This window comes from Streptomyces sp. NPDC059355 (genome assembly GCF_042752335.1).
In the GTDB taxonomy this organism is placed as follows: domain Bacteria; phylum Actinomycetota; class Actinomycetes; order Streptomycetales; family Streptomycetaceae; genus Streptomyces.
This window is the reverse complement of record NZ_JBHYXN010000021.1, coordinates 1-111,651: the sequence shown is the minus strand read 5'-3', so window position 1 is coordinate 111,651 and position 111,651 is coordinate 1. Positions and strand designations below refer to the sequence as shown.

102 protein-coding genes, 4 tRNA genes and 1 pseudogene (1 of these 107 only partly in view) are annotated in these 111,651 nt (G+C 72.4%); 53 read left to right on the top strand and 54 right to left on the bottom strand.

All coding sequences use genetic code 11. The features are described from left to right. From dusB to ACFXGI_RS21190, 5 genes are all read left to right on the top strand, one after another. A protein-coding gene (gene dusB, locus ACFXGI_RS21210; protein ID WP_384708745.1) for a tRNA dihydrouridine synthase DusB crosses the window boundary here: on the top strand, window positions 1-634 show its 3' portion. The gene continues 509 nt to the left of window position 1, outside the view; 634 of the gene's 1,143 nt are visible here — the last part of the coding sequence; its start codon lies off the left edge, out of view; it ends in the stop codon at window positions 632-634. 376 nt (window positions 635-1,010) lie between these two features. After that, on the top strand, window positions 1,011-3,719 hold the full coding sequence (gene ppdK / locus ACFXGI_RS21205; RefSeq protein WP_384708742.1) for a pyruvate, phosphate dikinase: 2,709 nt from the start codon (window positions 1,011-1,013) through the stop codon (window positions 3,717-3,719). A 389-nt stretch (window positions 3,720-4,108) separates the two neighbouring features. After that, the gene (locus tag ACFXGI_RS21200; protein ID WP_384708739.1) at window positions 4,109-5,161 is read left to right on the top strand and encodes a helix-turn-helix domain-containing protein; all 1,053 of its coding nucleotides are present in this window, start codon (window positions 4,109-4,111) and stop codon (window positions 5,159-5,161) included. Window positions 5,162-5,369: 208 nt separating this feature from the next. Continuing rightward, window positions 5,370-5,834, top strand: a complete 465-nt coding sequence (locus ACFXGI_RS21195) for a group III truncated hemoglobin (RefSeq protein WP_384708736.1) — start codon at window positions 5,370-5,372, stop codon at window positions 5,832-5,834. A 152-nt stretch (window positions 5,835-5,986) separates the two neighbouring features. Continuing rightward, window positions 5,987-6,391, top strand: a complete 405-nt coding sequence (locus ACFXGI_RS21190) for a VOC family protein (protein WP_384708734.1) — start codon at window positions 5,987-5,989, stop codon at window positions 6,389-6,391. 7 nt (window positions 6,392-6,398) lie between these two features. Here the strand turns inward: ACFXGI_RS21190 and nirD are convergent, their stop codons facing one another. From nirD to ACFXGI_RS21175, 3 genes are read right to left on the bottom strand one after another with little or no spacing between them, the layout of a single operon-like run. After that, entirely contained in the window at window positions 6,399-6,743 is a 345-nt protein-coding gene (gene nirD / locus ACFXGI_RS21185) for a nitrite reductase small subunit NirD (protein WP_384708731.1), read from the bottom strand. Continuing rightward, complete coding sequence (gene nirB / locus ACFXGI_RS21180; protein ID WP_384708728.1) at window positions 6,740-9,319, bottom strand: nitrite reductase large subunit NirB; 2,580 nt, start codon at window positions 9,317-9,319, stop codon at window positions 6,740-6,742. The genes nirD and nirB overlap by 4 nt, the downstream gene beginning before the upstream one ends. Window positions 9,320-9,321: 2 nt before the next feature. Continuing rightward, window positions 9,322-10,644 carry an NAD(P)/FAD-dependent oxidoreductase gene (locus tag ACFXGI_RS21175; protein WP_384708725.1) on the bottom strand — a complete coding sequence of 441 codons (1,323 nt, stop codon included), beginning with the start codon at window positions 10,642-10,644 and terminating at the stop codon, window positions 9,322-9,324. A 168-nt stretch (window positions 10,645-10,812) separates the two neighbouring features. Between ACFXGI_RS21175 and ACFXGI_RS21170 the strand changes: the two genes are divergently transcribed. From ACFXGI_RS21170 to ACFXGI_RS21160, 3 genes are read left to right on the top strand one after another with little or no spacing between them, the layout of a single operon-like run. Next, window positions 10,813-12,108, top strand: coding sequence for a ferric reductase-like transmembrane domain-containing protein (locus ACFXGI_RS21170; RefSeq protein ID WP_384708722.1), 1,296 nt, complete (start codon window positions 10,813-10,815; stop codon window positions 12,106-12,108). Between the two features lie 37 nt (window positions 12,109-12,145). Next, entirely contained in the window at window positions 12,146-12,457 is a 312-nt protein-coding gene (locus ACFXGI_RS21165; protein ID WP_384708719.1) for a hypothetical protein, read from the top strand. A gap of 37 nt (window positions 12,458-12,494) precedes the next feature. Then, entirely contained in the window at window positions 12,495-13,271 is a 777-nt protein-coding gene (locus ACFXGI_RS21160) for a sulfite exporter TauE/SafE family protein (protein WP_384708716.1), read from the top strand. On the opposite strand, the gene ACFXGI_RS21155 is transcribed toward ACFXGI_RS21160, so the two are convergent. From ACFXGI_RS21155 to ACFXGI_RS21140, 4 genes are all read right to left on the bottom strand, one after another. After that, entirely contained in the window at window positions 13,243-13,923 is a 681-nt protein-coding gene (locus ACFXGI_RS21155; RefSeq protein ID WP_384708713.1) for a class F sortase, read from the bottom strand. The two genes, ACFXGI_RS21160 and ACFXGI_RS21155, sit on opposite strands and share 29 nt — an antisense overlap. Window positions 13,924-14,071: 148 nt before the next feature. Continuing rightward, entirely contained in the window at window positions 14,072-14,614 is a 543-nt protein-coding gene (locus tag ACFXGI_RS21150; RefSeq protein WP_384708710.1) for a hypothetical protein, read from the bottom strand. 195 nt (window positions 14,615-14,809) lie between these two features. Then, a complete protein-coding gene (locus tag ACFXGI_RS21145) occupies window positions 14,810-16,084 on the bottom strand; it encodes an ATP-binding protein (protein WP_384708707.1) in 1,275 nt (424 codons plus the stop codon). After that, window positions 16,081-16,785: a hypothetical protein gene (locus ACFXGI_RS21140; protein ID WP_384708704.1), complete on the bottom strand. Its 705-nt coding sequence runs from the start codon at window positions 16,783-16,785 to the stop codon at window positions 16,081-16,083. The genes ACFXGI_RS21145 and ACFXGI_RS21140 overlap by 4 nt, the downstream gene beginning before the upstream one ends. Window positions 16,786-17,020: 235 nt before the next feature. Between ACFXGI_RS21140 and ACFXGI_RS21135 the strand changes: the two genes are divergently transcribed. Then, window positions 17,021-17,470 carry a gamma-glutamylcyclotransferase family protein gene (locus ACFXGI_RS21135; protein ID WP_384708821.1) on the top strand — a complete coding sequence of 150 codons (450 nt, stop codon included), beginning with the start codon at window positions 17,021-17,023 and terminating at the stop codon, window positions 17,468-17,470. A gap of 30 nt (window positions 17,471-17,500) precedes the next feature. On the opposite strand, the gene dnaG is transcribed toward ACFXGI_RS21135, so the two are convergent. The 4 genes from dnaG to ACFXGI_RS21115 all read right to left on the bottom strand — a co-directional run bounded on the left by dnaG (window position 17,501) and on the right by ACFXGI_RS21115 (window position 22,986). After that, complete coding sequence (gene dnaG, locus ACFXGI_RS21130; protein WP_384708701.1) at window positions 17,501-19,420, bottom strand: DNA primase; 1,920 nt, start codon at window positions 19,418-19,420, stop codon at window positions 17,501-17,503. Between the two features lie 54 nt (window positions 19,421-19,474). Further along, window positions 19,475-20,740 (bottom strand): NAD(P)/FAD-dependent oxidoreductase, encoded by a 1,266-nt coding sequence (locus ACFXGI_RS21125; protein WP_384708698.1) that lies wholly within the window; start codon window positions 20,738-20,740, stop codon window positions 19,475-19,477. Between the two features lie 93 nt (window positions 20,741-20,833). Next, window positions 20,834-22,174: a deoxyguanosinetriphosphate triphosphohydrolase gene (locus tag ACFXGI_RS21120; protein ID WP_384708695.1), complete on the bottom strand. Its 1,341-nt coding sequence runs from the start codon at window positions 22,172-22,174 to the stop codon at window positions 20,834-20,836. A gap of 74 nt (window positions 22,175-22,248) precedes the next feature. Beyond that, window positions 22,249-22,986 (bottom strand): sirohydrochlorin chelatase, encoded by a 738-nt coding sequence (locus ACFXGI_RS21115; protein ID WP_384708692.1) that lies wholly within the window; start codon window positions 22,984-22,986, stop codon window positions 22,249-22,251. A gap of 330 nt (window positions 22,987-23,316) precedes the next feature. On the opposite strand from ACFXGI_RS21115, the gene ACFXGI_RS21110 reads away from it, so the two are divergent. The 4 genes from ACFXGI_RS21110 (at window position 23,317) to ACFXGI_RS21095 (ending at window position 28,363) form a co-directional block, all read left to right on the top strand. Further along, a complete protein-coding gene (locus ACFXGI_RS21110) occupies window positions 23,317-24,012 on the top strand; it encodes a vancomycin high temperature exclusion protein (protein ID WP_384708689.1) in 696 nt (231 codons plus the stop codon). Between the two features lie 57 nt (window positions 24,013-24,069). Further along, window positions 24,070-24,843 carry an SDR family oxidoreductase gene (locus ACFXGI_RS21105; protein ID WP_384708686.1) on the top strand — a complete coding sequence of 258 codons (774 nt, stop codon included), beginning with the start codon at window positions 24,070-24,072 and terminating at the stop codon, window positions 24,841-24,843. Between the two features lie 109 nt (window positions 24,844-24,952). Then, the gene (locus ACFXGI_RS21100; RefSeq protein WP_384708683.1) at window positions 24,953-27,034 is read left to right on the top strand and encodes a molybdopterin oxidoreductase family protein; all 2,082 of its coding nucleotides are present in this window, start codon (window positions 24,953-24,955) and stop codon (window positions 27,032-27,034) included. A gap of 183 nt (window positions 27,035-27,217) precedes the next feature. Next, window positions 27,218-28,363: an RNA polymerase sigma factor gene (locus tag ACFXGI_RS21095; protein ID WP_384708680.1), complete on the top strand. Its 1,146-nt coding sequence runs from the start codon at window positions 27,218-27,220 to the stop codon at window positions 28,361-28,363. A gap of 78 nt (window positions 28,364-28,441) precedes the next feature. On the opposite strand, the gene ACFXGI_RS21090 is transcribed toward ACFXGI_RS21095, so the two are convergent. The 4 genes from ACFXGI_RS21090 to ACFXGI_RS21075 form a co-directional block, all read right to left on the bottom strand. Continuing rightward, window positions 28,442-30,364, bottom strand: a complete 1,923-nt coding sequence (locus ACFXGI_RS21090; RefSeq protein ID WP_384708677.1) for an ABC transporter ATP-binding protein — start codon at window positions 30,362-30,364, stop codon at window positions 28,442-28,444. After that, window positions 30,361-32,094, bottom strand: a complete 1,734-nt coding sequence (locus tag ACFXGI_RS21085; RefSeq protein WP_384708674.1) for an ABC transporter ATP-binding protein — start codon at window positions 32,092-32,094, stop codon at window positions 30,361-30,363. The genes ACFXGI_RS21090 and ACFXGI_RS21085 overlap by 4 nt, the downstream gene beginning before the upstream one ends. 160 nt (window positions 32,095-32,254) lie before the next feature. Then, complete coding sequence (locus ACFXGI_RS21080; protein ID WP_351773969.1) at window positions 32,255-33,709, bottom strand: FGGY family carbohydrate kinase; 1,455 nt, start codon at window positions 33,707-33,709, stop codon at window positions 32,255-32,257. Window positions 33,710-33,782: 73 nt separating this feature from the next. After that, complete coding sequence (locus ACFXGI_RS21075) at window positions 33,783-34,085, bottom strand: YtxH domain-containing protein (protein WP_384708671.1); 303 nt, start codon at window positions 34,083-34,085, stop codon at window positions 33,783-33,785. Between the two features lie 146 nt (window positions 34,086-34,231). On the opposite strand from ACFXGI_RS21075, the gene ACFXGI_RS21070 reads away from it, so the two are divergent. The 4 genes from ACFXGI_RS21070 (at window position 34,232) to ACFXGI_RS21055 (ending at window position 35,775) form a co-directional block, all read left to right on the top strand. Next, window positions 34,232-34,304 (top strand) — tRNA-Asn (locus ACFXGI_RS21070). A gap of 5 nt (window positions 34,305-34,309) precedes the next feature. Next, a tRNA-Asn gene (locus tag ACFXGI_RS21065) sits at window positions 34,310-34,382 on the top strand. A gap of 186 nt (window positions 34,383-34,568) precedes the next feature. Beyond that, window positions 34,569-34,642, top strand: a tRNA-Ile gene (locus ACFXGI_RS21060). 299 nt (window positions 34,643-34,941) lie between these two features. Next, window positions 34,942-35,775 (top strand): class II glutamine amidotransferase, encoded by an 834-nt coding sequence (locus ACFXGI_RS21055; RefSeq protein WP_384708668.1) that lies wholly within the window; start codon window positions 34,942-34,944, stop codon window positions 35,773-35,775. 461 nt (window positions 35,776-36,236) lie between these two features. On the opposite strand, the gene ACFXGI_RS21050 is transcribed toward ACFXGI_RS21055, so the two are convergent. Continuing rightward, window positions 36,237-36,428, bottom strand: a complete 192-nt coding sequence (locus tag ACFXGI_RS21050) for a hypothetical protein (RefSeq protein WP_384708665.1) — start codon at window positions 36,426-36,428, stop codon at window positions 36,237-36,239. 204 nt (window positions 36,429-36,632) lie between these two features. Further along, window positions 36,633-37,799 (bottom strand): glutamate--cysteine ligase, encoded by a 1,167-nt coding sequence (locus tag ACFXGI_RS21045; protein ID WP_384708662.1) that lies wholly within the window; start codon window positions 37,797-37,799, stop codon window positions 36,633-36,635. A gap of 248 nt (window positions 37,800-38,047) precedes the next feature. Between ACFXGI_RS21045 and ACFXGI_RS21040 the strand changes: the two genes are divergently transcribed. After that, window positions 38,048-39,322: an MFS transporter gene (locus ACFXGI_RS21040; protein WP_384708659.1), complete on the top strand. Its 1,275-nt coding sequence runs from the start codon at window positions 38,048-38,050 to the stop codon at window positions 39,320-39,322. Between the two features lie 22 nt (window positions 39,323-39,344). Here the strand turns inward: ACFXGI_RS21040 and ACFXGI_RS21035 are convergent, their stop codons facing one another. From ACFXGI_RS21035 to ACFXGI_RS21025, 3 genes are all read right to left on the bottom strand, one after another. Continuing rightward, complete coding sequence (locus ACFXGI_RS21035) at window positions 39,345-39,704, bottom strand: hypothetical protein (RefSeq protein WP_384708656.1); 360 nt, start codon at window positions 39,702-39,704, stop codon at window positions 39,345-39,347. A gap of 85 nt (window positions 39,705-39,789) precedes the next feature. Next, on the bottom strand, window positions 39,790-41,151 hold the full coding sequence (locus ACFXGI_RS21030) for a carboxyl transferase domain-containing protein (RefSeq protein WP_384708653.1): 1,362 nt from the start codon (window positions 41,149-41,151) through the stop codon (window positions 39,790-39,792). Between the two features lie 86 nt (window positions 41,152-41,237). Further along, the gene (locus ACFXGI_RS21025; protein ID WP_384708650.1) at window positions 41,238-42,032 is read right to left on the bottom strand and encodes a LysE family transporter; all 795 of its coding nucleotides are present in this window, start codon (window positions 42,030-42,032) and stop codon (window positions 41,238-41,240) included. A gap of 69 nt (window positions 42,033-42,101) precedes the next feature. Between ACFXGI_RS21025 and ACFXGI_RS21020 the strand changes: the two genes are divergently transcribed. Further along, window positions 42,102-42,545 (top strand): Lrp/AsnC family transcriptional regulator, encoded by a 444-nt coding sequence (locus ACFXGI_RS21020; protein WP_384708647.1) that lies wholly within the window; start codon window positions 42,102-42,104, stop codon window positions 42,543-42,545. On the opposite strand, the gene ACFXGI_RS21015 is transcribed toward ACFXGI_RS21020, so the two are convergent. Together ACFXGI_RS21015 and ACFXGI_RS21010 are read right to left on the bottom strand one after the other, a co-directional pair. Then, on the bottom strand, window positions 42,535-44,112 hold the full coding sequence (locus ACFXGI_RS21015) for a GAF domain-containing protein (protein WP_384708644.1): 1,578 nt from the start codon (window positions 44,110-44,112) through the stop codon (window positions 42,535-42,537). The two genes, ACFXGI_RS21020 and ACFXGI_RS21015, sit on opposite strands and share 11 nt — an antisense overlap. Next, window positions 44,109-45,146 (bottom strand): rod shape-determining protein, encoded by a 1,038-nt coding sequence (locus ACFXGI_RS21010; RefSeq protein ID WP_384708641.1) that lies wholly within the window; start codon window positions 45,144-45,146, stop codon window positions 44,109-44,111. The genes ACFXGI_RS21015 and ACFXGI_RS21010 overlap by 4 nt, the downstream gene beginning before the upstream one ends. Before the next feature lie 218 nt (window positions 45,147-45,364). Between ACFXGI_RS21010 and ACFXGI_RS21005 the strand changes: the two genes are divergently transcribed. Further along, a complete protein-coding gene (locus ACFXGI_RS21005; protein ID WP_384708638.1) occupies window positions 45,365-46,051 on the top strand; it encodes an esterase/lipase family protein in 687 nt (228 codons plus the stop codon). Window positions 46,052-46,083: 32 nt separating this feature from the next. Here the strand turns inward: ACFXGI_RS21005 and ACFXGI_RS21000 are convergent, their stop codons facing one another. Beyond that, a complete protein-coding gene (locus ACFXGI_RS21000) occupies window positions 46,084-46,665 on the bottom strand; it encodes a hypothetical protein (protein ID WP_384708635.1) in 582 nt (193 codons plus the stop codon). A gap of 78 nt (window positions 46,666-46,743) precedes the next feature. On the opposite strand from ACFXGI_RS21000, the gene ACFXGI_RS20995 reads away from it, so the two are divergent. Further along, complete coding sequence (locus ACFXGI_RS20995) at window positions 46,744-47,478, top strand: hypothetical protein (protein WP_384708632.1); 735 nt, start codon at window positions 46,744-46,746, stop codon at window positions 47,476-47,478. 12 nt (window positions 47,479-47,490) lie between these two features. Here the strand turns inward: ACFXGI_RS20995 and ACFXGI_RS20990 are convergent, their stop codons facing one another. Next, the gene (locus ACFXGI_RS20990; RefSeq protein WP_030868954.1) at window positions 47,491-47,913 is read right to left on the bottom strand and encodes a MarR family winged helix-turn-helix transcriptional regulator; all 423 of its coding nucleotides are present in this window, start codon (window positions 47,911-47,913) and stop codon (window positions 47,491-47,493) included. A 99-nt stretch (window positions 47,914-48,012) separates the two neighbouring features. Between ACFXGI_RS20990 and ACFXGI_RS20985 the strand changes: the two genes are divergently transcribed. The 3 genes from ACFXGI_RS20985 to ACFXGI_RS20975 all read left to right on the top strand — a co-directional run bounded on the left by ACFXGI_RS20985 (window position 48,013) and on the right by ACFXGI_RS20975 (window position 50,502). Beyond that, window positions 48,013-49,032: an NADP-dependent oxidoreductase gene (locus ACFXGI_RS20985; RefSeq protein WP_384708629.1), complete on the top strand. Its 1,020-nt coding sequence runs from the start codon at window positions 48,013-48,015 to the stop codon at window positions 49,030-49,032. Window positions 49,033-49,096: 64 nt separating this feature from the next. After that, window positions 49,097-49,519 carry an organic hydroperoxide resistance protein gene (locus ACFXGI_RS20980; RefSeq protein WP_030868956.1) on the top strand — a complete coding sequence of 141 codons (423 nt, stop codon included), beginning with the start codon at window positions 49,097-49,099 and terminating at the stop codon, window positions 49,517-49,519. A 68-nt stretch (window positions 49,520-49,587) separates the two neighbouring features. After that, window positions 49,588-50,502, top strand: a complete 915-nt coding sequence (locus ACFXGI_RS20975; RefSeq protein ID WP_384708624.1) for an EI24 domain-containing protein — start codon at window positions 49,588-49,590, stop codon at window positions 50,500-50,502. 3 nt (window positions 50,503-50,505) lie between these two features. Here the strand turns inward: ACFXGI_RS20975 and ACFXGI_RS20970 are convergent, their stop codons facing one another. Then, window positions 50,506-51,231, bottom strand: a complete 726-nt coding sequence (locus ACFXGI_RS20970) for a hypothetical protein (protein WP_384708621.1) — start codon at window positions 51,229-51,231, stop codon at window positions 50,506-50,508. Window positions 51,232-51,365: 134 nt separating this feature from the next. On the opposite strand from ACFXGI_RS20970, the gene ACFXGI_RS20965 reads away from it, so the two are divergent. The 3 genes from ACFXGI_RS20965 (at window position 51,366) to ACFXGI_RS20955 (ending at window position 55,438) form a co-directional block, all read left to right on the top strand. Continuing rightward, window positions 51,366-51,944: a DUF1707 and DUF4190 domain-containing protein gene (locus tag ACFXGI_RS20965; protein ID WP_384708618.1), complete on the top strand. Its 579-nt coding sequence runs from the start codon at window positions 51,366-51,368 to the stop codon at window positions 51,942-51,944. 163 nt (window positions 51,945-52,107) lie between these two features. Further along, window positions 52,108-53,832 carry a hypothetical protein gene (locus ACFXGI_RS20960; RefSeq protein WP_384708615.1) on the top strand — a complete coding sequence of 575 codons (1,725 nt, stop codon included), beginning with the start codon at window positions 52,108-52,110 and terminating at the stop codon, window positions 53,830-53,832. Window positions 53,833-53,848: 16 nt separating this feature from the next. Continuing rightward, on the top strand, window positions 53,849-55,438 hold the full coding sequence (locus ACFXGI_RS20955) for a DUF2142 domain-containing protein (RefSeq protein ID WP_384708612.1): 1,590 nt from the start codon (window positions 53,849-53,851) through the stop codon (window positions 55,436-55,438). Window positions 55,439-55,513: 75 nt separating this feature from the next. Here ACFXGI_RS20955 and ACFXGI_RS20950 read toward each other — a convergent pair whose 3' ends face one another. Then, on the bottom strand, window positions 55,514-56,227 hold the full coding sequence (locus ACFXGI_RS20950) for a carbon-nitrogen hydrolase family protein (RefSeq protein WP_384708610.1): 714 nt from the start codon (window positions 56,225-56,227) through the stop codon (window positions 55,514-55,516). 121 nt (window positions 56,228-56,348) lie between these two features. Between ACFXGI_RS20950 and ACFXGI_RS20945 the strand changes: the two genes are divergently transcribed. Further along, window positions 56,349-56,999: a hypothetical protein gene (locus ACFXGI_RS20945; protein WP_384708607.1), complete on the top strand. Its 651-nt coding sequence runs from the start codon at window positions 56,349-56,351 to the stop codon at window positions 56,997-56,999. Between the two features lie 31 nt (window positions 57,000-57,030). On the opposite strand, the gene ACFXGI_RS20940 is transcribed toward ACFXGI_RS20945, so the two are convergent. Next, window positions 57,031-57,609 carry a TetR/AcrR family transcriptional regulator gene (locus ACFXGI_RS20940; protein WP_384708605.1) on the bottom strand — a complete coding sequence of 193 codons (579 nt, stop codon included), beginning with the start codon at window positions 57,607-57,609 and terminating at the stop codon, window positions 57,031-57,033. Between the two features lie 267 nt (window positions 57,610-57,876). On the opposite strand from ACFXGI_RS20940, the gene ACFXGI_RS20935 reads away from it, so the two are divergent. Beyond that, the gene (locus ACFXGI_RS20935; protein WP_384708818.1) at window positions 57,877-60,270 is read left to right on the top strand and encodes a beta-glucosidase; all 2,394 of its coding nucleotides are present in this window, start codon (window positions 57,877-57,879) and stop codon (window positions 60,268-60,270) included. 85 nt (window positions 60,271-60,355) lie between these two features. On the opposite strand, the gene ACFXGI_RS20930 is transcribed toward ACFXGI_RS20935, so the two are convergent. Next, window positions 60,356-61,264 (bottom strand): SGNH/GDSL hydrolase family protein, encoded by a 909-nt coding sequence (locus ACFXGI_RS20930; RefSeq protein WP_384708602.1) that lies wholly within the window; start codon window positions 61,262-61,264, stop codon window positions 60,356-60,358. Window positions 61,265-61,513: 249 nt separating this feature from the next. Between ACFXGI_RS20930 and ACFXGI_RS20925 the strand changes: the two genes are divergently transcribed. Then, window positions 61,514-62,008, top strand: a complete 495-nt coding sequence (locus ACFXGI_RS20925) for a DUF3145 domain-containing protein (protein ID WP_384708599.1) — start codon at window positions 61,514-61,516, stop codon at window positions 62,006-62,008. Window positions 62,009-62,101: 93 nt separating this feature from the next. Here the strand turns inward: ACFXGI_RS20925 and ACFXGI_RS20920 are convergent, their stop codons facing one another. From ACFXGI_RS20920 to ACFXGI_RS20900, 5 genes are all read right to left on the bottom strand, one after another. Further along, the gene (locus ACFXGI_RS20920; RefSeq protein WP_384708596.1) at window positions 62,102-63,367 is read right to left on the bottom strand and encodes a beta-ketoacyl-[acyl-carrier-protein] synthase family protein; all 1,266 of its coding nucleotides are present in this window, start codon (window positions 63,365-63,367) and stop codon (window positions 62,102-62,104) included. Window positions 63,368-63,446: 79 nt separating this feature from the next. Further along, entirely contained in the window at window positions 63,447-63,695 is a 249-nt protein-coding gene (locus ACFXGI_RS20915; protein ID WP_030009997.1) for an acyl carrier protein, read from the bottom strand. Between the two features lie 57 nt (window positions 63,696-63,752). Further along, a complete protein-coding gene (locus tag ACFXGI_RS20910; protein WP_384708593.1) occupies window positions 63,753-64,757 on the bottom strand; it encodes a ketoacyl-ACP synthase III in 1,005 nt (334 codons plus the stop codon). Between the two features lie 19 nt (window positions 64,758-64,776). After that, a complete protein-coding gene (locus tag ACFXGI_RS20905) occupies window positions 64,777-65,694 on the bottom strand; it encodes an ACP S-malonyltransferase (protein ID WP_384708590.1) in 918 nt (305 codons plus the stop codon). A gap of 89 nt (window positions 65,695-65,783) precedes the next feature. Further along, window positions 65,784-66,989, bottom strand: a complete 1,206-nt coding sequence (locus tag ACFXGI_RS20900; protein ID WP_030160498.1) for a CdaR family transcriptional regulator — start codon at window positions 66,987-66,989, stop codon at window positions 65,784-65,786. Window positions 66,990-67,070: 81 nt separating this feature from the next. On the opposite strand from ACFXGI_RS20900, the gene ACFXGI_RS20895 reads away from it, so the two are divergent. After that, complete coding sequence (locus ACFXGI_RS20895) at window positions 67,071-67,724, top strand: pirin family protein (protein WP_384708587.1); 654 nt, start codon at window positions 67,071-67,073, stop codon at window positions 67,722-67,724. 28 nt (window positions 67,725-67,752) lie between these two features. Here ACFXGI_RS20895 and ACFXGI_RS20890 read toward each other — a convergent pair whose 3' ends face one another. Next, complete coding sequence (locus ACFXGI_RS20890) at window positions 67,753-68,571, bottom strand: serine hydrolase domain-containing protein (protein WP_384708815.1); 819 nt, start codon at window positions 68,569-68,571, stop codon at window positions 67,753-67,755. A 70-nt stretch (window positions 68,572-68,641) separates the two neighbouring features. Here ACFXGI_RS20890 and ACFXGI_RS20885 point away from each other — a divergent pair, with 70 nt between their 5' ends. Both ACFXGI_RS20885 and ACFXGI_RS20880 read left to right on the top strand, forming a co-directional pair. Then, a complete protein-coding gene (locus ACFXGI_RS20885; RefSeq protein WP_037846939.1) occupies window positions 68,642-69,037 on the top strand; it encodes a MerR family transcriptional regulator in 396 nt (131 codons plus the stop codon). Next, on the top strand, window positions 69,034-70,053 hold the full coding sequence (locus tag ACFXGI_RS20880) for an aldo/keto reductase (protein ID WP_384708584.1): 1,020 nt from the start codon (window positions 69,034-69,036) through the stop codon (window positions 70,051-70,053). The genes ACFXGI_RS20885 and ACFXGI_RS20880 overlap by 4 nt, the downstream gene beginning before the upstream one ends. A 64-nt stretch (window positions 70,054-70,117) precedes the next feature. Here the strand turns inward: ACFXGI_RS20880 and ACFXGI_RS20875 are convergent, their stop codons facing one another. The 3 genes from ACFXGI_RS20875 to ACFXGI_RS20865 form a co-directional block, all read right to left on the bottom strand. Next, window positions 70,118-70,978 carry a DUF4429 domain-containing protein gene (locus tag ACFXGI_RS20875; protein WP_384708581.1) on the bottom strand — a complete coding sequence of 287 codons (861 nt, stop codon included), beginning with the start codon at window positions 70,976-70,978 and terminating at the stop codon, window positions 70,118-70,120. A gap of 66 nt (window positions 70,979-71,044) precedes the next feature. After that, window positions 71,045-72,196 carry an alpha/beta hydrolase gene (locus tag ACFXGI_RS20870; RefSeq protein ID WP_384708812.1) on the bottom strand — a complete coding sequence of 384 codons (1,152 nt, stop codon included), beginning with the start codon at window positions 72,194-72,196 and terminating at the stop codon, window positions 71,045-71,047. Window positions 72,197-72,364: 168 nt separating this feature from the next. Then, window positions 72,365-73,015 carry a TetR/AcrR family transcriptional regulator gene (locus ACFXGI_RS20865; protein WP_384708578.1) on the bottom strand — a complete coding sequence of 217 codons (651 nt, stop codon included), beginning with the start codon at window positions 73,013-73,015 and terminating at the stop codon, window positions 72,365-72,367. Between the two features lie 141 nt (window positions 73,016-73,156). Here ACFXGI_RS20865 and ACFXGI_RS20860 point away from each other — a divergent pair, with 141 nt between their 5' ends. Next, a complete protein-coding gene (locus ACFXGI_RS20860; RefSeq protein WP_384708575.1) occupies window positions 73,157-74,749 on the top strand; it encodes a DHA2 family efflux MFS transporter permease subunit in 1,593 nt (530 codons plus the stop codon). 209 nt (window positions 74,750-74,958) lie between these two features. After that, window positions 74,959-75,360 (top strand): peptidase inhibitor family I36 protein, encoded by a 402-nt coding sequence (locus tag ACFXGI_RS20855; protein ID WP_384708572.1) that lies wholly within the window; start codon window positions 74,959-74,961, stop codon window positions 75,358-75,360. Here the strand turns inward: ACFXGI_RS20855 and ACFXGI_RS20850 are convergent. Next, window positions 75,341-76,171 carry a potassium channel family protein gene (locus tag ACFXGI_RS20850; protein WP_384708569.1) on the bottom strand — a complete coding sequence of 277 codons (831 nt, stop codon included), beginning with the start codon at window positions 76,169-76,171 and terminating at the stop codon, window positions 75,341-75,343. The genes ACFXGI_RS20855 and ACFXGI_RS20850 overlap by 20 nt on opposite strands. Before the next feature lie 87 nt (window positions 76,172-76,258). Further along, window positions 76,259-78,991: a pyruvate dehydrogenase (acetyl-transferring), homodimeric type gene (gene aceE, locus ACFXGI_RS20845; RefSeq protein WP_384708566.1), complete on the bottom strand. Its 2,733-nt coding sequence runs from the start codon at window positions 78,989-78,991 to the stop codon at window positions 76,259-76,261. A 445-nt stretch (window positions 78,992-79,436) separates the two neighbouring features. Here aceE and ACFXGI_RS20840 point away from each other — a divergent pair, with 445 nt between their 5' ends. The 6 genes from ACFXGI_RS20840 (at window position 79,437) to ACFXGI_RS20815 (ending at window position 84,006) form a co-directional block, all read left to right on the top strand. Then, window positions 79,437-79,862, top strand: a complete 426-nt coding sequence (locus tag ACFXGI_RS20840) for a DUF3052 domain-containing protein (protein WP_384708563.1) — start codon at window positions 79,437-79,439, stop codon at window positions 79,860-79,862. A gap of 202 nt (window positions 79,863-80,064) precedes the next feature. Further along, entirely contained in the window at window positions 80,065-80,523 is a 459-nt protein-coding gene (locus ACFXGI_RS20835; protein ID WP_384708561.1) for a peroxiredoxin, read from the top strand. A gap of 163 nt (window positions 80,524-80,686) precedes the next feature. After that, a complete protein-coding gene (locus ACFXGI_RS20830) occupies window positions 80,687-81,262 on the top strand; it encodes a TerD family protein (RefSeq protein WP_030160471.1) in 576 nt (191 codons plus the stop codon). Between the two features lie 157 nt (window positions 81,263-81,419). Beyond that, window positions 81,420-81,995, top strand: coding sequence for a TerD family protein (locus ACFXGI_RS20825; RefSeq protein ID WP_384708556.1), 576 nt, complete (start codon window positions 81,420-81,422; stop codon window positions 81,993-81,995). Window positions 81,996-82,020: 25 nt separating this feature from the next. Next, window positions 82,021-83,130: a DUF475 domain-containing protein gene (locus ACFXGI_RS20820; RefSeq protein WP_384708553.1), complete on the top strand. Its 1,110-nt coding sequence runs from the start codon at window positions 82,021-82,023 to the stop codon at window positions 83,128-83,130. Window positions 83,131-83,253: 123 nt separating this feature from the next. Beyond that, on the top strand, window positions 83,254-84,006 hold the full coding sequence (locus tag ACFXGI_RS20815) for a Tellurium resistance (RefSeq protein ID WP_384708550.1): 753 nt from the start codon (window positions 83,254-83,256) through the stop codon (window positions 84,004-84,006). A 34-nt stretch (window positions 84,007-84,040) separates the two neighbouring features. On the opposite strand, the gene ACFXGI_RS20810 is transcribed toward ACFXGI_RS20815, so the two are convergent. Next, window positions 84,041-84,820, bottom strand: a complete 780-nt coding sequence (locus ACFXGI_RS20810) for a TerD family protein (RefSeq protein WP_384708809.1) — start codon at window positions 84,818-84,820, stop codon at window positions 84,041-84,043. A gap of 194 nt (window positions 84,821-85,014) precedes the next feature. On the opposite strand from ACFXGI_RS20810, the gene ACFXGI_RS20805 reads away from it, so the two are divergent. The 4 genes from ACFXGI_RS20805 to ACFXGI_RS20790 all read left to right on the top strand — a co-directional run bounded on the left by ACFXGI_RS20805 (window position 85,015) and on the right by ACFXGI_RS20790 (window position 90,245). Next, on the top strand, window positions 85,015-86,181 hold the full coding sequence (locus ACFXGI_RS20805; protein WP_384708547.1) for an HpcH/HpaI aldolase/citrate lyase family protein: 1,167 nt from the start codon (window positions 85,015-85,017) through the stop codon (window positions 86,179-86,181). An 8-nt stretch (window positions 86,182-86,189) separates the two neighbouring features. Next, a complete protein-coding gene (locus tag ACFXGI_RS20800; protein ID WP_384708544.1) occupies window positions 86,190-88,694 on the top strand; it encodes a phosphoribosyltransferase in 2,505 nt (834 codons plus the stop codon). Continuing rightward, the gene (locus ACFXGI_RS20795) at window positions 88,691-89,515 is read left to right on the top strand and encodes an HAD family hydrolase (protein ID WP_384708541.1); all 825 of its coding nucleotides are present in this window, start codon (window positions 88,691-88,693) and stop codon (window positions 89,513-89,515) included. The genes ACFXGI_RS20800 and ACFXGI_RS20795 overlap by 4 nt, the downstream gene beginning before the upstream one ends. 70 nt (window positions 89,516-89,585) lie before the next feature. Continuing rightward, window positions 89,586-90,245: an O-methyltransferase gene (locus ACFXGI_RS20790; protein ID WP_384708538.1), complete on the top strand. Its 660-nt coding sequence runs from the start codon at window positions 89,586-89,588 to the stop codon at window positions 90,243-90,245. 16 nt (window positions 90,246-90,261) lie between these two features. On the opposite strand, the gene ACFXGI_RS20785 is transcribed toward ACFXGI_RS20790, so the two are convergent. The 3 genes from ACFXGI_RS20785 to ACFXGI_RS20775 form a co-directional block, all read right to left on the bottom strand. Then, window positions 90,262-90,465 (bottom strand): zinc ribbon domain-containing protein, encoded by a 204-nt coding sequence (locus ACFXGI_RS20785; RefSeq protein WP_030869054.1) that lies wholly within the window; start codon window positions 90,463-90,465, stop codon window positions 90,262-90,264. Window positions 90,466-90,520: 55 nt separating this feature from the next. Further along, the gene (locus tag ACFXGI_RS20780; protein WP_384708534.1) at window positions 90,521-91,231 is read right to left on the bottom strand and encodes a DUF4383 domain-containing protein; all 711 of its coding nucleotides are present in this window, start codon (window positions 91,229-91,231) and stop codon (window positions 90,521-90,523) included. A 167-nt stretch (window positions 91,232-91,398) separates the two neighbouring features. Beyond that, window positions 91,399-92,643 (bottom strand): hypothetical protein, encoded by a 1,245-nt coding sequence (locus ACFXGI_RS20775; RefSeq protein ID WP_384708531.1) that lies wholly within the window; start codon window positions 92,641-92,643, stop codon window positions 91,399-91,401. A 105-nt stretch (window positions 92,644-92,748) separates the two neighbouring features. On the opposite strand from ACFXGI_RS20775, the gene ACFXGI_RS20770 reads away from it, so the two are divergent. The 3 genes from ACFXGI_RS20770 to ACFXGI_RS20760 all read left to right on the top strand — a co-directional run bounded on the left by ACFXGI_RS20770 (window position 92,749) and on the right by ACFXGI_RS20760 (window position 93,890). Then, window positions 92,749-92,823 (top strand) — tRNA-Val (locus ACFXGI_RS20770). A gap of 179 nt (window positions 92,824-93,002) precedes the next feature. Beyond that, a complete protein-coding gene (locus ACFXGI_RS20765; RefSeq protein WP_384708528.1) occupies window positions 93,003-93,635 on the top strand; it encodes a hypothetical protein in 633 nt (210 codons plus the stop codon). A gap of 15 nt (window positions 93,636-93,650) precedes the next feature. Beyond that, entirely contained in the window at window positions 93,651-93,890 is a 240-nt protein-coding gene (locus ACFXGI_RS20760; protein WP_384708525.1) for a DUF2277 domain-containing protein, read from the top strand. A 55-nt stretch (window positions 93,891-93,945) separates the two neighbouring features. Here ACFXGI_RS20760 and ACFXGI_RS20755 read toward each other — a convergent pair whose 3' ends face one another. The 4 genes from ACFXGI_RS20755 to ACFXGI_RS20740 all read right to left on the bottom strand — a co-directional run bounded on the left by ACFXGI_RS20755 (window position 93,946) and on the right by ACFXGI_RS20740 (window position 97,933). Continuing rightward, entirely contained in the window at window positions 93,946-94,455 is a 510-nt protein-coding gene (locus tag ACFXGI_RS20755; protein ID WP_384708522.1) for a hypothetical protein, read from the bottom strand. 190 nt (window positions 94,456-94,645) lie between these two features. Further along, window positions 94,646-95,281 (bottom strand): DedA family protein, encoded by a 636-nt coding sequence (locus ACFXGI_RS20750; RefSeq protein ID WP_384708519.1) that lies wholly within the window; start codon window positions 95,279-95,281, stop codon window positions 94,646-94,648. 222 nt (window positions 95,282-95,503) lie between these two features. Next, a complete protein-coding gene (locus ACFXGI_RS20745) occupies window positions 95,504-97,171 on the bottom strand; it encodes an alkaline phosphatase D family protein (protein WP_384708517.1) in 1,668 nt (555 codons plus the stop codon). A 117-nt stretch (window positions 97,172-97,288) separates the two neighbouring features. Next, complete coding sequence (locus ACFXGI_RS20740; RefSeq protein ID WP_384708806.1) at window positions 97,289-97,933, bottom strand: HNH endonuclease family protein; 645 nt, start codon at window positions 97,931-97,933, stop codon at window positions 97,289-97,291. Between the two features lie 562 nt (window positions 97,934-98,495). Here ACFXGI_RS20740 and ACFXGI_RS20735 point away from each other — a divergent pair. Next, window positions 98,496-99,089, top strand: a complete 594-nt coding sequence (locus tag ACFXGI_RS20735) for a TMEM165/GDT1 family protein (RefSeq protein WP_099892692.1) — start codon at window positions 98,496-98,498, stop codon at window positions 99,087-99,089. Window positions 99,090-100,375: 1,286 nt separating this feature from the next. On the opposite strand, the gene ACFXGI_RS20730 is transcribed toward ACFXGI_RS20735, so the two are convergent. After that, window positions 100,376-101,071: an HAD-IA family hydrolase gene (locus ACFXGI_RS20730; RefSeq protein ID WP_384708513.1), complete on the bottom strand. Its 696-nt coding sequence runs from the start codon at window positions 101,069-101,071 to the stop codon at window positions 100,376-100,378. 147 nt (window positions 101,072-101,218) lie between these two features. Beyond that, on the bottom strand, window positions 101,219-102,163 hold the full coding sequence (locus ACFXGI_RS20725; RefSeq protein ID WP_384708511.1) for a peptidoglycan-binding protein: 945 nt from the start codon (window positions 102,161-102,163) through the stop codon (window positions 101,219-101,221). A gap of 127 nt (window positions 102,164-102,290) precedes the next feature. On the opposite strand from ACFXGI_RS20725, the gene ACFXGI_RS20720 reads away from it, so the two are divergent. After that, complete coding sequence (locus ACFXGI_RS20720; protein ID WP_384708508.1) at window positions 102,291-104,357, top strand: DHA2 family efflux MFS transporter permease subunit; 2,067 nt, start codon at window positions 102,291-102,293, stop codon at window positions 104,355-104,357. Window positions 104,358-104,385: 28 nt separating this feature from the next. Here the strand turns inward: ACFXGI_RS20720 and ACFXGI_RS20715 are convergent, their stop codons facing one another. Then, window positions 104,386-104,910: a GNAT family N-acetyltransferase gene (locus ACFXGI_RS20715; protein ID WP_384708505.1), complete on the bottom strand. Its 525-nt coding sequence runs from the start codon at window positions 104,908-104,910 to the stop codon at window positions 104,386-104,388. A gap of 106 nt (window positions 104,911-105,016) precedes the next feature. Between ACFXGI_RS20715 and ACFXGI_RS20710 the strand changes: the two genes are divergently transcribed. Continuing rightward, complete coding sequence (locus ACFXGI_RS20710) at window positions 105,017-105,412, top strand: nuclear transport factor 2 family protein (RefSeq protein WP_030873752.1); 396 nt, start codon at window positions 105,017-105,019, stop codon at window positions 105,410-105,412. A gap of 93 nt (window positions 105,413-105,505) precedes the next feature. Here the strand turns inward: ACFXGI_RS20710 and ACFXGI_RS20705 are convergent, their stop codons facing one another. Beyond that, window positions 105,506-105,838, bottom strand: a complete 333-nt coding sequence (locus ACFXGI_RS20705; RefSeq protein WP_384708502.1) for an antibiotic biosynthesis monooxygenase family protein — start codon at window positions 105,836-105,838, stop codon at window positions 105,506-105,508. 120 nt (window positions 105,839-105,958) lie between these two features. Here ACFXGI_RS20705 and ACFXGI_RS20700 point away from each other — a divergent pair, with 120 nt between their 5' ends. Next, window positions 105,959-107,977, top strand: a complete 2,019-nt coding sequence (locus tag ACFXGI_RS20700; RefSeq protein ID WP_384708499.1) for a bifunctional glycosyltransferase 87/phosphatase PAP2 family protein — start codon at window positions 105,959-105,961, stop codon at window positions 107,975-107,977. A gap of 211 nt (window positions 107,978-108,188) precedes the next feature. On the opposite strand, the gene ACFXGI_RS20695 is transcribed toward ACFXGI_RS20700, so the two are convergent. Further along, a complete protein-coding gene (locus tag ACFXGI_RS20695) occupies window positions 108,189-108,566 on the bottom strand; it encodes a DUF6193 family natural product biosynthesis protein (RefSeq protein WP_384708496.1) in 378 nt (125 codons plus the stop codon). Window positions 108,567-108,745: 179 nt separating this feature from the next. Next, window positions 108,746-109,990: a cytochrome P450 gene (locus ACFXGI_RS20690; protein ID WP_384708493.1), complete on the bottom strand. Its 1,245-nt coding sequence runs from the start codon at window positions 109,988-109,990 to the stop codon at window positions 108,746-108,748. A gap of 241 nt (window positions 109,991-110,231) precedes the next feature. Here ACFXGI_RS20690 and ACFXGI_RS20685 point away from each other — a divergent pair, with 241 nt between their 5' ends. Further along, entirely contained in the window at window positions 110,232-111,401 is a 1,170-nt protein-coding gene (locus ACFXGI_RS20685) for a steroid 3-ketoacyl-CoA thiolase (protein ID WP_384708490.1), read from the top strand. A 163-nt stretch (window positions 111,402-111,564) separates the two neighbouring features. On the opposite strand, the pseudogene ACFXGI_RS20680 reads toward ACFXGI_RS20685, so the two are convergent. Beyond that, window positions 111,565-111,651 (bottom strand): annotated as a pseudogene (locus tag ACFXGI_RS20680) (lytic transglycosylase domain-containing protein); the annotation flags it as partial.

Below are 111,651 nucleotides of genomic sequence, written 5' to 3'. Positions count from 1 at the left end.
CGAGGAAGGCGTCACCGCCATCGCCCTGCACGGGCGCACCACCGCCCAGCACTACGGCGGCACCGCCGACTGGGACGCCATCGCGCGGCTCAAGGAGCACGTGCCGGAGATCCCCGTGCTCGGCAACGGCGACATCTGGTGCGCCGAGGACGCGCTGCGCATGGTCCGCGAGACCGGCTGCGACGGAGTGGTCGTGGGACGCGGCTGCCTCGGCCGCCCGTGGCTGTTCAACGACTTGGTCGCGGCCTTCGAGGGGCGCCCCGAGGACTTCCACAAGCCCACGCTGCGCGAGGTCGCGGGCACCATGCACCGCCACGCCCAGCTGCTGGGCGAGTGGATCGGCGACGAGGCGCGCGGGGTGATCGACTTCCGTAAGCACGTGGCCTGGTACCTCAAGGGCTTCTCGGTGGGTTCCGAGATGCGGAAGAAGCTCGCGGTCACCTCGTCCCTGGCCGAGCTGAACGCTCATCTGAGCGAGCTCGACCTGGACCAGGCATGGCCCGAGAGCGCGGACGGCCCGCGCGGCCGGACGTCCGGAAACAACCGGGTTGTCCTCCCGGATGGCTGGCTGAAGGATCCGTACGACTGCGCGGGCGTGAGCGCGGATGCCGAACTGGACACGTCCGGGGGCTGAGAATCAGCTGACAAACTATGCCACCAGCGGCGTGACATACGCCACGCATGGGTGGGGTTGCGCTCACATGAGCGCGAGAATCACGGGTATGACTTCCAAAGGGTGGCACTGGGTGCCACCCTTTGTGCGTTCAAGATTTGAACGCAAATGTATCGATGATCGCTCATCCGAGCAGAAACAGGCCTCAGGAGGCCCTTCCGGTTTCGGGAGGTGAACGCTCTTCGTATGTTCTGGCTACCCATCGGTTACTTTCGATCTGGTGGCGCACGAGTGGTTACAGGCACATGACGACCAAGTGGACGTACCCAGAAGCCTTCGATCTGGGTATGTTCCTGGCCGTCAGGGCAGCCACCGAGTCCTCGAGGAGTCGAGACCCGTGTCGGAAAACAAAGATCAGAAGTTCGTCTACGACTTCACCGAGGGAAACCGCGACCTCAAGGACCTTCTCGGCGGCAAGGGGGCCAACCTCGCCGAGATGACCAACCTGGGTCTGCCGGTCCCTCCCGGCTTCACCATCACCACCGAGGCCTGCAAGGTCTACCTCGACAGCGGAGAGGCCCCGGCCGCGCTGCGCGACGAGGTCAGCGCCCACCTGGCGGCCCTCGAGGCGAAGATGGGCAAGAAGCTCGGCCAGTCGGACGACCCGCTGCTGGTCTCCGTGCGTTCCGGTGCCAAGTTCTCGATGCCGGGCATGATGGACACGGTCCTCAACATCGGCCTCTCCGACGAGTCCGTGGCCGGCCTCGCCTCCCAGGCCGGCAACGAGCGCTTCGCGTGGGACTCGTACCGCCGCCTCATCCAGATGTTCGGCAAGACCGTCCTCGGCGTCGAGGGCGAGCTCTTCGAGGAGGCCCTCGACGAGGCCAAGGCCGCCAAGAAGGTCACCGTCGACACCGACCTCGACGCCGCCGACCTCAAGAAGCTGGTCACCCGCTTCAAGAAGATCGTCGCCAAGCAGGCCGGCCGCGAGTTCCCGCAGGACGCCCGCGAGCAGCTCGACCTCGCCGTCGAGGCGGTCTTCAACTCCTGGAACACCGACCGTGCCAAGCTCTACCGCCGCCAGGAGCGCATCCCGAGCGACCTGGGCACCGCGGTCAACATCTGCTCCATGGTCTTCGGCAACCTGGGCCCCGACTCCGGCACCGGCGTCGCCTTCACCCGCGACCCGGCCAGCGGCCACGCGGGCGTCTACGGCGACTACCTGCAGAACGCCCAGGGCGAGGACGTCGTCGCGGGCATCCGCAACACCGTTCCGCTGGCGGACCTGGAGTCGATCGACAAGGCTTCGTACGACCAGCTCATGACGATCATGACGACGCTGGAGACCCACTACAAGGATCTCTGCGACATCGAGTTCACCATCGAGCGCGGCCAGCTGTGGATGCTGCAGACCCGCGTCGGCAAGCGCACCGCCGGCGCCGCCTTCCGCATCGCCACCCAGCTCGTGGACCAGGGCCTCATCGACGAGGCCGAGGCGCTGCAGCGCGTCAACGGCGCCCAGCTCGCGCAGCTGATGTTCCCGCGCTTCGACGAGGACGCCAAGAGCGCGCTGCTCGGCCGCGGCATCGCCGCCTCCCCGGGCGCGGCCGTCGGCAAGGCCGTCTTCGACTCGTACACGGCCGTCAAGTGGTCCCGCTCCGGCGAGAAGGTCATCCTGATCCGCCGCGAGACCAACCCGGACGACCTGGACGGCATGATCGCCGCCGAGGGCATCCTGACCTCGCGCGGCGGCAAGACCTCGCACGCCGCCGTCGTGGCCCGCGGCATGGGCAAGACCTGCGTCTGCGGCGCCGAGGACCTCGAGGTCGACACCAAGCGCCGCCGGATGACGGTCGGCGGCACGGTGGTCGAGGAGGGCGACGTCGTCTCCATCGACGGCTCCACCGGCAAGGTCTACCTCGGTGAGGTACCCGTCGTACCGTCCCCGGTCGTCGAGTACTTCGAGGGCCGCATGCACGCCGGCGCCGACGACGCCGACGAGCTGGTCCAGGCCGTCCACCGGATCATGGCCTACGCGGACCGCGTCCGCCGGCTGCGGGTGCGCGCCAACGCCGACAACGCCGAGGACGCACTGCGCGCCCGCCGCTTCGGCGCCCAGGGCATCGGCCTGTGCCGCACCGAGCACATGTTCCTCGGCGAGCGCCGCGAGCTGGTCGAGCACCTGATCCTCGCGGACACCGACAAGGAGCGCGAGGCGGCACTGAGTGCCCTCCTGCCGCTCCAGAAGAAGGACTTCGTCGAGCTGTTCGAGGCGATGGACGGACTGCCCGTCACCGTCCGTCTCCTCGACCCGCCGCTGCACGAGTTCCTGCCCGACATCACCGAGCTGTCGGTGCGCGTCGCCCTCGCCGAGGCCCGCAAGGACGCCAACGAGAACGACCTGCGCCTGCTCCAGGCCGTGCACAAGCTGCACGAGCAGAACCCGATGCTGGGTCTGCGCGGTGTCCGCCTCGGCCTGGTCATCCCCGGTCTGTTCGCCATGCAGGTCCGGGCGATCGCCGAGGCCGCGGCCGAGCGCAAGAACGCCAAGGGCGACCCGCGCGCCGAGATCATGGTCCCGCTCGTGGGCACCGTCCAGGAGCTGGAGATCGTCCGCGAGGAGGCCGACGCGGTCATCGCCGAGGTCGAGGCCGCCACGGGCACCAGCCTCAAGCTGTCCATCGGCACGATGATCGAGCTGCCGCGCGCCGCCCTGACCGCCGGCCAGATCGCCGAGGCCGCGCAGTTCTTCTCCTTCGGCACGAACGACCTGACCCAGACGGTGTGGGGCTTCTCCCGCGACGACGTCGAGGCCAGCTTCTTCACCGCGTACCTGGAGAAGGGCATCTTCGGGGTCTCGCCGTTCGAGACCATCGACAAGGACGGTGTCGGCGCCCTGGTCCGCAGCGCGGTCCAGGCCGGCCGGGAGACCCGCCCCGACCTCAAGCTCGGCGTCTGCGGCGAGCACGGCGGTGACCCCGAGTCCGTCCACTTCTTCCACGAGGTGGGTCTCGACTACGTCTCCTGCTCGCCCTTCCGGATTCCGGTGGCGCGCCTGGAGGCCGGCCGTGCCGCCGCCGAGGCGAAGGGCAGCGACAGCCGCTGAGTCCCTCCAGGCCTGACACGGCCCGCTGACTGCGCGTCCGCCCCCGGGTTCCCTGACCCCCGAGGGCGGACGCGCCTCTTTTTGTTGTTCGGCAAATCTTTACGCCAGCAGGCGGTGGACGGATCCCCACCCGTCCACCGCCTGCCGGCCAATCTGCCAGGCACGTCGGCGCTTCCCGGTGCGACCGACCGCCAGGCCCCGCAAAGCCCCCCACGGCCTTCACGGAGCGTTTCGGTCGCACCGGAGTGTGCCTGGCGGAGTACAGGATTTCGGTTGTCACGCCCCCGCCGAAAGGGGTTTCAACTGTGGCCGAAAGGGCGTGGTGACGTCGTGTGACGGCATGCATACTCATGAGGCGGGGGGATTGCGGTTGCACAGGTGGGGGTTCGGTGCTGCGTATCCATTTCACTGGAGTGGACCTGGCACGCGTACGGATGGCAGGGCGTCCCGATGCGTTGTGGGAAACGATTCTGAGTTTTCACCGCTTAAGAGACCGGCGTGATGCCCGGCTCTTCGGTGAATGGCGTACGGAAACCCGGAGCAGGTTGAATAGTGAAACACGTTTGCTCGGTGCGCTCATACCGAGTCGTGGTTATTTTCCCGATTTCCTGACCCCTGTGGAGGGGCAGTACGGGTGGGACGTGGGCCTGGACGCCCTGCGCGGGATCCGCCCCGAGCGGATGCGGTGCGAGCTGGCGCTGCTGGGCGCGGGCACCGGCGTCGGGGCCGCCTTCGGCATGCCCTCGGCCGTCAGCGGGGGCGCCCACGCGCCGGTCCCGCGGCGGCTGCGGGACTTCATGGAGGGCGGCACCAAGCACCTGCCGAGACTGCTGGGCGAGCTGCGCGGCTACCACCGGGCGGCCGTGGAGCCGTACTGGACCCACATCCAGGCCCAGATCGAGGCCGAGCGGGCCGCGCGCGGCCGGGCCCTGCTGGACGGGGGCGCGGACGAGCTGCTGGCCTCGCTGCCGCCGATGCTGCGCTGGCGGGCGCCGGTCCTGGAGTGCGACTACCCCGTGGACCGCGACGTACGGCTGCGGGGGCGCGGGCTGCTGCTCCAGCCGTCGTTCTTCTGCCGGCGCACCGCCGTGACCCTGCACGACCCGGAGCTGCCGCCGGTGCTGGTCTACCCGGCGGCGGCGCAGCTGGCCTCGGCCTCCGCCGCCGGTGAATCGATTCGCCCCCTGGAGGAGCAGCGCCAGCGCACGCTGGGCAAACTCGTCGGGCACACCCGCTCGGTGGTGCTGCGGGCCATCGGCGACGGGGCCACCACCAGCGAGCTGGCCCGCCGGGCCGGGGTCTCGCTGGCCTCCGCGAGCCAGCACGCCTGCGTGATGCGCGAGGCGGGCCTGGTGACCACCCTGCGCCGGGGCAACGCCGTGCTGCACACGGTGACCCCTCTGGGGGCCGCGCTGCTGAAGGGCGGAGCGGTGGCCTCCTAGCCGGGTCCGGACGGGCCCTGCCGGTCCGGACGGCCCTGCCGGCCGTCGAGGGCCCCCGGACCGGCCGTACGGGTCGGGGGCCCGCCCGGCGGCCGGTCGGCGGGCGGCCGCTTCGCATGCAACCGGTTCGCCCGCGGTCCGCACGAAGTGACGAACGGCGGGACTTTCCGCCCTGGGACACCCCCGCGTGCGCCAGGATGGTGAAGCCATGAACCAGTTCGCCGCGGACAACGACATCTCCGGTCGCGCCGACCTCACCGTCGTGCTGCGCCGCTTCTACACCGCCGCTTTCGCCGACCGGCGGATCGGGCCGTTCTTCACCGAGATCGCCGGCACGGACCTGGAGGTCCATCTGCCCCGCATCACGGATTTCTGGGAGCGGGCCCTGTTCCGCACGGCCGGTTACGGGCGCGACGCCTTCGGCCCGCACGCCGCCCTGCACACGGCGCGGACGATGACCGCCGAGGACTTCGGGCGCTGGGTCCAGCTGTGGAACGCCGCCGTCGACGGCCTGCACCGGGGGCCGAACGCGGAGCGGGCCAAGGCGACCGGCGAGCGGATCGCCCTGGCCCTGCACAAGCGGCTGGCCGGGGCGGACCCCGCGCTGCTCCGGCGGGAGGATGCCCAAGGCTTCGTCCCGCTGGCCGCCCTGCAGCTCCGCTCACCGGCCTGACGTGCGTAAACGCGCCCTGCCCGGCGGCCTGCGGGGAACCGGCGGCTCAGTTCCCGGAAAAATTTCCGCGGGAGCGATGAGTTTTCCCGGTGCCCCCGGTCTATCTCTCGAAAGCGCACACGAGACGCACACACGAGAGAAGAGGGACCGAGATGCCCACCATGATCTTCGTCAACCTGCCGGTCAAGGACATCGAGGCCGCCAAGGCGTTCTGGGTCAAGCTCGGCTACTCCTTCAACCCCCAGTTCAGCGACGAGCAGACCGGCTGCCTGGTCATCAGCGACACGATCTTCGCGATGCTCATGACCGAGGCCCGCTTCAAGGATTTCGCGACCAAGGAGGTCGCGGACGCCACCAAGACCACCGAGGTGATGCTCGCCCTGAGCGCGGAGAGCCGGGAGCAGGTCGACGAGGTGGTCGGCGCCGCCCTCGCGGCGGGCGCCACCGAGCCCCGCCCGGCCCAGGACCTCGGCTTCATGTACGGCCGGGCCTTCGAGGACCTGGAAGGCCACGTCTGGGAGTACGTCTGGATGGACCCGGCGGCCGTCCAGGGCTGATGCCCCGCTACGCCACCGCGGCCGAGGTCACGGCGGTCCGCACCGGGTAGGTCCGGACCGCCTCCGCCTCGTCGTCCAGGCAGCGCCCCGATACGAGGTCGAAGCGCTGCTTCAGCAGCGGCGAGGCGACGAAGGGCCTGCCCTCCGCGCACCCGACCAGCCCCCGCGAGAGCACGGCCGCCCCGGTGAACGGATCCCGGTTGTCGATGGCGTACGTGCGCCCCGACCGGTCGATGAACACCGCGGCCTGGCTCCCGTCGGGCAGCAGGACCGCCACCCCCCGCCCGGGGGTCAGGTCGGACAGTTCACACACGGTCAGCCAGCCTTCGCTCACGTGCAGTTCCACGGTCATCGGGTGCCTCCCACGGCCTCCAGCGGCCGGATGTCGAGAATGGTCAGGTCGGGCTTGACCTGGTCGCGTTCGGGGACGAACTTCACGGTCGGGTCGGGGGCGCCGGGCGCGTTCACGAAGGACACGAACCGGCGCAGCCGCTCCGGGTCCTGCAGGGTCTCGGCCCATTCGTCGCGGTAGTGGGCCACGTGGTCGCTCATCAGCGCCTCCAGCTCCGCGCACAGCCCGAGCGAGTCGTGCACGACCACGTCCCGCAGGTGGTCCAGGCCGCCCTCCAGCCGGTCCAGCCAGGTGGAGGTGCGCTCCAGCCGGTCCGCCGTGCGGATGTAGAACATCAGGAACCGGTCGATGAGCCGGACCAGTTCGACGTCCGACAGGTCCTGTGCCAGCAGGTCCGCGTGGCGCGGGGTGGCCCCGCCGTTCCCGCCGACGTAGAGGTTCCAGCCGTTGGCCGTCGCGATGACGCCGAAGTCCTTGCTCTGCGCCTCCGCGCACTCGCGGGCGCAGCCGGAGACCGCCGACTTGAGCTTGTGCGGGGCGCGCAGGCCCCGGTAGCGCAGCTCCAGGTCGATGGCCATGCGGACGGAGTCCTGGACTCCGTACCGGCACCAGGTCTGGCCCACGCAGGACTTCACCGTGCGCAGGGCCTTGCCGTACGCGTGCCCGGACTCGAACCCGGCCTCCACGAGCCGGGCCCAGATCCGCGGGAGCTGGTCCACGCTGGCCCCGAAGAGGTCGATGCGCTGGCCGCCGGTGATCTTCGTGTAGAGCCCGAAGTCGCGGGCCACCTCGCCGATCACGATGAGCTTGTCGGGGGTGATCTCACCGCCGGGGATGCGCGGGACGACCGAGTACGAGCCGTTGCGCTGCAGGTTCGCGAGGAAGTGGTCGTTGGTGTCCTGGAGGGCGGCCTGCTCCCCGTCGAGGACGTAGCCGCTCGCGCCGAGGGTGGGGGCGAGCGAGGCGATGATCGAGCCGACCGTCGGCTTGCAGACCTCGCAGCCGTCGCCGCCGCGGGCGGCCTCCCGGCCGTGCCCGTCGAGGAGCTGCTCGTACGAGGTCAGCCGGCGGGTCCGGACGATCTCGTAGAGCTCGGCGCGGGTGAAGGGGAAGCAGCCGCACAGCCCCTTGTCGGTGGCCGCGGGCAGCAGCTGGCCGATCATCTTGAGGCAGCTGCCGCAGCCGGTGCCCGCCTTGGTGCATTGCTTGACCTCGGGGAGGGTCGAACAGGCGGCGATCTCCTTCTTGGTGACGTTGTGGCAGGAGCAGATCACCGCGGAGTCGGGGAGCGCCGACGGGCCGAGCGCGACGGGCGCGCCGAGGCCGGCGGGCAGGACCAGCTGGTCCGGGCTGACCGGCGGGACGCTGCCGGTGAGCGGGCGCAGCAGGCCGTACGAGTCGGCGTCGCCGACCAGGACCCCGCCGAGCAGGACCCCCTCGGGGGAGACGACCAGCTTCTTGTAGACCCCGGAGCGGGAGTCGGAGTAGACGACGTCGAGGCTGCCGGGTGCCGCGCCGTGGGCGTCGCCGAAGGAGGCCACGTCCACGCCGAGCAGCTTGAGCTTGGTGGAGAGGTCGGCTCCGGTGAACTCCTTGTCCCGGCCCAGGAGGTCCTCGGCGGCCGTCTCGGCCATCTCGTACCCGGGACCGACCAGCCCGTACACCCGGCCGTCGGCGGCCAGCGCGCACTCGCCGATGGCGTAGACGCGCGGGTCGGAGGTGCGGCAGCGGGAGTCGACGCCGATGCCGCCGCGCTCGCCGACGGTCAGGCCCGAGGCGCGGGCGAGGTGGTCGCGGGGGCGGACCCCGGCGGAGAAGACGACGAGGTCGGTGTCGACGGTGGAGCCGTCGGAGAGCCGCATGCCGCTGACGGAGCCGTCGGCTCCGGTGAGCACCTCCTGGGTGCCGACGCCGGTGTGGACCGTCAGCCCCATCGACTCGATGGTGCGCAGCAGGGCCGCGCCGCCGCCGTCGTCGACCTGGACGGGCATCAGACGCGGGGCGAACTCCACGACGCGGGTGGCGAGGCCGAGCCCCTTGAGGGCGCCGGCCGCCTCCAGCCCGAGGAGCCCGCCGCCGACGACCGCGCCGCTGCGGGGGGTCCCCCCGGATGAAGTCTGGGGGAGGTTCTTCGCGTACTCCTCGATCGCGAGCAGGTCCTCGATGGTGCGGTAGACGAAGCAGCCGGGCGCGTCCTTGCCGGGGACGGGCGGCACGAAGGGGTAGCTGCCGGTCGCGAGCACCAGCACGTCGTACGGGAACACCCGCCCGGAGCGGGAGGTGACGGTGCGGGCGTCGCGGTCGATGGACTCGGCGGGGTCGCCGAGGTGCAGCTCGATGCCGTGCTGCTCCATGAACCCGGCGGGGGTGAGAGAGAGGTCCTCGGGGGTGCTGCCGGAGAAGTACGAGGTGAGGTGCACGCGGTCGTAGGCGGGCCGGGGTTCCTCGCAGAGCACGGTGATCCGGTGCGTGGCGGCGGCCCCGCGCTCGGCGAGGGCCTCCAGGTAGCGCTGGCCGACCATGCCGTGACCGATGAGCACGATGGCGGGGGTGGGCGTGGGCGTGGCTGCGGCCATGATCAGGAGCCTCCGTCGTCGGTGAGCAGGTGGAACAGGTCGGTCAGGGACTCGGCGTCCTCCCAGCTGCGGGCGAGGGCGCCCACGGTGGAGAGTTCGCCGAGGAGGACCCCGCCGACGAGGCGGTCGCCGCGGACGACGACCTTCCGGTAGGTCCGGCGGGTGGCGTCGGCGAGGCGTACCACGTCGTCACCGGGGAGCGGGGTGGTCTCGCCGAAGGCGGCGAGGTCGAGCGGGCCGGGGCCGCCGGGAGCGGTGGCGGTGCCCGCGGCCGTGCTGAGGGTGAGGCGGGTGAGGGCGCGGGTTCCGGTGTATCCGGGGGCGGTCCCGCCGGTGGTGGCGCCCAGCTGCTCCGCCAGGGCGTCGGCCTGTTCCAGCGCGGGGCCCGCGAGGCCGTACACCCGGCCGGCGTGCTCGGCGCAGTCGCCGATGGCGTGGATACGGGGGTCGCTGGTCCGCAGCCGGTCGTCCACCACGATCCCGGTGCGCACGTCGAGCCCGGCGGCGAGCGCGAGCCCCGTCCGGGGCCGCACGCCGCAGGCCAGTACGACGACATCGGCGTCGAGCCGGTATCCGTCGGCGAACTCGACTCCGGTGACGCGCCGGCCGCCCGCTCCCGGCCGGGAGCGGTCGCTCCCGGCCGGGCGGGGGGCCGTCGTCAGGCCGCGGACCCGGCATTGGGTGTGGATCTCGATGCCGAGGGTGGTCAGGTGGTTGTGCAGCAGCGCCGAGGCGTCGGTGTCCAGCTGGCGCTCCATCAGCCGCTCGCCCTGCTGGGCCAGGACCACCTGGGCGCCGCGCTCGGCCAGGGCGCGGGCCGCCGAGACGCCGAGGAGGCCGCCGCCGATCACCACGGCGCGCACGCCGGACCCCGCGGCCACCGCGGCCGTCAGGGCGAGGCAGTCGTCCATGGTGCGGAACGCGTGCACCCCGTCGGGGAGTTCCCGCCCCGCCGGCTCGAACAGCCCGCGCAGTGGCGGGAGGACCGCGTTCGAGCCCGTGGCGAGGACCAGCGCGTCGTACCGCTCGGTGCTGCCGTCGTCGCAGTGGACCGTCCGGTCGGCGCGGTCGACGCGGACCGCGCGGACGCCCCGCCGCAGCGCCGGGCCGGGGTCCGGGAGGGCGGTCACCTCCGGTGCGTACCGGCCCGCGAGGACCTCCGCCAGCAGGACCCGGTTGTACGGAACGTGCGACTCCTCGCCGAGGACCGTCACCTCCGCATGTGCGCCGTCCCGCCCGCCGTCCCGCGCGCCCAGCCGTGCGGCGAGCCGCAGGCCCGCGAGGCCGCCGCCTATCACCACCACACGCTGCTGTTCCGAGGTCATGGAACGAGCGTGCGTGTTCGCTGTTTCCCCGCCGCATCGCCGCTGTTACCCGGACGGAACGCGCACCTCAGCGCCCGGGTTAAGGGTCGGTGAGGCGTCCCTCAAGGGCGGCTTAAGGATGCGTTCGGGCAGGTCGGCGGGGATCGGACCGCCCTTAGCGTGATCCTCGTGCGAGATGCGGCGATGCGGGTCAAGGGCGGGATGCTCGGCGGTGCGGGGCTGGTGGCGCTGCTGTGGGCGGCCCAGGTGCGGCCCTCCGCGCGGCTCGACGCGCTGTTCGCGACCGCCGCGCACCTGACCGGCCTGCTCGCCGGGTACGGCGTGCTCGTACTGCTCTTCCTGATGGCCAGGGTGCCCGCCGTCGAGCACGGGGTCGGCGCCGACCGGCTCGCCCGCTGGCACGCGCGGGGCGGCCGGCACGTGCTGCTGCTCTGCCTCGGGCACGCCCTCTTCGCCCTGTGCGGATACGCGGTCCACGAGGGCGTCGACGTGGTCTCCGCCGTCCGGGACCTGTTCGGCTACCCGGCGGTGGCCGCCGCCTTCGCCGGGACGGCCCTGCTGGCCGCCGTCGGGGTGAGCTCCGCCCGGGCCGTACGCCGCCGGGTCAGTCACGAAACCTGGCGCGGGGTGCACCTCCTCGTCTATCTCGCGGCCTCCCTGGCCTTCGGCCACCAGCTCGCCGGGCCCGATCTCGCCCTGACCGGCTGGTTCTGGGCCCTCGCCCACGCAGGCGTCGCCGTCCTGCTGGTCTGGTACCGGGCCGTGGTCCCCGTACGGCAGGCCCTGAGGCACGCGCTGCGGGTCGCCGAGGTGCCGGTCGAGGGGCCCGGGGTGGTCTCCGTCGTCGTGTACGGGCAGCACCTGGCGGAACTGCGCGCGGAGCCGGGCCAGTTCCTGCGCTGGCGGTTCCTGCAGCGCCGCCTGTGGCACACCGCCCTGCCGTTCTCGCTGTCCGCTCCGGTCCAGGGCCAGGCCCTGCGGATCACCGTGAAGGCGCTCGGCGGGCACTCCCGCCGGATCCGCCGGCTGCGCCCCGGGACCAGGGTCATCGCCACCGGGCCGTTCGGGGCGCTCACCGCCGCCCGGCGGACCCGGCCCAAGGTGCTGCTGATCGCGGGCGGGGTCGGCATCACGCCGATGCGGACGCTGTTCGAGACGCTGCCCGGCGGGCCGGGGGAGATCACCCTGCTCTACCGGGCCGGGGCCGCGGAGCACCTGGTGCTGCGCTCGGAGCTGGAGGCCATCGCCGCCGAACGGCAGGCCGGGCTGCACTACCTGCTCGGGTCCTCCGACGCCGCCTACGATCCGCTGGCCCCGCAGGCGCTGCTCGCGCTGGTGCCGGACCTGACCGAGCACGACGTCTACCTGTGCGGGCCGCCGGGGATGGCCGAGGCGACGCAGAACGCGCTGCTGAGGGCCGGGGTGCCGGCCGGGCGCATCCATTCCGAGTGCTTCAGCTTCTGACCCCGACCCGCACGTGATTCCGAGAGGCCGCCGCGCCATGCGCCATCCGCTGCACGTCCCCCTGTCCGTACCGGTCGGGGGTGCCACCTCCGCGCCCATTCCCGCGCCCGTGCCCGCGTCCGTACCCGCTGCCCGGCACCGTAAGCCGCGGCGGCACTCCGCCCTGCGGGCGGGCGCGGCCGCGCTGGCCGCCGTACCGCCCGCGCGGCGGCTCGCGGCCGGGCTCGGGCTGGCCAGTGTGCTGGCCGCGACGGTGCTGACGGCGACCGTGAATCCGGCCGCGCCGGTGGCCCCGGACCGGGTGCCGGCCCGGCAAAGCTCAACCTTTGCGCAAGTTTCCGGCGATTGATGGTCGCTGCACCCATTGGCTCCATAGGGTCGTGGCCGTGCCTGACATATCAACGACCATGATCATCGTGCTGTGCGTGGCCGCCGCCGCGGCCGGCTGGATCGACGCGGTGGTGGGCGGCGGCGGACTGCTGCTCCTGCCCGCCCTGCTCCTCGGCCTGCCGAACGCGCACCCCGCCGCGGTGCTCGGCACCAACAAGGCCGTGGCCATCGTCGGCACCGCGGGCGCTGCGGTGACGTACGCGCGCAAGGCGCCGGTGGACGTGAAGCTCGCCGTCCGGATCGGCATCGCCGCGCTCGCCGGATCCATGGGCGGCGCCGCGCTGGCGGGCGGGATCAGCAAGGACACCATGCGACCGCTCATCATGGGCGTGCTCGTGGTCGTCGCGGGCATCGTGATCTTCAAGCCCGGTTTCGGCGCCGCCCCCTCGACCGCGCCCGTCAGCCGTCAGCGGGTGCTGCTCGCCATCGGGCTCGCCGGCCTCGGCATCGGCTTCTACGACGGGCTCATCGGGCCCGGTACCGGCACCTTCCTGGTGCTCGCCCTGACCGCGCTGCTCCACCTCGACCTGGTCACCGCCTCCGCGACCGCCAAGATCGTCAACTGCTGCACGAACGCCGGGGCGCTCGCGATGTTCGCCTACCAGGGCATGGTGCTGTGGCAGCTGGCCGCGCTGATGGCGGTGTTCAACCTGGCCGGAGGCATGGTCGGTGCGCGGATGGCGCTGAAGAAGGGCAGCGGGTTCGTACGCGGCGTGCTGCTGACGGTGGTCGCGGCGCTGGTGGTCAAGCTCGGCCTGGAGCAGTGGGGCTGATGAGGGACCACCCGGCCTTGTCGCCGGACACCTGGTAGGTGCCGGTGAGGTGGGCGAAGACGACCACGTTGCCCTGGTAGCCGGTTCGCGGCGAGAAGCCCCCGCCGCAGGTGATCACGCGGAGCTCCGCGCGCGGCGAGGGCCCGTACACGCGGGAGTCGGGGAAGTGGTCGGCCCCGTACACCTGGACCGCGTGGACGGTGAACACGGCCGTACGTCCGTCCGCGCGCGGCACCTCGATCGCGGCTCCGCGGTGCAGCGCGCCCAGGCGGTAGAAGACCGCCGGGCCCGTGGCGTGGTCGACGTGGCCGACGACGACGGCGGTGCCGACCGCGCCCGGGGTGGTGCCGTCCCGGTACCAGCCCGCCAGATCGCGGCGGGCGGGCGGCGGCACCTCGATGCTGCCGTCGGGGCCGAGCCCCAGCCCGGTCAGCGGGGCGTCCACCCGGATGGACGGGATCCGGATCCGGGTGGGCGGGGAGCCCGGGAGCGGGTCGATGCTGCCCGGATAGAGGGTCTGCGTGCCGAGCCCGTCGGCGGGGGAGGGCAGCGGGGGGCCGGTCGACCGGCCGGAGCCGCTGCAGACGAGCCAGACGCCGACGCAGGCGGCGAGCGCGACGAGCCCGCCGCGGCCGGCCTGACCTCTGCCCATGGGTGCCCCCTGGCGGTGTGATCCGGGTCCGTGCTCCGTGCTCCGTACGGCAGGCCGTCGCCCGGCCCCGCGAACGGGGGGACCTCGCGGGGCGGGCGACGGGGGACGGTACCGGTCGGACCGCGGCCGCAGCCGCGGTGGGCGCCCGTCAGCTCCGCGTGCCGCTCGCCCGGCGACGCAGGAACCAGGTACCGCCGACGGCGGCCGCGGCCAGCACGACCGCTCCCGCCGTGATCTTGGTGGGGTCGACGGTGGTGGTCGTCGCACCACCCACCCCGGTGTGGACGTGGCCCTTGGGGCCGCGTTCGGTGACGACCAGGTCGCCGGTGGCGAACTTTCCGTCGGCGCAGGTCGCGCCGATGTTGTAGGTGCCCGGGCGAATTCCGCGGGCGATCTGGAACTGCCCGGCGACCACCTCTTTGTGGGTACCGGGGACCAGTTTGAAACGGCCGCCGCCGACCGTGGTGGCATCGCCGTCGGCGTGGCTGCCCGTGCCGCAGGCGGTGGTGTTCACGGTCACGCTGGCCCCGGGAGTGGCGGTTTTCGGCCAAACTTCGAGCTTCGCGAAATCGCCGGGTGCGAAGCCCGCCGTGCCGAGCTCCGCGGCGGCGACCGCCCCGGCGACCGGGCCCGTGAACGCGGCGGCGGTCAGCGCGGTGGCGGTGAGCACGTGGGCGGTGCGTCGGCGCATGAGGGCTCCTGGAGACACGGGGTCGTGTTCCCGAGGAAACCCGGCACGGCCGCGGCGCGCCTGCCGATATCCCGTCAGGTTGGCTTGGCCGACCACCGTTTCCTCAGGTCACGGCCCCACCTTCGGTCGTTCGGGCGCAGCACGCCGTCCGGGTGAGCCGGGATCCCGGCCCCGGGGCGGCAGGCCCGCCCCCGCTCACACCGACGGCAGTGTCACCGTCGCCGCCGCGCCCGCCGGATCCGGGTTCGACAGGGTCACCCGAGCCCCGATCACCTGGGCCTGGCCGCACGCGATCGTCAGGCCCAGCCCCGTCCCCTGCCCCCGCTCGGCCGCGCCCGTCAGGAACCGCTGCGGCCCCTCCCGCAACAGCTTCGCCGGGAAACCCGGACCGAAGTCCCGTACCGTCACCGCGTTCCCGCACACCGTCACAGTGACCGGCTCCCCGCCGTGCCGACGGGCGTTGACCAGCAGGTTCGTCAGGATCCGCTCCAGGCGCCGGGCATCCGTACGGACCACCGCCCCGTCGTCCGCGCCGACCACCTCCGCCGCCACCCCCGACCGCCGCGTGATCGTCGCGACCAGCGGACCCAGCGCGTGCGCCCCCAGCTGCGCCTCCTCCCGGCGCGCGTCCAGGCGAGCCACCTCCAGCAGGTCCTCGGTCAGCGTCCGCAGCGCCGCGACCCGGTCCCGGACCAGCTCCGTCGGCCGCCCCGCCGGCAGCAGCTCGGCCGCGGTGTGCAGCCCCGTCAGCGGCGTCCGCAGCTCGTGCGCCACGTCCGCCGTGAACCGCTGCTCCGCCTCCAGCCGCTGCTGGAGACTGGCCGCCATCGTGTCGACCGCCGAGGACAGCTCGGCGACCTCGTTCCGGGTCCCCGGCACGCCCGACGCCCCGATCCGCGCGTCCAGTTCGCCCTCGCTGATCCGGCGGGCCGTCTCCGCCGCCGTCCGCAGGTCCTTGCTCAGCCGGCTCGCCATCAGCGCGCCGCCGATCGCCGCGAGCGTCACGACCCCGGCCCCGGAAGCCACCAGCTGCTGGTCCAGCTCCACCAGTTCGGCCCGCTCCCCGGTCAGCGAACGCCGTACGGACAGCACGTGGTCCCCGCCGACCGGGCGCGCTGCCCACACCGCCGGATCCGGCCCGGACAGGTCGAGGTAGGTGGTGCGCTGTCCCGCGAGGGCGGCCCGGCGCAGCGGCCCCGGCAGCCCCGGGCAGTCGATCCACGCCTCGGCCTCGCCGACCTTGTCCTCGTCCAGCCGCCCCGTGAGCTCGTACACCTGGCTCACCCGGACGAGCTGTGCGAGGGCGCTCTCCCGGGCCGCGTCGCCCACCTGTCGGGCCCGTGCCTCGTGGATCAGCACGCCGATCGTCACAGCGACCAGCGAGCAGCCGGCCGCGAGCAGGATCGAGATCTTCCAGCGCAGGCCGAGGGCCCGCAGGAGGTGGCGGCAGCGGATCAGGAGGGGCTTCACTCGCACACCTGGCCGTACCTGTCGGTGCGCCTCGGCTGCGGGTTCCGGTCGCTCTCGCAGCCCGGCAGGGACTTGCTGTAGCGCCGCTCGTCGCTGACGACCCGCATCCGCTCACCGTCCCAGTGATAGCGGACGGCCTGCTCGGAGCCGTCGTCGGCGGCGGTGCGCAGCAGCAGGTCGCCGCCGATGGTCTCGACGGCGAGCCGGCGGCCGACGGTGAAGAGGATGGGGACGATCCGGGTTCCTTCCGCGGTGTACACGGTCAGCGCGGTGCGCCCCGTCTCCGCGTCGGCGGCGACGATCAGCTCCTGGCTTCCGTCGCCCGTGAGGTCGCGGAAGACGGGCGGGCGCATGCCGACCTTGCCGGGCGCGTCGATCCAGCCCTTCGCCGCGAAGGCCTTCATCTGCTTGTCGGCGCGTACCACGTCCTGCACGTTCACCGCCGGCAGCCCGCCGGGCCCCACCTCGGGCGCGTTCTTCAGCGGTTGCGGCGGTGGCTCCCGGGTGCCGACCGGTTTTCCGGGCCCGGAGACGGAGTGGTCGGTCCACTGCGGCCAGAGCGACTCGGGACGCGGCTGGGCCGACACGGGCGGTGCGGGCTCGCCGGCTCCCAGCCCTCCGGGTGCGGAGCAACCACCGACGGCGAGCGCGCAGACGGCGGTGCACACGAGGGCGGCGAGGGGGCGGGCGGGTCGCTTCATGAGGAGCCAAAAGGGTTCTGAGGCAGGACGATCCGACGGTAGACGGCGACGATCACGGGCACCGGGAGGTTGTGTAACAGCGGTGCGTACGGTGGAGGGGCGCAGGCAGAATCGGGACCAAAGTCCCGGACCGCGCTGTCCGCCGTACTCGAGGGAGGGCCCCGTGACATCAGCCGATCGGCCGCAGCAGCCGGCACAGGGCGGCGTGGGGCACCCGGTCCGGGTCGCCGCCGAGGTGGAGGCCGGACGCCGAGGTGAAGGCCGGACGAGCGGCGAGCTCCCCTTCTTCGTGTACGGGACCCTGCGCCCGGGAGAGGTCAACCACGACCTGTTCCTGCGGGGCCGCACGGCCGCCGAGGAGCCCGCCCGGCTCCCGGACGCCCTCCTGTACGACGGCCCCGGCTACCCGTACGCCGTCCGGCACCCGGGGTCGGAGATCGTCGGCGAGCTGGTCACCGCGGCGCCCGGCGCGTACGGGAGGCTGCTGGCCGAACTGGACCGGCTGGAGGAGTACCACGGCCCCGACCGCCCGCTGAACGTCTACGACCGGGTGTGCCGCAACGCGGTCCGCCCGGACGGCACCCGGACCGCCGCCTGGGTCTACCTGGCGGCCCCGCTGCTGGCCCGCCGGCTGCGCGAGTCCGGCACCGAGATACCGGGCGGCGACTGGTTCAGACGGAGGTAGGCCGGCTCCCGCGGATCCTGCCCCGCGGTGTCACAGGCCCTCGGCGCCGCGGTTGCGCAGGCGCTGCCCGTACTGCTGGAGGACCCAGAGCTCCTCCTGGACCGCCGCCAGCTGCTCGGGCGGGGCCTGGGTGCCCAGGCGCGACATCGTGCCCTGGATCTCGTGGACCCGGCGGTCGACCGCGCGCAGCCGGACCTGGACCAGCTGGACCCCGGCGTAGACCTCGTCCACCGTCTTGGCGTGGATGGCCTCCACCGCCAGCTCGGTGACCAGCGCGCGGACCGTGTCGTTCGGCGCGGCGTCGCGGACCCGGGCCAGGTAGTCGTCGGTGCCCAGGGAGGCGCCGCCCGCGGCCTGGATGGCCTCGCGGACCGCCGCGTACGGCGGGGCGGTGAACTCGTCGCCCCCGTACGCGTCGAAGGCCGGGGAGACCAGGGCCGGCCGCTGGAGCGCCAGCTTGAGCAGCTCGCGCTCGGTGCGGTGCGCGGGGCTGCGCAGGTTCAGCGCCGGTCCGCCGCCCATGGGAGCGGTTGCCGCCGGGGCCGCCTCGTACGAGGAGGCCTGCGACGGCCGGCCGCGGCCCTGCTGCTGCCCGCCGGGCTGGTTGCCCCGCTCCCGCGCCCAGCGCGCCAGCTGCGCGACCCGCTTGACGACGAACTGCTCGTCGCGGATGCCGAGCATCCCCGCCAGCTGCACCGCCGACTCGTGCTGGATCGCGATGTTCTTGATGTTGGCGACGACCGGGGCCGCCTCGTCCAGGGCGGCAGCGCGGCCCGCCGGGTTCTCCAGGTTGTGCCGGGCCACGATGTGCCGCAGCGCGAACTCGAACAGCGGGGTACGGGCCTCGACCAGCCCGGACACCGCCGCGTCACCCTGCGCCAGGCGCAGGTCGCAGGGGTCCATGCCGCCGGGGGCGATGGTGATGGAGGTTTCGGCGGCGAACTTCTGGTCGTCCTCGAAGGCGCGGAGCGCGGCTTTCTGGCCGGCCGCGTCCCCGTCGAAGGTGAAGATCACCTCGGCGGTCGCGTTGTCCATCAGCAGCCGGCGCAGGATCTTGATGTGGTCCCCGCCGAAGGCGGTGCCACAGGTTGCGATCGCGGTCGTGACCCCCGCCATGTGGCAGGCCATCACGTCCGTGTAGCCCTCGACCACCACGGCCCGCGAGGTCTTCGCGATCTCCTTCTTCGCCAGGTCGATGCCGTACAGGACCTGGGACTTCTTGTAGATCGCCGTCTCGGGGGTGTTCAGGTACTTCGGCCCGTTGTCGTCGTCGCGCAGCTTGCGCGCGCCGAAACCGACGACCTCGCCGCTGATGTCGCGGATCGGCCACATCAGGCGGCCGCGGAAGCGGTCGATGGGCTTGCCGCTGCGGCTGTCCTGGGCCAGGCCGGAGGTGATCAGCTCCTTGTCGCTGAAGCCCTTGCCGCGCAGGAAGCGGGTCAGGTGGTCCCAGCCCGCCGGGCTGTACCCGACGCTGAAGTGCTCGGCGGCGGCCTGGTCGAAGCCGCGCTCCGCCAGGAACCTGCGGCCGATCTCCGCCTCGGCGCTGCCCAGCTGCTCCACGTAGAACTGGGCGGCCGCCTTGTGGGCCTCGACGAGCCGGATGCGCTCTCCGCGGCCGCTGGTGCCGGCGGTGTACCCGCCCTCCTCGTACCGGAGGGTGATGCCGGCCTGCCCGGCGAGGCGCTCGACGGCCTCCGAGAACGACAGGTGGTCGATCTTCATGATGAAGTCGAGGGTGTCCCCGCCCGCCTGGCAGCCGAAGCAGTGGTAGAGACCCTTGCTGGGGCTGACCTGGAAGGACGGGGACTTCTCGTCGTGGAAGGGGCAGAGGCCCTTGAGGTTGCCGCCACCCGCGTTGCGCAGCTGGAGGTAGTCGGAGACCACGGCGTCGATCGGGACCGCGTCCCGTACCGCCTTCACATCGTCGTCGTTGATCCGTCCTGCCACCCGTGAAGTCTACGGCCGGGCGCCCGCGATCCCGTCAGGCCCCCTGCGCACCCCCTACCCCTCCACCAGGGAGTCCAGCGGAACCGACGGGTCCGCGAGCGCCTCGCGGTCGACCGGCGCCTTCGACCGGATCAGGGCTTGGATGTGCTCGGTGACATCCCACACATTCACGTTCATCCCGGCCAGCACCCGCCCGTCCGACAGCCAGAACGCGATGAACTCCCGCTTGGCCACGTCGCCGCGGATCAGCACCTGGTCGTAGCCGCCCGCCGGGGCGTACCCCGAGTACTCCAGGCCCACGTCGTACTGGTCGGAGAAGAAGTACGGCACCCGGTCGTACGAGACCTCCTGGCCCAGCATCGCCCGCGCCGCGGCCGGGCCGCCGTTGAGCGCGTTCGCCCAGTGCTCCACCCGCAGCCGGGTCCCGAGCAGCGGGTGGTGCGCCGCGGCCACGTCCCCGACGGCGAACACGTTCGGATCGCTGGTCCGCAGCGAGGCGTCCACGGCGATGCCACCGCCGTGCTGCCGGTCGACCAGGGCCAGCCCGGAGATCTCGGCGAGCGCGGTGCGCGGAGCCGCCCCGATCGCCGAGAGCACGGCGTGCGCCGGGTGCTCCTCCCCGTCGTCGGTCCGGGCCGCGAGCACCATGCCGTCGTGCCCGATGATCTCGGTGAGCCGCGCGCCGAAGTGGAAACGGACCCCGTGCTCCGCGTGCAGGTCCCCGAACAGCCGGCCGATCTCCGGGCCGAGCACCGCGTGCAGCGGGGTCGCCAGCGGCTCGACCACGGTGACCTCGGCCCCGTACCCGCGGGCCGCGGCGGCGACCTCCAGGCCGATCCACCCCGCGCCCGCGATCAGCAGGTGGCCGTTGTCCCGGCCCAGGGTGGCCAGTACCCCCTTCAGCCGCTCGGCGTGGGCGAGCCGGCGCAGGTGGTGCACCCCGGCCAGCTCTGTGCCCGGGATGTCCAGGCGGCGCGGCTCGGCCCCGGTGGCCAGCAGCAGCTTGTCGTAGTGCAGCGCCGTGCCGTCACCGAGGACGACCTTGCGGGCCTCCCGGTCCAGCTGGACGGCGGGCTGGCCGAGGTGCAGCTCGATGTCGGCCTTCGCGTACCAGGACGGCTCGTGGACGAAGACGCTGTCGCGCTCCTCCTTGCCCTGGAGGTACCCCTTGGACAGCGGGGGCCGTTCGTAGGGATGGTCGCGCTCGTCGCCGACCAGGATCACCCGCCCCGTGAACCCCTCGGACCTCAGCGTCTCCGCCGCCTTGGCCCCGGCGAGCCCTGCGCCGACGATGACGAATGTCCGGTGTGCGTCGACCACCTGATGCCTCCTCATAACCTCTCCGCCACATGCGACCACATGCGAGCGTCCCGCACTGAGCCTGCCGCGTGAAGGGGGAATGGCCCGATCGGCTCACCCGACAGGGCGGCGCGTGCGCCGTGTGAGCCGGGCGTGAAGGGAGCGCGCGGAGGCGTCCGTGAGCGCCGCGATCTGGTCGATGACCGCGCGTTTGCGCGCCCTGTCGTCGGGCGCGGTGTCGAAGATCGCCCGGAACTGCGGGTCCAGGCCCTCGGGCGCCCGGGCGCTGAGGGCCTCGGCGAGTTCGGCCAGGACGATGCGCTGGTCGGCGCGCAGCCGTTCCTGCTCGTCGCGCTGCATCACGTACAGGTCGGCCACCGCCTTGAGGACCGCGCACTCGTTGCGCGCCTCGCGCGGGACGACCAGCTCGGCCGCGTACCGGGTCAGCCGTCCGGAGCCGTACGCCTCGCGGGTGGCGCCCTCGGCGGCCAGGCAGAACCGGCCGATCAGCTGGCTGGTGGCGTCCTTGAGGCGGGCCTGGGCGACGGCCGACCCGTCGTACCCGTGCGGCCACCACTCCTGTTCCATCAGCCGGTCCAGCGCCTCGCGCAGCTCCTCCGGCTCCGTGTCGGCCGGCACGTACCGGCCGATCGCGACCCGCCAGATGGCCGTGCGCTCGGGCTCGGCGAAGAGGAGGTTGGGGTCGAGGTGCCCGGCGTGCAGCCCGTCCTCGAAGTCGTGGACGGAGTACGCCACGTCGTCCGACCAGTCCATCACCTGGGCCTCGAAGCACTTGCGGTCCGCGGGCGCCCCGCGCCGCAGCCACTCGAAGACCGGCAGGTCGTCGTCGTACGCGCCGAACTTGACCGAGTCGGGATCGGTGGGGTGGCCGCCGCGGGCCCAGGGGTACTTGGTGGCGGCGTCCAGGCAGGCGCGGGTGAGGTTGAGGCCGACGCTCGCGAGCTCGCCGGTGGCCGGGTCGGGCACGAAGCGCTTCGGCTCCAGGCGGGTCAGCAGGCGCAGCGACTGGGCGTTGCCCTCGAAGCCGCCGCAGTCTTTGGCGAACTCGTTCAGCGCCTCCTCGCCGTTGTGCCCGAAGGGCGGATGGCCCATGTCGTGCGAGAGGCAGGCGGCCTCCACCAGGTCCGGATCGCAGCCGAGGGCCGCGCCCAGCTCGCGGCCGACCTGGGCGCACTCCAGGGAGTGCGTCAGACGGGTACGGGGGCTGGCGTCCCAGTCGTACGAGCGGCTGCCCGGGGTGACCACCTGGGTCTTGCCGGCGAGGCGGCGCAGCGCGGCGGAGTGCAGCACGCGGGCCCGGTCGCGCTGGAAGGCGGTCCGGCCGGGGCGTTTGTCGGGCTCGGCGGCCCAGCGCTCGGTGTCGGACGCGTCGTACGGGGCGCCAGGGGCGTCCGGGTCGGGGTGCGGGACGGGTGCGTTACCGGTGCGTTCCATGCCTTCCATGCTCAGACGGTAACCGGGAACACCGACAATGCGACCAATCTGAGCAATCCGCGTCAACGGGGCCTTTATGCGGTGGCCAGTTTCAGCGGGGCCGCGGTGGGCAGGGGGGCGAGCTCCCGGGCCAGGGCCTCGTCGTAGCGCTGGAGCACGAGACGGGCCAGGGCCGGGTGGTCGCCGAGGGGGGCGGCCGCCGGGCCGGGCGCGGCGGCGGCGCACTGCGCGGCGAAGCGGCCGGGGGCGATGAAGTACGAGGCCACCGCGATCCGGTGGTGGCCGCGGGCGGCGAGGGCGCGGACGGCGTCGGGGACGGTGGGGGCGGCGGCGGAGGCGTAGGCGGGTACGACGGGCGCGCCGCCGAGGCGTTCGGAGAGCAGGGCGGCGGTGCGGCGGGTGTCGGCCGCCGAGTCGGGGTCGCGGGAGCCCGCGGCGGCGAGGACGACGGCCGTGCTAGCGCCGGGCGCCCGGCCGGCCTCCAGGAGCCGCTCGTACAGGGCCTCGACGAGCAGGGGATGCGGGCCGAGCGGGGCGGCGACGCGGGTGTCCAGGTGAGCGGCGCGGGCGGCGGCCGCGGGGAGGTCCCGTTTGACGTGGTGGCCGCGGCCGAGGAGCAGGGGGACGAGCACGGCCGCTCCGGTGGTGGCGCGGAGGGTCTCGCCGAGCAGGGGCCGGTTCAGCTCGATGTGGCCGAGCCGGACGTCGAGGCGGGGGCGGAGCTCGCGGATCCGGTCGAGGAGGGCCGAGGCTGCGGGGAGGGCGCGGGGGTCGCGGCTGCCGTGGGCGACGGCGACGAGGGTGGGCTGCATGCGGGGGCTCCGTCGGACCGGCCCCCCGCCGGGCGCCAGGGGCGCAAACCGCTGAGCTGCGTGCCGAGTTGGGTGGTGATCCGGGTCAGCAGCTCCGTGGCGGTGGCGGGGGGAAAGGGGAGGGACAGGGACTCGGGAGGGTGCACCAGCTCCGTCATGAACCGATCCTGCGGGCCGCAGATGTCGGTGGCGTTGCGCAGGGGTGACGGGTGTTTACCGGGTGCTCACCCGCTCATTCGTACGAGTGAAAGGCGGGGAGCGGGGAACTGGGGCGCGGGCGTAGATCGTCAATGTGTGCGAACGAGGTGTGGCGCAACGGGGGGATCGACCATGAAGCGGAATCCGAAGCGGAAGCTGCTGCCGGGCTGGACGGCGACGGTGGCGGGGCGGCGGCGGGCCGTCCAGGCGGTGGTGGCCGGGTGTGTGCTGTTCCTGCTGCCCTCGGCGTGGACGCACGCGGCGGCCGCGGACCGGCTGCGGAGCACGGCGGACGCGCCGGCCTCCGAGGTGGCGGTGGTGTTCGGAGCGGGGCTGTGGAACGGGAAGCCGACCCCGTATCTGGCCAGACGGCTCGACGCCGCGGTGGAGCTGTACCGCACGGGCAAGGCCAAGGTCGTGCTCGTCACCGGGGACAACAGCCGCACCGAGTACGACGAGCCCGACGCGATGCGGACGTACGTGACGGCCCACGGGGTGCCAGGGGACCGCGTCGTCAGCGACTACGCCGGGTTCGACACGTGGGACTCATGCGTCCGGGCCAAGGAGATCTTCGGGGTGAAGCGGGCAGTGCTGATCAGCCAGGGCTTCCACATACGCCGGGCCGTCGCGCTGTGCGGTGCGGCGGGTGTGGACGCGTACGGGGTCGGGGTGGACGACGAGCACGACGCGACCTGGTACTACGGCGGCACGCGCGAGGTCTTCGCGGCGGGCAAGGCGGCGCTGGACGCGACCTTCAAGCCGGAGCCGCGGTTCCTGGGGCCGAAGGAGCAGGGGGTGTCGCGGGTCCTGGCCGCTCTGGCAGACTGACGCACCGTCAAGTGATATGCCGATTAGTCACATACGAGTCTGTCAGGGGTGGGGAACGTGGCTGTTGCGGATCTGACCGGCAAGACCGTCGTGATCACCGGGGGAGCGCGCGGGCTGGGCGCGGCGGCCGCGCAGGCTGTCGTGGACGGGGGCGGCCGCGTGCTGATCACCGACGTGCTGGAAGCGGAAGGCGCTTCGACCGCAGCGAAGCTCGGCGAGGCGGCGCGGTTCCTGCGGCACGACGTCACGAGCGAGGCCGACTGGCAGGGCGCCCTCGACCACGCGGTGGCCGAGTTCGGGCGGATCGACGGGCTCGTCAACAACGCCGGCATAGCCACCGGGCAGCTCCTGGAGCACGAGAGCGTCGAGCACTTCCGGCAGGTCGTCGAGATCAACCTGGTCGGCACCTTCATCGGCATCAGGACCGCGATACCGCTGCTGCGGGCGAACGGCGGCGGCTCCATCGTCAACATCTCCTCCGCGGCCGGACTCATGGGCCTGGCGCTCACCGCCGGGTACGGGGCCTCCAAGTGGGGTGTGCGCGGTCTGTCGAAGATCGGCGCGGTCGAGCTCGCGGAGGCGGGGATCCGCGTCAACTCGGTGCACCCGGGCATGACGCTGACCCCGATGACCGCCCCCATTGGGATCCGGCCCGGCGAGGGCTTCTTCCCCGGCGCCCCGATGGGCCGCGTCGGCGCCCCGCAGGAGACGGCCGCGGCGGTCGCCTTCCTCCTCTCCGATGCCGCCGCGTACATGACCGGCGCCGAACTGGCCGTGGACGGCGGCTGGACGGCCGGCCCGCCGATACGGAACCTCACCGGGCAGCTGTAGCGGCCGTCCGCGTCCTCACCGGGCGGCGGCGGGCGTGCTGAGGTGGTCGTACGGGGCGCGTAACCGGGGGCGGCGGTCGGTGTAACACCGGCGGCGCAGGCTGGGCCGTATGCGCACCCCGGATTCCGCCACCGCCACGCACTGCCCGTACTGCGCGCTGCAGTGCGGGATGAACCTCCGCCCCGAGCCGGGCGGCGCGAGCGTGGTGGTGGAGGAGCGGGCCGATTTCCCCGTGAACCGGGGCGCGCTGTGCGGCAAGGGGCGGACCGCCCCCGCCGTGCTCTCCTCCCGGGTGCGCCTGACCGGGCCGCTCGTCCGCACCCACGCCACCGGACGGCTGGAGCCGGCCACCTGGGAGGAGGCCCTCGACGCCGTCGCCGAGGGCCTCGCCCGCACGGGCCGCGCGCACGGAGCCGACGCGGTCGGGGTGTTCGGGGGCGGCGGGCTGACCAACGAGAAGGCCTACGCGCTCGGCAAGTTCGCCCGCGTCGCCCTGCGGACCTCGCAGATCGACTACAACGGCCGCTTCTGCATGTCCTCGGCCGCCGCCGCCCACCAGCGGGCCTTCGGGCTGGACCGCGGACTCCCCTTCCCCCTGGAGGACATCCCCCGGACCGGCTGCGTCATCCTCGTCGGCTCGAACCCGGCCGAGACCATGCCGCCCGCCCTGCGCTACCTCACCGAACTCAAGGCGAACGGCGGCACGCTGATCGTCGTCGACCCGCGCCGGACCCGCACCGCCGAACTGGCCGACCTGCACCTCGCCCCGCGCCCCGGGACGGACCTCGCCCTCGCCCTCGGCCTGCTGCACCTGGTCGTCGCCGAGGGCCGCACCGACGAGGAGTTCATCGCCGGGCGCACCACCGGCTGGGCGCAGGCCCGCGCCGCGGCCATGGCGCACTGGCCGGAGCTGGTGGAGCGGATCACCGGCGTGCCCGTACCCCGACTCCGCGAGGCCGTCGCCCTGTTCTGTGCGCCGTCCTCCGCGATGGTACTGACCGCCCGCGGGCCCGAGCAGCAGTCCAAGGGCACCGACACCGTCGGCGCGTGGATCAACCTCTGCCTGGCCACCGGCCGTGCCGGCCGCCCGCTCTCCGGGTACGGCTGCCTCACCGGCCAGGGCAACGGACAGGGCGGCCGCGAGCACGGTCAGAAGGCCGACCAGCTCCCCGGCTACCGCAAGCTCGCCGACCCGGCCGCGCGGGCGCACGTCGCCGAGGTCTGGGGCGTCGACCCCGACAGCCTGCCCGCGCCCGGCCGCAGCGCGTACGAACTCCTCGACGCCCTCGGCACGGAGGTGAAGGCCCTCCTCCTCATGGGCTCCAACCCCGTGGTCTCGGCCCCCCGCGCCGCCCACGTCGAAGACCGCATCCGCTCCCTGGACTTCCTCGCGGTGGCGGACGTGGTCCTCTCCGAGACGGCCGCCCTCGCGGACGTGGTCCTCCCCGTCGCCCAGTGGGCGGAGGAGACCGGCACCACCACCAACCTGGAGGGCCGCGTCCTGCTGCGCCGCCGCGCCCTGACCCCGCCGGCGGGCGTGCGCACCGACCTGGACGTCCTGCACGGCCTGGCCGACCGCCTCGGCATCGAGAAGGGCTTCCCGACCGACCCCGAGGAGGTCTTCGAGGAGCTCCGCCGCGCCTCGGCCGGCGGACCCGCGGACTACTCGGGCATCTCCTACGCCCGCATCGAAGCCGAACAGGGCGTCTTCTGGCCCTGCCCGGACGACTCCCACGCCGGCACCCCGCGGCTCTTCCTCGACCGCTTCGCCACCGACGACGGCCGGGCCCGCTTCGCCCCCGTCTCCCACCGTGACGCGGCCGAGGTCCCGGACGCCGAGTACCCGGTCCTGCTCACCACCGGCCGCGTCGTCTCCCAGTACCAGTCGGGCGCCCAGACCCGCCGCGTGGACGAGCTCAACACGGCCGCCCCCGGCCCCTTCGTGGAGATCCACCCGCGCCTCGCGACCCGTATCGGAGCGGTCGAGGGCACCCCGCTCGCGGTCGTCTCCCGCCGCGGCCGCGCCGTGGCCCCGGCCCGCATCACGGACACCATCCGCGCGGACACGGTCTTCATGCCGTTCCACTGGCCGGGCGAAGGCCGCGCCAACAACCTGACCAACCCGGCCCTCGACCCGGTCTCCCGCATGCCGGAATTCAAGGTCTGCGCGGTCCGCGTCGAGCCGGCCTGAGCGCCGGTCACTTCCGTCCGGGGTCCACCGGCACGCGCGCCCCGGGTCGCGACCCGGCGGGCGTCTGCAGGGCTCGAACTTCTCGCACATGCGTCCGGTCCGCATCGGGATTCCCGGCGGGGGGTAACCATCCGGTCACGCACCGGACTCAGAAAGTGCACGCACGCCCCTCGTGGCAGTGATGTGTCGTACTCCACACTGAGGTGCGGTGCCCCCGTCCTCGGAGCCCTGGAGGTCGCCCCCGTGCAGACCCGGATCCTGACCGTCAACGTGAGCCCGCCCGTCCAAGACACCGAGGCCGCCACGGGCGAAGAGCCCGAGGCCGAGGCGGTGGACGAGGAGCCCGAAGAGCCCGAGGTGCCGGAGCTCGTCGAGCAGGTGCCCGAGCCGCGCCGGCGCGCCGACACCGGCGGAGCGAGCCCTTCCGCCGACCTGTTCCGCCAGTACCTGCGTGAGATAGGCAGGATCCCGCTGCTCTCCGCCGCCGAGGAGGTCGAGCTCGCGCGCCGCGTCGAAGCCGGCCTGTTCGCCGAGGAGAAACTGGGCAACAGCCCCGACCTCGACCTGGGTCTCGCCCTCGACCTCGACAAGCTCGTCGTCATGGGCCGGATGGCCAAGCGGCGCCTCATCGAGTCGAACCTGCGGCTCGTCGTCTCCGTCGCGAAGCGCTACGTGGGCCGCGGGCTCACCATGCTCGACCTCGTGCAGGAGGGGAACCTCGGACTCATCCGGGCCGTCGAGAAGTTCGACTACGCCCGCGGCTACAAGTTCTCCACCTACGCCACCTGGTGGATCCGGCAGGCGATGTCGCGGGCCCTCGCCGACCAGGCCCGCACCATCCGCGTGCCCGTCCACGTCGTCGAGCTGATCAACCGGGTCGTACGCGTCCAGCGCCGCATGCTCCAGGAGCGCGGGTACGAGCCCACCGCCGAAGAGGTCGCCGTCCACCTGGAGCTGACCCCCGAGCGGGTACTGGAGGTGCTGCGCCTCGCCCAGGAGCCGGTCTCCCTCCACGCACCGGTCGGCGAGGAGGACGACGTCGCCCTCGGCGACCTGATCGAGGACGGGGACGCCGCCTCGCCCATGGAGTCCGCCGCCTTCTTCCTGCTCCGCGAGCACCTGGAAGCGGTGCTGTCGACCCTCGGCGAGCGCGAGCGCAAGGTCGTGCAGCTGCGCTACGGCCTGGCAGACGGCAGGCCCCGCACCTTGGAGGAGATCGGGCGGATCTTCGGCGTGACCCGCGAACGGATCCGGCAGATCGAATCCAAGACGCTCAACAAGCTCCGCGACCACGCCTTCGCCGACCAGCTCCGCGGCTACCTGGACTGAGTGCGCAGGCAGGAGCCCGGTACGGAGAAGGGGTGCCCCGTCCCGAGGGCACCCCCATACCAAGCCGAGACCTCGACGCTAGTCGACCTCGGCCACCGCCTGGGCGAACTGCGCCGCGTACAGGCGCGCGTACGCGCCCTCCGCCTCCAGCAGCTCCCCGTGCGTGCCCTGCTCCACGATCGAGCCGTTCTCCATCACCAGGATCACGTCGGCATCGCGGATCGTGGACAGCCGGTGCGCGATCACGAAGGACGTACGGCCGTGCGCGAGGCGGGCCATCGCCTTCTGGATCAGCACCTCGGTACGGGTGTCCACCGAGCTCGTCGCCTCGTCGAGCACCAGGATCACCGGGTCCGACAGGAACGCCCGGGCGATGGTGATCAGCTGCTTCTCGCCCGCGCTGACGCCCGCGCCCTCGTCGTCCAGCACGGTGTCGTAGCCGTCCGGCAGGGTGCGGATGAACCGGTCCGCGTGGGCAGCCCGCGCCGCCTCCTCGATCTCGGCGCGCGTGACCTCGCGCGCCGCGCCGTACGCGATGTTCTCCGCGATGGTGCCTCCGAACAGCCAGGTGTCCTGGAGCACCATGCCGATGCCGCCGCGCAGTTCCTCACGGGTCATCTTCGCGATGTCCACCCCGTCCAGGGCGATCTCGCCGCCCGTGACCTCGTAGAACCGCATCAGCAGGTTCACCAGCGTGGTCTTGCCGGCACCCGTCGGGCCGACGATCGCGACCGTGTGGCCCGGCTCGACCGTCAGCGACAGGTTCTCGATCAGCGGCTTGTCCGGCTCGTAGCGGAAAGCCACCTTGTCGAGCGTGACCTGGCCGCGGATCCGCTCCGGACGCTCCGGAACCTCGGCATCGGGCTCCTGCTCCTCGGCGTCGAGCAGCTCGTAGACCCGCTCCGCCGAGGCCACACCGGACTGCACCAGGTTCGCCATCGACGCGACCTGCGTCAGCGGCATCGAGAACTGGCGCGAGTACTGGATGAAGGCCTGCACGTCACCGATCGACAGCGTGCCCGAGGCCACCCGCAGACCGCCGACGACCGCCACCAGCACGTAGTTGATGTTCGAGATGAAGAACATCACCGGCTGCATGATCCCGCTGACCAGCTGGGCCTTGAACGAGGCCCGGTACAGCGCCTCGTTGTGCTCGGCGAAGACCGCCGCGGACTCCTTCTGCCGGCCGAAGACCTTGACCAGGGTGTGGCCCGAGTACATCTCCTCGATGTGCGCGTTGAGCGCGCCCGTCGACTTCCACTGCGCCACGAACTGCGGTTGCGACTTCTTGCCGATCTTCGCCGCGACGAAGACCGACACCGGGATCGTCACCAGGGCGACCAGCGCCAGCAGCGGAGAGATCCAGAACATCATCGCCAGCACGCCGACGATCGTCAGCAGCGAGTTGAGCAGCTGCCCCATCGTCTGCTGGAGCGTCTGCCCGATGTTGTCGATGTCGTTGGTGGCGCGGCTGAGCACCTCGCCGCGCTTCTGCCGGTCGAAGTACGACAGCGGCAGCCGCGAGAGCTTCGCCTGCAGCTCCTCGCGCATCCGGTACACGGTGCCGTTCATGATGTGGTTCGACAGCCGTGTCGCGACCAGCATCAGCAGGCCGGCGAGGGTGAAGACCATCAGCGCCCAGATCGCCACGACCCCGATGGCACCGAAGTCGATGCCCTCGCCGGGGGTGAAGTCGGTGCCGGACAGCATGTCCGCCATCCCGCCCTCGCCCTTGGCGCGCAGCCCATCCAGCGCCTGCTCCTTGGTGATCCCGGCCGGCATCTGCCGGCCGACGATCCCCGCGAACACCAGGTCGGTCGCCTCACCGAGGATCTTCGGACCGACGACCGAGCAGGCGACGCTGCCGACGACGGCGGCGACCATGCCCCACAGCCTGCCCCGGTCCTGCGCGATCTGGTTCAGCAGCCGCTTGCCCGAGCCCTTGAAATCCATGGACCGCTCGGCCGGCCCCATCATCATCCGTCCTCCGGGCCCGCTCATGCGGCCTCCGCCTCCGTCAGCTGGGAGAGCACGATCTCCCGGTAGGTCTCGTTGTCGGCCATCAGCTCGTGGTGGCGCCCCTCGCCCACGACCTGGCCCTCGTCCAGCACGATGATCCGGTCGGCGTCGCGGATCGTGGAGACCCGCTGGGCGACGATGACCACCGTCGCCTCCTCCGTCTCGCGGGAGAGCGCCGCGCGCAGCGCCGCGTCCGTCGCGTAGTCGAGCGCGGAGAAGGAGTCGTCGAAGAGGTAGATCTCCGGGCGCTGCACCAGCGCGCGGGCGATGGCCAGGCGCTGGCGCTGGCCTCCGGAGACGTTCGTTCCGCCCTGCGTGACGGGCGCGTCCAGACCGCCCTCCAGCTCGGACACGAAGCCCTTGGCCTGCGCCACGTCCAGCGCGTGCCACAGCTCCTCGTCGGTGGCGTCGGGGCGCCCGTACCGCAGGTTGGAGGCGACGGTTCCGGAGAAGAGGTACGGCTTCTGCGGGACCATGCCGACCGTCTTGGCCAGCAGCTCCGGGTCGAGGCGGCGTACGTCCTCACCGTCGACCAGCACATCGCCGCCGGTCGCGTCGAACAGCCGCGGGACCAGGCCCAGCAGCGTGGACTTGCCGCTGCCGGTGGAGCCGATGACTGCGGTGGTCTCGCCGGGGCGGGCCACCAGGTCCACCCCGCGCAGCACCGGCGCCTCGGCGCCCGGGTAGCGGAAGTCGGCGCCGCGCAGCTCCAGCTGACCGCGGGCGAGCAGCTTGCGCACGGGGTCGGTGGGCGGGACCACGCTCGACTCGGTGTCCAGGACCTCCTGGACGCGCTCGGCGCAGACCTCGGCGCGCGGCACCATCATGAACATGAAGGTGGCCATCATCACGGACATGACGATCTGCATCAGGTAGGCGAGGAAGGCCGTCAGCTGGCCGATCTCCATGCCGCCGCTGTCGATGCGCATCGCGCCGAACCAGATGACGGCGACGCTGGAGATGTTCACGACCACGATCACGGTCGGGAACATCAGCGCGAGGAGCTTGCCGGCGGCGAGGGAGACCCCCGTCAGGTCGGCGTTGGCCTCCCGGAACCGCTCCTTCTCGTAGTCGTCGCGGATGAAGGCACGGATCACGCGGTTGCCGGTGATCTGCTCGCGCAGCACGCGGTTCACGGTGTCCAGGCGGACCTGCATCTTCCGGAACAGCGGCCGCGTCCGCAGGACGATGGCGCCGACCGACAGGCCGAGGACGGGGACCACGGCCAGCAGCACGCCCGACAGCTTCACGTCGAGCGAGAGCGCCATGGCGATGCCGCCGATGCACATGATCGGCGCCGAGACCATCAGCGTGAAGGTCATCAGGACCAGCATCTGGATCTGCTGCACGTCGTTCGTCGTACGCGTGATCAGCGAGGGCGCGCCGAACTGGCCGAGCTCGCGCGCGGAGAAGCTCTGCACCCGGTCGAAGACCGACGCGCGGATGTCGCGACCGACGGCGGCCGCGGTACGGGCGCCGAAGTAGACGGCGCCGCAGTTGCACACGAGCTGGACGAGGGAGACGCCGAGCATCAGCGCGCCGAAGCGCAGGATGTAGCCGGTGTCCCCGCTGACGACACCGTTGTCGATGATGTCGGCGTTGAGCGTGGGCAGGTAGAGGCTCGCACTGGTCTGCAGCAGTTGCAGCAGGACCAGCAGGGCAATCGGTTTCCGGTACGGACTCAGATGGGTCCGCAGAAGTCGTATGAGCACGCGCAGGCTCCGGTCGGCAAGATCGAGGGGGTTCACTCCATCTTCGGCCACCGCACGACCGATCCCCACCGGTTTTCGCAAAGGCCGGTCAAAAGGAGTAGACCGGCCACCGGGCCTACTCCGACGGCAGTAGGCCCCGCGTCCCGAACGGGCGTCGCCCTCAGCCCTGGAACGCTCCCGGGTGGATCTGCTCCCGCGTCGCGATGTACTGCTGGCGCACCGCCTGCCAGGCCGGGTACTCCTCGCCCGGCTCGAAGACCTGCGCCGCCGGACCCGGCCACACCGGCGGGGTGTGCGGAGCCAGCGTGCCCTGCTGCACCCCGAGCGCCCACGCGGCCTGGCGCGCCGCGCCCAGCGCCGCGTAATCGGCCGGAGCCGGTACGACGACCTGCGTCCCGAACAGCCCCGGAGCCGCGGCCTGTACGGCGGGCAGCTCGGCCGCCGCGCCCAGCAGGAACACCCGGCGGATCTCCACCCCGCGCGAACGCAGCACGTCGAGCGCGTCGACGAGCCCGCACAGCATGCCCTCGAACGCGGCCCGCGCCAGGTGCTCCGGCTTCATCGAGTCCCGCCGCAGCCCGGACAGGGTCCCGGCGGTGTGCGGCAGGTTCGGCGTCCGCTCACCTTCCAGGTACGGCAGGAGTACGAGGCCGTGCGCACCCGGCGTCGACTTCAGCGCGAGCTCGGACAGCCCCTCCAGATCGGTGCCCAGCAGCTCGGCGGTGCCGCGCAGCGCCCGTACGGCATTGGAGGTGTTCACCACCGGCAGGTGCATGCCACTGGCGTCGGCCAGCGAGGTGATCAGCCCGCCCGGCTCCGAGAGAGCCTCGCGGTGCACGGCCATCACCGAACCGGAAGCGCCCAGCGAGACCACCGCGTCACCGGGGCCCAGGCCCAGCCCGAGCGCGGCGGCCATGGTCTCCCCGGTGCCGGCGGAGATCAGCAGCCCCTCCGGTGTCATCCCGGCGGCCTCGGCCGGCCCGAGCACCTCGGGCAGCAGCGCCATGTGCCCGAGCGCCAGCTCGACCAGGTCGGGGCGGTACGAACCGGTGGCCGGCGACCAGTACCCGGTGCCCGAGGCGCCGCCCCGGTCGGTGGTCCGCCGGGCCGGCCGGCCCAGCAGCTGCCAGACCAGCCAGTCGTGCGCGGACATCAGTACGGCCACCCGGCGGGCCGCCTCCGGCTCGGTGCGGGCCAGCCAGGCCAGCTTCGCCACCGGCTGGGCGGAGTGCGGGACGGACCCGACGGCCTCGGCCCAGGCCTGCCGGCCGCCGAGCGCCTCGATCAGGTCCGCGGCGGCCACCTGGCCGCGCTTGTCGTTGCCGACCAGGGCCGGACGGACGAGGGCGCCCTGCTGGTCCAGCGGCAGCAGCCCGTGCTGCTGTGCGGAGACGCCTATGGCCTGCACGCCTTCGAGGAGCCCGCCGCCGGCGGCCTCGCCGAGGGAGAGCAGCCAGGCCTGCGGGTCGGTCTCGTGGGGGTGGACGCTCTCGGGATCGCCCGCGGGCTGCGGATGCGGGGCGTACCCCTGGCGCAGCACGGCACCCGTATCGGTGTCACAGACGATGATGCGAGTGAAGGCGGAAGAGCTGTCCAGCCCGGCGACTATCCCCATGCGGAGAATTCTGCCGCACGCACGGGCGGGATCCGCCGCCCGGAGGCGCCGGATCCCGCCCGGTTCCCGTGGTTCAGGTGTTGCTCGTGCCCCATTCATCCTCGGAGCCGCCGCCCGCCCGGTCGCGCAGTCCCCGTACCCGCCCGGACAGGGAGGCGGGCATCGCGTCGCCGACCTTGTCGCTCACGGCGGCGAAGGCCTTCCCGGCGAGCTGGCGTCCCGTCTGACCGGCGCTCTCGGCGGCATTGCGCACCGCGGGGTTCTGCGCGACTCCGCGCGCGGACTTCCTCAGCTGCTCGTAACGCTCGCGCCCCGCGCGGGTTCCGAGGACGTAGCCGAGGGCCAGTCCGACCACGAACGTGACCTTGTACCGCATGCCTGCCACCCTTCGTCGTGTGGTGCCCGGCCCGCTGGCGATACCGATTGGCGGAGCACCCCCCTGCTTGCGCTAATCTATGACTCGCAACGGGCGCTCGCCCCTCCAGCAAGGCCGGAGGTGGGCTGTTCGGTGCACCGCAGCAATCCCCTGTAGCTCAATTGGCAGAGCAGTCGGCTGTTAACCGGCAGGTTACTGGTTCGAGTCCAGTCGGGGGAGCGCAGTCCCCTGTAGCTCAATTGGCAGAGCAGCCGGCTGTTAACCGGCAGGTTACTGGTTCGAGTCCAGTCGGGGGAGCGTGAAAGAAGAGGACCTCACGCGAGGTCCTCTTTCTTTTTTGTCCCGGTTCTGGAACCGGGCAGCACTCAGAGCGGTCTCCCTCAGCAGGCGAAGCCGATCATGCGAGGCATCCGAGGCAGGAGATCGTATGAGCGGCTATGCTGCGGCAGACGGCGCGCACACATGTACGCGCCACGCCGTGAAGGGGCGGTAGCTCAGCCGGTTAGAGCAGCGGACTCATAATCCGTCGGCCGTGGGTTCGAGTCCCACCCGCCCCACTGCGAGTGTTGGTCAGCAGAAACGTTGCGACCAGGCCGTTCGACGCCCCGCCCGGGCTTTCCGGGCGGGGCGTCTTCGTGTTCTGCCGCGTCCGACCGGACGCCGCTCGCCCTCCGGTCCGGCCCGCGTGGCGATCACCAGGAGATGGGCCGACCATGGGACTGCCGGTAGATCAGGGGTTCGCGGAGCGGTCCTCCCCGAGGCGCGGGGAACCCCGGTTCCATGTCCGGACAACGCCGGAGTCTGCCCTCGAACCGCCGCCGGACCGCGCTGGAGAACGAGGAACAGGTGGTCGCCCATGTGCCGATGGCTCGCGTACTCAGGTTCGCCTCTTCTGCTCGACACCATCCTGTACAAGCCGGCGCACTCGCTCATCGATCAGAGCCTGCACTCGAGACTGGGTGTGGAGACGACGAACGGCGACGGCTTCGGCATCGGGTGGTACACGGATCACGCCAGTACTCCGGCGGTCCTCCGGGACGTCGGGCCCGCCTGGAACAACCGCAATCTGCGGGAGATCGCCGACCACGTCGAGTCCCCGCTGTTCTTCGCCCACATCCGGGCGTCGACCGGAACGGCGGTGCAGCAGACGAACTGCCACCCCTTCCGGCACGGCCGCTGGCTGTGGATGCACAACGGGTCCATCGCGGGCTTCCACCTCATGCGCCGGGAACTGTGCCTGCTCGTCGACCCCGCCCTGTTCTTCGACATCGAGGGAACGACCGACTCCGAAGTGATGTTCTACCTCGCCGTCACCTTCGGCCTGGACCAGGACCCGCCGGGCGCCGTGGCGCGGATGGCCGGGGTCGTGGAGCGCATCGGCCGCGAGCAGGGTGTGGAGTTCCCGCTGCAGATGACGGTGGCCGTGAGCAACGGTGAGAGCGTCTGGGCCTTCCGCTACTCCAGCCAGAAGCAGTCCAGGTCGCTGTTCTACAGCACCCGTGTGGACAGCCTGCGCAAGCTGCACCCCGACGTGGCGTTCCTGCAGGAGGTCTCGGACGACACCCGCCTCGTCGTCTCCGAGCCCCTCGGCGACCTGCCCGGTGCCTGGAACGAGGTACCGGAGGGCATGTACGGCGTCGTGCAGCCCGGGGCGGACGAGATGCTTCCCTTCGTCCCCCAAGCGGCCTGACACCACGGCCGCCGCCCGGGGCGTCAGCCGCAGGCGGCGGCCGGGTCGTCGTGGACGAGGGCGCAGACCATCCCGGCTCCGCGCCCGTGATCGGGGTGCGCCGCGAGCAGCTCGGCCTTGAAGTCGTTCCACTGACGGGTGAGTTCGGCGGTCGCTCCGGCCGTCGCGCGGCGGAAGTCGTCGCCCGCCTCGGCGCGCGCGGACGCGGCGGTGTCCCTTGTCCTTGTCCAGGGTCGGGCTGTGGGCGACGCGGCCGTCGCAGTCGGCCCGTTTGACGCCGGTGGAATCGAAGCCGGGATGGCAGCCGATGGTCAGGTCCTCGGGGATGCGCCCGCGCGTCCCGGGTCCGGTCGGCGTCCTTCATGGCGCTGTAGCGGCGGATGTCGAGGAACGGCGGGTGGTCCGTACGCTCCGGTGCGGGGGTAGCCGGCGGAGTACCGGGGGCGAGGTAGTCGGCGTTGTCACGGTGCAGGGGGGCCGACGCCGAAGCAGGGGTGGCGGTCGTTGACGTCGATCGCCCCGTCGTGGGCGTCGGCCATCGCGGTCAGCGTGACGGGCTGCCAGGGCGGCGCGGCCCGGGTGATGTCCTCGTGGTTGCCGCCGTTGAAAGCGTGGGCGGCGCCGCTCGGCAGGACGGCCGGGGCGGCTGCCATGACCGCCGCGAAGGCCGCGGCGGAGCCGGTCCGGGGCCCGCACGCGCGCGGCGCCGCCTCGCCGGGCCCCGGCCGCGCCGGGCCCCGCGTCCTGCGACGGGCCCCGCCGGGGGCGTCCTCCCCGGGCCGCAGGTGCGGAATGGATCGTCGACCGCACCTGCGGCTTCGGCGGTTCAGGGCCGCCGACGGGCTGGGGGGCGTCCCCTAGAAGTTCTCGGTTTCGTCCGCCAAGTGGCGCAGTACGTCGTTCAGGTCCTGGCGGCGGGCGAAAGCCGCGCGTTGGCGGTGGGCGCCGGAACCGTCCCGCAAGAGGCCTCCCAGGGTTTTGGCCGCGTGGTCGAGTTCACCCGACACCGCGAGCTCCGGGGCGACGAGGTCCAGCAGGGCCTCCGCCAGGTCCGCCGCCGGGATCTCCGCTCCCGTGTACGGGTCGAGGCCGAAGCCCTCCAGCCCGTCGTGGGCCGCCCGCCAGCGCGCGAGGTGCAGTACGTCGTCCCTCAGCGCCGGTTCGGGACGCAGCTCCGCGATGTCCCGCAAGGCCGTCGCCACCAGGGCGCGGACCAGCTCCGCCTGGAGGATCGCCGTGTCGATGTCCGGGGACATGTCGGGCGCCCGGATCTCGAGCGTCGGCCAGTGCCCGGACGGGCGCAGGTCCCAGTAGACCATCTTCGTGTCCAGGGCCGCCCCGGAGCCGAGCAGGGTCTGCACGGAGCGCCGGAAGTGGGCCGTGGACGTGAAGTGCGGGGGCAGCCCGGCCGAGGGCCAGCCCGACCAGGCCATCGCCCGCCAGCTGGCGTGGCCCGTGTCACGGCCGCCCCAGAACGGCGAGTTGGCGGCCATCGCGATCAGCGTGGGCAGCCATGGTCTGACCCGGTTCGACACCGCCACCGCCGTGTCCACGTCGAAGGTGCCGACGTGGATGTGGCGGCCGCAGCTGACCAGAGTGTCGGTCAGCGCGCCGAAGCGGCGGTGCTGCTCGCGCTGGCGCGGCTCGTCGTCGGTCAGGTGCAGCGGCCCCTCCACGGCCAGGACCGGCGAGGGCGCGGCCAGCAGCCGGCAGCCGTGGGCGCGGGCCGCCCGGGCGAGGGTGCGCCGCAGCGTGGCGAGCTCCGCGCGCAGCACGGGCGCCGAGTCGGCGACGGGGGTGGAGATCTCCACCTGGTAGCGGGTGCCCTCGGGGTGGACTTCGTGGGGCAGGCCCGCGGCGGTGGCCAGGACGAGCGGGGCGGCCGGGACCACCCGGAAGGTACGGGCGTCGACGAGGAGGAACTCCTCCTCGACGCCCACGGTCAGCGGGGCCGTGAGAGGTGCCGCGTGGACTCCGTCGTCCGCGCTGCCGGTGCTCGTGGTGCTGTTGCCAGGTTCGATCACTACGCCTCCCTGGACATACGAGTCTTTTCATCATGAGCTGAACAGGAGGGGATGAGCGCACGCCGATTCGGTCAAATGTCCTGTGACAGTGGCGAGTTACCGGCAAGGACCGGCCCGGTCTGAGGCCGCGGATCCGGGTGGGGCGACTGGTGCGCGTGCGGGAACGGCCGAGGTGCGCAGCGCCCGGCGGCGGGCTACCGGCCCGTTAATGCCTGGGGCCGCCGAACGCCCCCTGGTTATCATCCGCTGTGACCGGTACGAGCACCCCCACGCCCACACCCGCCCGCCGCGCGACCCGAATATTCGCCGACCTCACCCCGCTGCGCACGTCCCCGGACTACCGGCGATTGTGGGTCGGCAGCACCATTTCCTGGATGGGCCAGGCGATGACCGCGCTCGCGATCTCGCTCCAGGTCTACGACATCACCGGCTCCAGCTTCTCGGTCGGGCTCGTCGGACTCTTCTCCCTCGTCCCGCTCGTCGTCTTCGGCCTCTACGGCGGGGCCATCGCCGACACCGTCGACCGGCGCAAGCTCGGCCTGTACAGCTCCCTGGGCCTGACGGCCCTGTCGATCGGGCTGGCCGGCGCCGCGCTCCTCGACTACCACCGGGTCTGGCTGCTGTACTCGGTCGTCGCGCTCCAGGCGGTGTGCGGCGCCCTCAACGGACCCGCCCGCTCCGCGATGATCCCGCGACTGCTGCCGACCGAGCAGCTGCCCGCCGCGAACGCGCTGAACTCGGTGACGATGACCTCCGGGACGATGGTCGGCCCGGTGCTCGGCGGGCTCATCGTCGGCTGGTGGGGCTATCAGGCCGCGTACCTGATCGACGCCGTCACCTTCTGCGCCGCGCTGTACGCGGTGTGGCGGCTGCCCGCGATGCTGCCCGAGCGGGAGGGCGGCAAGCGGGGGCGGGCCTCCGTACTGGACGGACTGCGCTTCCTCGGCACCCGCCCCAACATCCGGATGACCTTCTTCTCCGACATGGCCGCCATGGTGCTGGCCCAGCCGAAGGCGCTGTTCCCGGCCATCGCCGTGCTCTGGTACGGCGGCGACGCCAAGACCGTCGGCCTGCTGGTGGCCGCGCCCGCCGTCGGGGCGCTGCTGGGCGGGCTGTTCTCCGGCTGGCAGGGCCGGATCCGCCGGCACGGGCTGGCGATCCTGATCTCGGTGGCCGCCTGGGGGCTGGCCATCGCCGTCTTCGGGCTCACCCGGAACCTGTGGCTCGGGCTGTTCTTCCTGGCCATGGCGGGCTGGGCCGACACCGTCTCCATGGTGTTCCGCTCCACGATGATGCAGGCCGCGACCCCGGACGAGATGCGGGGGCGCCTCCAGGGCGTGTTCATCGTGGTCGTCGCGGGCGGGCCCCGGCTCGGGGACTTCCTCGCCGGCACCACCGCCGACCTGACCTCCCCGGCCGTGGCCATCACGGGCGGCGGGCTCGGGTGCGTACTGGTGCTGGTCCTGCTGGCCCTGCGCTGGCGCGGGTTCGCCCGGTACGACGCGAGGTCGCCGCAGGCGTAGCGGGCCGCGGCCGGGGCGGCGCTCAGGCGAGCCAGAGCGCCCCGTGCCGGTGACGTGCGGGCAGGACGTCCGCGTCCTCGGCGCGGCCGAGGAGCAGCACCGAGCGGACGTCCGCGCGCAGCCGCTGCCGGGCGCGGCGCTCCGCCTGCGCGGACATGACGGCCACCGAGGAGTCGCGCAGGCAGCGCGGCAGCCGGCGGACCGTGACGCGGCGCCGGAGGGCCTGCGGCCGGGCGCGGCGGCCGGCCCGCGAGGCCTCGGCGAGGCAGCGGGCGCTGAACCGCAGGTCGCGGACGAGCACAGTGTGGACGAGCTCGTCGCGGAGCGCGGCGTCGGACGCCGGTCCGCGGCGGGAGCGGATGTGGTGGGCGGTGCGTGACACGGACGACTCCGGGGACGGGGCCGCCAGGCGGGTCCTGGCGGTACCTACCGGAAGCCGCGCGGGCCGTCTCCGCGAGGGCGGCGGCTCATCCGGCCGGACCGGGACGGTGGGGTCCGACCACGCCGCGGGCGACGCCCAGGGCGACCAGGTCCTGGGGGCGGATGCGGAGTTGGTCGGCCGTGGAGGCGGCCTCGGAGGCGGGGCGCTTGAGGATGGCCGCCGCCAGTTCGGGCGCGATCACCGAGAAGTAGCTGTCCGGGGTGACCCAGGTGTTCCCCGGCGCGGCCAGCGCGAGGGCTCCGCCCGAACCCCCCTCGCCGATCAGGAGCGTGGTCACCGGGACCGCGGCCGCCGCGACCGCCGCGAAGGTGTCAGCGATGGCTGCGCCCGCGCCGGCGTGTTCGGCGGCGGCGTCGTTGGCCGCGCCGGGGGTGTCCACCAGGGTGAGCACGGGGATCCCGAGGCGGTCCGCGAGGCGGATCACGCGGGCCGCCGTACGGTACCCGGCCGGGCGGGTGGCGGTGCCGCACTGGGCGGCGTACGCGACGGCCCGCCCCTCCCGCAGCCCGAACCCGCACAGCATCCCGGGGTCGGTGCCGCCCGCCCGGTCCCCGGAGAGGGGGAGGCGCAGGGCGAAGTACGCGTCCAGGTACGCCTCGGCGCGCGGGCGGTCGGGGTGGCGGGCCTGCCGTACGGCGTCCCAGCCGGTCTGCGGGGGCGGTACGTCCGCCAGCGCGGCCGGGGGCCCGACCGGTTCGGCGGAGCGGGGCGCGGCCAGGACGCGCAGCCAGTCGGCGAGGGCCGCGGGCAGCTCGGCGGGCGGGACGACGGCGTCCACGTGCCCGGCGGCGTACTGCCCCTCGGCGGTGTACGCCGCCGGGTCCGCGTCCGCCGGCCGCACCCGGGAGCCCGCGAAACCGACCTGCGCGCCCGGGAGCGCGAGCACGACGTCGGCCCCGGCGCCGAGCGTGGCCCAGCCGCCGCCGGTGGTGGGATCGCGGAGCACGGCGATCTGCGGGAGGCCGGCGGCCCGGGTCGAGGCGGACTGGCGGGCCACGCGCTGGAGTTGGGTCAGCGCGAGCATGCCCTCCTGCATGCGGGAACCGCCGGTGGCGATCAGCGAGACGAGGGGGAGGCGGTGTTCGCGAGCGTACGTGTAGGCGGCTTCGAGCCGGTCTCCGGTGCGCTCGCCGAGGGAACCGCCGAGGAAGCCGAACTCGAAGGAGACGACGGCGGCTTGGCGGCCGCCGATGAGGGCGGTTCCGGTGACGACGGACTCCTCTTCGCCGGTGCGCGCGGTGGCGCGGGCGCGGGAGTCGTCGTATCCGGCCCAGGCGAGGGGCCCGTCGGGGGCGGACTCCCGCTGCGGGGCGGGGAGTTCGGCGAAGCTGCCGGGGTCGGCCACGGAGGCGATGGCCGCGCGGGCCGAGAGGCGGGTCGTCGTCACGGCATCACCCTATGGGGCCCGGCTCGCGGACCCCTAGGGAGTGTCGCCGAAGTCCCTTCCGGCCGGCGCTGCTTTGACGACACTCCCTAGGGCAACGGGAAGGCCAGCTTGAGGGCGTAGGCGGCGACGAGGCCGTAGCCGAGGCGGAAGGTCCAGGCGCGGGCGGCGGGGGAGATCCGGCGGCCGGCGGCGGCGCCGATCGCGACGAGGGTCTGCTGCCAGAGGAGGGACGCGGCGGCCACGCCGGCCAGGAAGGCGGCGGCGCTGGTGGGGGTGGTGAGGGTGGAGGCCTGGGCGGTGGTGAGGGCGGCGAAGTAGAGGGCGGTGGTGGGGTTCACGGCGGTGAGGGCGACGTACCGTCCGAAGGCCGCGCGGGCCGTGGCCACATGCCGGGCCCCGCTTGCGGGGACGTCCCCGACGCTCGTGCCGGCCGCCGCGTGTCCGGGGCCCGCTCCGCCCCCGGACTCCCGCGCCTCGGGCGCCGGCGGGGCCGGATGCGAGGTCGGCGGAGCCGGGACGGCGGGGCCGTGTCCCGCCTTCGCCGCCGCCGCCGCCGCCGACGACGACGGCTCCGGCTCCGGCGCCGGAAGTGCGCGGCTGCGGTAGAGGGCGTGGGCGGCCATCGACAGGAGGACGGTCGCCGACAGCAGGCGGATCCAGGCTTCGATCGGGGTCACGTGGGAGGCCACCCAGGGGCCGAGGGCCGTGGCGAGGGCCGCGTAGGCGAGGTCCACCGTCGCGATGCCGGCCGCCGCGGCCATCGCCGTGCGCCGGTGCCGCATCGCCTCTTGGAGCAGCAGCACGCTCATCGCGCCCATCGGCATCGCCACGCCCAGGCCCGCGACCGCCCCCGACAATCCCGGGGAGAGGAATTCGTTCATGAGGGGAGGGTGGGGTCCCAGGGAGCGGGTGCAGCGGCGGATATCGGGCCCGGCTGCGAGAATCGCGGTATGGACCGCCTCGACAGGGAGATCCTCGGCATCCTGCAGCAGGATGCGCGGATCTCGTACCGCGACCTCGGCGTGCGCGTCGGGCTCAGTGCCAACGCCACCGCCGACCGGGTGCGCCGGATGCGGCGGGACGGGGTGATCCGCGGGTTCACCGTCATCGTGGATCCGGCCGCCGACACCCGCGGCGGGCTCGTCGTCTTCATCGACTTGAGCCTGCGGCAGGACACCACCAACGAGGAGTTCGAGGAGAGGGTGGTCAGGCTGCCCGGGATCACCGAAGTGGTGCACGTGACCGGGGAGTACGACTACCTCGTCCGGGCCCGTGCCGCCGATCCCGCCGCGCTCGACGCACTGCTGCGCCGGCTCAAGCGCGAGGCCGGCGTGGCGCAGTCCAGTACGCGGATCGCCCTCAAGGGAGCCCACGGGCCACCGCCTAGGGTGTGAGCGCCGACTCCCAGCTCATCGTCGTACCCCGCGTCCCCGAATCCGTGCGGCCGTCGTCCGTGACCGTCAGGCGGACGCGGGTCGGGGCCGCGTCCACCGCGACCATGATCGAGGTGACCTGTGAGCGGCGGTGGGCCGCGGCCAGGGCGCCGCGCAGGGCGGAGAGGAGGCTGCCCGCAACCGGCTCCGGGAGCAGGGAGTCCACCGCGCCCGCGAAGTGGACCGACGGCTGGAAGCCCAGCAGCACCGCCGCCCCGCCCGTCTCCCGCAGGATCCGGCCGCGGACCGACGTCGGGGCGTCGCTCGGCGGCTGCTGGAGGGCGAAGATCGCGGTGCGGACCTCCTGGATGGTCGAGTCGAGTTCGTCCACCGCCCGGCCGAGTTCGTCGCCGACCGTGTCACCGGACGGCGCCGAGGCGGAGCGCTTCTTCGTGCTCTCCAGCATCATCTCCGTCGCGAACAGCCGCTGGACCACCAGATCGTGCAGGTCCCGCGCGATCCGGTCGCGGTCCTCGTAGATCGCCAGCTGCTCGCGGTCGTGCTGCGCGTCGGCCAGGACGAGGGCCAGCGCGGCCTGCGAGGCGAACTGCGAGGCCAGCAGCCGGTCCACGGCGTCGTACGGGCGCCCGCCCCGGGCGCGCGGCAGGGCCAGGGTGCCGATGAGCTGGCCGCCGCTCTGGAGCGGCAGCATCATGCTCGGGCCGAATCGTTCCCGCACGCGGGTGGTCATCCGGGGGTCGGTCGCAGAGTCCTCGATGAAGACCGGCTCGCCGCCGAGGAGTTGTACGAGGACGGGCGAGCCGGGGGCGATCGCCGTCCCGACCAGGTCGCCGGGGTCCCCGGGAGTGGAGGCGGCCACGATCTCCATGCCCCCCTCCGGGGTCGGCTGGAGGACCACCCCGGCCGCCGCGTCCGCGAGGAGCCGGGCCCGCTCGGCCACGCACATCAGCGCGTCGGCGGCCGGGCTGCCGGCCAGCAGGGTCGTGGTGACCGCGGCGGCGCCCTCGATCCAGCGCTCCCGGCGGCGTGCCGTCTCGTACAGCCGGGCGTTGCCGATCGCTATCCCCGCCTGGGAGGCCAGGACCCGTACCAGCGCGAGGTCCTCGTCCGTGAACGTGCCGCCGCCCTGCTTCTCGGTGAGGTAGAGATTGCCGAAGACCTCCGTGTGGACCCGGATGGGGACGCCCAGGAAGCTGCGCATGACGGGATGGCCGGGCGGGAACCCCGCCGAGCGCGGGTCCTTCGACAGGTCCTCCAGCATCAGCGGGCGCGGATCGGTGAACAGCGCGCCGATCACGCCCGTACGCCCGTCGGGCAGCCGGGGGATCGAGGCACGCTCCGCCTCGCTCAGCCCGGCCGTGTACAGCTCGGTCAGCCGGAGGCGCTCGGGGTCGATGACCCCGAGCGCTCCGTACCGGGCGGCGCACAGCTCGGTCGCCGATTCCACGATGTGCTGCAGGGTCGCCTGCAGCTCCAGTTCGGAGCCGACGCTGAGCACCGCCTCCAGGAGTACGGGCAGGCCGGCCCGTACCGCGGGATCGGCCGGCTCGGACGCCGCGTCCGTCATTCGGCCAGCGGGTTGAGGACCATCGGGGCGATCTTCCCTTCGAGCATCATGCCGAGACCGAGCACGGCGCACACGTCCGGCCGTTCAGCGATGGCGACGGGCATTCCGGTGGCGTCGCGCAGCATCTGGTCCAGGCCCGGCAGCAGGGCGCTGCCTCCCACCATCATGATCCCCCGGTCCGTCAGGTCGGCGACCAGGTCCGGCGGGCAGTCCCGGAGCACCTTGCCGATGCCGTCGAGGACGGCGGTCAGCGGGGTGTGGATGGCGTCGCGGACGGCGGCGGTGTCCACGTGGACGGAGCGGGCCAGTCCGGTGGCCACGTCGCGGCCGTGGATGAGGGTGGAGGAGGGCCCGCCGCCGGTGATGCCGTTGCCGTGCAGGGCCACCTGGAGCGGCCGGACGGCCTGGCTCGGCAGCATCAGTTCGTGCGCGTGGCGCAGGTGCTGGACGACGGCGTGGTCGATGGCCTCGCCGCCGACCGGGATCCGCTGGGCGGTGACGATCGAGCCGAGGGAGAGGACGGCGATCTGGGTCGCGGCGGCCCCGCACACCATGATCATCGTCGCGGTCGGCTGCTCCACGGGCAGGCCGCAGCCGACGGCCGCCGCGATCAGGGTGTCGACGAGTTCGACGCGCCGGGCGCCGAGCCCGACCATCGTCTCGACGGCGGCCCGCTGCGCGAGCGGGTCGGCGTCGTGCGGGGTGCAGGCGGCGGCCCGCAGCCGGGGCTTGCGGCGCAGGGCGCGGCGCAGCTTCTCGCCGAGCAGGTGGCGCAGCATCCGCTGGGCCATGTCGATGTCGACGACGGTGCCGCCGGAGACCGGGCGTACGACACGGATGTAGTCGGGCGTGCGGCCCGTCATCCGCTCGGCGAAGGACCCGACCGCGATGAGCGCGCCGGTGCGGGTGTTGACGGCGGCGACGCTGGGCTCGTCGACGACCAGACCGGCGCCCTTGACGTAGACGCGGGTCCTGGCTGCTCCCAGGTCGACGGCGACGTGGCAGCGGCGCAACTGCTCAAGACTGACGGTCACGGCAGATCCTCCCGAGAGCGCTGGCGCAAGAGTCCGGCGGCTGCCGGTGCATTTCATATCTTCTCGGGCGAATGGGGTATACCGCCCGTTGGGCTGCTCCGGCCGTGTGTGTCGCACGGGGCGAGAGGTGCTGCACGGGGGTGGATTTCTGTACCGACAGGCAGCACCATGCCGCCACTGCCCGCGCTACTCGTGCGTAACAAGGTAAAGGGGACCCCATGCTGACGCCCCGCCAGAGACTGCTCGCGCTCCTGACGCTCTGCCTGGCGCTCCTTGCACCCTTCCCGGCCCGGGCCGCCACCCCTGTGCAGCCGCACAACCCGGTCGTCTTCATCCACGGCTACAACGCCGACCCGGGTGTCTGGGGCGGTCTGCGCGAGGACCTGCGCGCCGCCGGGTACGCGGACTCCGAGCTCTTCTCCTGGGGTTACGACACGCACCGGTCCGTCAACGAGGTCGTGGCCGGGCAGCTCGGCGCGTACGTGGACCAGGTCCGCCGGCAGACCGGCGCAGCCAAGGTCGACATCGTGGCGCACTCGCTGGGCTCGCTGGTCGGGCGCTGGTACGTGAAGTTCGGCGGCGGCACCGCCACCGTGGACCACTGGGTCTCACTGGCCGGCCCCAACCACGGCACCTCCACCGCGTGGGCCTGCGCCCTGTGGGACCAGGCGTGCCGGGACATGACCCCCGGTTCGTACGTTGTGAAGAACCTGAACGCCGGGGACGAGACCCCGGGCGCGGTGAGGTACGCGACGTTCTGGTCGAACTGCGACGAGGTGGTCAACCCGGACGACAGCGTCCCGCTCGCCGGCGCGACCAACACGCCGGTCGGCTGCATCAAGCACAACGACCTGCTGGGGGACGACGCCACCTCGGCCGGGGTCCGGGCCTTCCTCGCCTCGTAGCCGTCCGGAGGCCATGATCCACAAGGCGCCCGCTAGAGCTCGACCCCGTCGACCGCGACGCGCTGGAGCAGGCCGTACGTGAACTCCGCCACGCACGGCCGCCCCTGGGCACCGAAGGCCAGGCGCCACCGTGTGGGCGCGGTCCCCTCCAGCGGGCGCACCGGGGCGAAGGCCCGCGCCACCTCGTCCACCGTGGCGGACCAGGGCCTCAGGTCCTGCGGAGTCTCCAGTACGGGCCCCCGCGCGCCGGGGGCCCGTACCAGCCACTCGTTCCACACCGCCCCGTCCGGCGCGGCCAGCACCTCGAAGCGCAGGTCCGGCCAGAGCGGCACCGGCCACAGCAGGGCCTCGCACTCCAGGTCGCCGATGGTGCGCGCCCGCGTGGACTCCGGGGGCCCGAGCACCGAGCGGTAGCGGGCCAGCGCACCGCGCGAGCGGGGCGAGCGGACCATCGCCTGCCAGCGCCTGTTCGCCTCCCGCTGCTCGGCGAGCGAGGCGCCGAGGCGCCGGCGCGCCTCCTCGGCAAGGTCCGGCCGGAAGTCCGCCATCCGACGCAGCAGCACCAGTTGGAAGGCGGCCGGACCGAAGGGGCCGGGGGGTGCGGACGGAGTCATGGAAGCCACGATTCCACACAGGACCTCCACGAACCCGCGATACGGATGTTGTGCGGAACCACGTAGCGTGCGGTCGTCATGGACTACTGCCACGCGTGCCGGAGGCACCTCAACGGCGCCCTGGCGTGCGCCGGCTGCGGAACCCCGGTCGAGTACCTGCCGCCCGCCGCGCCCGGGGTGTCCGCCGTGCCCGCCGCCCCCTACGGTTCCGTACGGTCCGAGACCGGCGACCCGCCGGGGGACCCGTTCGCGGACTCGCTCGTCGTGCTGTCCGGTGCGGACCGGGGCGGCCGGGCCGGTTCGCGGCGCCGCGCCACGCACCGCAGGCGCCGCCGGACCCTGCTGACGCTCGGGCTGGGCCTGGTGCTCGCGGCCGGGGGCACCGTCGTGCTGGCCCGGATCGTCACCGAGGGGCAGAAGACCGACCGGGCCGCCGAGGTGGTGCTCACCGACGGGAACGGCCCGCAGGATCCGGGTCCGCTGCCGAGCGGCAAGGGGACTCCCGCCGCGCCGACGGTGCTGAAGCCGGTGAAGGCCTCCGGATCCGCGAAGGCCACCGCGGGCGGTACGCAGCCGACCGGTCCCGGGGCGTCCGCCGAGGGGTCCGCGCAGCCGGGTCCGACGGTGTCCGCCTCCGCCTCGGGCAGGACGGGGCCGACCAAAGGGGCCACCGGGCCGGGGCCGTCCGTAAAGCCGAGTCAGTCGGGGAAGCCGTCGCCCAGCGCTTCGGGGTCGGCGCAGCCGCAGCCGCCGTCGCCGAGCCCCACCCCGACTCCGACCAAGACCGGCTGCTGGTTCATCTTCTTCTGCTGAGCGGCCGGGCGCTCAGCCCAGCATCCGCTTGAGCAGGTCCCGCAGGACCGCCCGCTCGGCCGCGGACAGCCCGGCCAGCGGCTCGCGCGCGAAGTCCAGCGACTCGCGCAGCCGGTCCGCCGTCTGCAGCCCCTCCTGTGTCGGGGCGGCCAGCTTCACCCGGCGGTCCGCCGGGTCCGGCCTGCGCTCGACCAGGCCGCGAGACTCCAGCCGGTCCACGATGCCCGTGATGTTCGAGGGCTCGCACTTCAGCTGCTGGGCGATCCGCCGCATCGGCATCGGTTCCAGGGACAGCAGGGTCAGCACCCGCGCCTGGGCGCCGGTGAGCTGGTGGCTGGCCGCCGCGTCCTCGTACTCCTCGTGGTAGCGGGCCACGACGGAGCCGATGAGCTCGACAACCTCAAGGGTCAGGGGATCTGCGCGACGACTGGGCATGGATCCAGGGTACCCATTTACTTGACAACATGAAATATCCAGGCGCATGGTTGTTTCACCTACTGAAGTATTCGTCGATTCCTCGATTCGGGAGCGCACATGTCTGAGATCCCTGCCGTCAGCCGCGAGTGGCACCTCGTCCGCCGTCCGCAGGGCTGGCCCGTCGCCGAGGACTTCGCCCTGCGCGAGGTCGCGGTCGCGGCCCCGGCCCCCGGCCGGATCCTGGTGCGCAACCTGCACATGTCCGTGGACCCGTACATGCGCGGCCGGATGAACGACGTGAAGTCCTACGTCCCGCCCTTCCAGCTCGACAAGCCGATGGACGGCGGCGCGGTCGGCGAGGTCGTCGCCTCCGCCGACGAGCGCTTCGCGGTCGGCGACCACGTCCTGCACGGCCTGGGCTGGCGCGAGTACGCCGACGTGGACGCCAAGCACGCCACCAAGGTCGACGCCTCCCTCGCACCGCTCTCCGCCTACCTCGGCGTGCTCGGCATGCCGGGCCTGACCGCCTACGCCGGCCTTTTCGAGGTGGCCTCCTTCAAGGAGGGCGACACCGTCTTCGTCTCCGGCGCGGCGGGCGCGGTCGGCAGCCTCGTCGGCCAGTTCGCGAAGATCAAGGGCGCCGCCCGGGTGATCGGCTCGGCCGGCTCGGACGAGAAGGTGACGCTCCTCACGGAGAAGTACGGCTTCGACGCCGCCTTCAACTACAAGAACGGCCCCGTCGGCGAGCAGCTGAAGGAGGCCGCCCCCGAGGGCATCGACGTCTACTTCGACAACGTCGGCGGGGACCACCTGGAAGCCGCCATCTCCTCCCTGAACGTGCACGGCCGCGCCACCCTGTGCGGGGCGATCGCCCAGTACAACGCCACCGAGCCGACCCCCGGCCCGCGCAACCTGGCCCTGGTCATCGGCAAGCGGCTGCGCCTGCAGGGCGTGCTCGTCGGCGACCACGCCGGCCTCCAGCCGCAGTTCGTCCAGGACGTCGCCGGCTGGCTGCGCTCCGGTGAGCTCGTGGCCGACGAGACCGTCTTCGAGGGCGTGGAGAACGCGACCGGGGCCTTCCTCGGCATGCTGCGCGGCGAGAACACCGGAAAGATGATCGTTTCCTTCACCGGTTAGGCTCACCCCACACCGTCGTGATCGTGGGCGCGAGTCACGGCGATTACCAGGAGGATCCCTTCACATGTCCATCCAGCAGTCCGAGGTTCTGTACACCGCCGTCGCCACCGCCGAGAACGGCCGTGACGGCCGCGTCGCGACCAACGACGGCCAGCTCGACGTCGTCGTGAACCCGCCGAAGGAGATGGGCGGCAGCGGCGCCGGCACCAACCCGGAGCAGCTCTTCGCCGCCGGCTACAGCGCCTGCTTCCAGGGCGCGCTCGGTGTCGTCGCCCGCAACGAGAACGCGGACATCTCCGGTTCGACCGTCACCGCCGAGGTCGGCATCGGCAAGAACGACGACGGCTTCGGCCTGATCGTCAAGATCTCCGCCTCGATCCCGAACGTGGACGTCGCCACCGCCAAGGACCTCATCGAGAAGGCCCACCAGGTCTGCCCGTACTCCAAGGCGACCCGCGGCAACATCACGGTCGAGCTCGCCGTCTGATCGCGCTCGCACCCCGCCAGGGCCGCACCCCGATCAGGGGGTGCGGCCTTCGCCGTAAGCTGTGCCCCATGCGTGATCTTGCGGGGGGATTCGGCCATCTGCTGGCCGGACAGAGATGGGTGTTCCGTAACGGCCGGTGGCTCGGGTTCGGCCTGCTGCCCGGGCTGCTCGCGCTCGTGTTGTACGCCGGCGCGCTGATCGGGCTCGGCTACGGCGCCGACGACCTGACCGCCTGGGCCACCCCCTTCGCCGACGGCTGGGGCGCTCCCTGGCTCGGCCTCTTCCGCGGCTTCCTGACCGCCCTCGTCTTCTGTCTCGGCCTCTTCGTCGCGGTGATCACCTTCACCGCCGTGACCCTGCTGATCGGGCAGCCGTTCTACGAATCCCTCTCGGAGCAGGTCGACCGCAGCGTCGGCGGCGACGCCCCCGAATCCGGGCTGCCGCTGGCCCGGGAGCTGTGGATCTCGGCCCGGGACAGCATCAAGGTGCTCGCCCGGGTGCTGCTGTACGGCATCCTCCTCTTCGCGCTGGGCTTCATCCCCGTCGTCGGACAGACCGTGATCCCGGCGATCGGGTTCTGCGTGTCCGGGTACTTCCTCACCGAGGAGCTCACCGCCGTCGCGCTCCAGCGCCGAGAGGTGGAGCTGAAGGACCGGCTGACCCTGCTGCGCGGACGCCGCGCGATGGTGCTCGGCTTCGGAATCCCGCTGGTACTGGCGTTCCTGGTGCCGCTGGTCGCGGTGTTCCTCATGCCGGGTGCGGTGGCGGGGGCCACGCTCATGGTCCGGGAGCTGCGCGGCGAGGACGAGGAGCAGGCCGACACGGACGGGGCCGAAGGCTCCGACGCGGCGGCACGGCAGGAGCGTCCGGGGCAGCCCGGACATCCGGCGCACCCGGCCCCGCAGCAGCAGTCCCCGTACGCGGGGCCGTACGCGGCCGGACCCCGTCACCCGGCGCCCCGGCAGAACCCGTACGCGCAGTAGTTCCTAGGACTGCGTGCGGGGCTCCACCCACAGGGCCTCGCCGACCGCGCACAGATCGCCGTCGGCGGTGGCCAGGGCGGTGCCCACGCGGTACTTGCGGCCCTCACTGCCCAGCAGCCAGGCGTACGAGACGAGCCCGGCGCCGACCGGCACCGGGCGCAGCAGCCGCGCGGTCAGGGCCGCCGTGACGGCGCCGGCCCGCCGGTCGTCGAGCAGCCGCCCGGCCGCGTTGCCCGGGCAGTCCAGCGCGCCCCACACCAGCTCGGGCGGCAGCAGCCCGTCCGCGCCGCCGAGTGCGGGACCCGGGGTCCAGGCGGCGGCGACCAGCGGGCCGCCGGACACCCGGCCGCAGTGCAGGCGCAGTCCGGTGTCGGGGGTGCGGTGCAGACCGCAGCCGAAGCAGTCGACCATCCCGTCCGGGGGCGCCGCCCGGTAGGCCTCGGCCGCAGCCGAGGCCTGCGCCCAGGACGGGGGCTCGGGGGCCTCGACGGCCGGTTCGGCGGGGCTCGCCGTCGCCAGCAGGAGCTCGCCGTCCACCAGGTGGGCGCCGCCGTCGGCGGTCGGGGCGAGCCGGACCGGGGCGTCCGTGGGCACCGGCCGGCGGAAGTCCACCCGTACGGTCTTCGCGGCCGCGCGTCCTGCCAGCACCCCGGCCACGTAGCCGCCGAAGGCCACCCCGGGATATCCGCTGAGGCGGGCCGGAACCGTGATCGTCTCGAAGTCGGTCATGCCCGACACCCCATCACACACGTCGTCCTCGTCACAGGTGCGGGCCCGGGGGCCCCGCAACTATCGTGGCGGCCCGTTCGTCCTCCATCCTGGAGGGACGCGCACCGCGCGCAGGGGCTTCGGGAGGTGGCCGGATGGCCGAACAGCCGTGGGGGCAGCCGTACCCGGTCCGCCCGCAGCAGCAGTCGTACGGGCAGCCGTGGCAGCCCGTGCCCACCGCGCAGTCCGCGATGCGCGCCTCGAACACCGACCGGGACCGGACGGTGGACGTGCTCAAGGCCGCGTACGCCGAGGGCCGGCTCTCCCGCGAGGAGTACGGACAGCGCTTCGACGCCGTCCACAAGGCGCAGACGTACGGCCAGCTCGCGCAGCTGGTCGCGGACCTGCCGGCCGGTCCGGTGCCGGGCCCGTTCGGCCCCGCGGCGGCGGGGCTGCCCGCCGCGTACGGGCCGGTTCCGCTGCCCATGCCCGGGCCGGCCCGCCGGGTCAACGGGATGGCGATCACCTCGCTCGCGCTCGGCGTGCTGAGCCTGCCGACGCTCGGCGCCGCGGGCCTGGGCGCCGTGGCCACCGGGCACGTCGCCAAGGCGCAGATCCGCGCGCGGGGCGACGAGGGCACCGGGCTCGCGACGATCGGCCTGGTACTCGGCTGGCTGTCGGTGGGCGGCTGGGTGCTGCTCTTCCTGCTCGCCGGCTTCGGGGCCCTCGACTGAAAGAGCGGTTCCGGCCGCCGGCGAGCCCGGGTCGGCCGTGGTTCCGGGACCGGAGTCCGCCGACGGCGGGCGGATAGTATGCGTGGCGGCAAGAGCCGAGGCTGTCCCGAGGACGACGACCGGCCCTCGCGCCGAGCACCCACCAGCAGTAGGGACACCGTCAGTGACAGTCAGTACCGAGGGGTCGGCGGCCGTGCGCCCCGTTCCTCCGAGCGGACCGGCCGCGAACGCCCCCGGCAGCTCGAAGTCCTCGAACGCGGAGCGGGCCCCGTGGCGCGCCCTGCGCTCCCGCGGCGGGCTCCTGCTGCTGGAAGCCGCCGTTGCCTTCGCCGCGGCACTGGTCCTCCCCCTGCTGGCACGCGGCTTCAAGCTCAACCCGCTCAACCGGATCGCACAGGTCAGCGGCCTGGCCGCGATCCAGCTGCGGTTCGCCCTGATCGGACTCCTCTTCGTCGGCGCCGTGGTGCTGGCGATGCGGCTGCGCGGAGGCCGCCACTTCGACCTCGCCGCGCGCCTGGCCGCGGCCGCCCTCGCCGGCCTGGCCAGCGGCTTCGTCGCGGCGGGCGCCGTCGTCGCGCTGCTGGGCACGCCGTGGCCGATGTTCGGCCTCAACGGCGACAGCGGCCGCATCGTCGAATGGGCCCACGCCGTCGCGAACGGACAGCCCTCCGGCTCGCCGGTCTACCCGCCGATGCCGCTCTACACCCTCGGCTACTACGCCGAGTGGTTCCACGGCGGCAACACCGCGTACGCCTTCAAGGACCTCCAGATCCTCGGCGCCGCCGCCTTCGGTCCGCTCGTCTACCTGGCCTGGCGGCTGCTGCTGAGCCCCGTCCGGGCGCTGGCCTTCGGTGTCGTGCCCGCCTTCGCGCTGATCGACTCGTACAAGCCGTACAGCCAGACCGTGCTCGTCCTGCTGGTTCCGGTGCTGGTGGCGATGGTGGTGGCGCTGCGCCGCAGCGGAACCGAGGGCTGGCGCCCGCTGCTGCTCAAGGGCGCCGGGTTCGGCGCGGTGCTGGGCGTGCTGTTCCTCACGTACTCGGGCTGGTTCCTGTGGAGTGCGGCCGGCGTGCTGTTCGCCGCCCTGCTGTACTTCCCGTGGAAGACCGGCCGGCTCAAGGGCGCGGCCTTCATGGGCAGCGCCCTGGCGGCGTTCCTCGTGGTGGCCGGGCGCTACCTGATGGTCATGCTGAAGGAAGGGCAGACCACCAAGGACTACAACTTCCGCTTCGACAACTTCACCGACCCGGCCTACTACCTGATGTGGCGCACGGACATGCCCGGCAAGGTGGGCGACTGGCCGCCGCCGGGGGAGTTCGGCGGGGTCGGGCTGTTCGCCCTGGTGACCTTCGTGTGCCTGGGCGCCGCGATCTGGCTGGGCCTGCGCAAGCCGCTGATCGTCACCATCGCCGCCATGTTCGTCAGCGCGTGGGTCATGCGCATGTACATCGCCTCGCACATGTACGAGACGCAGACGGTCCAGCTGTACACGCGCACCAACAACCAGCTGCTCTACTGCGGGCTGATCCTGTGCGCGCTGGTGGCGCACCTGGTCTCGCTGAAGCTGGCCGAGCGGCGCACGGCGTCCGATGCCGCCGCTCCCGCCGCTCCCGCCGACGGGGCGCCGTCCGCGCCCGCCGCGGTCCGCACCGGCTTCCCCGGCCGAGAGGGCGCCGTGATCGGCACGCTCTGCGCCCTCCTGCTGCTGCTCGGCACGGTCTCCTCCTCGATGTCCGACCGCTACATGCCGGCGCAGGACGGCACCTACCGGATCCTGCCCTGGGTCTCGCACACCATCCGGCAGCAGGACGGGAAGTGTCCGAAGTTCGCGCCCAAGCACGAGTGCTCCAAGGACGGCGACCAGAGCTGGCTGAGCTACATCCGATGATCAGAAGGAAGCGATGATGTCCGCACTGACGCGCCTGGCCGACTGGTCGGCCCGGACCCCGAAGCGGCTCTGGGCCATCGCCTTCGCGCTGTTCTTCACGCTCGCGGCCTCCTGGTCCGCCGCCACCCCCCTCGGCGGCTCCCCGGACGAACACGCCCACTTCATCCGGGCCGCCGCCGTCGCCCGGGGCCAGATCGGCGGCCCCGAGGTGATGGTCCCGCACATGGTGGCGGGCATCGAGGGCAAGTTCGCCGAGACCGGGGTGCAGCTCCCCGAGTGGTACAAGCCGCTGCCCAAGCAGCACGAGTGCTACGCCTGGCACGAGGACAAGCCCGCCTCCTGCGCGCCCTCGATCGGGCACTCGGAGAAGACCGTCCAGGTCACCACCGCCGCAGGCCGCTACCACCCGGCGTACTACCTGGTGACCGGCTGGCCGAGCCTGCTGGTCGACGGCCCGAAGGGGCTGTACCTGATGCGGCTGATGTCGGCGGCGCTGTGCTCGGCCCTGCTGGCCAGTGCCGTGGTCACGGCCGCGGAGTGGCGGCGCCGGCGCTCCGTGGCGCTGCTCGGCGTGTTCACCGCGGCCACGCCCATGGCCCTCTACATGGCCGGCATGGTCAACCCCAGCGGTGGTGAGATCGCCGCCGGCATCCTCGTGTGGACCGCCCTGCTGTCGATCCTGATGTCGCCCGATCCGCGGCTGCTGAACCGGCGGCTGGCCCGGGTCGGCATCGGCGGACTCGTGCTGATCAACATCCGCCCGCTGGGGCTGATCTGGTTCGCCGGCGCTGTCTTCTTCGGCCTGCTGCTCGCGCACCGCGGCGTCCTGCGCTCGGTGCTGTGCCGCAAGGCCCTGTGGGTGTGGACCGCGCTGCTCGGGCTGGCCACGGCCGGAGCGCTGCTCTGGGCGCGGGCGCACCCCGACAACTCGGTGATCAACACGCCCAAGACGCTCACCGCCAAGGAAGCGGCCCGGCAGACCTTCGGCAACACCGAGACGTACGTCCACCAGATGCTCGGCTACTTCGGCTGGCTGGACACCCCGGCGCCCGCCTTCACCTGGCTGGTCTGGCTGGGCGTGATCGCGGTCGTCACCGCGCTGGGGCTGGCGTACGGCCGGGGGCGCGAGGCGGTGGCCCTGATCGGCATGCTCGTGGCGATCGTGGTGGTGCCGGTGGCGGCCCAGGCCTCCCAGGCGGAGCAGCTCGGCATGGTCTGGCAGGGCCGCTACCTGCTGCCCTTCGCCGTGGGCCTGCCGCTGATGGCGGTGCTGATCTGCGCGAGCCGCGCGCCCGAGCAGGGTTTCCCGTGGCGCCGGCTCGTCGGCTTCGGCGTCGCCGGGCTGGCGCTGGCGAACGCGGCGGCGTTCTTCTGGGCGCTGCGGCGCTTCGCGGTCGGCGTCAACGGTCCGTGGGTGCCGTTCTCGGCGCACTGGGCACCGCCCGGCGGCTGGATGGCGTGGACCGTCGTGTACACGGCAGCGGCGTTCGCGCTCGTGCTGCCGGCACTCGTGCGGGACCGCGAGCCCTCCGTGGCGGAGGGTCCCGCGGAGCGGGACGGGAGCAGCCGCTCCGGACGGCACTCGAAGGTCCCGGCGATCGGCTGAGGTCCCGGCCGCCGGATCGGCACGCGCGGTCCGGCACGCCGTCGGACCGGGTGGGCCGTCGGCCCGGGCGTGCCGTCAGGCGCCCACCTCCGCCGTCACCACCGAGGCCGTACGGTCGTCCGCCTCGGCCAGCAGCGCGCCGCCCGGCGCCCAGAGCGCGGCGCGCCCGCAGCCGGTCCACGGGCCCGCCGGGCCCACGTGGTTGGCGAGGACGACGTACAGGCCGTGCCGCTCGGCGATCCCGGGGTACACGGTGGCCCGCTCCCGGATGCCGTCGCCCGTGCCGTACAGCGAGCTCGCCAGGTGGACCCGGCAGCCGTCCGCCGCCGCGCGGCCGGTGAGCTGCGGGAAGTGGTTGTCGTAGCAGACGCCGAGGGAGAAGCGGATCCCGCCGAGCGAGAAGCGCCCCGGGCTCTCGCCGGCCGCGAACACGCCCTGCTCGTGCCCGTACAGGTGCTGCTTGGCGTACGTGGTCACGTGCTCGCCGTCCGCCCCGTAGACCAGGGTCGCGAGGGCGGGCAGCGGACCGTCGGTGCGCAGTGCGGCGTTGACCGCGACGGCGACGCCGGCGGAGCGCAGGGGATCCAGCCGGGGATCGTCGGAGCCCGCCAGCCAGAGCCCCGGGTCGGCGGCCAGGGAGTCCAACTCGTAGCCGGTGAGGGTGAGCTCGGGGAACACGACGAGCTCGGCGCCCCGCGCCCGGGCCTCGGCGGCGAGGGCGACGCTCCGCTCCGTGTTGGCGGGTATGTCGGCCGGGACGCAGGTGAGCTGCGCTGCTGCGATCTTCACGGACCCAGCATGCCAGCCCGGTCCCGAACACCCGGGGCCGGTACGGGGGTCGACGTGGCGACCCAACGGAGTGATGCTGTAACGGCCCGTGTGTTCAACGGAGTTGACGGAGGACCCGCCGATGCCCCTCTGGATCCACCCGGTCCTCGCCGGCGCCTTCCTGATCGTGTCGTACCGCCTGGTCCGCACGAGCGGCGCCGGGCTGCGGGTGGCCGTGCTCCTCATGGCCCTCCTGAACGCGGGCGTGCTGTGGCTGCTCGCGGCCACCGGGCCGGCCTGGGGCGTGGTCGCCGTCGCCCTCGTGTCCCTGGTGGCCGCGGCCCACGGTCTGCTGGCGGCGGCGCAGGCCTTGGCCGCCCGCATCCAGCGGGTCGACACCGAAGGCCTCCGGGGCCTGATCCGGCAGGCGGCGGACGCCGCGGGCCCTCAAGTCGTGGGCGTCTGCGTGATGTTCAGCGGCGCGCTCGCCCTGACCGCCTTCGCCGACGACACCAACCCGGAAGGCCGCCAGTTCCACCTCATGCCCGGCGCGGACTGCCCGTTCTGCCTGGTGGAGGACCAGATCCGGGATTTCCTCGGCCCGGTGGACCCGCTGCTCGCCGAGTACCGCACCCATCTGAAGGAGGGCAGCAGCCGCCACCTCCTGGTCAAGCGGCGCTCGGAGCGGGAGCCCTGGACGGGACGGCTGCGCGACCGGGTCTACTACCGGGCCCCCGGCCCGGCCCGGCGCCCGCCCTGCGCCGTCCACGACCCGCTGCTGGGCCGTCCGTAGGCCCTGACCGGCAAGATCGGAAGGAGGCGGCCTACGCCCCTTCCGGCCCGCGCAGCAAGGTCAGGAAAGAGCGGAAGGCGGCCGGCATGTCCACCGAATCCGGGGCGAGCAGCCACTGGTACTGGAGCCCGTCCATGACCGCCGTCAGCAGCGGGGCCGCCTGCTCCGGGGTGAGGCCCGAGGGCAGCCGGTCGCCGAACTCGGCGCGCAGCACCGCCGCCATCTCGGAACGCACCTGCGCGTAGCGCTCGGTGAAGAACTCCCGGGCCGGATGCCCGTCGGTGACGCTCTCGCCCAGCAGCGCCGAGAAGGTCTGCACGATGCCGGGGCGCATGGCGTTGTACTCCACCAGCGAGGCCAGCAGGTCCAGGCGCCAGGTGCCGGCCGAGGCGCGCGAACCGCCGCCGGTGTCCCAGCGGTCGCGCTCCTCCAACACTGCCACCAGCAGCGCCTCCTTGGTGGGGAAGTAGTGCAGCAGCCCCTGCTGGGTCAGGCCGACGCGCTCGGCCACCGCCCCCAGCGACGCACCGCGGTAGCCGCGCTCCGCGATCACCTCGACCGCCGCGCGGACGATGTCGCCGCGCCGCTCCTCGCTCCTCGCCCTGGCCATCGCCCCGGTACCTCTTCCGCTCAAGCCGTGTCCCGCCGCGGCGGCGGGAACGTACGTACGCTATCGGAATATCACGAACAGATTACGAACCCTACCGCTCTACTGGTATCGGGTCCACGATGGGGGACACCCCGCGGCACCCGCACTGCCCCGCACCACACCCCCGCCGCCGGCTCCCGCACGCTCGCACGCACTCAACGAGGAGGCACGGCCGTGACCGATGCCGATCAGGTCCGCCACGACGCCGTAGAGGCGGCACTCGGCAAGATGGACCTCGACACCAAGGCCCGCCTCCTGGCCGGCCAGGACATGTGGTCCCTGCCCGCCGTTCCCGAGATCGGGCTGAAGTCCCTGGTCATGTCCGACGGCCCCATCGGGGTCCGCGGCGTGCGCTGGACCGCCGACGACCCCTCCATCGCCCTGCCGTCCCCGACGGCGCTCGCCGCCGCCTGGGACCCCGCGCTCGCCCGCCGCGCCGGCCGGCTCCTGGCCCAGGAGGCCCGCCGCAAGGGCGTCCACGTCCTCCTCGCCCCCACCGTCAACCTGCACCGCTCCCCGCTCGGCGGCCGGCACTTCGAGTGCTACTCCGAGGACCCCTACCTCAGCGGCGCCATCGGCACCGGCTACGTGCAGGGCGTCCAGGACGGCGGCGTCGGCACCACCGTCAAGCACTACGTCGGCAACGACGCCGAGACCGACCGGTTCACCGTCGACAGCGTCATCGCCCCGCGACCGCTGCGAGAGCTGTACCTGGCGCCCTTCGAGGCCATCGTCGCGAACGCCCGTCCCTGGGGCATCATGACCGCGTACAACCGGGTCAACGGCACGATGATGAGCGAGAACCAGTACCTCGTGAACGATGTCCTGCGCGGCCAGTGGGGCTTCGACGGGTGCAACGTCTCCGACTGGATGGCCGCCCGCTCCACCACCGGCGACATCCTCGGCGGCCTCGACGTCGTCATGCCCGGACCGCAGACCGTCTACGGGCCGGCCCTCGCCGAGGCCGTCCGCGCCGGCGAGGTCCCCGAGTCCGCCGTGGACGAGGCCGTGCGCAACGTCCTGCGCCTCGCCGCCCGCGTCGGCATCCTTCAGGGCGCCCCCGCCGTCGTCGAGACCGCACCGGCCCCGATCGACGGCCAGGCGCTGGCCCGCGAGCTCGCCGCCCGCGGCTTCGTCCTCGTACGCAACGAGAACGGGGCCCTCCCGCTGGACGCCGCCCCCGGCCGCACCGTCGCCCTGCTCGGCGCCGCCGCCCGCGACGCCCGCGTCCTCGGCGGCGGCTCGGCCACCGTCTTCCCCGAGCGGATCGTCTCCCCGCTGGACGGGCTGACCGAAGCCCTCCCGGACGGGGCCCTGACCTTCTTCGTCGGAGCCGACCCTTCCGAGGAGCTCACACCCGCCGACAGGGGCTTCGAGCTCCGTGCGGTCTGCCGCGACGCCTCCGGCGCAGTCCTGGGCGAGGGCAGCCTGCCGACCGGCCAGGTCCAGTGGATCGGCGACGACCTGCCCGCGGGGGCCTCGTACGAGACCATGGCGAGCATCGAGGTCACCGGCGCGTTCGTGCCGCGCGAGAGCGGAGAGCACGCATTCGGCACCCGCGGACTCGGCGCGTTCACCCTCGCGGTCGGCGGCGAGACCCTCTGGGACGGCGTCCAGGCGATGGGCAGCGAGGCCGACCCGTTCGAGGCCTTCTTCGGTGCCCCCAGCGAACGCGCCCGCGTCGAGCTGGAGGCGGGCGAGGCCGTCGAGGTCTCGCTGACCTACCAGGTCCCCGACACCAGCACCCTGCCGCTCAAGGCGATCATGTTCTCGCTGCTCCACCTCGGCCCGCAGCGCGACGCCGACGAGCTGATCGCCGAGGCCGTGGCCGCCGCCCGCGCCGCCGACACCGCCATCGTGGTCGTCGCCACCACCGAGCGCGTGGAGTCCGAGGGCTTCGACCGGAGCGACCTGTGCCTGCCGGGCCGCCAGGACGACCTCGTGCGCGCCGTCGCCGCCGCCAACCCGAACACCGTGGTCGTCGTCAACACCGGCTCACCGGTCGAGCTGCCGTGGCGGGACGAGGTGGCCGCCGTACTGCTGACCTGGTTCCCCGGGCAGGAGGGCGGGGCCGCGCTGGCCGACGTACTCCTCGGGCTCCGGGAGCCGGGCGGGCGGCTGCCCACCACCTGGCCCGCGCGGTTCGCCGACGCGCCGGTCACCGAGGTGATCCCGACCGAGGGGCGCCTGGAGTACACCGAGGGCCTCTTCATCGGGTACCGGGCGTACGAGCGGCAGGGCGTCGCCCCCGCCTTCCCGTTCGGGCACGGCCTCGGCTACACCGACTGGGCGTACGAGTCCCTGGAGGTCACCGGCGCCACGGCCCGGGTCCGCGTCACCAACACCGGCAGCCGGGCCGGCCGCGAGGTCGTCCAGGTCTACCTCGCCCCCGCCGGCGCGGCGGCCGGTGCCGCGGAGCGCCCGGCGAGCTGGCTCGCCGCCTTCGCGGGCGTCGAGGCGGGCCCCGGCGAGAGCGTCGAGGCCGAGATCGCCCTGCCCGCCCGGGCCTTCGAGATCTGGGACGAGGCGGCCGGCCGCTGGCAGCGGATCGGCGGTACGTACGAGGTCCGCGCGAGCCACGCCCACGGCGACACGCGGCTCACGGCGACCCTGGAGGTCTGAGCCCCCTCCGGAGGTGGCCGGAAATCACCCATGAACCGGACCGGGGGCGGGCCCTGACACCCGCCCCCGGTCCTCCTGTCCCACGTCAGCGCGGCGCTTCGGCCGCCGTCACCTGGCGGTGTGCCAGCTCCGCGAGCCGGGCCTGCCCGTCCTTGCCCGGGTGGAACCAGTCCCAGTGGCTCAACTGGTCCGCGGCGAACGGGTACTGGAACACCGCGCCGCCGTCGTAGCGGCACAGCCGGTCCTTCGCGCAGACCTCGCGGAGCACCTCGTTGTACTCGACCACCCGCGCCCGCACCTGCTCGCGCCGGGCCGTCGCCCCGGCGGCCGCCGACAGCGGGTCCGCCAGCATCGACTGACAGATCCCCAGCTTCCAGATCTGCCGCACCATCGGCGCGTCCTTGCCCTGCTCCCACAGCCGCTGCAGGTCCGGCACGCTGGAGACGTACACCTGGGACGTGGGGGAGGCCGCCCGCAGACCGGTGAGGGCCTTCTCGAACCCGGCCCGGAACTCCGCCACCGGCGTCATCGACGAAGCCGTCGGCCGGCAGGCGTCGTTCGAGCCCACCATCACCGTGACCAGGTCGGGGCGGTGCTCCGCGGCCGAGGCCAGCTGCCCCGCCAGGTCCGCCATCCGCGAGCCCGTCACCGCGTAGTTCCAGCTGCGCTCCGGCACCTGCGCCTCCCCGAGCAGCCGGGCGGCGAGCGAGTGGACGGCGGGGTCGTTCCCGGTGGCCCAGGACACCTCGGGGCAGTCGGCCAGCACCGAACAGGCGTCGAAACCCCGCGTGATGGAGTCGCCGGCCGCGGCGATCGACGCGGGCGCGGTGTTCCAGCGCGGCCCGGCCTGCGCTCCCTGCTCACCCTCCGTGTCCGACCCGCCCGACTGACATCCGGTCAGCAACCCGGCCAGGAGGGCCGCCGCCGCGCCCGCGCCCGCGAGGGTCCGGCGCCGGGTCGTGCGCGCTCGGCGTCGCGTGGCGGTGGTGCGCATCGGGTGGTTTCCCTCCTCGTCGCCCCGCGTCCTCCGGGGCGCCCTGCTGAGTGAATGCTCTGCGTTTGGCAGCCTCGGACCGACCGTACGTCACACCATGACCCCTGGCGCACGGTAGCTTTTTCCCGTGGCGTTTCGGCCGCAGGTCTCGTAGCGCAATGTCAAATAATTTCCGTTACATTACATCACGTCACATACTGTCCGTTTTCTGGAGTTTATTCCCGACCTCGTCCCACACTGGAGGTCCCGGTGACGACACGTGGAGTTCTGTACGTGCATTCCGCTCCGCGCGCGCTCTGCCCGCATGTGGAATGGGCTGTCGCGGGTGTGCTCGGGGTGCGGGTGAACCTCGACTGGATCAGGCAGCCCGCCTCCCCCGGCACCTGGAGAGCCGAGTTCTCCTGGCAGGCCGAAGCGGGCACCGCCTCGAAGCTCGCCTCCGCCCTGCGCGGCTGGCACCTGCTGCGCTTCGAGGTGACCGCGGAACCCTGCCCCACCGCCGAGGGCGAGCGCTACAGCTCCACCCCGGAGCTCGGCATCTTCCATGCCGTCACCGGCATGCACGGCGACATCCTGATCCCCGAGGACCGGCTGCGCGCCGCCCTCGCCCGGTCCGCGCGCGGTGAGACCGACCTGGAGGCGGAGATCACCAAACTGCTCGGCAAGCCCTGGGACGACGAGCTGGAGCCCTTCCGCTACGCGGGCGAGGGCGCCCCGGTCCGCTGGCTGCACCAGGTCGTCTGATCCCCGGAACCCGGAACCCGGATCCAGGGAGATGCGGAAAGGGCCCGCCCGGCGAGTGCCGGGCGGGCCCTTCCGTTCGTACTGCCCCGCGGACTAGACGGTCCTGAAGGCCAGTGTCACGTTGTGGCCGCCGAAGCCGAACGAGTTGTTGATCGCGGAGATCGCGCCCTCGGCCGGCAGCTTGCGCGGCTCGCCGACGACGATGTCCGCGTCGATGTCCTCGTCGAGCTCGTCGACGTTGATGGTCGCCGGGGCGATCCGGTGGTACAGCGCGAGCACGGTCGCGACGGTCTCGATGCCGCCGGCGCCGCCCAGCAGGTGGCCGGTCATCGACTTCGTCGCGGAGATCGCGATGTGGTCGAGGTCGTCGCCTAGGACCTTGCGCAGGGCCTTCAGCTCGGCCGTGTCACCCTGCGGGGTCGACGTGGCGTGCGCGTTCAGGTGGACCAGCTCGGCCGGGTCGAGACCCGTGTTGTCCAGCAGGTTCTGCACCGCGGCCGCGACACCGCGGCCGGTCGGCTCCGGCTGCGCGATGTGGTGGCTGTCCGCGGACAGACCCTGGCCCAGCACCTCGCAGTAGACCCGGGCGCCGCGCGCGGCGGCGTGCTCGGCGGACTCCAGGATGACGACGCCCGCGCCCTCGCCGAGGACGAAGCCGTCGCGGGCCTTGTCGTACGGGCGGGAGGCCTGCTGCGGGTTCTCGTTGTTCTTGGACATCGCCATCATGTTGGCGAAAGCGGCGATCGGCAGCGGGTGGATCGCCGCCTCGGTGCCGCCCGCGACGACCACGTCGGCGCGGCCGGTACGGATCATCTCGACGGCGTAGCCGATGGCCTCGGCGCCCGAGGCGCACGCGCTGACCGGAGTGTGCACGCCCGCCTGGGCGTTGACCTCCAGGCCGACGTTGGCCGACGGGCCGTTCGGCATGAGCATGGGGACGGTGTGCGGGGAGACCCGGCGCACACCCTTTTCCTTCAGTACGTCGTACTGGTCGAGCAGGGTGGTGACGCCGCCGATGCCGGAGGCGATCACGGTGCCCAGGCGTTCGGGCATGACGGCCGCGTCCTCGCCCGCCGGGGCGGTGTAGCCGGCGTCGGCCCACGCCTCACGGGCGGCGATGACGGCGAACTGGGCCGAGCGGTCCAGCTTGCGGGCCAGCGGGCGCGGCAGGACCTCACTCGGGTCCACGGCGGCCGGGGCGGCGATACGAACCGGGAGTTCGGCGAAGCGCTCGCCCTCGAGGGGCTTGACGCCGGAGCGACCGGCGAGCAGACCTTCCCAGGTCGAAGCGCTGTCGCCACCCAGCGGAGTGGTTGCGCCGATACCGGTGACGACCACGGTGCGATTGGTCGGGCTCACAGGAATTCTTTCTCCACGTCTCAGAGGGTGCTGAATTGTCACGGCGCCACCGCCGGGTGGCGACAAACGCTCGTCAGGCTCAGGCCTGGTGCTTCAGGATGTAGTCCGCGGCGTCGCCGACCGTCTTGAGGTTCTTGACGTCCTCGTCCGGGATCTTGACGTCGAAGCGCTCTTCGGCGGCGACGACGACCTCGACCATGGAGAGCGAGTCGACGTCAAGGTCGTCCGTGAAGGACTTCTCGATCGCGACGTCCTCGGTGGGGATACCGGCGATCTCGTTGACGATCTCCGCGAGACCCTCGACGATCTCTTCCTGCGTGGCGGCCATGTGGCGCTCCTTCTCTAGCTAACTGGGTGAAACGGGGCGGGATGTGGATCCCGGGCCCTAGGGGAGGGTAACGACCGTCGCGGCGTAGACGAGCCCCGCCCCGAAGCCGATGACGAGCGCGGTGTCGCCGCTCTTCGCAGCTCCGGTCGCCAGGAGCCGCTCCATCGCGAGCGGGATCGAGGCGGCCGACGTGTTGCCGGTGGTTTCCACGTCACGGGCGACCGTGACGTGTTCCGGCAGCTTCAGAGTCTTCACCATCGAGTCGATGATCCGCATGTTTGCCTGGTGCGGGATGAAGACGTCCAGGTCCTCCGCGGTGATCCCGGCCGCGTCGAGCGCCTGCTGGGCCACCTTGGCCATCTCGAAGACGGCCCAGCGGAAGACCGCCTGACCCTCCTGCGTGATGGCCGGAAACTTCTGGTCGCTGTCCGTGCTGCGGTACTCGTCCCACGGCACGGTCTGCTTGATCGTCTCGGACTTGTCGCCCTCCGAACCCCACACCGTGGGGCCTATGGCGGGCTCGTCCGAGGGGCCGACGACCACGGCGCCGGCGCCGTCGCCGAACAGGAAGGCCGTCGCGCGGTCCTCCAGGTCGGTCAGGTCCGACAGCCGCTCCACGCCGATGACGAGGACGTACTGCGCCGAGCCCTCGACGACGAGGCCCTTGGCCAGCGTCAGGCCGTAGCCGAAGCCGGCGCAGCCCGCGGAGATGTCGAACGCGGCCGGCTTGACCGCGCCGATCCGGTGCGCGATCTCCGTCGCGACGGCCGGGGTCTGCTTGAAGTGCGAGACCGTGGAGACGATCACGGCGCCGATCTGCTCGGGCGAGATGCCGGCGTCGGCCAGCGCCTTGCCGGAGGCCTCCACCGACATCGCGGCGACGGTCTCCTGGGGCGAGGCCCAGTGCCGGGTCGCGATGCCGGAGCGGGAACGGATCCACTCGTCCGACGAGTCGATCGTCTCCAGGATGACCTCGTTGGAGACCACGCGGATCGGTCGGTAGCCGCCGACGCCGAGAATGCGGGCGTACGGGGAGCCCTTGGCAGGCTTGATCTTCGACATGCTGTGTGGGCTCCTTCTCTCAGGCCGCGTGCTCGGCGATGAGCGCGGCGGCCTTTTCGAGATCGTCCGGGGTCTTCAGGGCCACGGTCGGCACGCCCTTGAGCGCGCGCTTGGCCAGACCCGTCAGAGTGCCACCCGGACTGAGCTCGATGATCCCGGTGACACCCAGCTCGCCGAACGTCTCCATGCACAGGTCCCAGCGGACCGGGTTCGCGACCTGGCCGACCAGGCGGGCGACGACGTCGGTGCCCGTGGTGACGACGTGGCCGTCCTTGTTCGAGACGTACTTCAGCTCCGGGTCGGCCGGGGCGAGGGCCTGGGCGGCCTTCTCCAGCGTGGTGACGGCGGGAGCCATGTGGTGCGTGTGGAAGGCGCCCGCGACCTTGAGGGCGACGACCTTCATGGAGCCCTCGGGCTTCTCGGCCACCAGGGCCTCGATCTGCTCCATCGTTCCTGCGGCGACGATCTGGCCCGCGCCGTTGATGTTCGCCGGGGTCAGACCCAGCTTCTCCAGGTGCGCGACGACCACCGCCTGGTCGCCGCCGAGCACCGCGGCCATGCCCGTCTCGGTGACGGCGGCGGCCTCGGCCATCGCCAGACCGCGGGTCCGTACGAACGACAGCGCGTCCGCATCGGACAGCACACCGGCGTACGCGGCGGCGGTGATCTCGCCGACGCTGTGGCCCGCGACGGCGCCGAAGGCCGTGGCGGAGCCCAGGGCGGAGGAGGACAGGAGACCGGCGGCCACCAGCAGCGGCTGCGCCACCGCCGTGTCGCGGATCTCGTCCGCGTCCGCCTTCGTGCCGTAGTGGGCAAGGTCGAGCCCGATGGCGTCCGACCATGCGGCGATGCGGTCAGCGGCGCCGGGGAGGTCGAGCCAGGGAGTCAGGAAGCCGGGCGTCTGTGCGCCTTGGCCGGGAGCGACGAGTACGAGCACCCTCACACTCTCTCTTGTGGACGGTCCCTCCCGCCCGTGGGGACAGGGACGAAGAACCGTCGGGGTAATTGTTGATGTCCGACAAAAGTCTAGGACTGCTGATCGCCGTCGGCCAGACGCCCGAGGATCAAGGCGATCCGCAACGTGAACGCAGATCGGACATCGGACGGTGACCAGCCGGTGACGTCGGTCACACGTCGCAGCCGGTAGCGCACTGTGTTCGGGTGTACGAACAGCATGCGCGCCGCCCCTTCCAGGCTGCTCGCCTGCTCCAGATACACGCTCAGCGTCTCCAGCAACGCCGAGCCCGCCTCTTCCAGCGGTCTGTAGATCTCCTCCACCAACTGCTCGCGGGCGGAGGGATCCGAGGCGATCGCACGCTCGGGCAGCAGATCGTCCGCCAGCACCGGCCGGGGGGCGTCCTGCCAGGCCGTACAGGCCTTCAGCCCGGCCGCCGCGGCCTGCGCGGACTTGGTCGCGTTCAGCAGATCCGGAACCACCGGACCGGCCACCACCGGGCCCGCAGCGAACGGCCCGATCAGCGACTTCGCCACCTGGATCGGGTTGTCGCTGCCGCCCGCGATCACGACGAGGCGGTCCCCGAGCACGCCCGTCAGGACCTGGAGCTTGTGGTGCCGGGCGGCGCGCCGGATCGCCTCGACGGTCAGCTCGCTGTCGCCCTCCGGCGCGGTGCCGAGCACCACGCACACGTGCTCCGGCGAATTCCAGCCAAGTGCGGCGGCCCGCGACAGCGCGCCCTCGTCGGCCTCGCCGGACAGCACCGCGTTCACGACGAGGGACTCCAGCCGGGCGTCCCACGCCCCGCGCGCCTCCGCGGCCTGCGCGTACACCTGGGCCGTCGCGAACGCGATCTCCCGGGCGTACACCAGCAGCGCCTCGCGCAGGATCGACTCGTCGCCGGGGGCCGCGACCTCCTCGATCGCGGTCTCCATGACCTCGATCGTCGTCCGGACCATCTCCACGGTCTGGCGCAGGGTGATCGCCCGGGTCAGCTCGCGCGGAGCCGTCCCGAAGACGTCCGTCGAGATCGCCTGCGGAGTCTCCGGGTGCCGGAACCACTCCGTGAACGCGGCGATACCGGCCTGAGCGACCAGGCCGATCCAGGACCGGTTCTCCGGGGGCATCGCCCGGTACCACGGCAGGGTCTCGTCCATCCGCGCGATCGCGTTCGCGGCGAGCCGGCCGGAGGACTTCTCCAGTCGGCGCAGCGTCGCGGCGTGCGGATGGGCGGGAGCGGGATGCGCGGGGGAATGCTCACGTTCGGGTTGGGGCACGGGACAAGACTGCCTTATCGGGGCGGCGGCGCGGAGTCCGGTCCCGTGGCGGCCCTCCACCAGGGGGCTACGGTGACTTCCATGATTGACGTACGCCGCGGGGCCGACCGGTACGAGGGCGGGGATCCGGACGCCGGGATCACCACCGCGCACGCCTTCTCCTTCGGCGGGCACTACGACCCGGACAACCTGCGCTTCGGCCCGGTCCAGGCCTGCAACGAGGAGCGGCTCGCCCCGGGAGCGGGCTTCGACGAGCACCCGCACAGCCACACCGAGATCGTGACCTGGGTCGTCGAGGGCGAGCTCGCGCACAAGGGCAGCACCGGCGAGAGCGCCGTGGTCCGGCCAGGTGACGTGCAGCACCTGGCCGCCGGATCCGGCGCCCGGCACATCGAGCGCAACGACGGTGCGGTGCCGCTGCGCTTCGTGCAGACGTGGCTCGCGCCGCTGGACGGGGGCGGGGAGCCCGCGTACACGCTGGTCCGGCAGATCGCCGAAGGCACCCCGTACGAGATCCCCGCGGCCGGGGCCGTCCTGCACGTCCGCCGGCCCGGCGCGGGCGAGCGGGTCGCCGTACCGGCGGCGGAGCGGATCTACCTGCACGTGGTCCGCGGGGACCTGCGCCTGGACGGGGAGGAGCTCGGTCCCGGGGACGCGGCGCGGATCACCGGGGAGCAGGGCCTGGAGATCGTCGCCGGATCCCCGGGCGAGCTGCTGATCTGGGAGCTGCCGTAGAAGCTTACGGGCTTACGGGCTTACGGGCCTACCGGGCGGCGAGCTCGGCGAGGACCGCGTCGGTGAACGGAGGCCAGGCCTCCACGGCCCACGGGCCGAAGGCGCGGTCGGCCAGCGCCACGCACGCGGCGCGGGCGTCCGGGTCCACCCACAGGAAGGTGCCGGCCTGTCCGAAGTGGCCGAAGGTGCGCGGCGAGGACGAGGCGCCCGTCCAGTGCGGGGACTTCCCGTCGCGGATCTCCAGGCCGAGCCCCCAGTCGTTGGGGGACTGGATCCCGTACCCCGGGAGCACTCCCTTGAGTCCCGGGTGGACCACGGAGGTGGCCTCCGCGACCGTACGCACGTCCAGCAGCCGCGGCGCCTGGAGCTCGGCGGCGAACCGGACGAGGTCGGAGACGGTCGAGACCCCGTCCTTGGCGGGCGAGCCGTCCAGTGTGGTCGACTCCATGCCGAGCGGCTCGAACACCGCCTGGTGCACGTACTCCGCGAACGGGATGCCCGTGGCCTTGGCGATGTGGTCGCCGAGCACCTCGAAACCGGCGTTCGAGTACAGCCGGCGCGTCCCGGGCGCGGCCATCGCGCGGTGCTCGTCGAAGGCCAGCCCGCTGGTGTGCGCGAGCAGGTGACGGACCGTCGAGCCCTCGGGCCCGGCCGACTCGTCCAGCTCGATCGCCCCCTCCTCGTACGCGACGAGCGCGGCGTACGCGGCGAGGGGCTTGGTCACCGAGGCCAGCGCGAAGCGTTGGTCCAGGGGCCCGTGGGAGCCGGCCAGGCTCCCGTCGGCGCGCACCACGGCCGCCGCGGCGGTCGGTACCGGCCAGTTTTCGATGGTCCGCAGGCTCTGCAGGGTCTCCACGCTCTCCATGCGGCCGAGCCTACTTGCTTGGAGTGCACTCCAAGGTTTTAGCGTGGTCGCCATGAGCCTGACGCAGACGCGGTACACGATCAGCGAGGTCGAGGCCCGGACCGGTCTGACCCAGCACACGCTGCGCTGGTACGAGCGGATCGGCCTGATGCCGCACGTGGACCGCTCCCACTCGGGACAGCGCCGGTTCAGCGACAAGGACCTCCACTGGCTGGCCTTCGTGGGCAAGCTGCGCGCCACCGGGATGTCGGTGGCCGACATGGTCCGCTACGCCGAACTCGTGCGCGAGGGCGAGCACACCGTCGACCAGCGGCGCGAGCTGCTGGAGCAGACGCGGCGCGAGGTGCGTGCGCGGATCACGGAGCTGAACGACGCGCTCGCCGTACTGGACTTCAAGATCGACATGTATGCCATGGGCACGACCGCGGGGAAGGCGACACAGCAATGACACAGAACACCACCATCGAGCAGGTCGAACTCGGCAAGGGAGGCCCGCTGGTGGGCGTCCAGGGCCTCGGCTGCATGGGCATGAGCGAGTTCTACGGGGAGACCGACGAGGCCCGCGCCCGCGACACCCTGGAAGCGGCCCTGGCCACCGGGGTCACCCTCTTCGACACCGCGGACAGCTACGGGCGCGGAGCCAACGAGAAGTTCATCGCGCCGTTCGTCGCCGAGCACCGGGACGAGATCACCCTCGCCACCAAGTTCGGCATCGAGCGCACCGACGACCCGCAGCACCGGGGCATCCGCAACGACCGCGCGTACATCCGCCAGGCCGTGGAGGACAGCCTGCGCCGCCTCGGGACCGATGTGATCGACCTCTACTACATGCACCGGCGCGACCCGGCCGTGCCGTTCGCCGAGTCGGTGGGCACGATGGCCGAGCTGGTGCAGGAGGGCAAGGTGCGCCACCTGGGGCTCAGCGAGGTCACCGGCCCCGAACTGCGGGAGGCGTACGAGGTGCACCCGATCGCGGCGCTCCAGTCGGAGTGGTCGCTGTTCAGCCGGGACGTGGAGAACACCGCGGTGGGCGCGGCGGCGGAGCTGGGCGTGGCCTTCGTGCCGTACTCCCCGCTCGGGCGCGGCTTCCTGACCGGCTCGTTCGCGGACGCGTCGGCCGACCTGTCGGCGGCGGACTTCCGCCGCTTCCAGCCCCGGTTCACCGGCGACAACGCCAAGGCCAACGCGGCGCTGCTGACGCCGGTGCGGGAGATCGCACAGGCGCACGGGGCGACCCCGGCGCAGATCGCGCTGGCCTGGGTGCAGCAGCGGGCGCAGGTGCACGGGCTGACCGTGGTCCCGATCCCGGGCACCCGCAAGACCGGCCGCCTCGCGGAGAACACCGCAGCGACCCGGATCACGCTGACGCCGGCGGAGCTGGCGCTGCTGGAGCCGATCGCCGCCCAGGTCGCGGGCGACCGCTACCCGGACATGACCTGGACCTCCGCGGGCCGCGAGGGCTGATCCGGCTTCCGCCGACCGCCGCCACCGCCGGGGGGCCTCCCGGCGGTGGCGGTCTCCGGTGTGATCAGGCTTCGGCGGTGAAGCGGTCGCGCAGCGCCGCGTACTCGGCGTCCGTCAGCAGGCCCGCGCTGTACAACTCGCCCAGGTGGTGCAGGCGTTCGTCCGTACGCGTCGCGGGGACCGAGGCCACCGGGGTGCGGCCGCGCAGGGCGGCGAGGACGGCCGCCGCGAACGGCAGCGACTCGTGCACCGACGCGTACCCGACGGCGAACACCGCGGTCGCCAGGTCGTGGTCGGGCCGCGGATCGGCCGCCTCGTCCCGCAGCAGCAGCCGCAGGTGGCCGCCCGGGCGCTCCGGGGAGCTCCACTCGACCCCGGTCAGCGCGGTCAGCGGGTAACGCTGGTCGCCCGCCTTCCACTTGGTGCCCGTGGCCCCCGTGCGCGACCAGTGGAAGGTGACGGCCGAGCCGTCGAAGCCGAGCCGCGCGTCGTACGCCTTCAGCCGCATCGGCGGCTCCGGCACCTGAACCAGGAAGCGCTCGGCCGGCTCGGCGGCCTCCGGGCCCAGCCGGGCCCGTACGGCGTCCGCGAACTCGGCGGCCTGCCCGGCCCGGTCGGCCGGCAGCACCAGCCGGTACGGATCGCAGACCTCGCGCAACTGCCCGGCGGCGGCCTCCATCAGCGGATCCGCGCCCGTCCGCGGCACGGCACGCAGGACCACCGCGTCCCGTCTCCCCCCGGATCCGGCCGCGCTCACGCTCATCCCCGCCAACGCCTCGAAGGGGATGCGCCGCTCTCCGAGGGCGTGCAGGAGTCTCGGCGTCCTCGGCGTGCGTATCCCCCGTGCGAAGCGGATGAGCACCGAGTCCGAGTCGAACTCCCAGACGGCATGATTTCCGGCCAGTACGTCACCCATGCGGCACATGGTAAAGGGACGCACCCCTGTGCGTCCCCCTCGGTGCGAAGCCCGTTTTCCAGGGCTCTACACGTGTCAGTCCCCGTCTGTCCCGGAAATTCCACGCCGGCACGCATCGTCGCCGGTCACGCAGGTGACGGAACCGAACGCACCGGTTCCGATTTTGGCGAAGTTGTCCAGGGATCCGGTGCCTGGCTCGAAATAGCCGGTGTGGAGCTTCGCCCCGGCCGAGGACAGCACCCGCGAGCCGAAGTCCGGCGACACCGGGTCCGCCCCGTGGCCGACCCCGCCGACCTCCAGGTGCGGTACGTCCGCGATCCAGTCCCCGGAGTCCCGCGTGGCCCACACCCGGGCCGACGTGTGCAGCTCGGCCACCGACCCCGCGCGCATCCCCGGGCTGCCGGCCACGACCACGTCGGTCACCGACTCCGGCAGCGCGTGCGCGGCGACCCCGCACACCACCGAGCCGTAGCTGTGGCAGAACAGCGCCACGCTCGCGTCCCCGGGCAGCGCCGCCGTCAGGGACTTCAGCCGTACGGCCCCGTCCACCGCCATCCGGCCGGTGGCCGCGTCCATGCCGACCCCGGTCGGCGCGGTGTATCCGGCCCAGGCGATGACCGCGGTCCGGCTGCCGGGAGCCTGCGCGCGCTGGGCCTCGTACAGCGACTGCGCCATGCCGGCGGGCGCGATGAGGCGGCGCTGGGTGCGCTCGAAGGTGAGCACGTCGGTGTCGACGCCGGGGACGATCACCGAGATCCGGTTCGCCCGGTCGAGGTCGCCGAACACCTCGGCGACGCGGCCGCTGCCGGTCGGGTCGAAGGCGAAGATCTGCCGGCCCGGCTGGGCCAGGGACTCGAAGCGGTGGGCGCGCCGGCCGGCCGTGGTGCGGTCGGCCGGGGTCAGGCTGACGTCCGTGCTGCGGGCCTCCTCCGCCCGCTGGGCCAGCTCCAGGCCGCGCAGGTTGGCCCGGTAGCGCAGGGCGGCGGGCGCCCCGTCGAGGTTGCCTACGACCAGGGGGTACCCCTCGGCCAGCCGGGCCCGCTGGGATCCGTCGAGGCCGGCGAAGAAGCGGGCCACCGTCCGTACGGGGGCGTCCGCGGGCGGCACCGGGCGGCCGTCGATCCGGGCCGAGGCCCAGGAGGCCAGGGCGGCGGTCCGCAGGGTGGTGCCGGCGTCGGGGCGGTGCACCGCGGTCCAGCCGGTGGTCGCCAGCATGATGAAGACCACCGCCAGCGCGAGCAGGGTGCGCAGGGCGGCGGGGCGCGGGTCGGCGCCGACGGCGGTGGAGTGGGCGAGGCCGGGCAGGTTCACTGGGACCAGCGTAGGAGACCGGATCCGGCCACGGTGGCCAGGGTGACCGGGTTCACGGCCGACCGTGCGACCGCGTACGGGTGTTCAGCGCCAGTCCGCGGCGAGCGCCGGGCCGATCTGGTCAAGGCAGGCCTCGGTCATCCGCCTGATCGAGGCCACGCTGGCGTCCTCGTCCTGCGCCCACAGCCGCCCGGTGACCCTCATCACCCCGGAGAAGGCGGCCACCGCCACCCGGGGTCGCGGGTCCGCGTCCACGTCCAGCCCCTCGCGCTCGGCGATCAGCCGGGCGATCCGCTCCTCCAGCTCGGTGGAGCGGCGCAGGTGCACGGCGAGCAGCGCCGGCGTCGACTCGATGAGCTGGTACGTACGCATGTAGAGGTCGACCGGCACCACGTCGGAAAGGGCCTCGTCGAGGGTGTCCCAGGCGCCGAGCACCGCGCCGCGCAGGGCTTCGAAGGGGCCTTCGGCGGGCGGCCGGGCGCGCAGCGCGGCGACGTAGTGCGACTCGACCAGGTCCTGGACGGCGAAGGCGACCTCCTCCTTGTTGGCGAAGTACCGGAAGAAGGTGCGCTGGGAGACGTCCACGGCGTCGGTGATCTCGTCGACGGTGGTGTGCTCGTACCCCTGCGCGACGAAGTGGAGGAGGGCGGCGCGCAGCAGCGCGTCCCGGGTGCGCCGCTTCTTGCGTTCGCGCAGCCCGGGCGCCGCTGCCGGTGCCGGCCGCTCGTCGGTCATCACCGAGGGGTGTCCTTTCCACAGGCGCCGCCTGCCGAATCTGACGCTGAGTGAGCGGTCAGGGTACCTGTGACCGACCTGACAGCCACTGTCTCGTTAAGCCGTCTGTGAAGTGTCAGTCGCTGTCACTAGCCTGTCCGCATGACTGGTCAGATCACCCTCGCCAAGGAATCGGGTCCGCCTGCGGCCCGCACCGGCTTGCGCGGCCACCCCTGGCTGACCCTCTTCGCCGTGGCGATCGGCGTCATGATGGTCACTCTGGACGGCACGATCGTCGCCGTCGCCAACCCCGCGATCCAGAAGGACCTCGGCGCCTCGCTCGCCGACGTCCAGTGGATCACCAACGGCTATCTGCTGGCCCTCGCGGTCTCGCTGATCACCGCCGGCAAGCTCGGCGACCGCTTCGGCCACCGCCAGACCTTCCTCATAGGCATCGCCGGATTCGCCGCGGCCTCCGCGGCGATCGGCCTCTCGTCCGGCGTCCAGTACGTCATCGGCTTCCGCGTCGCGCAGGGCCTGTTCGGCGCGCTGCTGATGCCCGCCGCGCTGGGCCTGCTGCGCGCCACCTTCCCCGCCGAGAAGCTCAACATGGCGATCGGCATCTGGGGCATGGTCATCGGCGCCTCGACCGCCGCCGGGCCCATCGTGGGCGGCCTGCTGGTGGAGAACGTCAGCTGGCAGTCCGTCTTCTTCATCAACGTGCCCGTCGGCATCATCGCGCTGGCCTTCGGCCTGTTCATCCTGGTCGACCACCGCGCCGAGAACGCCCCGAAGTCCTTCGACGCGGTCGGCGTCCTGCTGCTGTCGGTCGCGATGTTCTCGCTGATCTGGGCGCTGATCAAGGCCTCGGAGTGGGGCTGGGGCGACACCCGGACCATGCTCTTCCTCATTGGCTCCGCGGTCTGCTTCGTGCTCTTCGCGGTCTGGGAGTCGAAGGTCGCCGAGCCGCTGATCCCGCTGGGGATGTTCCGCTCGCTGCCGCTGTCCGCGGGAACCGTGCTCATGGTGCTGATGGCCTTCGCCTTCATGGGCGGCCTGTTCTTCGTCACCTTCTACCTGCAGAACGTGCACGGCATGAGCCCGGTCGACAGCGGCCTGCACCTGCTGCCGCTGACCGGCATGATGATCATCGGCTCGCCGCTGGCCGGCGCCGCCATCACCGCCGTCGGCCCGCGGATCCCGCTGGTCACGGGCATGGTCGCGACCGCCGTCGCCTGCTTCGGGATGTCCGCGCTGACCCCGGGCACCGGCACCCTGCAGATGTCGCTCTGGTTCGCCCTCCTCGGCGTCGGCCTCGCTCCCGTCATGGTCGGCGCCACCGAGGTCATCGTCGGCAACGCCCCGCTGGAGCTCTCCGGCGTGGCGGGCGGGCTCCAGCAGGCCGCCATGCAGGTCGGCGGCAGCCTCGGCACCGCGGTCCTCGGCGCGGTCATGGCCAGCACCGTCGGCAACTCGTTCGGGGACAACTGGGCGCGGGCGGAGCTGCCCGCGCTCACCCCGGAGCAGGTGGACCTCGCCGAGAAGGGGGTCCAGGTCGGCATCGCCCCGATCCAGCCGGGGACCCCGGCCCCGATCGCCGAGTCGATCACCAAGGTCGCGCACGACACCTTCGTCGACGGCATGAGCACGGCCTTCACCGTCGCCGGCTGCGTCGCGGTGCTCGCCGCGGTCGTCGCCTGCTTCACCAAGCGCGGCGAGAACGCCGCCGCGGGGGCGGGCGCGGCGCACCTCTGAGCCGGGCCGGGCCACCGGCCCGGACGGCCTCGCACACGAGTCAACCGCGTACGCGCGACAGCCCCGCCGGCGGTTCCGGCGGGGCTGTCGCCTATCCGGGTGGACCAGCCCCCGGCCCCTTCCGCCCGACCGTCCTCGCAGGTCAGCGTGGTGTCCGAAGCGCTCCGGAACCGTCCGGGGCGCCGTCGTCCACAAGGAGTTGACCCGTCATGCGTACGAGTTCACCCGCACGGTCCACCACCGTCCTGGCCGCGACCGTCCTCGCCCTCGCCGCGCTCATCCCGGGTACGGAAAGCGCCGCACACGCCGCCGGTCCGCCGCCGGGCAAGGCCCCCGCCTGCGCCACCGGGCAGCTGTGCCTGTGGGCGAAGCCGGAGTTCAAGGGCACCCGGCACGCCCACGAGCTGAGCACGCTGGACATCAACAGCTGTACGGCGCTGCCCGCCGGGACCAGCGCCCAGTCGCTGATCAACCGCATCGGGCGGCCGGTGACCACCTACCAGTCGGCCGAGTGCGCGGAGACCGGCGAGTTCCAGACCTATCCCGGCGACGGGGTCTGGCTGCCCGAATCGCCCTACCTGGTCCGGGCCTTCAAGGTGTGGGAGCGGTAGCCGCATCCGCCGCCGGGACCGCTTCGGGCACCTGGGCCGGTACGTCGGCCCCCGCGCCCGGAGCGGCTCCCGCGCCCGGAGCGGTCGCCGCCCCGCCGAAGCGCCCGATCTCGGCGCGCAGCGCCCGTACCTCCGCGGTCAGTTCGGCGATCGCGGCGGTCTGCGCCCGCTCCACCCGGTCGTCGCGCTCGAACCGCGAGATGAACCAGGCCGCGATGTTGGCGGTCACCACACCCAGCAGGGCGATCCCCGACAGCATCAGCCCCACGGCGATGACCCGCCCGAGCCCGGTCGTGGGGGAGTGGTCCCCGTAGCCGACGGTCGTCATCGTGGTGAAGCTCCACCACACCGCGTCGCCCAGGTTCTTGATGTTCCCCTTCGGAGCGTCCCGCTCCACGCTCAGCACGGCCAGCGAGCCGAACATCAGCAGCCCGACCACCGCGCCCGCCACGTACGTGGTCAGACGGATCTGCGGGGCCATCCGGGCCCGCCGGCCCACCAGCAGCAGCGTGGACACCAGCCGCAGCAGCCGCAGCGGCTGGAACATCGGCAGCAGCACCGCGCCCAGGTCCATCCAGTGGGTCCGCACGAAGGCCTTCTTCGCCGTCGACAGGCCCAGCCGCATCAGGTAGTCGGCGGCGAAGGCCCCCCACACCACCCACTCGGTGACGGTGCACGCCCGGTGCACCTCCGCGTTCGCGTCGGGCACGACGATCGGCACGGCGTAGGCGACGGCGAACGCCACGGCGAGCACGAGCAGCGGGGTCTGGCTCCGCCGCTCCCACCGCAGCTGGCGGGAGGGTTCCTTCATACGGAGCATCGTAAGGAACTGGTAAAGCGAAGCGGGCCCCCGGCCGTGCCGGGGACCCGCTCTCGACGCCGTCGGCGCAGTGCAGTGCTACGCGTCGCCGCCCGCGGCGCCCGGGTCGGCCGCCGAGACGTCCAGCAGCCGGTACCGGTCCACCGCCTGCTTCAGCGCGGAACGGTCGACCTTGCCCGCCTTGGCCAGCTCGGTCAGCACCGCCAGCACCACCGACTGCGCGTCGATGTGGAAGAAGCGCCGGGCCGCGCCGCGCGTGTCCGCGAAGCCGAAGCCGTCCGCACCGAGCGAGGTGTACGCGCCGGGCACCCACCGCGAGATCTGGTCCGGGACGGACCGCATCCAGTCCGAGACCGCCACGAACGGCCCCTCGGCACCCGACAGCTTCCGCGTCACGTACGGGACGCGCTGCTCCTCCTCCGGGTGGAGCAGGTTGTGCTCCTCCACCTCGACGGCCTCGCGGCGCAGCTCGTTCCAGGAGGTCGCCGACCAGACGTCCGCCCGGACGTTCCACTCCTCGGCCAGGATCCGCTGGGCCTCCAGCGCCCACGGCACCGCCACGCCCGAGGCCATGATCTGCGCCCCGATGGAGCCCGCCGAGCCGACGGACACCCGGTGGATGCCCTTGAGGATGCCGTCCACGTCGACGCCCGCAGGCTCGGCCGGGTGCTGGATCGGCTCGTTGTAGACGGTCAGGTAGTAGAAGACGTCCTCCGACTCGGGCCCGTACATGCGGCGCAGGCCGTCCTGGACGATGTGCGCGATCTCGTACCCGTACGCCGGGTCGTAGGCCACGCAGCCCGGGTTGGTCGACGCCAGCAGCTGGGAGTGACCGTCGGCGTGCTGGAGGCCCTCACCCGTCAGGGTGGTCCGGCCGGCGGTCGCACCCAGGACGAAACCGCGCGCCAGCTGGTCGGCCATCTGCCAGAACTGGTCACCCGTGCGCTGGAAACCGAACATCGAGTAGAAGACGTAGACCGGGATCAGCGGCTCGCCGTGCGTCGCGTACGCCGAGCCCGCGGCGATCAGCGAGGCCGTGCAGCCCGCCTCCGAGATGCCGTCGTGCAGCATCTGGCCGGTCGGGGACTCCTTGTACGCGAGCAGCAGGTCGCGGTCGACCGCCTCGTACTGCTGGCCCAGCGGGTTGTAGATCTTGGCGCTCGGGAAGAACGCGTCCATGCCGAACGTGCGGTACTCGTCCGGGGCGATCAGCACGAACCGCTTGCCGATCTCCTTGTCCCGCATCAGGTCCTTCAGGATGCGCACGAAGGCCATCGTCGTGGCGATCGACTGCTGGCCCGAACCCTTCTTGGCGGCCGCGTACGTCTTCTCGTCCGGCAGCTGCAGCGGCTTCGCCCGCACCACGCGGGTCGGCACGTAGCCGCCCAGCGAGCTGCGCCGGTCGTGCATGTACTGGATCTCCGGCGAACCCGGGCCCGGGTGGTAGTACGGCGGGGCGCCGTTCTCCAGCTGCGCGTCCGTGATCGGGATGTGCAGGCGGTCGCGGAAGCGCTTGAGGTCGTCGACCGTCAGCTTCTTCATCTGGTGCGTCGCGTTGCGGCCCTCGAAGTTCGGGCCGAGCGTCCAGCCCTTGACCGTCTGCGCCAGGATCACCGTCGGCTGGCCCTTGTGGGCCTTGGCCGCCGCGTACGCCGCGTAGATCTTCTTGTGGTCGTGGCCGCCGCGGCCCAGGTGCAGCAGCTGCTGGTCGCTCATGTTCTCGACCATCGCCCGCAGCCGCTGGTCGTCGCCGAAGAAGTGGTCTCGGATGTACGAGCCGGTCTCGGTCGCGTACGTCTGGAACTGGCCGTCCGGCGTCGAGTTCATCTTGTTGACGAGGATGCCGTCGCGGTCCTGAGCCAGCAGCGGGTCCCAGGAGCGGTCCCAGATGAGCTTGATGACGTTCCAGCCGGCGCCGCGGAACTGCGACTCCAGCTCCTGGATGATCTTGCCGTTGCCGCGCACCGGGCCGTCGAGGCGCTGCAGGTTGCAGTTCACGACGAAAGTCAGGTTGTCCAGGCCCTCGCGGGCGGCGATCGACAGCTGGCCGAGCGACTCCGGCTCGTCCATCTCGCCGTCGCCGAGATACGCCCAAACGTGTGACTTCGAGGTGTCCGCGATCCCGCGCGCCTCCATGTACCGGTTCATCCGGGCCTGGTAGATCGCGCCGAGCGGGCCGAGGCCCATCGAGACGGTCGGGAACTCCCAGAAGTCCGGCATCAGCCGCGGGTGCGGGTAGCTGGACAGGCCGTACGGGGCCTTCGACTTCTCCTGCCGGAACGCGTCGAGCTGCTGCTCGGAGAGCCGGTCCAGGAGGTAGGCGCGCGCGTAGATGCCGGGGGAGGCGTGGCCCTGGAAGAAGATCTGGTCGCCGCCGTCGCCCTCGTCCTTGCCCCGGAAGAAGTGGTTGAAGCCCACGTCGTAGAGGGAGGCGGAGGAGGCGAACGTGGCGATGTGACCGCCGACGCCGATCCCGGGACGCTGGGCGCGCGAGACCATGACGGCCGCGTTCCACCGGGTGGCGTTCAGGACCTTGCGCTCGATCTCCTCGTTGCCGGGGAAGAACGGCTCGTCCTTGGTGGCGATCGTGTTGACGTAGTCCGTGCTGCGCATCTCGGGCACGGCCACGCGCTTCTCGCGTGCCCGCTCGATCAGCCGCAGCATCAGATAGCGGGCGCGCTCACGGCCCCGCTCGTCGACGGCTGCGTCCAGGGAGTCGAGCCACTCCTGCGTCTCCTCCGGATCGAAGTCCGGGACCTGGCTCGGCAGGCCGCCAATGATGATCGGATTGCGATCGGATGCGGAAGCCACGCTGTTCCTTCGCTGTCAGGGGAGTCGTGCCATGGGGTTTCGCCGCCTCCCATCGTCTTACGCTCGGTCGGAATCGTCACCCGTACCACTGGGTAATCACTGGAGTCCGCGGAGATTCGGGCGCCGTGAGCGTCAGGTCCGGCCGATCGCCACCCTACGCCCAGGAAGATCAGCGGGCTCGCAAGACCGTTCGTCCCTCAAACAGGTAGGAAAGCCGCCGAGCGTCGCCGATGATGCCGAATGAGCTGGAATGGTGTGGGATGAATCACCAGACGTACATACGGGAAGGCTGAAAGTTGCGGCGAGACGGCCGTAATCGTCACCGTTTCGACGGTCTCGACGGCCGGGTACTTGCGCGATCCGCCGCGCCCGTGTGGACTACGCCCAATGCTGCGCGTACGCGCGCTGCCGAAGACATTCACCGAACATGAGCAGGAGGCACCCCGTGAGCGCGACCGCGGACCACGCGGAGAGCCTGGCCGCCCGGCTGGGTTTCCAGTCCGAACAGGTGGTCCAGGAGATCGGCTACGACGACGACGTCGATCAGGAATTCCGTGACGCCGTCGAGAAGCTCGTCACCGAGCTCGCCGACGAGGACTACGACGACGTCGCCGACGTGGTGCTGTTGTGGTTCCGCGACGAGGACGGCGATCTGACGGACGCCCTGGTCGATGCGACCGAGCTGGTCGAGGACGGCGCACTGATCCTGCTGCTGACCCCCAAGACGGGCCGTGACGGCTACGTCGAGGCCAGCGACATCAGCGAGGCGGCCGAGACGGCCGGCCTCTCGCTTGCCAAGGGCCTGCCCGTCGGCAAGGAGTGGACCTCCACCAAGCTGGTGACGCCGAAGGCCGCCAAGGCCAAGCGCTGAGCCGTTCCCCCGCAGCCAAGCGGACACGCACCCCGCCCGCCGGATTCCCTTCCGGTAGGCGGGGTGCGTGCGTTCCGGGGCCCCGGCCCGGCCTAGGGCCTGTCCGGCGGATCATGGCCGGGGCCGATCCGCCGGACAGGCCCTAGGCTGGACCCACCCGAACAGCCCAACGCAGGGATGCGGGAACGAAGGGATGCGAGAGATGGCGATCGAGGTCGGCAGCAAGGCCCCGGACTTCGAGCTCAAGGACAACCACGGCGCCACCGTGCGGCTCTCGGACTTCCGCGGCGAGAAGGCCGTGGTGCTGCTCTTCTACCCGTTCGCCTTCACCGGTGTCTGCACCGGCGAGCTGTGCGAGCTGCGCGACCAGCTGCCGCGGTTCCAGAACGACGACGTCCAGCTCCTCGCGGTCTCCAACGACTCCGTGCCGACCCTGCGCGTCTTCGGCGAGCAGGAGGGCCTGGAGTACCCGCTCCTCTCGGATTTCTGGCCGCACGGCGAGACCTCGCGCGCGTACGGCGTCTTCGACGAGCAGAAGGGCTGCGCGGTCCGCGGCACCTTCATCATCGACAAGGACGGCATCGTGCGCTGGACCGTCGTCAACGGCCTGCCCGACGCGCGTGACCTGAACGAGTACATCAAGGCCCTCGACAGCCTCTGAGAAGTCTCCGAGGGCCCCGGGATCCCACTTCGGGCGGGTTCCGTGAACTGTTCACCGGGAAAGACGCCGACAGGCGGGAACCCGTCACTAGGATCGAAGCGTTGATCCCGGTAGAAACCGCACGACGGGGCGCCGCCCCACACATGAACCCAATGGAGGACCCGTGGGAGTCAGCCTCAGCAAGGGCGGAAACGTCTCGCTGACCAAGGCCGCGCCGAATCTGACGGCGGTCATCGTCGGTCTGGGCTGGGACGCTCGCACCACCACCGGTGTCGACTTCGACCTCGACGCCAGCGCGATCCTGACCAACGACCAGGGCAAGGTCGCCAACGACTCGAACTTCGTGTTCTTCAACAACCTGAAGAGCCCGGACGGCTCGGTCGAGCACACCGGTGACAACACCACCGGTGAGGGCGAGGGCGACGACGAGGCGATCAAGGTGAATCTGGCCGGCGTCCCGGCCGATGTCGCCAAGATCGTCTTCCCGGTCTCGATCTACGAGGCCGAGAGCCGCCAGCAGAGCTTCGGCCAGGTCCGCAACGCGTACATCCGCGTCGTGAACCAGGCCGACAACAGCGAGCTCGCCCGCTACGACCTCTCCGAGGACGCCTCGACCGAGACCGCCATGGTCTTCGGCGAGCTGTACCGCAACGGAGCGGAGTGGAAGTTCCGCGCCATCGGCCAGGGCTACGCCTCCGGCCTGCGCGGCATCGCACAGGACTTCGGCGTCAACGTCTGAGCCTGCCAGCAGTCACCCGTCCGGCGCCGTGCACTGTGTGTACGGCGCCGGACGTGCTTTGCGACGGTGCACCGCAGAGATGCACCGCCGAGCTCCACCGGCGGCCCGCCACGCGGGGCGCGCCGCGATCACCACGTCGTCCGGGGAGGACCACAACATGGGCGTCACACTCGCCAAGGGGGGCAACGTCTCCCTCTCGAAGGCCGCACCGAACCTCACCCGGGTCCTGGTCGGTCTCGGATGGGACGCGCGTTCGACCACGGGGGCCGATTTCGACCTCGACGCCAGCGCGCTGCTGTGCCGCGACGGCCGGGTCCTGGGGGACGCGTACTTCGTCTTCTACAACAACCTGAAGAGCCCCGAGGGCTCCGTCGAACACACGGGGGACAACCTCACCGGCGAGGGTGAGGGCGACGACGAATCGATCATCATCGACCTGACCAAGGTGCCGGTCGAGGTCGACAAGATCGTCTTCCCGGTCTCGATCCACGAGGCGGAGGCCCGTCGGCAGAGCTTCGGCCAGGTCAGCAATGCCTTCATTCGCGTGGTCAACGACGCGGACGGCCAGGAACTGGCCCGCTACGACCTCACCGAGGACGCCTCCAGCGAGACGGCGATGATCTTCGGCGAGGTCTACCGGTACGGCGGCGAATGGAAGTTCCGGGCGGTGGGACAGGGGTACGCGTCGGGGCTCCGGGGCATCGCTCTAGACTTCGGGGTCAACGTTTCGTAAAGCCGTACAACACGATGGGGTGCCAGTGGTTCTCAAAACCTTCGGCTGGTCGTTCGCAGTCACTGCGCTCGGTCTGGTCGCAGCGGTGTTCTACGGGGGGTGGACCGCGTTCGGGATCGTCGCGATCCTGTCCATCCTTGAGATCTCGCTGTCCTTCGACAATGCGGTGGTCAACGCCGGAATCCTGAAGAAGATGAATGCCTTCTGGCAGAAGATCTTCCTCACGGTCGGCGTGCTCATCGCCGTGTTCGGCATGCGCCTGGTCTTCCCCGTCGTGATCGTCGCGGTCACCGCCGGCATCGGCCCCATCGAGGCCGTCGACCTGGCGCTGAACGACAAGGACATGTACCAGCAGCTGGTCACGGACGCCCACCCGGCGATCGCGGCCTTCGGCGGCATGTTCCTTCTGATGATCTTCCTCGACTTCATCTTCGAGGACCGGGACATCAAGTGGCTCGCGTGGCTCGAGCGCCCGCTCGCCAAGCTCGGCAAGATCGACATGCTGTCGGCCTGCCTCGCGCTGATCGCCCTGCTGATCACGTCCATGACCTTCGCCGCCAACGCCCACCAGCACGGCGGGGCGCACGTGGACAAGGCGCAGACCGTCCTGGTCTCCGGTATCGCCGGCCTCATCACCTACATGATCGTCGGCGGTCTCTCCGGCTACTTCGAGAACCGCCTCGAAGAAGAAGAAGAGGCAGAACACGAAGCCGAGGAAGCGGCCAAGAAGAGCGGCAAGCCCGTCTCGGCCGTCGCCATGGCCGGCAAGGCCGCCTTCTTCATGTTCCTCTACCTCGAAGTCCTCGACGCCTCCTTCTCCTTCGACGGGGTCATCGGCGCCTTCGCCATCACCAACGACATCGTGCTGATGGCCCTCGGCCTCGGCATCGGTGCCATGTACGTCCGGTCGCTCACGGTCTACCTGGTCCGCCAGGGCACCCTCGACGACTACGTCTACCTGGAGCACGGCGCGCACTACGCCATCGGCGCGCTCGCCGTCATCCTGCTCGTCACCATCCAGTACGAGATCCACGAGGTCATCACCGGCCTCGTCGGCGTGCTGCTCATCGCCTGGTCCTTCTGGTCCTCGGTGCGCCGCAACAAGCGCCTGGAACTGGAGGGTTCCACCGCCTAGGCATGATCGCGGCGCTAATGCGGAACGCTCCAACTGCGGGGCGGCCGGGCTGGTCTGCGGACTGCCGGGCCGCCCCGTCCGCGTAGGCCGCCCCGCCTACACAGAATGAGGGGGGACAGGGGAATGGGATTCTTCGAAGGGTTCTTCGACGGGATAAGGGGCAGCCGCGCCCTGCAGTTCGACTCGGGCGGCGGCTCGGCCGCGATCGAGCTGACCAAACGGCATCCGACGGTTTCGCTCACCAAACAGGGGGCGGTCCACGGGAACCTGCGGGTCAACCTGTCCTGGCGCATGCGCAGCTCGGACATCGGCGGTCGCGGCGGCGGTGAGAGCGGCCGGCTCCTGCGCCACCCGTTCAAGCTGTTCAAGCCCGACATGGTGCAGGCGCACACCCAGGGCATGGTCAACGTCGACCTCGACCTCGGCTGCCTCTACGAGCTGGCCGACGGGACCCGGGGCGTCGTGCAGCCGCTGGGCAACCTCCACGGGGACATCAACAGCCCGCCGTACGTGAAGCTCAGCGGCGACGACAGGTTCGGGGCGCCGTCGGGGGAGACGGTCTTCGTCAACCTCGACCACGCCGACGAGATCAAGCGGCTGCTGGTGTTCGTCTACATCTACGACCAGACCCCGGCCTTCGACCGGACCCACGCCATGATCACCCTCTACCCGATCACCGGGCCGCGGATCGAGATCCCGCTGGAGGAACGGCAGCCGCAGGCCCGCTCCTGCGCCGTGCTCTCCTTGGAGCACGTCAAGGGCGAGCTGATCGTGCGGCGCGAGGTCAAGTTCGTGTACGGGTTCCAGGCCGAGCTGGACCGGCTGTACGGGTGGGGCCTGCAATGGGGGCGGGGCTACAAGAGCACCAAGGCCTGACCGGGGGCACGCGCCCCCGGCCGGGTACGGCGCGTCAGCGGCGGAGGAACTGCGGGCCCTGCACCGGCAGCCGGAACGTCGGGTCGCCGCCCGGGACCGGCACCGGGGCCGGGGACACCGGCTGCGGGTACCCGTACGCCGGCTGCGCGGCGGGCGGGGCCTGCGTCAGCGGCGCCGGCGGCGTCTGCGGGACCGGCGGGCGCATCAGGGCCGTCTGCTCGTCGGCCCGGCCGGCGGCGGGAGCGGCCCCGGAGGCACCCTCGGCGGCGTTCTCGTCCACGGAGATCCCGTGGTCGGTCGCCAGCCCGACGAGGCCGTTCGAATAGCCCTCGCCCAGCGCGCGGAACTTCCACCCGTCCCCGCGGCGGTACAGCTCCCCGCAGATCAGCGCCGTCTCGGCGCCGGTCTCGGGCCGCACGTCGAAGAAGGCCAGCGGCTCGGAGCCGCCGGTCGCCGTGGCGTCGTACAGCAGGATCCGCAGGTCCCTGACCTGCTGGAACGGCACGTCCTCGGCGGAGGCCACCACCAGGATCCGGTCCACCACCGGCGGCACCGCCCGCAGGTCCGCCTGCACGGCGTCGGTGATCCCGTCGCCTATCTGCTTCTTGCCGAGCCGCCAGACGGCCCCCGAGGGGTGCCGGGGCTGGTTGTAGAACACGAAGTCCTCGTCCGAGCGCACGCGCCCGTCCGCTCCCACGAGCAGCGCCGAGGCGTCGACGTCCGGCACCTCGGGGCCGCCGGTCCAGCGCAGCACCGCCCGGACCGCCACGGCGGTCACCGGGATGTTCGAGCCCTTCTGCATCGCGTGCGTCATGCCCGTCATCCTGCCCTCCCGGGGCGGCGCGGAACAACGCGGCCCCCCGTGGAGCCTTGTCGCGGAAGAAAGACCTGGGCATGGTGCAAGAGGGTTACCTGAACTTCATGTACTTGAGGAACTCTTGACTCACGTTCGTACGTACTATTACCGGCCACGCCACTGGGGCCGCCGAGGCAGTACGGGGGAAGTACATGCGTCACTTCGGGCACATATCGCCCACCGTCCGCAAGGACCTCTTCCACCAGGAGTCGGCCGAGTTCACCGCCGCCTCCCCGGCCCGCATTCTAGCCGCCGCCCTCGGAGCCACCCTCTACAGCCCCGCCACCCGCCCGAACCTCGCAGGCGACGTCCACAAGCAGGCCGCCCGCGGAGTCGTCTCCATGGTCCTCTGCCTGGAGGATTCGATCAGCGACGCCGACGTCGCCGACGCCGAGGGCAACCTCGTCCGCCAGTTCGCCACCCTTGACGCCGACGGCGGAGAGCTGCCGCTCCTCTTCATCCGGGTCCGCACCCCCGAGCAGATACCCGACCTCGTGCGCCGCCTCGGCGGCTCCGCCCGCAGACTGGCCGGATTTGTACTCCCCAAGTTCACCGAGAGCCGCGGAACCGCCTTCCTCGACGCCGTCGCCCAAGCGGAGGCGGCCGGCGGACAGCAGCCGCTGTACGCCATGCCCGTCCTGGAGACCCCCGACCTCCTCCACCTCGAAACCCGCGTCGAAGCCCTCGCCGGCATCTCCCGCACCGTGAACCGGTACCGCGACCGCGTCCTGGCCCTGCGCCTGGGCGTGACCGACTTCTGCTCGGTCTACGGACTGCGCCGCACCCCCGACATGACCGCCTACGACGTACAGATCGTCGCCGGAGTCATCGCCGACGTGGTGAACGTGCTCAGCCGCGCCGACGGCACCGGCTTCACCGTGACCGGACCCGTCTGGGAGTACTTCCGCAGCCAGCAGCGCCTCTTCAAGCCCCAGCTGCGCCGCAGCCCCTTCCTCGAGGAAGGCGCCGAGGAACTGCGCACCACGCTCATCGAGCACGACCTCGACGGGCTCCTGCGCGAGATCGAACTCGACCGGGCCAACGGACTCCTCGGCAAGACCTGCATCCACCCCGCCCACGTCACCCCCGTCCACGCGCTGTCGGTGGTCTCCCACGAGGAGTTCAGCGACGCCCAGGACATCCTGCGCCCCGAGCGCGGCGGCGGCGGAGTCATGCGCTCCGCCTACACGAACAAGATGAACGAAGTGAAGCCCCACCGGGCCTGGGCCGAGCGCACCATGCTGCGCGCCGAGGTCTTCGGCGTGGCGAAGGAGGAGGTCGGCTTCGTCGACCTCCTCACGGCCGGGCTCCAGCTGTGAGCGGACCCGTGCCGGCGAAGACTACGGAGAAGGGCAAGACGATCGACGCGGTGTGGTCGGGAACCTGGGTGGCCGAGCGGCTGGGCGTACGCCTGGAGGAGGCCGGCGACCCGGGGTCGCCACGGCTGGACGAGCTGCTCGGGCTGGCCCTGCGGCGCAATCCGAAGCGGGCCCACCTGCTGGTCTCGCAGGTGCTGGGCAAGCACGTCCCGCAGTCCCCGCGGGCCGTGTACGCGGCCGGGCACGGACTCGGCGAGCGGGTGCGGGCCCTGCTGGGCGACGAGACCGCCGACGCGGTGGTCCTGGGGTACGCGGAGACGGCGACCGGACTCGGGCACTGCGTGGCCGACGGACTCGGAGCCGCCCCCTACCTGCACTCCACCCGCCGCCCCGTGCCCGGTGTCGAGCCCGCAGGCGGGTTCGAGGAGGCCCACTCGCACGCCACCTCGCACCTGCTGCTGCCGCAGGACCCGAAGCTGCTGGCCGGCAGCGGGCCGCTGGTCCTCGTCGACGACGAGTTCTCCACCGGCAACACGGTCCTGAACACCATCCGCGACCTGCACGCCCGCCACCCCCGCCGGCACTACGTGGTCGTCGCCCTCGTCGACATGCGCTCCCCGGCCGACCGAGAGCGGCTCACCGCCTTCGCCGCCGAGATCGGCGCGCGCGTCGACCTGATCGCGCTCGCCTCCGGGACGGTGCACCTCCCCGAGGGGGTCCTGGCCAAGGGCCAGGCACTGGTCGAGGAGTACGAGGGCCGGGGCGCGGCCGGTCCCGCCCCTGCTCCGGCCTCCGCAGCCGCCCCCGCCGGGCGGATCGTGCTGGACTGGCCCGCCGGGGTCCCCGACGGCGGCCGGCACGGGTTCACCCCCGAGCACCGCGCCCGGCTCGAAGCGGCACTGCCCGCGCTGGCCCGGCAGCTCGCCGACGCGCTCGGAGCCGGGCCCGGGCGGGTCCTCGTACTCGGCAACGAGGAGCTGATGTACGCCCCGCTGCGCCTCGCAACGGTCCTGGAGGAGTCCGGGGCGGCGGCCGAGGTCCGGTTCTCGACCACCACCCGCTCGCCGGTGCTCGCCGTCGACGACCCCGGGTACGCCATCCGCTCCCGGCTCGTCTTCCCCGCCCACGACGCCCCCGCCGACGGGCCCGGCGACCGGTACGCCTACAACGTCGCGGGCGCCGGCTTCGACACCGTCGTCGCCGTCGTCGACAGCCACGGGGACACCGCCGCGCTGCACGGCCCCGACGGGCTCCTCGCGCGCCTGGCCCCGCACGCCGGCCGGGTCCTGCTCGCGCTGGTCCCCTCGTACGTCCCCGAGCCTTCCCACGACGATTCCTGCGACCGGCGGGAGCCGATCATGCCCGAGCCGATCCTGCCCGAGCCGCTGCGCGGACCAGCCTTCTCCTCGTACGCCCCGCAGGACTGCGGCTGGCTGCTCCAGGACCTCTCCGACGTGTCGCTGGAGGCCCCCACCGAGGAGCGCGAGGAGGCCATCCAGGCGGGCGGCGCGCACTACGCCGAGTCGCTGCCCGTCGAATACCAGCCGTCCCCCCGGTACCAGGAGCTGTACCGGAGCGCGCTGACGGCGTCCGCCGCCCGCATGGCCCGGGCCGTAGGCACGGTCACCGAGACCGTACTCGCCGAGCGGTCCCCCTCCCCGGTGCTCGTCTCGCTGGCCCGCGCCGGCACCCCCGTCGGCGTCCTCATGCGCCGCTGGGCCCAGCACCGGCACGGCCTGGACCTGCCGCACTACGCCGTCTCCATCGTGCGCGGCCGCGGCATCGACCCCAACGCCCTGCGCTGGCTGGCCGCCCACCACGACCCCTCCGACGTCGTCTTCGTGGACGGCTGGACCGGCAAGGGGGCCATCACGCGGGAGCTCGCGGAGGCCCTCCGCGAGTTCCCCGGATTCGACCCGGAGATCGTGGTCCTCGCCGACCCCGGATCCTGCGTGTCCACGTACGGCACCCGCGAGGACTTCCTGATCCCCTCCGCCTGCCTCAATTCCACCGTCTCCGGACTGATCTCGCGTACGGTCCTCAGGTCCGACCTGGTCGGACCCGCCGACTTCCACGGCGCGAAGTTCTACCGCGAGCTCGCCGGAGCCGATGTCTCCACCGCCTTCGTCGACACCGTCGCCGCCCGATTCGACGAGGTGGCCGAGGCCGTCGACGCCGAGGTCAAGGAGCTCCTCGCCGCCGACCGCACGCCCACCTGGGAGGGCTGGGCGGCCGTCGAGCGGATCAGCGAGGAGTACGGCATCCACGACGTGAACCTGGTCAAGCCCGGCGTCGGCGAGACGACGCGGGTGCTGCTGCGCCGCGTGCCGTGGAAGATCCTGGCGCAGCGCGGCGCCGGAGCCGACCTGGACCACGTACGGCTGCTCGCCGAGCAGCGGGGCGTGCCGGTCGAAGAGGTCGACGGGCTGCCCTACACCTGCGTAGGACTCATCCACCCCCGCTTCACGCGTGGCGCGACCGGCGCCGACGGAAAGGCCGTGACCTCCAAGTGACTGTCCTGGTAGCCAGTGATCTCGACCGCACGCTCATCTACTCGACGGCCGCGCTCGGCCTGACCATGCCCGACCCGGTGGCCCCGCGGCTGCTGTGCGTCGAGGTGCACGAGAGCAAGCCGCTGTCGTACATGACGGAGACCGCGGCGGCGCTGCTGACCGAACTGGCGGCCGATCCCGCGGTGGTCTTCGTCCCGACGACGACCCGTACGCGCAAGCAGTACCAGCGCATCCGCTTCCCCGGGCGGCCGGCGCCGTACGCGATCTGCGCCAACGGCGGGCAGCTGCTGGTCGACGGCCTCCCCGACCGGGACTGGCGGCGCCAGGTCGCGGCGCGGCTGGCGCAGGAGTGCGCCCCGCTGGAGGAGGTGCACGCGCACCTGCTGGCCACGGCGGACGCGGCGTGGCTGCGCAAGGCGCGGATCGCGGAGGACCTGTTCACGTACCTGGTCGTCGAGCGGGCCCTGGTGCCGGACGAGTGGGTCAAGGCGCTGACGGAGTGGGCCGACGCGCGCGGCTGGACGGTCTCGCTCCAGGGCCGCAAGATCTACGCCGTGCCGCGGCCGCTGACGAAGAGCGCGGCGATGCGCGAGGTGGCACGCCGTACCGGTGCGACCACGACCCTCGCCGCCGGCGACTCGCTGCTCGACGCGGACCTGCTGCTGGCCGCGGATGCGGCCTGGCGGCCGGGGCACGGGGAGCTGGCCGACTCGGGCTGGACGGCGCCGACGGTCACGGCCCTGGCCGCGGCGGGCGTGCTGGCGGGCGAGGAGATCGTACGGGCGTTCGCGGCGGCGGTGGCCCGGGAGGCCGGCCGGTAGGCCGACGGGTGGGGCGGCCGGTTGGCCAACCGGTGGGTCGACCGGCGGGCGGACTCGGCACACTGGGTACATGACCAAGGGCAACAGCACGAAGATCACTGACGAGTTGTACCGCTACATGCTCAACCACAACCCCCCGCTGGACCCGGTCCAGCGGGGGCTGGTGGCCACGACGTACGAGAAGTTCCCCGACGTCGCCGGCATGCAGTCGGCGGAGGAGCAGGGACCGCTGCTGGCCTTCCTGGTCCGGCTGACCGGCGCCCGCCACATCGTCGAGGTCGGCACCTTCACCGGCTTCTCCACCCTGTCCATGGCACAGGCCCTGCCGTCGGACGGCGTGATCGTCGCGTGCGACGTCTCGGAGGAGTGGACGGCGTACGGGCGCGAGGCCTGGAAGGCGGCGGGCGTCGCCGACCGGATCGACCTGCGCATCGCCCCGGCGCTGGACACGCTGCGTGCCATGCCGCAGGAGCCGCACATCGACATGGCCTACGTGGACGCGGACAAGGAAAGCCAGATCGCCTACTGGGAGGAGCTCGTTCCGCGGCTGCGCCCGGGCGGGCTGATCGTCACGGACAACACCCTGTTCCACGGCAGCGTCCTGGACGAGTCCGCGACGGGCTCGGCGGCGGGAGTCCGCGCGTACAACGAGCACGTCGCGGCGGACACCCGCATGGAATCGGTCCTGCTCGCGATCTCGGACGGCCTCACCCTCTCGCGCAAGCGCTAGGGCTGGCGGACACCCCCTAGCAGCAGCCCCCGCCGCCGCAGCAGCCCCCGCCGGACGGGGCGGGGGCGCTGCCGGTGCCGCCCACGGCGACGGCGGAGAGCAGCTTCACGGTGTCGGCGTGCCCGGCCGGGCAGTCGGCGGGAGCGGAGGACTCGGCCATGGGCCGGCTGACCTCGAAGGTGTCTTCGCAGGTCCGGCAGCGGAATTCGTAACGAGGCATGGCCCCAGGCTACAGAGCCGGGCGCCGCCGGCAGCCCTGGTCCGTGTCTTTCGGATCAGGCCTGGACGCCGTGACTCAGCCCGGCGGCGCGGTCCTCGCGTGCGGCCTGCTCGGGGTTGCGGGCCCGCCAGTACGGATTGTCGTGCGGCAGGGCGCTGCCCACCCGCCCGTACATCCCGAACCACATCAGCATCACGCCGACGACGAAACTGAACAGCACGTTCTGGATCTTGAAGGCCAGGAAGTTCACCCCCGTGTCGAGCAGGGCCAGGTTCACGAACCCGCTGACGATGAAGGCGATCCCCAGCACGATGTTGAGGGTGGAGGCGAAGTTCCCGCCGATCACCATCCCCGCGAAGAGCAGCAGCCCGATGCAGATCGACAGGACGCTCAGCGCGCCGTTGGTGTTCAGCGCGATCACCGTGGCGCCGCCGGTGTCGAAGAACCCGATCCGGTCGATCAGCCCCAGGATGCCGAAGACGACGAGCAGCAGCCCCATCAGGCCCGCGCCCACCCGGTACACCTGGCTGAGCTTGTGGTCGGTGGGCAGGTGCTCGTCGAGCCGGGTGTTGACGGGGCGCGCGATGCGCCGCACCAGGTAGGGGACGTGCGGGGCGGGGAGTTCGATCGGCCCGTGGGACACGTACGGCGCGTAGTGCTCGTGGGGCTCGTGGCACCCGTAGGCCGCGTGCGGCGCGTTCACGGGGGGTGCGGTCGTGCGGGGTGCGCCGGGCGCACGAGAGGTGTACGAAACGTGGGCAGCCATCACGCCCTCCTATTCCAGCCACCTTCCAGCATCCGCCCGCGCCCCCGCCGCGACAAGCGCGGACGGGGCGGGGCCGGGCGGGGCCGGGCGTGCCGGAACCGCCGGAACCGGTGCCGGACCGGTGCCGGCAGCCGGGGCGCGGGCCGGACCGGTGCCGGCAGCGGGCCTCAGCCGTTCGCGCGCCCGCCGCGGATGTCGGAGACGACCCGCCCCACGTCCGCCCGCACCTGCTCCATCTCCTGAAGGAAGTGCCAGTAGTCCGGGTGCCGCTCCTCCAGCGCGGCGAGCGCCCGCTCCATCCGCGCCACCGACCCGTCCAGCGGCCGCGCGTGCCGCGGATCGGGCACACTGCGGCCCTCCATCGCCAGCCGCTGCGCATCCCGGATCGCGAACCGGGTCCGCTGCACCTCCGCCTGCGGGTCCCGCGCCACCGCCTCCAGCCGCGACAGCCGGTCCTGCGCCGCCGACACCGCCTCGTCGGTGGCGTCCAGCGCACCCCGGACCGACTCGATCAACGCCGCCACGTCCGCCCAGCGCTGCTCCTCGCGCGCCCGCGCGGCCTCCCTCAGCTGCTCCTCGGCCTGCGCCACGTCCCGTACGGCCTGCTCCGGCACCTGCTGCAGGTCCTGCCAGCACGCGGCACTGAACCGCCGGCGCAGCTCACTGAGGACCGGATCCACCCGGTCCGCCCGGTTGCGCAGCGCCTGCGCCCGGGTCCGCAGACTCACCAGCCGCCGGTCGATCTCCGCGGCCCGCTCCGGGAGCCGCGCCACCTCGGCCCGTATGGCCTCCGCGTCCCGCAGGATCCGGTCCGCGCGCTGGACGGTCTCCTGCACCCCGTGCTGCGCGGCACCCTGGTTCAGCAGGGTCAGCTCAGGCCCGAGCGCGGCCAGCCGCGCCGCGAACTCGTCGGCCCGCACCCCCTTGCCCCGTACGTCGTCCAGGGCGCCGCTCGCCGCGAGCAGCGCGGCCCGGGCCCGCTCCCGCGCGGGCGCCACCCGGGCCAGCTGCGTCTCGGCCTTGTCCAGCAGCGGCTGCAGCCCCTGCGCGAACCGATCCAGCTCGCCCTTGACCCGTACGAGCTCGTCGCGTGCCCGGGTCAGCTGCTCCCGCGCCCGCGCGGCGACGGACCCCTCGAGGTCGACGCGATCCAGGTCGTGCGCGTCCACCGCCTCGATGTACACGTGGCTGACCTGGTCGATCCGCTGCCCGAGCGCGGCGAACCCCTCCCCGGCCTGCCGGGCCGCGGGCGACCCGTCGGCGGCCGCGATGGTCTCCATGGAGATCCGCAGATCCCGCTGCGCGGTGTCCAGCTCGTAGAACGCGGCCGCGGCGGCATCCTTCGCCGCCTGCGCATCCGCCCGCCGACTCTCGTCCCGCCCGCCGAACCACCGCCGGGATGCCGTCGTCACAATCCCTCTCCCGTACCGCCTCCGCCATGCCCCGGTCCATTCTCCCCCACGGATACGGGTTTGCGTGGGGGGTGCGCCTGGCATGTAGGCTGTCCACTCATCCACGGGTGTGTAGCTCAGGGGTAGAGCGCTGCTCTTACAAAGCAGATGTCGGCGGTTCGAAACCGTCCACGCCCACCAGTTACGAAGGCCCCCGACCGTTTACGGTCGGGGGCCTTCGTCGTGTCCGCCGGGCGCGGAGGGTTCGCGGTGCGGGGCGTGGGAGTGGCCGGGGTCCGGGCAACTGGGGGGCCTGGGGGTGTGGTTCGTTGTCGCCGGAGGCTTGACCGCGTGTCGAGGGAGCGTGGGATGGTCGGGGGATGGGTGAGTGGGTGGTGGCGGGTGTCGGGCTGCTGGCCTTCGTCGGCGGCGGCATGGCGTACGTCCGGCTGGACCGGGTGGCCAGGGAGGGGTTCGAGCGGCGCCGGGATGCCGAGCGGGCGCGGCTGTTGGCGCAGGTGGCGGAGCCCGCGGCCGGTGCGGGGGATCCGAAGTACGCCGATGTCGGGGGGCCGGCGGCGGGCCGGCGCGGCGGGCACGGGGACGCCGAGTTCACGTCCGTGCTGGTCGAGTACTACGCGTACGGGCTGACGCAGGCACGCAGCAGCTTCGTCACCAGCCAGCGGTTCGCCGGGGCGGGGGCCGCCGTCCTGCTGCTCGGGGTGGCGCTCGCGGTGTGGAAGGCCGAGACCAGCGGGGAGCTGTACCTCGGGGTCGTCACCAGCTCGGTCGGCCTCGTCATCACGCTCGTCGGGCAGCTCTTCCACCGGCGGGCCGACATCGCGCTTCGGCACATGGCCGACCAGACCGCCTCCCTGCGCGAGGACCGGCGGGCAGCCGCCGCCCTCCAGCAGGCCGCCGAGCTGCTGGAGGAGGTCGCGGATCCGGTGCTGCGGGCGCGGCTGCAGGCAGGTCTGATCATGAAACTTTCCGGCGCCGAGCTGCCCGAGTAGCGGGATAGTGGGTGTATGTGCCGTTCCATTAAGACCCTGCGCCCGCCCGCCATCCCCGAGAAGGCCACGGAGGAGGAAGTCCGCGCCGCCGCGCTGCAGTACGTACGGAAGGTATCGGGGTTCCGGGCGCCCGCCGCGCACAACCAGGAGGTCTTCGAGGCCGCCGTGGAGGCGATCGCCGAGGCGACACGGGACCTGCTGGACGGTCTGCAGGTCAGAGGCGCCGGCGCAACCGTCACCGCCGCCACCGCCTAGACGTCCTGGTCCGGCAGGACGCACCGCCCGTCCGGTCACGAGTGCCGCGGTGGGGTCAGGTCAGGCGGGAGCGGCGGCGCAGGATCCAGATGCCGGTGCCCAGTGCGCCCGCGGCCAGTGCGCCGCCCAGGGCGATCTGGCCGGGGCTCATCGCGCCGACGCTGCCGCCCAGGCCGCCGCGGGCCGCGCCGGAGGCGACCTGGAGGGGGACGGTGACGCGCTGACCGCCCGAGCCGCCGCATTCGAAGGTGACGGTGTACGCCCCGGAGTTGGCGTTGCTGAAGACGGTGGCGTTGCCGAAGAGGTTGGTGGCCTCGAGGTTGCCGGGGGTCAGGCGTACGTCGCCGAACGCGCCGGACGAGGCCGTACCGGTCTTGGTTCCGCAGCCGGTGACGTTCAGGCTGACCCGGCCGCCGGGCGCGACGGCGGTGGGGGAGACACTGGCGGACGGGGAGGCCGCGTAGGCGACGGCGGCGGGAGTGGCCGCGGCGAGGACGAGGGTCGCGGCCGCGACCCTTGCCAGGAGGCGGTGGTTCGGCGGCTGGGCGAGCGGCGTGGCGGGCATGGAGAGAACTCCTCGGGCTCCTCGAAACGGCGCGGCCAGGGCACGGATGTGACGCGGATTCGGTTGCGCGCCGTGCTGTGGACGCTAGGAGCCCGGGCCCGGGGCGGCGATCGGGGCCGGGTGAACGGGTGAGCCGCTGCTCCACCCGGGGGATCCGGGCGGACCCCGAAGAGCCGGTCCGGGGCGGTCGCTACGCCGCCGGGGCCGCCGCCGGGACGGGGCGCCGGATGACGAAGGCCGCGAGGGCGCCCGCGGCGAAGAGGGCGATCACCGAGACCGCCGTGCCGAGCCAGGTGGCGCCGAGCCACTGGGTGCCGAAGTACCCCAAGGCCACGCTGTACCCGGCCCAGGCCATGCCCGCCAGCACCGACCAGGGCAGGAACTCCATGACCTTGCGGTGCGTCTTGCCCGCGCCAAGAGACACCACCGAGCGGCCGGCCGGGGCGAAGCGGGCGATCACCACCAGGGCGCCGCCACCGCGGGCCAGGGCCGTACCCAGGCGTTCATGGGCGCGCGTCAGCCGACGGGACCGGGCGATCGCGCGGTCCAGCCGGGCCCCGCCGCGCCGAGCCAGCCGGAACGCGGCCATGTCACCCAGCACCGACGAGGTCGTGGCGATCACCAGCAGCGCGAGGATGTCCGGCACCTGAGCCGGAACCGCCACCGGCACCGGACCGGCCGCACCGGCGGCCGCCGCGGCCGCCGCAGCCGTGATCACCAGAACCCCGCTCGGCAGCACCGGCAGGAAGACGTCGAGCACGACGGACACCGCCACCACGGCGTAGATCCATGGGCTCGCTGTCAGCGACCCCAGAGTCTCAAACAAGGCGGGACTCCCCAGTCCGGTTGACGTGCTTCGGCGTGAAGCGCCGCGACGTCGCGGGGGAGCGGCAGGGGCGGCTTGACAGCCATACAGCGTACGCCTGGAGTTGGCACGCCGTATGTCCGGGGGCTGCCCGGGCGCACAGTCTGTCAGCTCGGGCCATCGGCCCCTCCATTCGTCCTGTTCATGCCGTTCTGCCCCGCCGTGCGCGGCCCACCGGCCCCTTCAGCCGGCCGACGTCAGGTCCCGGTCCAGCACCGTCACCAGCCGGGCGGCCTTCCGCCCCCTGCGGCCCTTGTGCGCCTGGTCCAGCCGGAGCCTGGCCGAACGGCCCGCCAGCGCCAGCGTCATCAGCTGGTTCCCGAACCACGGCCCACCCGTACGCCGCCAGCTCAGCGGCGGCCGACCCGTCCGCCCGTGCCGAGAGAACCCGCGCCCCAGCCACCGCCCCGTCCGCGACCAGCCCAGCCGGAAACCCCACTTCACCGCCGCGTGGATCGAGTTGTGCACCGGCGAGCACGTCAACTGGAACACCCGCGCCGTACTGGGTATTCGAGGCTCGGCCACATACGCATGATGGACATCTCCGGACAGCACGCACACCGTCGCAGGCGCCCGCGGCCCCGTCCCCACCTCCTCGATCAGATCGCTCAACGCCGCGAACGAAGCGGGAAACGCCGCCCAGTGCTCCAGATCGCTGCGCCGCCGCAGATCCTCCCCGATCCGCGCCCACCGAGCCCCCCGCTCCCCGCGGCACAGCGCGGCATTCCACACCTCCGCGTCATGGATCAGCGGCGGCATCAGCCACGGCAGCGACGACCCGATGAGGAGATGGTCGTAACCGCCGTGCCCGGCGAGGGCGTTGTCACGCAACCACTTCTGCTCCGCGGGGTCGAGCATGGCCCGCCCGTCCTCGGCCAGCACCCGCGCCGCCCGCGTGTCCACCATGAGCAGCCGCGACCGGCCGAAGTCGCGCCGGTAGCTCCAGCGCACCGAGCCCGGATCGGCGTCGGCCGCGGAGGCGAAGGCGCGCAGCGCATCCGTACCGTCGGGGGTCTCGCGCACGGCCTCGTACAGCGGGTCGGCCGCGAGCTCGGCCGGCGAGAGATTGCCCAGGTGCTGATACACCCAGTACGACATCAGTCCGCTGAGCACGCGCTCCCGCCACCACGGCGTCGCCCGCATCTCCGCCAGCCACGCCGCACTCGTGTTCCAGTCGTCGATGACGTCATGGTCGTCGAATATCTGCAGGCTGGGGACGGTGGACAGCAGCCAGCGGATCTCCGGGTCCAGCCAGGACTCGTAGTACAGCCGCGTGTACTCCTCGTAGTCCGCGACCTGCGCGCCGGGAGCCTCCCGCAGATCCCGCCGGGCCGCGAGCCACCGTCTCGTCTCCTGCGACAACTGGTCCGCGTACACCTGGTCGCCCAGCAGCAGGAGCACATCCGGCCGCACCTCGCCTGGATCGGCGGCCAGCCGCGCCGCGAGTGTGTCGAGGGCGTCCGGACCGTGCGGCCCGTGGCGGCCGGCCGGCGGCGCGGACTGCCGGCACGACCCGAACGTCAGCCGCAGCCCCGGGGCCGGCCGCCCGCCCGCGGCGACGGCGGGGGTGGTGATCGTGCTCGGCGGGAAGGCCGAGCCCGGCAGGGGCCAGACGCGCACGCCGTCGAGCAGCACCTCGTACGCCGTGGTGCCCCCCGGGGCCAGGCCGGTCACCGGCACGAGCGCGTAGTGGTGCCCGGCGATCTGGAAGGTGCGCACGCTGCCGCCGCCCCCGTCGGCGCACCGCACTTCGGCCGTGCACGGGCGGTCGGCCTCGACCCATATCGTGGCCGAACCGCCCGTGTCCCAGTCGACGTAGCGAAGCAGTGGCCCCAGACGCAATCCGGCCATGCAACTCCCCCTCCTCCGTAGCCCCTGCGATCACGGTACGACGGGGAAGGGGGGCGTGGCCTCCCCCTGGCGGGGGAGAGGCCGGGTGAACGGCCGGGTGGGAGAAGTGGGTGGCCGTCAGCAGCCGTTGAGGATGCCCACCAGGGCGGACTTCTCGCCGGAGTCCATGCTCAGGCCCCAGTACTGCTTCACTTCGACCCACATCCGCGCGTACGTGCAGCGGTAGGCGGTCCGCGAGGGCAGCCACTTGCCCGGGTCGAGGTCGCCCTTGGCCTGGTTGACGTTGTCGGTGACCGCGATGAGCTGCGGGCGCGTGAGGTCGTTGGCGAACTGCTGGCGCTTGGCCGTGGTCCACGCGCTCGCCCCGGAGCGCCAGGCCTCGGCGAGCGGAACGACGTGGTCGATGTCGAGGTCGGCGGCGTTGGTCCAGGTGGCGCCGTCGTACTCGGAGTACCAGCTGCCGCTCACGGCGGCGCAGGCGGAGTCGGTGACGACGCCGACGCCGTCGCGCTTCAGGACGGTCTCGCGGGTGTTGCAGCTGCCGGAGACGGTGCTCCAGTGCGGGAAGAGGCTGCGGCTGTATCCGCTGAGGGATCCCTCCGTCTTCGGGGCGACGGTGGCGAGGTACGAGCGGGCGGCCGCGGCGCTGATGGGGGCGGGCGGGGAGGCCTGGGCGACGGGCGCGTTCACGAGGGAGGTGAGGGCGGCGAGCGCGGCTGCTGACGCGAGCACGCCAACTCGACGCGCGTAGACACCGGATATGAGGGTCTTGAGGGCCATGAGGAGGCTCCCTGTATGCGGGGGGTTTGTGGCCGGTCAGCCCCGGAGGGGCGCGGCCATGGTGGCGGCGCCAGATTGCGTGGCGGCGGGCGCAAGGTTACAGGCTTGCGACATGAGCACGTCACATACGGGACGGGCAATTGCCCCCGATTAAACGGAAGTTGAGATTACGTGCAGGAGGTGTGTTCGCGCGGAGGGCAGGGTGGGCGCGCCGCGTCGAGTGGGTCCGGCCGTCGCGGGACCAACGACCCATTTCGGGCCGCGGCGGCCGTCACGTATCCTGTGGAGTGCAGAAGGGGAGTAGCTCTTCGCCGGACCGTCGACATACTGCTGGGTCATCCCAGCCGGCGCCCGGAGGCAGGCCGCGCACAGCGGTCGGCCAGCGAGACCTTCGGCCGCAGTGTCCTGTTTCTTGTTCATCTGCACCCGTCCACGGCGGGTGCGTGGACGCAGTCAGGGCGCCGCCGTGCCGAAGCGACCCCCGAAACACCCCAGGTCTCTCGGTATCGAAGGCGTCCTGCCCGACCGATTGAGGTTCCGCCCCGTGTTCAGCAGTACCTTCAGCATCACCGTCACGGCGATCGCCTTCGGAGTCGTCTTCCTCGCGGAACTCCCCGACAAGACGGCCCTCGCCGGACTGATGCTCGGCACGCGCTACCGCGCCTCGTACGTCTTCGCCGGCGTCGCCGCCGCATTCGCCGTACACGTCGCACTCGCCATCGCCGCGGGCAGCGTGCTCACCCTGCTCCCGCACCGCCTCGTCCAGGCCGTCGTCGGCGTCCTGTTCCTCGCGGGCGCGGCCATGCTGCTCCTGAAGAAGAGCGACGGGGACGAGGAGGTCAAGGCGCCTGCCGACCAGTCCTTCTGGAAGGTCTCCGGCGCCGGATTCATGCTGATCCTGGTGGCCGAGTTCGGCGACCTGACCCAGATCATGACCGCGAACCTCGCCGCGCGGTACGACAACCCCGTCTCGGTCGGCCTCGGCGCCGTCCTGGCCCTGTGGGCGGTCGCGGGCATCGGCATACTGGGCGGGAAGACGCTGATGAAGTACGTGCCGCTGCGCCTGATCACGAAGGTCGCGGCGGGCGTGATGGCGGCCCTGGCCGCCTTCTCGCTGTACGAGGCGATCGCGGGCTGAGGGATTGGGGGCGGGGGGATCGGGGCTGGGGGCGGGACATCCTGTTGCGGGAGGCGTGCGTACGGGGCGCGGTCGCGGGCGTGATCGACAACGGTGATTTCACGGGCGGGGCGGGGGCTTCGGGGGCGGGCGGGACTTGTGCGCTGGGGGTCGGTGGTGTGTTCGGGGGCGTCCCGGCAGTCCACTGTCCTTCCGTGTCGGGTCGGTCCGTCAAGGGCGCTCCCTGCGGTCGCGTCGCTGCGCGATGGCCTTCGGCCACCCTTGACCGACCGCCCCGCCCCGGAATGCCATAAGACTGCCGGGAAGCCCCCGAAGGAATGGCCGGGAGGTTCATGTTCAGGGACGGGCCCTCAGCGATGCCGATCAGCGGCCTTGGCCGGTCCTGTTCCCGTCCCGGGACCACCAAGCCCAGCCAAGGGGGCGCGCGGGAGATCCAGGACCCCAAGAGGCCCTCACAGACGGCCTTTCCGCACCAGACAGCGATGAGATGACGATCCCGTCCCGGTCGGGCGGGATACGCAACGGATCGCTACGCGCTTCTCCCGGCACGGCGTCCGCCGACCGTCTGGGGCTGGACATAAGCCGCCCCACCGCGTGTGAAAGGTCCTTTCGGCGCCTGCACGTCGTCGGAGGACGCGACAGGACCTCCATGGGCCGCTTGCGGGCGTCTGCGGACCATCTGAGGGCGATAAACGGGTGAAAAGGGGGTGAGAGGGAGCCTGATGCCGGACTTCTCAACCTCCCACTCCGGCAAGACGGTTTGTGGGTCCCGACTGGCCGCCAAAAGGGACAAAACGTTCGCAGTCGCAGGCCCAGGGTCCTCTGCGCGAGTCGTGGGCGGCTTATGTCCAGGCACAGACGGCCGCCGGACGCTATGCCGAGAGGAGCGCGTAGCGATCCGTTGCGTATCCCGCCGGACCGGGACGGGATGGGGATCTCATCGCTGCCTGGTGGAGGGCGGGCTGCCGGAGTGCGGGAAGGGGGTTGTGGGGCCCTTTAGGGAAGCCTGGCCTCCCGGGACCGGGAGGTCGGCATCCCTGACGCACCCGTGGGCCTGGCTGTCCCCCGTGACCGTTCCTTCGGGGGCTTCCCGGCAGTCTTATGGCATTCCGGGGCGGGGCGGTCGGTCAAGGGTGGAGCGCAGCGACATCGCGGAGCGACGCGAACGAAGTGAGCGCCCTTGACGGACCGACCCGACACGGAAGGACAGTGGACTGCCGGGAAACCCCCGGACCACTCCCGACCCCGAGCGACGGGACCCCGCCTCCCGGGAAGCCGCCCCGCGCTCAGGCTGCGGGCGTCAGCGTCAGGTGGATCTTGCCGTCCGGGGTCGCTGTCACGCGGATCGACGTCAGGTCGGCGACGTGGGCCGTCGGGGCGTGGGCCGCGGCTCGCGGGCCTATCCCGATCACGCGCATGCCCGCGGCCAGGCCCGCGGTGATGCCCGCTGCCGAGTCCTCGAAGACGATGCAATCGGCGGGGTCCACGCCCAGTTCGGCTGCTCCCATGAGGAAGCCCTCGGGGTCCGGCTTGCTGGCCTTGACGGACTCGGCCGTGACCCGCACCTCGGGCATGCGCAGGGCGGCGGCCGTCATCCGGGCCGTGGCCAGGGCCGCGTCGGCCGAGGTGACCAGGGCGTGCGGCAGGCCATCGATCGCCGCCATGAACTCCGCAGCCCCGCCGACCGGGACCACGCCGTCGGTGTCGGCGGTCTCGCGGGCGAGCATCACGCTGTTCTCGGCGTAATTGAGCTCCATCGGGCGCTCCGGCAGGAGGATGGCCATCGTGGCGTAGCCCTGCCGGCCGTGGACGACCTTGAGGGCTTCCTCCGAATCCAGCCCGTGGGAGACGGCCCACTCCCGCCAGCAGCGCTCGACCACCGCGTCCGAGTTGACGAGGGTGCCGTCCATGTCCAGGAGCAGGGCCTTGGCGGTGAGGACGGCAGGTGCGGTGGTCGTGGTGCTGGTGGTGCTGGCCGACATCGGCGGTGCTCCAGACGGGGCGGGAAAGAGAACAAGCGGTTCCGCCCACCGGTCAGGGGTTGCGGGCGGAACCACTTTGTTCCTACACGATACAAAACCGGAGGCGGTCTGCGCCACTCCGCGTCACGGATGCCACTGCGCGAGCGATCATCCGGTGCGCTCCAGGGCCTGCCGGGTCTGCGGGCCGTAGACCCCCCAGTCGTCGTCGATGCCGTTCTGCCACTGGAAATCCGAGACGGCGTTCTCGGTGCGGCTGTCGAACTTGCCGTTGATCCTGCCCCGGTAATAGCCCTGCCCCGCCAGCAGCCGCTGCATCTGCTCCACCTCCGGGCCCGAATCCCCGTACCTCAGCGTCGGCGCCTTCGGCGGAGCCGGGCTCGGTGCGCGGCTCGGGGTCGTCGACGGGCTCGGGGACGGGGGTGCCGAGCTGCGGGAGGGGGTGGGGGACGCGGAGGGGGATGCCGACTTGGAGGCGCTCGGTGAAGCCGAGGCCGAAGCCGAGGCCGACGCGGAGCGGGACGGGCTGCGCGTGGCCACCGGCTGCGTGGGGCCGACCGGAGCCACGCTCTCGGCGGGCGCCGACGGTTTGGCGTCCAGCAGGACGGTGTCGCTGTCACCGGAGCGCGGGAGCATCCCCAGCGCCAGGGCCGCGGTGCCTACCGCGACCACCGTGCCGGCGCCGGCCAGGATCGTCGGGAGCCGCCGACGGCGGGTGGCGCCGGACCGCTTTTCGGGGCCCCCACCCCCACCCCTCCCCCCGCCCCCGTCTTCGCTTGCCGGGCCCGCCGGGGCCGCCGCCCGGAGTCGGGCCGTCTCGGCCGGCCAGCTCGCCTGTGGCGGGGAGTCCGGCCAGGCCATGGGTATCCCGTACGCCGGGGTGTCGTCCTCCTGCGGCTCACCGGGGCGGACGTACCCGCCCGCGGCGCCGGCCGCCACGCCCCGTACCGGCTGCGGGGGAGGCAGGTCGTCGGACTGGCGCGGCTCGGGGAGCGTCACGTACGGCCGGACGCGCAGTGGCTCGAAACCGCCCTCCGGCGCGCACCCGCAGTCGACGCCCACGGCGTCGCATTCTGGACAGCGCTCAGCGCTCACTGGAATCCCTCCCTGGCCATTGCCTGCGATTATGCAGACCCTCCGGGGTCCGCCCAACCCGCCCGAGAGGCCATATCCGGCCACGCCGCTCAGGATGGACATGTTGATCCGGCCCGAGGAGGAGCGGATGGCTCAGGATGCGACCACGGACGCCGCGGAACCCGTTCCCGACCCGCACCCGTCCGGCCCCACCGCCGAACACGCCTCCCGCGAGGTCCTCGTCTCCATCGGCGCCCTGCTGCTCGGCCTGCTGATCGCCGCGCTCGACCAGACCATCGTCTCCACGGCCCTGCCGACGATCGTCAGCGAGCTGGGCGGCATGGCGCACCTGTCCTGGGTCGTCACCGCCTACATGCTGGCCGCCACCGCCGCCACCCCGCTGTGGGGCAAGCTCGGCGACCAGTACGGGCGCAAGAAGCTGTTCCAGGGCGCCATCGTGCTCTTCCTCATCGGGTCGGCGCTGTGCGGCCTCGCCCAGGACATGCCGCAGCTCATCGGCTTCCGCGCCCTGCAGGGCCTGGGCGGCGGCGGACTGATCGTGCTGTCGATGGCGATCGTCGGCGACATCGTCCCGCCGCGCGAGCGCGGCAAGTACCAAGGCCTCTTCGGTGCCGTCTTCGGCGCGACCAGCGTCCTCGGACCGCTGCTGGGCGGTCTTTTCGTCGACAACCTGTCCTGGCGCTGGGTCTTCTACATCAACCTCCCCATCGGTCTCGTCGCGCTCGTCGTCATCGCCGCGGTCCTGCACATCCCCGTGGGCCGGTTGAAGCACACCATCGACTACCTCGGCACGTTCCTCATCGCCTGCGTCGCCACCTGCCTCGTGCTCGTCGCCTCCCTCGGCGGCACCTGGGGCTGGGGATCGGACCGGATCATCGGCCTGGCCGTGCTCGGCGCCGTACTGCTCGCCGTCTTCCTGTTCGTCGAGCGGCGCGCCGTCGAACCGGTCCTGCCGCTGGGCCTGTTCAGGATCCGCACCTTCACCCTCTGCTCGGTGATCAGCTTCGTCGTCGGGTTCGCGATGTTCGGCGCGATGGTCTACCTGCCGACCTTCCTCCAAGTGGTCCAGGGTGTCTCGCCCACCATGTCCGGTGTCCACATGCTGCCGATGGTGCTCGGCATGCTGATCTCCTCCACCGCCTCCGGCCAGATCGTCAGTCGCACGGGACGGTGGAAGGTCTTCCCGATCGCGGGCACGGGAGTGACCGCGATCGGGCTGCTCCTGCTGCACCAGCTGACGCGCACCAGCGGCACCTGGGAGATGAGCGTCTACTTCTTCGTCTTCGGCACCGGACTGGGTCTGGTCATGCAGGTGCTGGTGCTGGTCGTGCAGAACTCCGTCAGTTATGCCGACCTCGGCGTCGCCACCTCCGGCGCCACGTTCTTCCGCTCCATCGGCGCCTCCTTCGGCGTCGCGATTTTCGGCACGGTCTTCACCAACCGGCTCGACGGCAAGCTCGCCACCGCCTTCACCGGGCTTCCGGTGCCGCCCGGTACGGCCGCGCTGGTCGAGGCCGATCCGCGGGCCATCGGACGGCTGCCCGCCGAGCTGCGGCCACGCGTGCTGGACGCCTACGCCTCCTCCATCACCGACGTCTTCCTCTACGCCGTGCCCGTCGTCCTCGTCGCCTTCGTCATCGCCTGGTTCCTGAAGGAGGACGTGCTGCGCGGCTCGGTCACCGCGCCCGACGTCACCGAGACCCTCGCCTCCAACCCCGTCCACCGCTCCTCCCGCGAGGAGGTCGCCCGCGCGCTGACCGTCCTCGGCACCCGCGAGGGCCGCCGCCACGTCTACGAGAAGATCACCGAGAAGGCCGGCTTCGACCTGCTGCCCGCGGCGAGCTGGCTGCTGCTGCGGATCAAGAAGTACGGGTCCGCCGAGCCGGCGATGCTCGCGGAACGGACCACCGTGCCCCTGAAGGTGATCACGGACGCCGCCCGCCAGCTCGAGGAGCGCGAACTGGCCGTACGGGACGGACTGCCGCTGGTCATGACCGAGCGCGGCCGGGAGGTCGCCGGGAAACTCGCCGAGGCCCGCGAGGAGTCGCTCGCCGAACTGCTCGGCGACTGGTGGGGCCCGGAACGGCCGACCGACCTGGTCAAGCTGGTCAAGGAGATCAACGCGGAGCTGTGCGGATCCGAAGCGGAGGAGCCCTTCGACGCCGAGGCCCGGCGCGACCACGCCGCCCACTGACCCCGACCCGGTTCAGGCCGTCAGGCCGTCAGGCCAGGGACTTCTCGAACCAGTGCTCCGCGTACGGGCCCGCGTTGTACGCCGGTATCTCCCGGTAGCCCTGCCGCGCATACAGCGCCCGGGCCTCCACCAGGTCCGAGCGGGTGTCGAGGCGGACCCGCTCGGCGCCGAGCGCGCGGGCCGCCGCCTCCAGGGCCGTGAGCAGCGCCGCCCCGCCGCCGGTGCCGCGGGCGCGCGGGTCCACGTACACCCTCGTGAGCTCGGCGGTGACGGGGTCGATCAGTCGTATGCCACCGCAGGCCCGGGGCGCCGCGTCCAGCCGGCCGACCACGAAATGGCCCGTCGGCGGCGCGAGGCCGTCGGCCGGATCGTCCCGCAGGCCCTCATCGATCTCGGTCTCCGTGGCGGGCCGCTCCCAGTACCGGCCGGCGACCTCCGCGTAGTACGCGCGGCGCAGCGCGGTGGCGTCCGGTGTGCCGAAGTGCTCGGCGGCGACGGTCCAGTTGCCGGCGGCGGGGAGGGTGGATCCGGTGCTCGTGCTGTTGATGTCCATGGCGCCATTGTGGAGTCCGGGCGCCGTCCGTCGCGTGGAATATCCACAGGTACGGGCCGATGATAGGAAAAGATGCATTTCACCCAGATGGAGGGCGTGAGACGCCATGTCCGAGCACCCTGACGCCGCCCTGATCCGCCGCGCCTACGAGGCCTTCGGCAAGGGCGACATGGAGACGATGGGCACGCTGATGACGGCCGACGTCATCCACCACGTGCCCGGCAGCAACCCGCTCTCGGGGCACCACAAGGGCCGCGAGGCCGTCCTCGACCTGTACCGCCGCTTCGGCGCGGAGACGAACGGCACCCTCCGGGTCGAGCTGCACGCGGTGCTGGTCGACGGACGCGGCCACGCGATGTCCTTCCACACGGCGCGCGCGGACCGCGGCGACCGCGGGATCGAGATCCAGGAAGGCCTGTTCTTCACGATCGTCGGCGGGAAGGTCAGCGACATCGACGAGTGCACGCAGGACATCGACGAGGAGGACCGCTTCTGGAGCTGAGCGGCGGCTGCCCCGCCCGCCGCCGCCCCGCGGTCTCCTCGTCCTGCCTGCCTGCCTGCCTGCCTGCCCGTCCGCTCGCCCGTCCGCCCGGCCTTAGCCCTGCGGCTTGGGCGCCGCCTGCTGCACGACCTCGAACGACCACACCGCCGACCCCGAGGCCGCCGGCTTCGGGCGCTCGCCCCCGCCCGCGCCGCCACCCTGGTGAGCCGCCTTCATGGGCCCCTCCATCCACGCCTGGAAGTCCTCCTCCGACCGCCACCGCGTGTACACCAGGTACTGGTCCGTGCCCTCAACGGGACGAAGCAGCTCGAACCACTCGAACCCGTCCGAACCTTCCACGGCGCCCGCCCGCGAGGCGAACCTCTGCTCCAGGACTTCCCGCTGCTCAGGGGGGACGGTCAGTGCGTTGATCTTCACGATGCTCATGCCCGCCATCCTAGGGATCCCATGCGGGATATCGTCGTCCCAGGTAATCGAGCGGTGCACGAAACGCGGCAGCCAGGCGAAGTCAAGGTTGCGGTCAACAGGGCGGGAGGCCGGCGAGGCGTGGCTAACGCGGCAGAGCACGGTGGTGCGAACGGACATGCCGGGGTCATAGGCAGGAGCGGCAGGCTGGGGGCGGCACGGCTCCTCCTGTGGGCACTGGCCGGTGTCCTCGCCGTCAGACAGGCCGCGGCCGTGCTGCGGGTGCCACCGGGGGAGTGGCTCGGCGAGTTCCGGCTCCCCAGCGGCTTTCCCGGCTCGCTGTACGACGGCGGCCAGTTCACCGGGACCCCCTTCGCCGGGCTGGTCCTGAAGCCGTTCCTCGGTCTCGCGGCACCCTCCCTGGAGGTGGCCTGGACCTGCGTGACGCTGCTGTTCGTCGCCGCCGTCGGGCTGGTCGCCGCGCGCGGCCTGCCCGACCCCGTGCCGCGGCGCACCGCACTGCTCGCGGCGCCCGTACTGGTCGCCCTGATGATGGTGTCGCTGCCGGTCCGCGAGGCCGCCTCGCCGGGCCAGACCGCCGTCCTGCCCGTGCTGCTGGTGCTCCTGGCCGTGTTCCGGGTGCCCGGCGAGCGCCCGGCCGGATTCCTCGTGGGCCTCGCCGCCGCGCTCCAGCCGGCCCTGCTGCTCTTCGTACCACTGCTGTGGCTCACCGGCCGCCGCCCCACCGCCAAGGCCGCCGCCGTGACCTCCGCCGCGGCCACCGCCCTGTCCTGGGCGGCCCTGCCGCGCGACTCCTGGACGTACTGGGTCCACCACCTGGCCGGCACCGGCCTCGGCGGCGCCCCCGACAGCCTCGCCAACCAGTCCGTGCACGGCGCGCTGCTGCGGCTCGGCCTGAGCGGCCCCGGCGAGATCCTGCTGTACGTGGCCCTCGCGGCCGGGATCGGCTGGGTCGGCCTGCGCCGGGCCGCCCGCTACGCCCGCGACGGCCAGCTGCTGCTCGCCGTCGCCGTCACCGGCTGCGTGGCCGTCGCCGTGGCGCCGACCGGCTGGCGCCACCAGCTGCTGTGGGTGCTGCTCGCGGTGGCCGGCAAGGTCGGCACGCGTGCGGCGGACCGGCCCGTGTGGCCGGTGGCCGTGGTGCTCGCCATGACCCTGCCCGCCGACGTGCTGCTGCCCAACCTGGCCGTGCTGGCCCCCGTACGGGACAACGTGCTGCTGCTCGCCGCGCTGGCGGCGGCCTGCGCCGTGCCGTTCCTGCCGCGCTCCTCGCCGTACTGGCGCGAGCCCGTCCCGACGGCGTACGGCCGGCCGGCGGCCGCCCGGTGGTCGCGGGTGCCGCTGATGCCGTTCTGGCGGCGTGTGCTCTCGCGCCCCAACCTGTTGCTGGAGCTGCTGCTGATACGGGTGGGGTACTCCCTCTACTCGCACATCCGGGCCGCCGCGCCCACCGGCCGCAGCCTCGCCGAGGGGCACGGGAGCCAGATCCACGCCGTCGAGCGGGCGCTGGGCATCGACGTCGAGCGCGCCGTCAACCACGCCGTGGTGAACACGCCCTGGCTGGAGAAGTTCTTCAACTTCTACTACACGTCGTTCCACTTCGTGGTGCCGCTGACGATCCTGGCGGTCCTGTACTGGCGCAGGCCGGGCGACTACCGCTGGGCCCGCGCCTCCCTGGGTCTGGCCACCGTCCTCGCGCTCATCGGCTTCTGGCTGTACCCGCTGGCGCCGCCGCGGCTGATGCCCGGCCTCGGCTTCATCGACACCGTGCACGGACCGCAGGACCTCGCCCACCCCCAGTACGGGGCGATGACCGCGATCTCCAACCAGTACGCGGCGATGCCCTCGCTGCACTTCGGCTGGTCGCTGTGGTGCGGGATCGTGATCATCACGCTCGCGCCGAAGGGCTGGCAGAAGCTCCTCGGGGCGCTGCACCCGCTGATCACGGTGTGCGCGATCGTCGCCACCGCCAACCACTGGGTGCTCGACGCGGTCGGCGGCGCGGCCGTCGTGACCGCCGGGTTCGGGCTGGTCTACGTACTGTCGGGGCCGCGCGGGGCCGCCCTGCCGGCCGGGCTGAGCGTCCCGCGGCCGCGGGAGCCGGAGCGGGTGGCCGCCACCTCGCGTACGCGGGCGTAGGGGACGTCGCGGGCTCGGGGGACGCAGGGAGCGGGCGCGACGAAGGGGTGCCGGGAGGGTCTCGTACCCGTCCCGGCACCCCTTCGCCGGATCGCCGCGTCCTGTCAGGATCCGCCGGGTGAGGCCGGCGCGCCACTCGGGCGCGATCCAGGGGGCGGTCGTACGGATCAGGGGCCGCCGGTCGTACGGATCGAGCGGCGCCCCGTACGGATCAGGCGGCCGGGTCCGGGGCCTCGGCCAGTCCCGCCACGACGAGGGCGACCGCCGCCTGCGCGGTGTCGGCCTCGCCGATCACGCGCTTCTGGGTCGGGCTCAGGACGCGGAACCGGCCGTCGCGCAGCGGCTCGACCGCCGGCGCCGCCACCTCGAAGGGGTGGCTGGTGCGGGCGCTGAACCACAGGGTGAAGTGGCTGGTGAACGGGTAGAGCCGGCGCAGTGACGGTTCTGCGGAGGCGGCGTCGATGAGTGCGAGCACGCCACGGCTCAGGACCGGGGAACCGCCCCGTTCGTGCATCAGCCGCCATGTCGTCGGCAGGCGCTGCCAGCGCGCTTCCACGCAGTCGGCAGGCCCGCTTGCCTGAAGGTTCATCCGCGCAGTCTGACGGCAGGCCGCCCCCGGGACAATGCCCCGGACGTGAAGGAAGCCGAGGGAACCCGACGGGGCGCAGCCGAACCCGAGGGGGCGCGCCGGGACTCGGCGCGTCGCGGACGGCAGGGGCCGGGGCGTGGGAGGAGCGGCCCCTGCCGTCGTGGACCACGGGCCGGCCGTCAACCGTGGCTGACCCGGAGCTCCTTGATGCCGTTCAGCCAGGCGGCCCGCAGCCGCCGCGGCTGCGGGCCGGCGAGCCGCAGGTCGGGCAGCGAGTCGGCCAGCGCGTTGAAGATCAGGTCGATCTCCATGATGGCCAGGGACTTGCCGAGGCAGAAGTGCGGTCCGCCGCCGCCGAAGCCCAGGTGCGGGTTCGGGTCGCGGGTGATGTCGAAGCGGTCGGGGTCGGTGAACACCTCGGGGTCGTGGTTGGCGGAGGAGTAGAACAGCCCCACCCGGTCGCCCGCCTTGATCTTCTGCCCGCCCAGCTCGGTGTCCTTGGTGGCGGTGCGCTGGAAGGACACCACCGGGGTCGCCCAGCGGACGATCTCCTCGGCGGTCGTGGCCGGCCGGGTCGCCTTGTACAGCTCCCACTGCTCGGGGTGGGTCAGGAAGGCGTGCATGCCGTGGCTGATGGCATTGCGCGTGGTCTCGTTGCCCGCGACCGCGAGCAGCAGCACGAAGAAGCCGAACTCGTCGGAGCCCAGGTTGCCCTGGCCCTCGGCCGCCACGAGCTGCGTGACGATGTCCTTGGCCGGGCACTCCTTGCGGGCGGCGGACAGGTTCATGGCGTAGCCGATGAGCTCGACCGCCGCGTTGGACCCGACCTCCTCGGTGATCGCGTACTCGGGGTCGTCGTACGCGATCATCTTGTTCGACCAGTCGAAGATGCGCAGCCGGTCCTCCTGCGGTACGCCGATCAGTTCGGCGATGGCCTGGAGCGGGAGCTCGCACGCGACCTGCGTGACGAAGTCGAAGCTGCCGTCGGCCGATGCGGCCAGCGCCTCCCCGACGATTTTCCGGGCCCGGTCGCGCAGGGCGTCCTCCAGTCCGCGGATGGCCCGCGGGGTGAAGCCGCGCTGCACGATCTGCCGTACGCGGGTGTGTTCCGGCGGGTCCATGTTCAGCATGATCAGGCGCTGGGCATCTATCTGCTCACGCTGGATGTGCTCGTTGAAGCGGATGATCGCCGTGTTGGTGGTCGAGGAGAACAACTCGGGGTGCGTGGAGACGTACTTGACGTCCGCGTGGCGCGTCACGACCCAGTAGCCGTCGTCGTCGAAGCCGGTGACGCCGCGCCGCTGGGGGCACCACCACACGGGTGCGGTCTGCCTCAGCTGGGCGAACTCGGGGAAGGGGACGCGGTCCTGGAGCAGGTCGGGATCGGTGGCGTCGAAGCCTTCGGGCAGCGCGGGACACGACATCGGGAGACTCCAAAGTCTGACGGCCCATCAGAAGTTGGCTTGAAGGTAGTAACGAGTTCTAGAAGTGACAAGGGTCCTCGCGTCAACTGTTGCGTGTGGAATCCGTGTAAGGCGCGTGCAAGACCCTTGCGTGCCGGGGTCACAGGTCATAAGACTGCGGGGAGAACTAGAACGCGTACTAGTTCGGGCGGGGCGCCGGGACGGCCCGCCGCGCCGGCACAGTGCAGGAGAGGACGAGCTCATGGCCGCGGAACCCGTCATCGTCGAAGCCGTACGCACCCCGATCGGCAAGCGCGGGGGAGCGCTCGCCAACCTCCATCCCGCCTACCTGCTCGGCGAGACGTACCGCGAACTCCTCGCCCGGACCGGAATCCAGCCCGACTGTGTCGAGCAGATCGTCGGCGGCACCGTCACCCACGCGGGCGAGCAGTCCATGAACCCGGCGCGCAACGCCTGGCTCGCCATGGGCCTGCCGTACGAGACCGCCGCGACGACCGTGGACTGCCAGTGCGGCAGCTCCCAGCAGGCCAACCACATGGTCGCCAACATGATCTCCGGCGGGGTCATGGACATCGGCATCGCCTGCGGCGTCGAGGCGATGAGCCGGGTGCCCCTCGGCTCCGGCTCCAAGCACGGCCCGGGCAAGCCCTTCCCGGACGAGTGGAACGTCGACCTCCCCAACCAGTTCGAGGCCGCCGAGCGGATCGCCCGCCACCGGGGCCTGACCCGCGAGGACGTCGACCGGCTCGGGCTGCTCTCCCAGGAGCGGGCCGCCGCCGCGTGGGCGGAGGAGCGGTTCAAGCGCGAGACCTTCGCCGTCCAGGTCCCGACGACCGAGGAGGAACAGGGCGCCGGGCAGGGCATGTGGCGCCTGGTCGACCGCGACGAGGGCCTGCGGGACACGAGCATGGAGGCGCTGGCCCGGCTCAAGCCGGTCATGCCGACCGCCGTGCACACCGCGGGGAACTCCTCGCAGATATCGGACGGGGCCGCCGCCGTGATGTGGGCCTCGCGCAAGATGGCCCGCGCGCTCAAGCTCAGGCCGCGCGCCCGGATCGTCGCCCAGACCCTGGTGGGCGCCGACCCCCACTACCACCTGGACGGGCCGATCGACGCGACGCGGGCCGTCCTGGGCAAGGCAGGGATGTCCCTCAAGGACATCGACCTCGTCGAGATCAACGAAGCCTTCGCCTCGGTCGTGCTGAGCTGGGCCCGGGTCTTCGACCAGGACCTGGAGAAGGTCAACGTCAACGGCGGCGGCATCGCGCTCGGCCACCCCGTCGGCGCGACCGGCGCCCGGCTGATCACCACCGCGCTGCACGAGCTGGAGCGCCGCGACAAGGAATTCGCGCTGATCATCATGTGCGCGGGCGGCGCGCTGGCGACCGGGACGATCATCCAGCGGCTGTAGGCGGCCATTCTGCGGCCGGGGGCGCCTTCGCCGGCGCCGGCCGCACGGACCCTGTGGGATGGGAAACAGAAGGCCCCGGTGGCCGGACCTGGGGAGGTCCGGCCACCGGGGCCTTCGCACTGCTCGCGCCGTCTGCTCGCGCCGTCGGGCGGTCACTGGTGGCTTAGTACCAGTGGTGGGTCTGCCAGAAGTTCCAGGCGCCGACGGGGCTGCCGTAGCGGGAGTTCATGTAGTCCAGGCCCCACTTGAT

Bases quoted from the DNA above. Each gene is read 5' to 3' on its own strand.
- ACFXGI_RS21195 (WP_384708736.1), top strand. From the start codon at position 5,370: ATGAACCAGTTCGCCGCGGACAACGACATCTCCGGTCGCGCCGACCTC.
- ACFXGI_RS21190 (WP_384708734.1), top strand. From the start codon at position 5,987: ATGCCCACCATGATCTTCGTCAACCTGCCGGTCAAGGACATCGAGGCC.
- nirD (WP_384708731.1), bottom strand. From the start codon at position 6,743: ATGACCGTGGAACTGCACGTGAGCGAAGGCTGGCTGACCGTGTGTGAA.
- nirB (WP_384708728.1), bottom strand. From the start codon at position 9,319: ATGGCCGCAGCCACGCCCACGCCCACCCCCGCCATCGTGCTCATCGGT.
- ACFXGI_RS21175 (WP_384708725.1), bottom strand. From the start codon at position 10,644: ATGACCTCGGAACAGCAGCGTGTGGTGGTGATAGGCGGCGGCCTCGCG.
- ACFXGI_RS21165 (WP_384708719.1), top strand. From the start codon at position 12,146: ATGCGCCATCCGCTGCACGTCCCCCTGTCCGTACCGGTCGGGGGTGCC.
- ACFXGI_RS21155 (WP_384708713.1), bottom strand. From the start codon at position 13,923: ATGGGCAGAGGTCAGGCCGGCCGCGGCGGGCTCGTCGCGCTCGCCGCC.
- ACFXGI_RS21150 (WP_384708710.1), bottom strand. From the start codon at position 14,614: ATGCGCCGACGCACCGCCCACGTGCTCACCGCCACCGCGCTGACCGCC.
- ACFXGI_RS21140 (WP_384708704.1), bottom strand. From the start codon at position 16,785: ATGAAGCGACCCGCCCGCCCCCTCGCCGCCCTCGTGTGCACCGCCGTC.
- ACFXGI_RS21120 (WP_384708695.1), bottom strand. From the start codon at position 22,174: ATGGAACGCACCGGTAACGCACCCGTCCCGCACCCCGACCCGGACGCC.
- ACFXGI_RS21115 (WP_384708692.1), bottom strand. From the start codon at position 22,986: ATGCAGCCCACCCTCGTCGCCGTCGCCCACGGCAGCCGCGACCCCCGC.
- ACFXGI_RS21110 (WP_384708689.1), top strand. From the start codon at position 23,317: ATGAAGCGGAATCCGAAGCGGAAGCTGCTGCCGGGCTGGACGGCGACG.
- ACFXGI_RS21100 (WP_384708683.1), top strand. From the start codon at position 24,953: ATGCGCACCCCGGATTCCGCCACCGCCACGCACTGCCCGTACTGCGCG.
- ACFXGI_RS21090 (WP_384708677.1), bottom strand. From the start codon at position 30,364: ATGAGCGGGCCCGGAGGACGGATGATGATGGGGCCGGCCGAGCGGTCC.
- ACFXGI_RS21080 (WP_351773969.1), bottom strand. From the start codon at position 33,709: ATGGGGATAGTCGCCGGGCTGGACAGCTCTTCCGCCTTCACTCGCATC.
- ACFXGI_RS21075 (WP_384708671.1), bottom strand. From the start codon at position 34,085: ATGCGGTACAAGGTCACGTTCGTGGTCGGACTGGCCCTCGGCTACGTC.
- ACFXGI_RS21055 (WP_384708668.1), top strand. From the start codon at position 34,942: ATGTGCCGATGGCTCGCGTACTCAGGTTCGCCTCTTCTGCTCGACACC.
- ACFXGI_RS21050 (WP_384708665.1), bottom strand. From the start codon at position 36,428: ATGGCAGCCGCCCCGGCCGTCCTGCCGAGCGGCGCCGCCCACGCTTTC.
- ACFXGI_RS21025 (WP_384708650.1), bottom strand. From the start codon at position 42,032: ATGAACGAATTCCTCTCCCCGGGATTGTCGGGGGCGGTCGCGGGCCTG.
- ACFXGI_RS21020 (WP_384708647.1), top strand. From the start codon at position 42,102: ATGGACCGCCTCGACAGGGAGATCCTCGGCATCCTGCAGCAGGATGCG.
- ACFXGI_RS21015 (WP_384708644.1), bottom strand. From the start codon at position 44,112: ATGACGGACGCGGCGTCCGAGCCGGCCGATCCCGCGGTACGGGCCGGC.
- ACFXGI_RS21005 (WP_384708638.1), top strand. From the start codon at position 45,365: ATGCTGACGCCCCGCCAGAGACTGCTCGCGCTCCTGACGCTCTGCCTG.
- ACFXGI_RS21000 (WP_384708635.1), bottom strand. From the start codon at position 46,665: ATGACTCCGTCCGCACCCCCCGGCCCCTTCGGTCCGGCCGCCTTCCAA.
- ACFXGI_RS20995 (WP_384708632.1), top strand. From the start codon at position 46,744: ATGGACTACTGCCACGCGTGCCGGAGGCACCTCAACGGCGCCCTGGCG.
- ACFXGI_RS20990 (WP_030868954.1), bottom strand. From the start codon at position 47,913: ATGCCCAGTCGTCGCGCAGATCCCCTGACCCTTGAGGTTGTCGAGCTC.
- ACFXGI_RS20985 (WP_384708629.1), top strand. From the start codon at position 48,013: ATGTCTGAGATCCCTGCCGTCAGCCGCGAGTGGCACCTCGTCCGCCGT.
- ACFXGI_RS20980 (WP_030868956.1), top strand. From the start codon at position 49,097: ATGTCCATCCAGCAGTCCGAGGTTCTGTACACCGCCGTCGCCACCGCC.
- ACFXGI_RS20975 (WP_384708624.1), top strand. From the start codon at position 49,588: ATGCGTGATCTTGCGGGGGGATTCGGCCATCTGCTGGCCGGACAGAGA.
- ACFXGI_RS20970 (WP_384708621.1), bottom strand. From the start codon at position 51,231: ATGACCGACTTCGAGACGATCACGGTTCCGGCCCGCCTCAGCGGATAT.
- ACFXGI_RS20965 (WP_384708618.1), top strand. From the start codon at position 51,366: ATGGCCGAACAGCCGTGGGGGCAGCCGTACCCGGTCCGCCCGCAGCAG.
- ACFXGI_RS20955 (WP_384708612.1), top strand. From the start codon at position 53,849: ATGTCCGCACTGACGCGCCTGGCCGACTGGTCGGCCCGGACCCCGAAG.
- ACFXGI_RS20945 (WP_384708607.1), top strand. From the start codon at position 56,349: ATGCCCCTCTGGATCCACCCGGTCCTCGCCGGCGCCTTCCTGATCGTG.
- ACFXGI_RS20940 (WP_384708605.1), bottom strand. From the start codon at position 57,609: ATGGCCAGGGCGAGGAGCGAGGAGCGGCGCGGCGACATCGTCCGCGCG.
- ACFXGI_RS20935 (WP_384708818.1), top strand. From the start codon at position 57,877: ATGGACCTCGACACCAAGGCCCGCCTCCTGGCCGGCCAGGACATGTGG.
- ACFXGI_RS20930 (WP_384708602.1), bottom strand. From the start codon at position 61,264: ATGCGCACCACCGCCACGCGACGCCGAGCGCGCACGACCCGGCGCCGG.
- ACFXGI_RS20915 (WP_030009997.1), bottom strand. From the start codon at position 63,695: ATGGCCGCCACGCAGGAAGAGATCGTCGAGGGTCTCGCGGAGATCGTC.
- ACFXGI_RS20910 (WP_384708593.1), bottom strand. From the start codon at position 64,757: ATGTCGAAGATCAAGCCTGCCAAGGGCTCCCCGTACGCCCGCATTCTC.
- ACFXGI_RS20895 (WP_384708587.1), top strand. From the start codon at position 67,071: ATGATTGACGTACGCCGCGGGGCCGACCGGTACGAGGGCGGGGATCCG.
- ACFXGI_RS20885 (WP_037846939.1), top strand. From the start codon at position 68,642: ATGAGCCTGACGCAGACGCGGTACACGATCAGCGAGGTCGAGGCCCGG.
- ACFXGI_RS20880 (WP_384708584.1), top strand. From the start codon at position 69,034: ATGACACAGAACACCACCATCGAGCAGGTCGAACTCGGCAAGGGAGGC.
- ACFXGI_RS20875 (WP_384708581.1), bottom strand. From the start codon at position 70,978: ATGTGCCGCATGGGTGACGTACTGGCCGGAAATCATGCCGTCTGGGAG.
- ACFXGI_RS20865 (WP_384708578.1), bottom strand. From the start codon at position 73,015: ATGACCGACGAGCGGCCGGCACCGGCAGCGGCGCCCGGGCTGCGCGAA.
- ACFXGI_RS20860 (WP_384708575.1), top strand. From the start codon at position 73,157: ATGACTGGTCAGATCACCCTCGCCAAGGAATCGGGTCCGCCTGCGGCC.
- ACFXGI_RS20855 (WP_384708572.1), top strand. From the start codon at position 74,959: ATGCGTACGAGTTCACCCGCACGGTCCACCACCGTCCTGGCCGCGACC.
- ACFXGI_RS20850 (WP_384708569.1), bottom strand. From the start codon at position 76,171: ATGAAGGAACCCTCCCGCCAGCTGCGGTGGGAGCGGCGGAGCCAGACC.
- ACFXGI_RS20835 (WP_384708561.1), top strand. From the start codon at position 80,065: ATGGCGATCGAGGTCGGCAGCAAGGCCCCGGACTTCGAGCTCAAGGAC.
- ACFXGI_RS20825 (WP_384708556.1), top strand. From the start codon at position 81,420: ATGGGCGTCACACTCGCCAAGGGGGGCAACGTCTCCCTCTCGAAGGCC.
- ACFXGI_RS20815 (WP_384708550.1), top strand. From the start codon at position 83,254: ATGGGATTCTTCGAAGGGTTCTTCGACGGGATAAGGGGCAGCCGCGCC.
- ACFXGI_RS20810 (WP_384708809.1), bottom strand. From the start codon at position 84,820: ATGACGCACGCGATGCAGAAGGGCTCGAACATCCCGGTGACCGCCGTG.
- ACFXGI_RS20805 (WP_384708547.1), top strand. From the start codon at position 85,015: ATGCGTCACTTCGGGCACATATCGCCCACCGTCCGCAAGGACCTCTTC.
- ACFXGI_RS20790 (WP_384708538.1), top strand. From the start codon at position 89,586: ATGACCAAGGGCAACAGCACGAAGATCACTGACGAGTTGTACCGCTAC.
- ACFXGI_RS20785 (WP_030869054.1), bottom strand. From the start codon at position 90,465: ATGCCTCGTTACGAATTCCGCTGCCGGACCTGCGAAGACACCTTCGAG.
- ACFXGI_RS20780 (WP_384708534.1), bottom strand. From the start codon at position 91,231: ATGGCTGCCCACGTTTCGTACACCTCTCGTGCGCCCGGCGCACCCCGC.
- ACFXGI_RS20765 (WP_384708528.1), top strand. From the start codon at position 93,003: ATGGGTGAGTGGGTGGTGGCGGGTGTCGGGCTGCTGGCCTTCGTCGGC.
- ACFXGI_RS20760 (WP_384708525.1), top strand. From the start codon at position 93,651: ATGTGCCGTTCCATTAAGACCCTGCGCCCGCCCGCCATCCCCGAGAAG.
- ACFXGI_RS20755 (WP_384708522.1), bottom strand. From the start codon at position 94,455: ATGCCCGCCACGCCGCTCGCCCAGCCGCCGAACCACCGCCTCCTGGCA.
- ACFXGI_RS20745 (WP_384708517.1), bottom strand. From the start codon at position 97,171: ATGGCCGGATTGCGTCTGGGGCCACTGCTTCGCTACGTCGACTGGGAC.
- ACFXGI_RS20730 (WP_384708513.1), bottom strand. From the start codon at position 101,071: ATGTCGGCCAGCACCACCAGCACCACGACCACCGCACCTGCCGTCCTC.
- ACFXGI_RS20720 (WP_384708508.1), top strand. From the start codon at position 102,291: ATGGCTCAGGATGCGACCACGGACGCCGCGGAACCCGTTCCCGACCCG.
- ACFXGI_RS20715 (WP_384708505.1), bottom strand. From the start codon at position 104,910: ATGGACATCAACAGCACGAGCACCGGATCCACCCTCCCCGCCGCCGGC.
- ACFXGI_RS20710 (WP_030873752.1), top strand. From the start codon at position 105,017: ATGTCCGAGCACCCTGACGCCGCCCTGATCCGCCGCGCCTACGAGGCC.
- ACFXGI_RS20705 (WP_384708502.1), bottom strand. From the start codon at position 105,838: ATGAGCATCGTGAAGATCAACGCACTGACCGTCCCCCCTGAGCAGCGG.
- ACFXGI_RS20695 (WP_384708496.1), bottom strand. From the start codon at position 108,566: ATGAACCTTCAGGCAAGCGGGCCTGCCGACTGCGTGGAAGCGCGCTGG.
- ACFXGI_RS20690 (WP_384708493.1), bottom strand. From the start codon at position 109,990: ATGTCGTGTCCCGCGCTGCCCGAAGGCTTCGACGCCACCGATCCCGAC.
- ACFXGI_RS20685 (WP_384708490.1), top strand. From the start codon at position 110,232: ATGGCCGCGGAACCCGTCATCGTCGAAGCCGTACGCACCCCGATCGGC.